Annotated in this window: 105 protein-coding genes and 5 pseudogenes (2 of these 110 cut by a window edge); 53 read left to right on the top strand and 57 right to left on the bottom strand. The window is 65.9% G+C overall.

What is annotated here, in order from left to right; translation table 11 throughout:
* The 3 genes from LXM88_RS31350 to LXM88_RS31340 all read left to right on the top strand — a co-directional run.
* Positions 1-594 carry the 3' portion of an RNA-guided endonuclease InsQ/TnpB family protein gene (locus LXM88_RS31350; protein WP_262543309.1) on the top strand. 615 nt of this gene lie to the left of the window's left edge, so the window shows 594 of its 1,209 coding nt (coding positions 616-1,209); its start codon lies off the left edge, out of view; its stop codon occupies positions 592-594.
* 103 nt (positions 595-697) lie between these two features.
* A complete protein-coding gene (locus LXM88_RS31345; protein WP_175978054.1) occupies positions 698-1,030 on the top strand; it encodes a DUF2322 family protein in 333 nt (110 codons plus the stop codon).
* 761 nt (positions 1,031-1,791) lie between these two features.
* Entirely contained in the window at positions 1,792-2,871 is a 1,080-nt protein-coding gene (locus tag LXM88_RS31340; RefSeq protein ID WP_262543308.1) for a beta family protein, read from the top strand.
* A gap of 11 nt (positions 2,872-2,882) precedes the next feature.
* Here the strand turns inward: LXM88_RS31340 and LXM88_RS31335 are convergent, their stop codons facing one another.
* Positions 2,883-3,548 (bottom strand): sce7726 family protein, encoded by a 666-nt coding sequence (locus LXM88_RS31335; RefSeq protein WP_262543306.1) that lies wholly within the window; start codon positions 3,546-3,548, stop codon positions 2,883-2,885.
* A 265-nt stretch (positions 3,549-3,813) separates the two neighbouring features.
* Between LXM88_RS31335 and LXM88_RS31330 the strand changes: the two genes are divergently transcribed.
* The 4 genes and pseudogenes from LXM88_RS31330 to LXM88_RS31315 all read left to right on the top strand — a co-directional run bounded on the left by LXM88_RS31330 (position 3,814) and on the right by LXM88_RS31315 (position 6,354).
* Positions 3,814-4,680, top strand: coding sequence for a PASTA domain-containing protein (locus LXM88_RS31330; RefSeq protein WP_262543305.1), 867 nt, complete (start codon positions 3,814-3,816; stop codon positions 4,678-4,680).
* Positions 4,681-4,890: 210 nt separating this feature from the next.
* Positions 4,891-5,523: a LysE family translocator gene (locus LXM88_RS31325; RefSeq protein WP_262543304.1), complete on the top strand. Its 633-nt coding sequence runs from the start codon at positions 4,891-4,893 to the stop codon at positions 5,521-5,523.
* 215 nt (positions 5,524-5,738) lie between these two features.
* Positions 5,739-5,996 (top strand): annotated as a pseudogene (locus LXM88_RS37135) (type II toxin-antitoxin system RelE/ParE family toxin); the annotation flags it as partial.
* A 70-nt stretch (positions 5,997-6,066) separates the two neighbouring features.
* A complete protein-coding gene (locus LXM88_RS31315; protein WP_262543303.1) occupies positions 6,067-6,354 on the top strand; it encodes a helix-turn-helix domain-containing protein in 288 nt (95 codons plus the stop codon).
* A 1-nt stretch (position 6,355) separates the two neighbouring features.
* Here the strand turns inward: LXM88_RS31315 and LXM88_RS31310 are convergent, their stop codons facing one another.
* Positions 6,356-7,129 (bottom strand): YebB family permuted papain-like enzyme, encoded by a 774-nt coding sequence (locus LXM88_RS31310; RefSeq protein ID WP_262543302.1) that lies wholly within the window; start codon positions 7,127-7,129, stop codon positions 6,356-6,358.
* Here LXM88_RS31310 and LXM88_RS31305 point away from each other — a divergent pair.
* Complete coding sequence (locus LXM88_RS31305; protein WP_262547117.1) at positions 7,028-7,264, top strand: hypothetical protein; 237 nt, start codon at positions 7,028-7,030, stop codon at positions 7,262-7,264. The genes LXM88_RS31310 and LXM88_RS31305 overlap by 102 nt on opposite strands.
* Positions 7,265-7,288: 24 nt before the next feature.
* On the opposite strand, the gene LXM88_RS31300 is transcribed toward LXM88_RS31305, so the two are convergent.
* Both LXM88_RS31300 and LXM88_RS31295 read right to left on the bottom strand, forming a co-directional pair.
* Positions 7,289-7,858 carry a hypothetical protein gene (locus LXM88_RS31300; protein WP_262543301.1) on the bottom strand — a complete coding sequence of 190 codons (570 nt, stop codon included), beginning with the start codon at positions 7,856-7,858 and terminating at the stop codon, positions 7,289-7,291.
* 219 nt (positions 7,859-8,077) lie between these two features.
* On the bottom strand, positions 8,078-8,536 hold the full coding sequence (locus LXM88_RS31295; protein ID WP_006749370.1) for an Lrp/AsnC family transcriptional regulator: 459 nt from the start codon (positions 8,534-8,536) through the stop codon (positions 8,078-8,080).
* Positions 8,537-8,661: 125 nt separating this feature from the next.
* On the opposite strand from LXM88_RS31295, the gene LXM88_RS31290 reads away from it, so the two are divergent.
* The 3 genes from LXM88_RS31290 to surE all read left to right on the top strand — a co-directional run bounded on the left by LXM88_RS31290 (position 8,662) and on the right by surE (position 10,648).
* The gene (locus LXM88_RS31290; protein WP_262543298.1) at positions 8,662-9,396 is read left to right on the top strand and encodes an AzlC family ABC transporter permease; all 735 of its coding nucleotides are present in this window, start codon (positions 8,662-8,664) and stop codon (positions 9,394-9,396) included.
* Positions 9,389-9,697, top strand: coding sequence for an AzlD family protein (locus LXM88_RS31285; protein WP_031397330.1), 309 nt, complete (start codon positions 9,389-9,391; stop codon positions 9,695-9,697). Before LXM88_RS31290 ends, LXM88_RS31285 begins: the two co-directional genes overlap by 8 nt.
* Before the next feature lie 171 nt (positions 9,698-9,868).
* The gene (surE, locus tag LXM88_RS31280) at positions 9,869-10,648 is read left to right on the top strand and encodes a 5'/3'-nucleotidase SurE (RefSeq protein ID WP_262543297.1); all 780 of its coding nucleotides are present in this window, start codon (positions 9,869-9,871) and stop codon (positions 10,646-10,648) included.
* A gap of 171 nt (positions 10,649-10,819) precedes the next feature.
* Here the strand turns inward: surE and LXM88_RS31275 are convergent, their stop codons facing one another.
* Genes LXM88_RS31275 through LXM88_RS31265 form a run of 3 tightly spaced genes read right to left on the bottom strand, consistent with a single transcriptional unit; the run spans position 10,820 to position 13,057 of the window.
* A complete protein-coding gene (locus LXM88_RS31275) occupies positions 10,820-11,641 on the bottom strand; it encodes an SDR family NAD(P)-dependent oxidoreductase (RefSeq protein ID WP_262543296.1) in 822 nt (273 codons plus the stop codon).
* A 14-nt stretch (positions 11,642-11,655) separates the two neighbouring features.
* On the bottom strand, positions 11,656-12,897 hold the full coding sequence (locus LXM88_RS31270; protein ID WP_262543295.1) for an MFS transporter: 1,242 nt from the start codon (positions 12,895-12,897) through the stop codon (positions 11,656-11,658).
* 4 nt (positions 12,898-12,901) lie between these two features.
* Positions 12,902-13,057 carry a hypothetical protein gene (locus LXM88_RS31265; protein WP_262543294.1) on the bottom strand — a complete coding sequence of 52 codons (156 nt, stop codon included), beginning with the start codon at positions 13,055-13,057 and terminating at the stop codon, positions 12,902-12,904.
* A gap of 72 nt (positions 13,058-13,129) precedes the next feature.
* On the opposite strand from LXM88_RS31265, the gene LXM88_RS31260 reads away from it, so the two are divergent.
* Positions 13,130-13,804 carry an ArsR/SmtB family transcription factor gene (locus tag LXM88_RS31260; RefSeq protein WP_262543293.1) on the top strand — a complete coding sequence of 225 codons (675 nt, stop codon included), beginning with the start codon at positions 13,130-13,132 and terminating at the stop codon, positions 13,802-13,804.
* Positions 13,805-13,859: 55 nt separating this feature from the next.
* Here LXM88_RS31260 and LXM88_RS31255 read toward each other — a convergent pair whose 3' ends face one another.
* The 8 genes from LXM88_RS31255 to LXM88_RS31220 all read right to left on the bottom strand — a co-directional run bounded on the left by LXM88_RS31255 (position 13,860) and on the right by LXM88_RS31220 (position 24,957).
* The gene (locus LXM88_RS31255) at positions 13,860-16,529 is read right to left on the bottom strand and encodes a GH92 family glycosyl hydrolase (protein WP_262543292.1); all 2,670 of its coding nucleotides are present in this window, start codon (positions 16,527-16,529) and stop codon (positions 13,860-13,862) included.
* 87 nt (positions 16,530-16,616) lie between these two features.
* Positions 16,617-19,094 carry a GH92 family glycosyl hydrolase gene (locus LXM88_RS31250; protein WP_262543291.1) on the bottom strand — a complete coding sequence of 826 codons (2,478 nt, stop codon included), beginning with the start codon at positions 19,092-19,094 and terminating at the stop codon, positions 16,617-16,619.
* 433 nt (positions 19,095-19,527) lie between these two features.
* On the bottom strand, positions 19,528-20,562 hold the full coding sequence (locus tag LXM88_RS31245; protein WP_262543290.1) for a nucleotidyl transferase AbiEii/AbiGii toxin family protein: 1,035 nt from the start codon (positions 20,560-20,562) through the stop codon (positions 19,528-19,530).
* A complete protein-coding gene (locus tag LXM88_RS31240) occupies positions 20,559-21,272 on the bottom strand; it encodes a DUF6088 family protein (protein WP_262543289.1) in 714 nt (237 codons plus the stop codon). Before LXM88_RS31240 ends, LXM88_RS31245 begins: the two co-directional genes overlap by 4 nt.
* A gap of 291 nt (positions 21,273-21,563) precedes the next feature.
* On the bottom strand, positions 21,564-22,031 hold the full coding sequence (locus LXM88_RS31235) for a cupin domain-containing protein (protein ID WP_262543288.1): 468 nt from the start codon (positions 22,029-22,031) through the stop codon (positions 21,564-21,566).
* A gap of 172 nt (positions 22,032-22,203) precedes the next feature.
* Positions 22,204-23,556: a pyridoxal phosphate-dependent decarboxylase family protein gene (locus LXM88_RS31230; RefSeq protein WP_262543287.1), complete on the bottom strand. Its 1,353-nt coding sequence runs from the start codon at positions 23,554-23,556 to the stop codon at positions 22,204-22,206.
* Between the two features lie 34 nt (positions 23,557-23,590).
* On the bottom strand, positions 23,591-23,890 hold the full coding sequence (locus LXM88_RS31225; protein ID WP_262543285.1) for an ArsR/SmtB family transcription factor: 300 nt from the start codon (positions 23,888-23,890) through the stop codon (positions 23,591-23,593).
* A 179-nt stretch (positions 23,891-24,069) separates the two neighbouring features.
* Entirely contained in the window at positions 24,070-24,957 is an 888-nt protein-coding gene (locus tag LXM88_RS31220; protein ID WP_262543284.1) for a LysR family transcriptional regulator, read from the bottom strand.
* Between the two features lie 137 nt (positions 24,958-25,094).
* Between LXM88_RS31220 and LXM88_RS31215 the strand changes: the two genes are divergently transcribed.
* Together LXM88_RS31215 and LXM88_RS31210 are read left to right on the top strand one after the other, a co-directional pair.
* The gene (locus LXM88_RS31215) at positions 25,095-26,132 is read left to right on the top strand and encodes an aldo/keto reductase (protein ID WP_262543282.1); all 1,038 of its coding nucleotides are present in this window, start codon (positions 25,095-25,097) and stop codon (positions 26,130-26,132) included.
* A gap of 146 nt (positions 26,133-26,278) precedes the next feature.
* Positions 26,279-26,755 (top strand): GNAT family N-acetyltransferase, encoded by a 477-nt coding sequence (locus LXM88_RS31210; protein ID WP_262543280.1) that lies wholly within the window; start codon positions 26,279-26,281, stop codon positions 26,753-26,755.
* 118 nt (positions 26,756-26,873) lie between these two features.
* Here the strand turns inward: LXM88_RS31210 and LXM88_RS31205 are convergent, their stop codons facing one another.
* Together LXM88_RS31205 and LXM88_RS31200 are read right to left on the bottom strand one after the other, a co-directional pair.
* A complete protein-coding gene (locus tag LXM88_RS31205) occupies positions 26,874-27,293 on the bottom strand; it encodes a type II toxin-antitoxin system VapC family toxin (protein ID WP_262543279.1) in 420 nt (139 codons plus the stop codon).
* Complete coding sequence (locus LXM88_RS31200; RefSeq protein WP_262543278.1) at positions 27,293-27,544, bottom strand: type II toxin-antitoxin system Phd/YefM family antitoxin; 252 nt, start codon at positions 27,542-27,544, stop codon at positions 27,293-27,295. Before LXM88_RS31200 ends, LXM88_RS31205 begins: the two co-directional genes overlap by 1 nt.
* Before the next feature lie 389 nt (positions 27,545-27,933).
* Here LXM88_RS31200 and LXM88_RS31195 point away from each other — a divergent pair, with 389 nt between their 5' ends.
* Entirely contained in the window at positions 27,934-28,197 is a 264-nt protein-coding gene (locus LXM88_RS31195; RefSeq protein WP_262543277.1) for a helix-turn-helix domain-containing protein, read from the top strand.
* 1 nt (position 28,198) lies between these two features.
* Positions 28,199-29,542, top strand: a complete 1,344-nt coding sequence (locus tag LXM88_RS31190; RefSeq protein WP_262543276.1) for a type II toxin-antitoxin system HipA family toxin — start codon at positions 28,199-28,201, stop codon at positions 29,540-29,542.
* Between the two features lie 51 nt (positions 29,543-29,593).
* On the opposite strand, the pseudogene LXM88_RS31185 reads toward LXM88_RS31190, so the two are convergent.
* A pseudogene (locus LXM88_RS31185) lies at positions 29,594-29,749 on the bottom strand (class I SAM-dependent methyltransferase); the annotation flags it as partial.
* 133 nt (positions 29,750-29,882) lie between these two features.
* Between LXM88_RS31185 and LXM88_RS31180 the strand changes: the two are divergent.
* Both LXM88_RS31180 and LXM88_RS31175 read left to right on the top strand, forming a co-directional pair.
* Complete coding sequence (locus LXM88_RS31180; protein WP_262543275.1) at positions 29,883-30,884, top strand: hypothetical protein; 1,002 nt, start codon at positions 29,883-29,885, stop codon at positions 30,882-30,884.
* Positions 30,885-31,147: 263 nt separating this feature from the next.
* Positions 31,148-31,735: a DUF4410 domain-containing protein gene (locus tag LXM88_RS31175; RefSeq protein ID WP_262543274.1), complete on the top strand. Its 588-nt coding sequence runs from the start codon at positions 31,148-31,150 to the stop codon at positions 31,733-31,735.
* A 97-nt stretch (positions 31,736-31,832) separates the two neighbouring features.
* On the opposite strand, the pseudogene LXM88_RS31170 reads toward LXM88_RS31175, so the two are convergent.
* Positions 31,833-32,123: pseudogene (locus tag LXM88_RS31170) on the bottom strand (MFS transporter); the annotation flags it as partial.
* A gap of 208 nt (positions 32,124-32,331) precedes the next feature.
* Here LXM88_RS31170 and LXM88_RS31165 point away from each other — a divergent pair.
* Positions 32,332-33,141: a TlpA family protein disulfide reductase gene (locus LXM88_RS31165; protein WP_262543273.1), complete on the top strand. Its 810-nt coding sequence runs from the start codon at positions 32,332-32,334 to the stop codon at positions 33,139-33,141.
* 433 nt (positions 33,142-33,574) lie between these two features.
* Positions 33,575-33,934 (top strand): type I toxin-antitoxin system SymE family toxin, encoded by a 360-nt coding sequence (locus LXM88_RS31160; RefSeq protein ID WP_262543272.1) that lies wholly within the window; start codon positions 33,575-33,577, stop codon positions 33,932-33,934.
* Between the two features lie 284 nt (positions 33,935-34,218).
* Here LXM88_RS31160 and arsH read toward each other — a convergent pair whose 3' ends face one another.
* The 8 genes from arsH to LXM88_RS31120 form a co-directional block, all read right to left on the bottom strand.
* Positions 34,219-34,941 (bottom strand): arsenical resistance protein ArsH, encoded by a 723-nt coding sequence (gene arsH / locus LXM88_RS31155; protein ID WP_262543270.1) that lies wholly within the window; start codon positions 34,939-34,941, stop codon positions 34,219-34,221.
* A 71-nt stretch (positions 34,942-35,012) separates the two neighbouring features.
* On the bottom strand, positions 35,013-36,083 hold the full coding sequence (gene arsB, locus LXM88_RS31150) for an ACR3 family arsenite efflux transporter (protein WP_262543268.1): 1,071 nt from the start codon (positions 36,081-36,083) through the stop codon (positions 35,013-35,015).
* Between the two features lie 64 nt (positions 36,084-36,147).
* Complete coding sequence (locus LXM88_RS31145; RefSeq protein ID WP_262543267.1) at positions 36,148-36,642, bottom strand: arsenate reductase ArsC; 495 nt, start codon at positions 36,640-36,642, stop codon at positions 36,148-36,150.
* A 22-nt stretch (positions 36,643-36,664) separates the two neighbouring features.
* Entirely contained in the window at positions 36,665-37,000 is a 336-nt protein-coding gene (locus tag LXM88_RS31140) for an ArsR/SmtB family transcription factor (RefSeq protein WP_262543266.1), read from the bottom strand.
* A 198-nt stretch (positions 37,001-37,198) separates the two neighbouring features.
* Positions 37,199-37,606 (bottom strand): peptide ABC transporter ATPase, encoded by a 408-nt coding sequence (locus tag LXM88_RS31135; protein ID WP_262543265.1) that lies wholly within the window; start codon positions 37,604-37,606, stop codon positions 37,199-37,201.
* A gap of 112 nt (positions 37,607-37,718) precedes the next feature.
* Positions 37,719-39,299, bottom strand: coding sequence for an MDR family MFS transporter (locus tag LXM88_RS31130; RefSeq protein ID WP_262543264.1), 1,581 nt, complete (start codon positions 39,297-39,299; stop codon positions 37,719-37,721).
* Entirely contained in the window at positions 39,296-40,420 is a 1,125-nt protein-coding gene (locus LXM88_RS31125) for an HlyD family secretion protein (protein WP_262543263.1), read from the bottom strand. The genes LXM88_RS31130 and LXM88_RS31125 overlap by 4 nt, the downstream gene beginning before the upstream one ends.
* Positions 40,421-40,479: 59 nt before the next feature.
* A complete protein-coding gene (locus LXM88_RS31120) occupies positions 40,480-41,973 on the bottom strand; it encodes an efflux transporter outer membrane subunit (RefSeq protein WP_262543262.1) in 1,494 nt (497 codons plus the stop codon).
* A gap of 110 nt (positions 41,974-42,083) precedes the next feature.
* Between LXM88_RS31120 and LXM88_RS31115 the strand changes: the two genes are divergently transcribed.
* Both LXM88_RS31115 and LXM88_RS31110 read left to right on the top strand, forming a co-directional pair.
* Entirely contained in the window at positions 42,084-42,857 is a 774-nt protein-coding gene (locus LXM88_RS31115; protein ID WP_262543261.1) for an AraC family transcriptional regulator, read from the top strand.
* Between the two features lie 117 nt (positions 42,858-42,974).
* Positions 42,975-43,961 (top strand): LysR family transcriptional regulator, encoded by a 987-nt coding sequence (locus tag LXM88_RS31110; protein WP_262543260.1) that lies wholly within the window; start codon positions 42,975-42,977, stop codon positions 43,959-43,961.
* A 28-nt stretch (positions 43,962-43,989) separates the two neighbouring features.
* On the opposite strand, the gene LXM88_RS31105 is transcribed toward LXM88_RS31110, so the two are convergent.
* Genes LXM88_RS31105 through LXM88_RS31085 form a run of 5 tightly spaced genes read right to left on the bottom strand, consistent with a single transcriptional unit; the run spans position 43,990 to position 50,193 of the window.
* On the bottom strand, positions 43,990-44,478 hold the full coding sequence (locus LXM88_RS31105; RefSeq protein WP_262543259.1) for an SRPBCC family protein: 489 nt from the start codon (positions 44,476-44,478) through the stop codon (positions 43,990-43,992).
* A gap of 56 nt (positions 44,479-44,534) precedes the next feature.
* Positions 44,535-48,092 carry an amino acid adenylation domain-containing protein gene (locus tag LXM88_RS31100; protein WP_262543258.1) on the bottom strand — a complete coding sequence of 1,186 codons (3,558 nt, stop codon included), beginning with the start codon at positions 48,090-48,092 and terminating at the stop codon, positions 44,535-44,537.
* Positions 48,093-48,101: 9 nt separating this feature from the next.
* Complete coding sequence (locus LXM88_RS31095; RefSeq protein WP_262543257.1) at positions 48,102-49,028, bottom strand: diiron oxygenase; 927 nt, start codon at positions 49,026-49,028, stop codon at positions 48,102-48,104.
* On the bottom strand, positions 49,025-49,414 hold the full coding sequence (locus LXM88_RS31090) for a cupin domain-containing protein (protein ID WP_262543256.1): 390 nt from the start codon (positions 49,412-49,414) through the stop codon (positions 49,025-49,027). Before LXM88_RS31090 ends, LXM88_RS31095 begins: the two co-directional genes overlap by 4 nt.
* Positions 49,411-50,193 (bottom strand): DUF3050 domain-containing protein, encoded by a 783-nt coding sequence (locus tag LXM88_RS31085; protein WP_096475358.1) that lies wholly within the window; start codon positions 50,191-50,193, stop codon positions 49,411-49,413. The genes LXM88_RS31090 and LXM88_RS31085 overlap by 4 nt, the downstream gene beginning before the upstream one ends.
* 395 nt (positions 50,194-50,588) lie before the next feature.
* Here LXM88_RS31085 and LXM88_RS31080 point away from each other — a divergent pair, with 395 nt between their 5' ends.
* Both LXM88_RS31080 and LXM88_RS31075 read left to right on the top strand, forming a co-directional pair.
* On the top strand, positions 50,589-51,950 hold the full coding sequence (locus tag LXM88_RS31080) for a condensation domain-containing protein (protein ID WP_262543255.1): 1,362 nt from the start codon (positions 50,589-50,591) through the stop codon (positions 51,948-51,950).
* A gap of 57 nt (positions 51,951-52,007) precedes the next feature.
* Positions 52,008-53,354 carry an aspartate aminotransferase family protein gene (locus tag LXM88_RS31075; RefSeq protein WP_262543254.1) on the top strand — a complete coding sequence of 449 codons (1,347 nt, stop codon included), beginning with the start codon at positions 52,008-52,010 and terminating at the stop codon, positions 53,352-53,354.
* A gap of 24 nt (positions 53,355-53,378) precedes the next feature.
* Here the strand turns inward: LXM88_RS31075 and LXM88_RS31070 are convergent, their stop codons facing one another.
* Positions 53,379-54,194 carry an AraC family transcriptional regulator gene (locus tag LXM88_RS31070; protein ID WP_262543253.1) on the bottom strand — a complete coding sequence of 272 codons (816 nt, stop codon included), beginning with the start codon at positions 54,192-54,194 and terminating at the stop codon, positions 53,379-53,381.
* Between the two features lie 195 nt (positions 54,195-54,389).
* Here LXM88_RS31070 and LXM88_RS31065 point away from each other — a divergent pair, with 195 nt between their 5' ends.
* A complete protein-coding gene (locus LXM88_RS31065) occupies positions 54,390-55,103 on the top strand; it encodes an autoinducer binding domain-containing protein (RefSeq protein WP_262543252.1) in 714 nt (237 codons plus the stop codon).
* Between the two features lie 68 nt (positions 55,104-55,171).
* Here LXM88_RS31065 and leuA read toward each other — a convergent pair whose 3' ends face one another.
* Positions 55,172-56,881: a 2-isopropylmalate synthase gene (gene leuA / locus LXM88_RS31060; RefSeq protein ID WP_262547000.1), complete on the bottom strand. Its 1,710-nt coding sequence runs from the start codon at positions 56,879-56,881 to the stop codon at positions 55,172-55,174.
* 925 nt (positions 56,882-57,806) lie between these two features.
* Here leuA and LXM88_RS31055 point away from each other — a divergent pair.
* The 4 genes from LXM88_RS31055 (at position 57,807) to LXM88_RS31040 (ending at position 61,094) form a co-directional block, all read left to right on the top strand.
* Complete coding sequence (locus tag LXM88_RS31055) at positions 57,807-58,196, top strand: fucose-binding lectin II (protein WP_047901918.1); 390 nt, start codon at positions 57,807-57,809, stop codon at positions 58,194-58,196.
* A 129-nt stretch (positions 58,197-58,325) separates the two neighbouring features.
* Entirely contained in the window at positions 58,326-59,165 is an 840-nt protein-coding gene (locus LXM88_RS31050) for a fucose-binding lectin II (protein ID WP_262543251.1), read from the top strand.
* Positions 59,166-59,364: 199 nt separating this feature from the next.
* On the top strand, positions 59,365-60,105 hold the full coding sequence (locus tag LXM88_RS31045) for a fucose-binding lectin II (RefSeq protein ID WP_262543250.1): 741 nt from the start codon (positions 59,365-59,367) through the stop codon (positions 60,103-60,105).
* A gap of 149 nt (positions 60,106-60,254) precedes the next feature.
* Positions 60,255-61,094 carry an AraC family transcriptional regulator gene (locus tag LXM88_RS31040; RefSeq protein WP_262543249.1) on the top strand — a complete coding sequence of 280 codons (840 nt, stop codon included), beginning with the start codon at positions 60,255-60,257 and terminating at the stop codon, positions 61,092-61,094.
* A 51-nt stretch (positions 61,095-61,145) separates the two neighbouring features.
* On the opposite strand, the gene LXM88_RS31035 is transcribed toward LXM88_RS31040, so the two are convergent.
* On the bottom strand, positions 61,146-62,519 hold the full coding sequence (locus LXM88_RS31035; RefSeq protein WP_262543248.1) for a M23 family metallopeptidase: 1,374 nt from the start codon (positions 62,517-62,519) through the stop codon (positions 61,146-61,148).
* A gap of 329 nt (positions 62,520-62,848) precedes the next feature.
* Here LXM88_RS31035 and LXM88_RS31030 point away from each other — a divergent pair, with 329 nt between their 5' ends.
* The gene (locus tag LXM88_RS31030) at positions 62,849-63,718 is read left to right on the top strand and encodes a mechanosensitive ion channel family protein (RefSeq protein WP_262543247.1); all 870 of its coding nucleotides are present in this window, start codon (positions 62,849-62,851) and stop codon (positions 63,716-63,718) included.
* Positions 63,719-63,778: 60 nt separating this feature from the next.
* Here the strand turns inward: LXM88_RS31030 and LXM88_RS31025 are convergent, their stop codons facing one another.
* Together LXM88_RS31025 and LXM88_RS31020 are read right to left on the bottom strand one after the other, a co-directional pair.
* Entirely contained in the window at positions 63,779-64,921 is a 1,143-nt protein-coding gene (locus LXM88_RS31025; RefSeq protein ID WP_262543246.1) for a branched-chain amino acid ABC transporter substrate-binding protein, read from the bottom strand.
* A gap of 70 nt (positions 64,922-64,991) precedes the next feature.
* The gene (locus LXM88_RS31020) at positions 64,992-66,029 is read right to left on the bottom strand and encodes a histone deacetylase family protein (RefSeq protein WP_262543245.1); all 1,038 of its coding nucleotides are present in this window, start codon (positions 66,027-66,029) and stop codon (positions 64,992-64,994) included.
* A gap of 126 nt (positions 66,030-66,155) precedes the next feature.
* On the opposite strand from LXM88_RS31020, the gene LXM88_RS31015 reads away from it, so the two are divergent.
* From LXM88_RS31015 to dbpA, 5 genes are all read left to right on the top strand, one after another.
* Positions 66,156-66,644 (top strand): Lrp/AsnC family transcriptional regulator, encoded by a 489-nt coding sequence (locus tag LXM88_RS31015; protein ID WP_262543244.1) that lies wholly within the window; start codon positions 66,156-66,158, stop codon positions 66,642-66,644.
* Between the two features lie 64 nt (positions 66,645-66,708).
* Positions 66,709-66,996, top strand: coding sequence for a hypothetical protein (locus LXM88_RS31010; RefSeq protein WP_262543243.1), 288 nt, complete (start codon positions 66,709-66,711; stop codon positions 66,994-66,996).
* A gap of 590 nt (positions 66,997-67,586) precedes the next feature.
* The gene (mqo, locus tag LXM88_RS31005; protein ID WP_262543242.1) at positions 67,587-69,248 is read left to right on the top strand and encodes a malate dehydrogenase (quinone); all 1,662 of its coding nucleotides are present in this window, start codon (positions 67,587-67,589) and stop codon (positions 69,246-69,248) included.
* Positions 69,249-69,592: 344 nt separating this feature from the next.
* The gene (locus tag LXM88_RS31000; RefSeq protein ID WP_034181070.1) at positions 69,593-69,790 is read left to right on the top strand and encodes a hypothetical protein; all 198 of its coding nucleotides are present in this window, start codon (positions 69,593-69,595) and stop codon (positions 69,788-69,790) included.
* Entirely contained in the window at positions 69,787-71,184 is a 1,398-nt protein-coding gene (gene dbpA, locus LXM88_RS30995; protein ID WP_262543241.1) for an ATP-dependent RNA helicase DbpA, read from the top strand. Before LXM88_RS31000 ends, dbpA begins: the two co-directional genes overlap by 4 nt.
* Before the next feature lie 55 nt (positions 71,185-71,239).
* Here the strand turns inward: dbpA and LXM88_RS30990 are convergent, their stop codons facing one another.
* Positions 71,240-72,064, bottom strand: coding sequence for a phosphate/phosphite/phosphonate ABC transporter substrate-binding protein (locus LXM88_RS30990; protein ID WP_262543240.1), 825 nt, complete (start codon positions 72,062-72,064; stop codon positions 71,240-71,242).
* A 277-nt stretch (positions 72,065-72,341) separates the two neighbouring features.
* On the opposite strand from LXM88_RS30990, the gene LXM88_RS30985 reads away from it, so the two are divergent.
* Positions 72,342-73,367 (top strand): fatty acid desaturase, encoded by a 1,026-nt coding sequence (locus tag LXM88_RS30985; RefSeq protein WP_262543239.1) that lies wholly within the window; start codon positions 72,342-72,344, stop codon positions 73,365-73,367.
* Between the two features lie 243 nt (positions 73,368-73,610).
* Positions 73,611-74,813 carry a benzoate/H(+) symporter BenE family transporter gene (locus tag LXM88_RS30980; protein WP_262543237.1) on the top strand — a complete coding sequence of 401 codons (1,203 nt, stop codon included), beginning with the start codon at positions 73,611-73,613 and terminating at the stop codon, positions 74,811-74,813.
* Between the two features lie 43 nt (positions 74,814-74,856).
* Here LXM88_RS30980 and LXM88_RS30975 read toward each other — a convergent pair whose 3' ends face one another.
* Positions 74,857-75,744, bottom strand: coding sequence for an NAD(P)H-binding protein (locus LXM88_RS30975; protein WP_262543235.1), 888 nt, complete (start codon positions 75,742-75,744; stop codon positions 74,857-74,859).
* 144 nt (positions 75,745-75,888) lie between these two features.
* Positions 75,889-76,812 (bottom strand): AraC family transcriptional regulator, encoded by a 924-nt coding sequence (locus LXM88_RS30970; RefSeq protein WP_262543233.1) that lies wholly within the window; start codon positions 76,810-76,812, stop codon positions 75,889-75,891.
* 192 nt (positions 76,813-77,004) lie between these two features.
* Between LXM88_RS30970 and LXM88_RS30965 the strand changes: the two genes are divergently transcribed.
* Complete coding sequence (locus tag LXM88_RS30965; protein WP_262543232.1) at positions 77,005-77,202, top strand: hypothetical protein; 198 nt, start codon at positions 77,005-77,007, stop codon at positions 77,200-77,202.
* 34 nt (positions 77,203-77,236) lie between these two features.
* On the opposite strand, the gene LXM88_RS30960 is transcribed toward LXM88_RS30965, so the two are convergent.
* Positions 77,237-78,190, bottom strand: coding sequence for a LysR family transcriptional regulator (locus LXM88_RS30960; protein WP_262543230.1), 954 nt, complete (start codon positions 78,188-78,190; stop codon positions 77,237-77,239).
* A gap of 99 nt (positions 78,191-78,289) precedes the next feature.
* On the opposite strand from LXM88_RS30960, the gene LXM88_RS30955 reads away from it, so the two are divergent.
* Positions 78,290-79,648 (top strand): NAD(P)/FAD-dependent oxidoreductase, encoded by a 1,359-nt coding sequence (locus LXM88_RS30955; protein ID WP_262543229.1) that lies wholly within the window; start codon positions 78,290-78,292, stop codon positions 79,646-79,648.
* A 325-nt stretch (positions 79,649-79,973) separates the two neighbouring features.
* The gene (locus LXM88_RS30950) at positions 79,974-80,408 is read left to right on the top strand and encodes a phosphatase (RefSeq protein ID WP_174914387.1); all 435 of its coding nucleotides are present in this window, start codon (positions 79,974-79,976) and stop codon (positions 80,406-80,408) included.
* Positions 80,409-80,507: 99 nt separating this feature from the next.
* On the opposite strand, the gene LXM88_RS30945 is transcribed toward LXM88_RS30950, so the two are convergent.
* Both LXM88_RS30945 and LXM88_RS30940 read right to left on the bottom strand, forming a co-directional pair.
* Positions 80,508-80,750: an energy transducer TonB family protein gene (locus tag LXM88_RS30945; RefSeq protein ID WP_262546999.1), complete on the bottom strand. Its 243-nt coding sequence runs from the start codon at positions 80,748-80,750 to the stop codon at positions 80,508-80,510.
* Positions 80,751-80,838: 88 nt separating this feature from the next.
* The gene (locus LXM88_RS30940; protein ID WP_262543227.1) at positions 80,839-81,120 is read right to left on the bottom strand and encodes a transcriptional regulator; all 282 of its coding nucleotides are present in this window, start codon (positions 81,118-81,120) and stop codon (positions 80,839-80,841) included.
* A 444-nt stretch (positions 81,121-81,564) separates the two neighbouring features.
* On the opposite strand from LXM88_RS30940, the gene LXM88_RS30935 reads away from it, so the two are divergent.
* The gene (locus tag LXM88_RS30935; RefSeq protein WP_262543225.1) at positions 81,565-81,873 is read left to right on the top strand and encodes a hypothetical protein; all 309 of its coding nucleotides are present in this window, start codon (positions 81,565-81,567) and stop codon (positions 81,871-81,873) included.
* 365 nt (positions 81,874-82,238) lie between these two features.
* Here the strand turns inward: LXM88_RS30935 and LXM88_RS30930 are convergent, their stop codons facing one another.
* Complete coding sequence (locus LXM88_RS30930; RefSeq protein WP_262547116.1) at positions 82,239-82,520, bottom strand: hypothetical protein; 282 nt, start codon at positions 82,518-82,520, stop codon at positions 82,239-82,241.
* Here LXM88_RS30930 and LXM88_RS30925 point away from each other — a divergent pair.
* On the top strand, positions 82,408-84,012 hold the full coding sequence (locus LXM88_RS30925) for an EAL domain-containing protein (RefSeq protein ID WP_262543224.1): 1,605 nt from the start codon (positions 82,408-82,410) through the stop codon (positions 84,010-84,012). The genes LXM88_RS30930 and LXM88_RS30925 overlap by 113 nt on opposite strands.
* Positions 84,013-84,060: 48 nt before the next feature.
* Here the strand turns inward: LXM88_RS30925 and kdgR are convergent, their stop codons facing one another.
* The 3 genes from kdgR to kduI are packed head-to-tail and all read right to left on the bottom strand — an operon-like array spanning position 84,061 to position 86,682.
* The gene (kdgR, locus tag LXM88_RS30920; RefSeq protein WP_262543223.1) at positions 84,061-84,963 is read right to left on the bottom strand and encodes a DNA-binding transcriptional regulator KdgR; all 903 of its coding nucleotides are present in this window, start codon (positions 84,961-84,963) and stop codon (positions 84,061-84,063) included.
* Between the two features lie 59 nt (positions 84,964-85,022).
* The gene (kduD, locus tag LXM88_RS30915) at positions 85,023-85,841 is read right to left on the bottom strand and encodes a 2-dehydro-3-deoxy-D-gluconate 5-dehydrogenase KduD (RefSeq protein ID WP_262543222.1); all 819 of its coding nucleotides are present in this window, start codon (positions 85,839-85,841) and stop codon (positions 85,023-85,025) included.
* Positions 85,842-85,845: 4 nt separating this feature from the next.
* Positions 85,846-86,682: a 5-dehydro-4-deoxy-D-glucuronate isomerase gene (gene kduI / locus LXM88_RS30910; RefSeq protein WP_262543221.1), complete on the bottom strand. Its 837-nt coding sequence runs from the start codon at positions 86,680-86,682 to the stop codon at positions 85,846-85,848.
* A 280-nt stretch (positions 86,683-86,962) separates the two neighbouring features.
* Between kduI and kdgT the strand changes: the two genes are divergently transcribed.
* Complete coding sequence (gene kdgT / locus LXM88_RS30905) at positions 86,963-87,985, top strand: 2-keto-3-deoxygluconate transporter (RefSeq protein ID WP_262543220.1); 1,023 nt, start codon at positions 86,963-86,965, stop codon at positions 87,983-87,985.
* Positions 87,986-88,138: 153 nt separating this feature from the next.
* Here the strand turns inward: kdgT and LXM88_RS30900 are convergent.
* Positions 88,139-89,275: pseudogene (locus tag LXM88_RS30900) on the bottom strand (SEL1-like repeat protein); the annotation flags it as partial.
* 32 nt (positions 89,276-89,307) lie between these two features.
* Here LXM88_RS30900 and LXM88_RS37130 point away from each other — a divergent pair.
* A pseudogene (locus tag LXM88_RS37130) lies at positions 89,308-89,555 on the top strand (2-keto-3-deoxygluconate permease); the annotation flags it as partial.
* Positions 89,556-89,712: 157 nt separating this feature from the next.
* On the opposite strand, the gene LXM88_RS30890 reads toward LXM88_RS37130, so the two are convergent.
* The 5 genes from LXM88_RS30890 to LXM88_RS30870 are packed head-to-tail and all read right to left on the bottom strand — an operon-like array spanning position 89,713 to position 97,214.
* Complete coding sequence (locus LXM88_RS30890) at positions 89,713-90,633, bottom strand: hypothetical protein (RefSeq protein WP_262543219.1); 921 nt, start codon at positions 90,631-90,633, stop codon at positions 89,713-89,715.
* Between the two features lie 26 nt (positions 90,634-90,659).
* The gene (locus tag LXM88_RS30885) at positions 90,660-90,971 is read right to left on the bottom strand and encodes a hypothetical protein (protein ID WP_262543218.1); all 312 of its coding nucleotides are present in this window, start codon (positions 90,969-90,971) and stop codon (positions 90,660-90,662) included.
* Positions 90,972-91,031: 60 nt separating this feature from the next.
* The gene (locus LXM88_RS30880; protein WP_262543217.1) at positions 91,032-92,339 is read right to left on the bottom strand and encodes an SEL1-like repeat protein; all 1,308 of its coding nucleotides are present in this window, start codon (positions 92,337-92,339) and stop codon (positions 91,032-91,034) included.
* Between the two features lie 3 nt (positions 92,340-92,342).
* On the bottom strand, positions 92,343-94,364 hold the full coding sequence (locus LXM88_RS30875; RefSeq protein ID WP_262543215.1) for a phospholipase D-like domain-containing protein: 2,022 nt from the start codon (positions 94,362-94,364) through the stop codon (positions 92,343-92,345).
* 3 nt (positions 94,365-94,367) lie between these two features.
* Positions 94,368-97,214 (bottom strand): type VI secretion system Vgr family protein, encoded by a 2,847-nt coding sequence (locus LXM88_RS30870; RefSeq protein WP_262543213.1) that lies wholly within the window; start codon positions 97,212-97,214, stop codon positions 94,368-94,370.
* Between the two features lie 268 nt (positions 97,215-97,482).
* On the opposite strand from LXM88_RS30870, the gene LXM88_RS30865 reads away from it, so the two are divergent.
* The 4 genes from LXM88_RS30865 (at position 97,483) to LXM88_RS30850 (ending at position 102,002) form a co-directional block, all read left to right on the top strand.
* Complete coding sequence (locus LXM88_RS30865; RefSeq protein ID WP_262543212.1) at positions 97,483-97,749, top strand: hypothetical protein; 267 nt, start codon at positions 97,483-97,485, stop codon at positions 97,747-97,749.
* Between the two features lie 110 nt (positions 97,750-97,859).
* Positions 97,860-100,238: a DNA polymerase II gene (locus LXM88_RS30860; RefSeq protein ID WP_262543210.1), complete on the top strand. Its 2,379-nt coding sequence runs from the start codon at positions 97,860-97,862 to the stop codon at positions 100,236-100,238.
* 226 nt (positions 100,239-100,464) lie between these two features.
* Entirely contained in the window at positions 100,465-100,788 is a 324-nt protein-coding gene (locus tag LXM88_RS30855; protein WP_262543208.1) for a DUF4148 domain-containing protein, read from the top strand.
* An 86-nt stretch (positions 100,789-100,874) separates the two neighbouring features.
* Complete coding sequence (locus LXM88_RS30850) at positions 100,875-102,002, top strand: J domain-containing protein (protein WP_262543207.1); 1,128 nt, start codon at positions 100,875-100,877, stop codon at positions 102,000-102,002.
* Between the two features lie 96 nt (positions 102,003-102,098).
* Here the strand turns inward: LXM88_RS30850 and LXM88_RS30845 are convergent, their stop codons facing one another.
* Both LXM88_RS30845 and plcR read right to left on the bottom strand, forming a co-directional pair.
* A complete protein-coding gene (locus LXM88_RS30845; protein ID WP_262543206.1) occupies positions 102,099-103,475 on the bottom strand; it encodes a pectinacetylesterase family protein in 1,377 nt (458 codons plus the stop codon).
* A gap of 66 nt (positions 103,476-103,541) precedes the next feature.
* Positions 103,542-104,273: a phospholipase C accessory protein PlcR gene (gene plcR, locus LXM88_RS30840; protein ID WP_412524145.1), complete on the bottom strand. Its 732-nt coding sequence runs from the start codon at positions 104,271-104,273 to the stop codon at positions 103,542-103,544.
* 408 nt (positions 104,274-104,681) lie between these two features.
* Here plcR and LXM88_RS30835 point away from each other — a divergent pair, with 408 nt between their 5' ends.
* The 5 genes from LXM88_RS30835 (at position 104,682) to LXM88_RS30815 (ending at position 111,018) form a co-directional block, all read left to right on the top strand.
* Complete coding sequence (locus LXM88_RS30835) at positions 104,682-105,908, top strand: amino acid deaminase/aldolase (RefSeq protein WP_262543204.1); 1,227 nt, start codon at positions 104,682-104,684, stop codon at positions 105,906-105,908.
* 65 nt (positions 105,909-105,973) lie between these two features.
* Entirely contained in the window at positions 105,974-107,374 is a 1,401-nt protein-coding gene (locus LXM88_RS30830) for a D-arabinono-1,4-lactone oxidase (protein ID WP_262543203.1), read from the top strand.
* Entirely contained in the window at positions 107,371-108,555 is a 1,185-nt protein-coding gene (locus LXM88_RS30825) for an MFS transporter (RefSeq protein WP_262543202.1), read from the top strand. The genes LXM88_RS30830 and LXM88_RS30825 overlap by 4 nt, the downstream gene beginning before the upstream one ends.
* A 143-nt stretch (positions 108,556-108,698) precedes the next feature.
* Positions 108,699-109,895 (top strand): porin, encoded by a 1,197-nt coding sequence (locus LXM88_RS30820; protein WP_262543201.1) that lies wholly within the window; start codon positions 108,699-108,701, stop codon positions 109,893-109,895.
* Positions 109,896-109,995: 100 nt separating this feature from the next.
* Positions 109,996-111,018, top strand: a complete 1,023-nt coding sequence (locus tag LXM88_RS30815) for an AraC family transcriptional regulator (protein WP_262543200.1) — start codon at positions 109,996-109,998, stop codon at positions 111,016-111,018.
* An 18-nt stretch (positions 111,019-111,036) separates the two neighbouring features.
* Here LXM88_RS30815 and LXM88_RS30810 read toward each other — a convergent pair whose 3' ends face one another.
* Positions 111,037-112,308, bottom strand: a complete 1,272-nt coding sequence (locus tag LXM88_RS30810; protein WP_262543199.1) for a Zn-dependent hydrolase — start codon at positions 112,306-112,308, stop codon at positions 111,037-111,039.
* Positions 112,305-113,593, bottom strand: partial view of a dihydroorotase gene (locus tag LXM88_RS30805; RefSeq protein WP_262543198.1) — the 3' portion only. Its footprint extends 97 nt past the window's final position; 1,289 of the gene's 1,386 nt are visible here — the last part of the coding sequence; its start codon lies off the right edge, out of view — the gene reads right to left on this strand; its stop codon occupies positions 112,305-112,307. The genes LXM88_RS30810 and LXM88_RS30805 overlap by 4 nt, the downstream gene beginning before the upstream one ends.

Below are 113,593 nucleotides of genomic sequence, written 5' to 3'. Positions count from 1 at the left end.
CACAAGCGGCATATCGCGAAGCTGCACGCCAAGGTAGCGAATGCCCGGGCAGATTTCCAGCACAAGCTCGCACTCGATCTGGTGCGACGTTTCGATTACATCGTGGTCGGCAATGTGTCGGCCGCGAAACTCGCCAGAACCAGGATGGCGAAAAGCGTCTACGACGCATCCTGGTCGTCCTTCCGAAACAAGCTCCGTTACAAGGCGATGGCGCACGGAGCCACGTTCGAGGAAGTGGACGAAAGCGGTTCTACCCAGTCCTGTTCGGCGTGCGGGTCGAAAGACAGCACGACGCGGCCGAAAGGTATCGCGGGACTTCGAATAAGAGAGTGGGCCTGCAGTGGCTGTGGTGTCTTGCATGATCGTGATATCAACGCCGCGTTGAACATTCTCCGATGCGGACGTGCATCGCCAGTCGTGGGAATTCCCCGCCTTCAGGCTGGGGAGGACGTCAAGAGTTTCCAGAGGTTCTACGGACTCGCGCCGCGGCAGGTGCACGCATCGCGGCTCGCCGAGATTCCCGAGCGCGCGTATCGCAGCCCGGACATCGAGCGCTCGAGGGATGCTGGCGTGCCGGCCTCCGCCGGGCGGTGATGCGGCAGTGATGCGGCGCGCCGGCCGGGGCGCCGAAGCCGATCGGATAAGATACGGCCGGCCACGCTCTTTGGCCCATGACCGAACCGACGGAGTGTTTTCAGTGATTCAACCGACCCAAGTATTCAAGGACAACCTCGCGCAACTGCCGGCCATCGACGGCATCGCGCGCATCGATCTCGTCGGCGCGAACGGCGACGTGGTCGCGACGATCGAGAACCAGCCGGGCAAGCAGGGCTCGCTCGCGGTGTACCACTACCTGAAGCAGGCGTTCGGCACGCTCGACGCGAAGGCTGCCGAGCACGGCCTCGCGGTGTTCGCCGAGCACACGGCCGACGCGCGCAACCGTCCGGGCGCGCATCCGAACGTCGACCGGCTGCTGGCGATCGTCGCCGGCGGCGACGCGCTGCGGATCGACGTCGTCGCGAAGGGCTGAGCGAGAACGGGCGCGATCCGTCAGGTACGCCTCGACACTCGTGCCCGCATCGCTTGCCACGATTGGTTTGCCCAACCGTCTTCGAACCGAGCCACCGCTCATCGTTCACACGCACATCGACCATGGCACAAGAACGCCATACATCGATCGACGTGTTCTGCACAATAAGAAACGGCAAATCCGCTACGTATCGCCCACATCGGACAACCGAACCTGAGCCGGGTTTCGACGCGCCCCTCGATGCACTCGACACGCAATTGACAGCACTTCAGGATTGATTGTCCGGCACGAAATATGCGATCCGCCACCACTTCGAGAAGATGCCGAGACAGGCAAGGCCTAAAGAAGCCCTGCCGACATTTATTGGGCACTTTGTAACGCTCTCTAAACATCCGCATCAGCACGGCACTTGCTCACCATTACACCGAGCAACACCGTCAGTCGCAGCATTTGCGCGCCCCCCAGTCGAATAAAAAAATCTCGAAATTAACGCCGATCACATGATGACGCATCAATCGCGGCGTCAAACCACTCCCTCGTGATAACGTGGTGCGGCACCACTTCACACACGACATTCGACATCGAAAAAGTGGGCCGCGAAAGCGCATCAGAGAGAATCCAGAAAAGATCAACGGGCATCACGGCATGTTCGATGGCTTGTTCGGATTGCTGGTTGGTGCGCGATACAGCGAGACAAGCGTCACGATTCCATCAGATTCACATCGAAATCACGACAGTGGCATACACGAGTGCCAATAAAGATGATCCAGATTGATTTTGGCAGATTCAATTATTATCCGACACTACGAACTCGAGTCGCGGAGCTGAAAGGGTTGGCGAAGCTGGACAATGATCGAAAGGAAAAAATCCTCCCGTTGATTACGCTGGGGAAATGGCCGCGATCGGAGGAATTTTCCCGCTCCGCCGAGAAAGCAGCCGAGGCCATGGGAGACAGAAATTACATCCTCGATTTGCCCATCGATGCGCGCCACCATACCGAATCGAGTAGAACGTTGACGCGCTCCGACAATGCATTCGGGGCGTGGCGCGCGTTTATCGATACGCAACCTCTGGCGGTGCCGACGATTCAGTTTGGTGACCATGCGCCGCAACGGGACATCATCCAGCAGGCTCGCCACTTCGAACGCACGCGAGGCAAAGTCGCTTTCCGCATCCGGGATTTCAATGCGGAGACTCAACTCGTTGTCGCAGCATTGAGCAGCCTGGACGACATCAACAACGCCATCGTGTTTGTCGACACGCAATACATTCGCCCGGCCGTCAGTGCTTATGAAGCTGCGGCAACAGCAACGATCAATACCATTCGCGAACAGCATCCTGCGTCTTACATCTCGGTGCTGGCAAGTAGCTTTCCCGCGTCCCCCACTACGTTCGCCGACTCCAGCCAACAGCGCGGACGCATCGACGTCCTGGAGAGAACATTCCATCAATCGCTTGGCGGTTCCCCAGTCAGCACGTATGGAGACTATGGCTCGATTCATGCGGTCGTCTACGATGATCAGCCGATCATGCGATGGTCACCGCGAATCGATTACCCGCTGGAACTCGAATGGTATTTCGAACGGCGTCCGGGAACGCAGGACGCAACTCGAGGCTATGTCGAAAGCGCCGATGCGATTTTGAGCACGATGCCCGAGATCGGAGCATCCGAAGTTTGGGGCGACCGAATGATCATTGAGGCAGCAGCCGGAAGGCCTCACGGCGCGGCGCCACAATCGTGGATTGCGGTGCGTGTCAACCTTCATCTCACCAGACAGATCGACTTCTCGGAGCGTATCGCCAACGATACGGACGACGACTACGACGATCAGCCCGAATAATCAGGCGCGAATCAGGCACGCCGAGGAAGGGCTGGCGTGCCTGGAACAATACCGCAACGAGCAATGAACGATTCGACTTGGCGACGATGCGCATCGAGCGGGTTTTCGTTCGACAGCCCCGCCCCCCGCTGCTCCAGGCGCTTGGAAATAACACGCTTGCGTCGTTTGATGTAATTCAAGACATCTGCCCGCAAATCGGACAACGCGAGCTGTCGAGCCTGCTCAACCAAATCGGCTCGCAAGCCATCGGGGCGAATCCCGTGTCGCTTGAGAACATTTCTCAGCTCAGTCACCGGGAGATAGCTCAACCATATTATTTTGTTGAAGATCTCGGCGTGAACTGCACTCCTGACTTCGACGAATTTACCATCGGCCACCTCCCAAACGCCGACCTCGGTTGGCACTCGCGCCAGCACCTTGGCAGTGTGCTTCGGAGTGCAAACAATCGTCACCGATTCAAAGTATTTCGTGAACGTGTCAATTTGACCGTCCAACCGGGACAGGTCATCGCTATCGCTCTTGATTTCGAAGGCAGAAAGCCTGCCGTTAGCGAGAACCAGATCGGCCCTGCGACCAAAGTCGGCCACGCACAATTCGGAAATCAATGCAGCCCCCTTGGCAAGGCCTGCAACGCGCAGGTGCTTGCCAAGAAGCTTCCGAATCTGGCTCTCGTTCAACAGTGTGCTCATACTTGAATGTTACAGTAGCGAATTCGCGTAGTCAGCAGTTTTGACGGACTACAAGGTGCGTGGCGACTATTCGATGCCGTTCGACAAAGTATCGCACGCAGGAACGCTGAAAAGTCGAAGACTTCAGCGCCGCCGTGACAACGTTGAAGCCGTCAGGATCGGAGATCGTGGCCTCGGCCTCTCTCGGGAGCGGCACATGCTTGTTCAGGGGCGCGTAACCCTCATCACACTCGCTCCTTCAAGGTCCTTCCGCTTGTTCCACCTTCCTGCTCACCTGCCTCTCATCCGCCGCATCGCATCGATCGCCGCACTCGCCTGCGCCGCCCTCGGCGGCACGGCATCGGCCGAACCGCTACACACCGCGTCCGATATCGCGGGCGCGTCGCTGGTGCCGCTCGGTGTGCTGCCGCGCTCGCCGGAGAACGGTTCGCTCGACGATTTCTGCGCGCAATACCGCGTGAAGAAAACGACTACGGCAGCCGGCCGCGACGTCGCGAAGCGCGACTGGATCGTGACGTCCGAAGCGCCGCTCGGCCGCTACACGGTCGTCACGTTCGCGAGCGGATTCAAGCCCGGCACGAGTGCGATCTGTTTCGCACGCAACGGCAACATCGGCGTGTTCGACGGCACGACACTCGTCGCGCTCGGCTATACGTCGCGCACGGCAGGCTGGCAGCTCGGCTCGGCCGACCCGCTGGAAAGCGGCGCGCTGCTGATCTGGGGCGGCGACGGCCCGGCGCCGCCCGTCGGTGAGTTGCGCGAAGAGAACGGCGGCCTGCGCCTGACCCGCGTCGCCGCCGAACGCACCGACTGCCACGGCCGCGCGGTCGTGCCCAACGTCTACGGCAAGCCGCTCGACGCGGCGCGCAAGATCCTGATCGCGCATGGCTGGCAACCGCTGCGTCCGCGTGAAAAACCGGACGCGATGGACGGTGCGGCCACGCTCGCGAAGCACGGCATCATCGAAGCCGAAGCATGTTCGGGCACCGGCATGGGGTATTGCGCGCTGCGCTACCGGAACACGGCCGGCGTGCTCGGCGTGACGACCGCCGGCGGCGAGCCGGACAAGCCGTCGGAGAACACCGTGATCGACTATCAGGTCGCGTGTCGCAAGCCCTGACCGGTGCGCCTGCCGCGCGCGCATGACGCCGCACCTGCGTGCGCCGTCGAGTCCGCGGCGGGCCGCGTCATCGTGTCGAAGGCGGGACGCATGTATCGGCGCCTGGTGTCGCCACAGCGCCAGATCATCGTCCATGCGCTCGATTGACCGGCTTCGACCCGCCTCTTAAACTGACGTCCCTTTCGCGTCGCTCCGACGAAAGGGACTTCCATGATCGACCTCTCCACGCTCGCGCTGTTTTCCGGCGCGTGTCTCGCGCTGACCGCCACGCCGGGCCCCGACATGCTGTTGATCGCGTCCCGCAGCGTGAGCCAGGGCCGGCGCGCGGGCTTCGCGACGCTCGCGGGCATTCAGGCCGGCACGTACTGTCATGCGCTGGCCGCCGCGCTCGGGCTGTCGCAGCTCTTTCTGGCCGTGCCGATCGCCTACGACGCCGTGCGCTTCGCGGGCGCTGCGTATCTGCTGTATTTCGCATGGAAGACGTTCCGTTCGGATGCGACCGCGCTGTCGCCCGTCGCATCGCAGCATCGCCACACGACCGCGACGATCTTCCGTCAGGGCCTGACGACGAACCTGCTGAATCCGAAAATGGCGCTGTTCGTGCTCGCGCTGTTCCCGCAGTTCGTGCGGCCCGAGCACGGTTCGATCGCCGTGCAAATCCTCGTGCTCGCGACGGTGCTGAACCTGATCGGGATCGTCGTGAATGGCGCGGTCATTCTTTCCGCGAGCCGGCTGAGCCAGCGGATCAGCGCGCGCCGCCGCCCGTCGAAGCTGCCGCAATATCTGCTCGGCACGGTGTTCGTCGGACTCGCCGCGCGGCTCGCGGTGGCGGGACGGAACTGATCCCGCGTCCTACCGAATCACACGGGCACGACCGTTATCCATTCGGCTGACTGGTCGAATTCAGGCCGCCGACAAACAATCCGGCTCGCACATCAGCAACGAAGCAGCAGAGAAGCGCACGAGCGTTTCTCCGCTGCTTCCGTGCATCCGGCGAGCCGCCCTCACGACGTACGCGACGGCGCTCCTTCTTGCAAGGAAATAACATATTTGTTACTATGCGAACCGTCGCGTATGAAATCCATTTCTTCAGCGAGCAAGTCGAAGCCGGCATATTTGCGTTGCCGAAAACACTGACCGCCAGGTTCTTCGCACTCGCCGATCGCATGGAGCAGTACGGCCCGAACCTGGGCGAACCTCACACCAGGCCGATGGGCGACGGTTTGTATGAAATGCGCTTGAATGGCCTCGAAGGTATCGCCCGAGTGTTTTACTGCGCGGTCGTCAACCGGCGGATCGTCATGCTTCACTGCTTCGTGAAGAAGACGCAGAAAACGCCGCAGAAAGAACTGGACACCGCGCGCCGCCGGTTGAAGGAGATTCGATATGGCAACCTATATGGCACTGCGCGAACGCGCACTGGCCGACCCGGTAGTACGCGCCGAATACGACCGGCTGAACCGCGAGGAATTCGCGTTGCTCGACGCGATGCTGGCCGCCCGGCACGCCGCCGGTCTGTCGCAAGCCGATGTGGCGGAGCGCATGGGCACGAAGGCACCCGCCGTCACGCGGCTCGAACGCGCGCTCGCGACGGGCCAGCACTCGCCGTCGATCGATACGCTGCGCAAGTACGCCGCCGCGTGCGGCAAGAAACTCGTGATCTCGTTCGCCTGAGTCACACCAGGGTCCGAACCTGCGTGAAGCCGCCAGTGCCTCCAGCGACTGACGGCCCGCCTGCCCCGCCTCCCGCCTGATCCCCGCCCGCGCACGCATCGTCGGCGCGATCGCGCGTATCCACCACCACGCGCAAATCCCGGCTGTCCATCAGACTCGCCGGCGTCACCGTGCGCCGCCGCCACGGAATCCGGCCGAAATACCAGATCTTCCAGAAGCCGAGCGGATGATCGGGATTCCGGCGCAGCAGCGTGTCGAAGGTCTCGACGTCGCCGAGTGCGATCCGCGTCGCATCGCGTACGACTTCGCGCACGAAACGCGAGCAGAACTGCCGGCGCGACGCGAGATTGAAACCCGTGTCGTACACCACGCCGATCCGGCGCATCGCCGCGTCGACGAGCCGGTGCCGCTGCGCGGCATCGAGCGGCTGCTTCAGGCGCGCGATCACGCATGCGCCGCGATCCGAGCGTGCGAGAAACCGCGACATTGTCGTGACGCGCGACAGCGGAAACGTGCTCTCCGCCACGAGCACCTCGCCGCCGCGCTCGCCGACGACGATCCCGACGTGATTCGTCCACGAGCGCGTCGCGCTCGCCACTTCGAGAAACGGCCTCACGGTCACGCGGATGAACACGATGTCGCCGATCTCCGCTTCGGCGGGTAACGACACTTCATGCGTATCGACAGAATCGGCGGAATCGACGGTAAAGAGGCGCCGCCGGCCAACACCGAGCGGGCGGCTCATCAGCGGCTGGCAACCGGTATTGACGGACATCGGGACCTCGCGCGAGTGAACATGCGGGACAGCATGTCAGCCGCAGCCGCGCCGCGCATCCGCCGCAAACGTGAGGGTGAGAATCCGCGCCGCCGGGTGGCGGATTTCGATACCGGCGTGAGGCGTGAGGCGTGAGGCGCGCGGCGCGATGCCGAGCGGTCAGCGCGTCGCGCCCAGCGCCACGCGCAGCCGTTCCATCAGGTGCGTGTAATGCCGCAGCACGTCGTCCTTGGGCACGACATTCGCGGTCGAGAAACGGTCGGACCACGCCGGCTTCCACGCATACGAGCCATGTACGCTGCGGTCGCCATCGGGCGCCTGGATGAGCGAGCGGATCCGCGCGTCGCGGCCCGGGCCCGTGTGCATGTCGAACAGCGCGTGGATGTATGTGTGATACGCGTCGTACACGTCGTCGTCGAACAGGTAGCGGTAGATGTGAAACGTGCGGTCGAGGTCGCGCTTCGCGCGGATCACGTCGTCCGGCGAGATGTCCTTCCAGTAGCCGATCCACGTGTAGAAGCACAGCAGCCCATTGAGCTGCGGCGCAACCGCGTCGTACAGCGCGAGGCGCTTTTCGATCAGCCGCTGGTTGGTCCACTGCACGAGTTCGAGCCGCTTCAGCCGGCGCGCGACGAGCCAGCCGAGACACGCGACCGACAACGGCGTCAGCACGCCGAGCACGAGCTTGACGATTTCCAGCGAATTCCACGGCGTGTTGAATGGCTGCATGAGTGGCCCGACAAGAAGGAATGCATTCGCGCCGGCGCATGACCCGGCGCGCAGCGCCGCCTGCCCGATCGCGTCGACATTGACCGTTAGTTGCTTGCGCATCGACCGTCGCACGACGGCACGGGCGATACGGACGAAGCGGCATGTCCCGCCAGTTTATCGGGTGATTGTCGCCGCGCCGTGACCGTTCGCCGACTCGCCGCCACGCGCCCGCAAACGCTAGGTCGGCAATGCCGACGTGAGCTTGACCTTCTGCATCGGAATGTCGGTCTTCACGCTCAGCACGCCGGGAATGCGCGTGAGGGTTTCCATCTGGAAGCGACGGTAGTCGTCGATGTCAGCGGCGACGACGCGCAGCAGGAAATCGCAGTCGCCCGCCATCAGGTGGCATTCGACGACTTCCGGCATCTGCTGGACGGCATCGGCGAAACGGTTCACCGATTCCGCGTCCTGCCCCTTCAGCCACACGCGCGTGAAGATCGTCAGCCCCTTGCCGACCTTCGCAGGATTCAGCACCGCCACGTATTTCTCGATCACGCCGGCTTCCTCGAGAAGCCGCACGCGTCGCAGGCACGGCGACGGCGACAGCCCGACCTCGTGCGCAAGCTCCACGTTCTGCATGCGGCCGTCGCGCTGGAGCGCGCTCAGGATCCGGCGATCGATGGCGTCAAGTTTCATTTGGCATCCGATTCCAATAAATTCGCGAATCACGCGTTCAATGCCAAATTCTCATAAAAATCTGGCCACAACGCAACCCGATTCGAGTCAAAAAAGCAGACAATCCCTCCCCCGAAGGAGGAGTAATGAGCAGTAGCGTTTCAACGTCGTCCGGGCTTCGCGACAAGCCCGCCTATGTCGCCGAGATGGGCCGCGGGTTGCGCGCGGCGCTGCCCGTCATGCTGGGTTTCGTGCCGTTCGCGCTCGTGCTGGGCGCGCAGGCCGCGCAAAAAGGGCTGAGCCTGTTCGAGGTGCCGATGATGACGGGCCTGAACTTCGGCGGCGGCTCCGAATTCGCGGCGATCCACCTGTGGACCTCGCCGCCGCACATCGCGCTGATCGTCGCGATGTCGTTCCTCGTGAATTCGCGCCACATCCTGATGGGCGCGGCGTTCGAGCCGTATATCCGGCGCCTGCCGCGCCGCCGCGCGTTCATCGCGCTGTTCTTCATGTGCGACGAGAGCTGGGCGATGTCGCTCGCCGACGCGCGCTCGCGCTCGGCCACGCACATCAGCATCCCCTATTACGCGGGCATCTGCGTCGGGCTCTACCTGACGTGGATCTCGATGACCACGCTCGGCGCGGCGGTCGGCCCGACGATCGGCAACGTCGAGCAGTACGGCTTCGACATGGCGTTCACAGCCGTATTCCTGGTGCTGCTGCGCGGGATGTGGAAGGGCATGCGCGCGAGCCGCCCGTGGTTCGTGAGCCTCGTCGTCGCGGCGGCCACGCACCTGGCCGTGCCCGGCGCATGGTACGTCGCGGCCGGCGCATGCGCCGGGCTGATCGCCGCGCTGCTGTGGGAGCCGCGCGATGCCTGAGCTTCCGGATTTCAGCACCGTCGCGACGATCGTGCTGATGGCGTCGACGACCTACCTGTCGCGCATCCTCGGCTACGTGCTGCTGCGCAACCGCACGCTCAGCCCGCGGATGGCATCGGTGATGGAGAACGTACCCGGCTGCGTGCTGATTTCGGTGATCGCGCCGGCCTTCGTGTCGACGCGCCCCGCCGACCTGCTCGCGCTCGCCGTCACGCTGATCGCGGCGACACGCCTGTCGATCCTGCCGACCGTCATCGTCGGCGTCGCGTCGGCCGGCCTGCTGCGGCACCTGCTTGGATAAGCGAATCCGCTCCGCCTCACGAGCGGCACAGCCATCGACGAACGGGCGCGCAATGCGCCCGTTTTCACGTCTGCATCGATGGCGCGACACGACGATTTCCGCACCGCGGTGCTAGCCTTGTGGCTTGCGCTGCACTCCCCTCCCATCGCCATCTCCGCGAGGATCGTCCCGATGCCAGAAACCCGCCCGCTGTTCGACCGTGTCCTGCTGACCAACGACGACGGATTCGACGCCCCCGGCCTTGAAGTGCTCGAACAGGTCGCCATGCAACTGGCACGCGAAGTGTGGATCGTCGCGCCGGCGGAAGACCAGAGCGGCACGTCGCATTCGCTGAGCCTGCACGAACCGCTGCGCGTGCATCGCAAAGGCGAACGACGCTTCGCGGTGCGCGGCACGCCCGGCGATTGCGTCGCGATCGCGGTCAGCCACCTGATGAAGGAAACGCGGCCCGACGTCGTGCTGTCCGGCGTGAATCGCGGCGCGAACCTCGGCACCGAAACGGTGTTTTCCGGCACGGTCGGCGCCGCGATGACGAGCATGCTGGTCGGCGTGCCGGCCGTCGCGCTGAGCCAGGCGTTCACCGATCGCAACGCGGTGCCGTGGAATACGGCGCTTGCGCATGCGCCCGAGGTCATTCGCCGGCTGGTCGCCGCCGGCTGGGCCAGCGACGCGTGCCTCAACGTGAACTTCCCCGCCCGCCCCGCGCAGGACGTGCGCGGGCTGAAGGTGACGAACCAGGGCGCGGGCACGCTGCAGGGCATCGAGATCGTGTCGGGCCGCGACCCGCGCGAGATCGACTATCACTGGCTGAAGCTGGCCCGTGCGCCGCGTGAGGACGACCCGGATTCGGAAACGGTCGCGCTCGGCGAAGGCTATGTCGCCATCACGCCGCTGAAGTTCGAACGCACGCACGACGGCGCGCTCGCACGGCTGCGGACGAGCCTCGGCTGATCGGGTTGGCCGGGTTGGCCGGGTTGGCCGGGCCGGCCGCATCGGCCGCGTTGGCCGGGCAGCGGCTTCGGCGCTTGCGAGAGATGCCTGCGCGAGGCGGCCGGTTGCCCGGTTGCCCGGTTGCCCGGTCGCGTCGGCGCGCAACGTCGCCCGCGTGGTCGCCCCGCTGCGTCACGTCAGGTTCAAGCCCCCGTCGAGCATCACGATCTCACCCGTCACGTAATCGGACGCGACGAGCATCGCGACCGTCTGCGCGATGTCGTCCGGCGTCGCCGCACGGCGCATCGGCGCGCGTTCGCGCCAGAGTTGCTGCGCTTCGGTCCAGTCGGCGGTCAGCGGCGTATCGACCAACCCCGGCGCCACCGCATTGACGCGAATCGCCGGCGCGAGCGTACGCGCCAGCAATCGCGTCGTGTGATTGAGCGCGGCCTTCGCGGCCGCATACGGAATCGACGCGCCCTTCGGCCGCACCCCCGCATGCGAGCTGACGTTCACGACGCACCCGGCCCGCCCGTGCGACGCCGCTTCGAGCAGCGCGGCCTGCGCTTCGGCGACGAGCCGGAACGGCGCGATCACGTTGATCTCGTGCATCTCGCGCCACACGTCGGGCGTCGCCGCGGCGAGATCGTCGTGCGGAATCACGCGGCTGATCCCCGCATTGTTGACGAGCACGTCGAGCCGCCCGTGCACGGCGAGGGCGTCGCGGATCAGCCGCACGCGCTCGGCGTCGTCGGCGAGATCGGCCTGCACGTAAGCCGCGCCGAGTTCGCGCGCCATCGCACGGCCGGTCTCGGCCGAATTGCGCGAATGCAGGATCACCGCGTAGCCGTCCGCCGCCAGGCGTCGCGCGATGGCCGCGCCGATCCCCGACGTCGAGCCGGTGACGAGCGCGACGGGCCGATGCAGACGCGACGCGCGCGGCTCGGCGGCGGCTTCGGTTTCAGATGAGGTTTCGGCAATCGGGGCATGCAGCGGCGGGAGCGGCGCGTCCATATCGGGGAACCCAGTCAGTGGCGTTCCCGCATCATAAGCGCGACGACGCAGCCGGACGCAAACGTGACGGCGGCCACCGCGAGGATCGCCGCGGCGAAGCCGAAGCGGTCGGCCATCAAGCCGGCCGACAGCGCGCCGATCGCATAACCGAGATCGCGCCAGAACCGGTACACGCTCAGCGAACGCGCGCGCCAGCCGGGCTCGGACGCATCGGACACGGCCGCGATCAGGCTCGGGTAGACCATCGCCGTGCCGAGGCCGAGCAACACGCTCGCGACGAGCCACCAGCGGAACTGCCCCGTCAGCGCGGTCAGCGCGAGCCCGGCCGCCTGCACCCACATCCCGGCGACGATCAGCCCCTTGCGCCCCCACCGGTCGCTCAGCGGGCCGGTGACGATCTGGCAGCTTCCCCACACGACCGGATACACGGCCTTCAGGATGCCGATCCGCTCGATGCCGAGCCCGAGCGTCGTGAAGAACAGCGGGAAGATGCCCCAGCTCATCCCGTCGTTGAGGTTGTTGATCATGCCGGCCTGCGACGCCGCGAACAGGTTGCGGTCGCGAAACGACGTCAGCATGAACACGTCGCGGAACGACAGCGCGGACGCGCCGGCCGGCCCGCCGCTTTCGAGCCGCACATGCGCGCGCGTATCGCGCACGACGAGGATCGACAGCAGCAGGCCCGCGATTGCGTAGAACACGCCGAGATAGATCGGCATCGGCCGCAGCCCGTAGCGGCTCGCCAGATAACCGGTCAGGAACGCGGTCACGCCCACCGCGAAATAGCCGGCGAATTCGTTCAGGCCGACCGCGAGCCCGCGGCTCTTCGGCCCGACGAGGTCGACCTTCATGATCACCGTCATCGACCACGCGAACCCCTGGCTCAGCCCGAGCAGCACGTTCGCGGCGACCACCCACTCCCAGTCCGGCGCCGCGATGATCATGAACGGTACGGGCAGGCCGAGCAGCCAGCCGGCGACCAGCACGCGCTTGCGCCCCCACGTGTCGGCGAGCTGGCCCGACACGAGATTCGCGAACGCCTTGACCAGCCCGAAGCTGACGATGAACGACGTGATCAGCGCGGTCGATTCGAGATGGAACTGCTCCGAGCCGATCAGCGGCACGACCGTGCGCTCGATGCCGACCATCCCGCCGACGAATGCGTTGACCAGCACGAGCAGCGCGAACTGCCGCCAGTTCTCGCGCAGGCCGAGCCTGATCGCGCGCCCGCCGCGCGCCGCCGCCAGATTCGCCATCGCGTCAGCCTCCCGCCACACGGCGCCCCGCGTTGGCCGCGCGCAGGGAGTCGTCGGGCAAGTCGGCCGGATCGACGACCGCGCCGGCCGCCTTGCCGCCGCAGCCGAACCGGTATGAAATGCGTCCCGTATCGGGAGGCAGGAATGGTCTGAGGATCATCGGATTGCCCCGGTCCCGCGGATGCGGTAACATTCAATTAATTTGACGAATGATTGACCAAGGAGAGGCCACGTGTCAAGCACGGGACCCAAGCAAGCGATCTATGCGAGCCTCGCCGAGGTCGCGCAGGCGATCGGCCACCCGAACCGGCTCGAATTGCTGGAGCACCTCGGGCAGCGCGAGCGGTCGGTCGAGGAACTGACGGCGCTGTCGGGGATGACGTTCGCGAACACGTCGCGGCACCTGCAGATCCTGCGGCGCGCACGCGTCGTCGATACCGAGCGGCGCGGCAAGCACATCGTGTATCGCCTCGCCGGCGACAGCGAGGTCGTCGTGCTGATGAAGGCGCTCGGCCGCGTCGGCGAGCGCAACGTCGCCGAGGTCAACCAGGTGCTCGGCGATTACTTCCACGCGCGCGATGCGCTGGAGCCGGTGTCGCGCGACGAACTGGCGACGCGGCTGGCCGACGGGCTCGTCACGCTGCTGGACGTGCGTCCGCACGACGAATTCGCGCTCGGGCACCTGCCCGGCGCGGTGAACATGCCGTTGAGCGAGCTCGAAGCGCGCATCGGCGAGTTGCCTGCCGACACGGAGATCGTCGCGTATTGCCGTGGCCCTTACTGCGTGTTCGCGTTCGAGGCCGTCGCCGCATTGCGCGCGCGCGGTTTCAAGGCCGCGCGGCTGGAAGACGGGTTTCCGGAGTGGAAGGCGGCCGGCCTCGCGGTCGAGACCGACGCTACGGCATAAACGGGTGCGGCCCGCGTCGAAGCGGGCCGCTTGCTGCTCCTGCGGTTGCCAGCCGCTACTTGCCGGCCAGCGCGACCGACGGCGCGAGCGCGCTGTTCGGATCCTGCCCGTTCCACTGGCTGACCCACGCATCGTTCGGTGTCGAGCCCATCAAGAAGTCGAGCGTGCCGCCGGCCTTCATCTCGTCGTATGTGATGTACGGCCGGTGCAGCGGCGTGCCGTTCAGGCTCACCGATTGAACGTAGCGATTGACCGCCGACGGCGCGCCGCCCCCGGCCGTATGCGCGGTCACCTTGAAGCGCCGCATCGCGCCGAACTTCAACGCGCCGCTTGCCCCGCCTCCCGACGCAACCGGGATGTCGATCGTCGCTTCCTCGAACAGCGGCGTACCGAGGTAAAACACGCCGCCCACCGGGTTCAGCGAATAGATGCCGAGCGCCGACAGCACGTACCACGCCGACAACTGGCCGCAATCGTCGTTGCCGGGAATCGCCGAGTTCCGCACCCGTCGCGGATCGGCCAGCGCGGCCTTCAGGCTGTCGCCGCTCAGCAATGCACGGTCGCCCGCCGTCAGCGTCAACGAGTACATGTCGTCCATCACCGAGCGGACGCGATCCTGCGTCTTCGACGGCATCCCCGCGACGTCGTACAGGTACGGCAGGTGGTTCGCCGGTTCGTTCCCGGCGAAGAACTGGCCGCTGCGCCCGGTCAGGTCCGGAAAGCCCTGGTTATTGAGGAAGGTCAGCGGATTGGCCGGATCGAACGTCCGGTCGAGCTGCGCGATGAACTGGCTGTTCCCGCCGAGCAGCGCAACGAGCCCCGGGAAGTCGTGGAAGATGTTCCACGTATCGACCCACGAATTCGATTCGGAGAAGTCCGTCTTCTCGGCGGCCGTCGGATCGAAGCCCGGCACCCAGTTGCCCTGCGAGTCCTTCGGCTGCGCAAACTTCCAGCCGTTGCTCGGAACCGGGTTGAACACGTTCCGGTAGTTCCGGCTGCGTTGCAGGTAAGGCCGGTAGTCGGCCGCGCTCTTGCCGGCCGCCTTGCCGACCGCGGCCGTCGCCCAGTCGTCGAACGAGTAGTCCTGCGTCGTCGACACGGACGCGTTGTCGCCGGCGAACACGTAGCCGCTCTGACGATACTGGTCGAAGCCGTGCGCACTCGCGCCTTGCGTGGTCGTCAACGCGGTCCAGATGTCGTCGATGCCCGCGCTCGTCAGATGCTTCAGATACGCATCCGCGATCAACGGGATCGACGGATGGCCGGCCATCGTGAAGGTTTCCGTTTGCGCGAGCGGCCACACCGGCAGTTCGCCCTTGCCGTTCTGCCTGAACTGCGTGAGCAGCGACTTGACCCAGCCGTCGACGCGCTCGGGCTGCACCAGCGTCATCAACGGCGATTCGGCGCGGAAGGTGTCCCACAGCGAGAACGTCGACGAATAGTCGAAACCCGGATTCGCGTGCTTGCTCGTCGTCGGCGGCGACGTCGTGGCGTCGTTGGTCGAATCGGTGCCGACGTAGCTGCCGTCCGCATTGTTGTAGACCGTCGGCGCAAGCATCGTGCGGTACAGCGACGTGTAGAACATCGTCCGCTGGTCGGCGCTGCCGCCCTTGATCCGGATCCGGTCGAGCGCGGCGCTCCACACGCGCTCGGCCGAACCGCGCACCTGGTCGAACGACCTCGCGCCGACTTCCGACGCGAGATTGGCCTGCGCATCCGCGATGCTCGACGGCGAGATGCCGACCTTCACCGTGACCGGGCCGCCGCCATCGTTCCCGTTGGCCGTGAACGTCAGGTACGCGTTGAACCCGTCCGCGCTGAACGCGACGTTCTTCGTATCGAACGGTTTCGAGAAACGCGCGACGAAATACGTCGGCTTGTTGTTCGCCCAGTTGTTGGTGAACTCCCAGCCGGCGATGGTCTGCGCGTCGACGACCTGGATCTTGCCGCTGGCGGTCGTGCCGCCGATCGGGTTGTCGATGCTCACGATCATGCTGCGCTTCTGCGTCGCCGCGCTCGGGAAATACGTATAGCGGTGCACGCCCGCATGCGTGGTCGCCGTCATCTCCGCGAGGATCTTCGCGCCCTGCACGTTCCACGGCGTGTTGCCGGTGCCTTGCGGCGACATCCGCACGCGGTAGTAGCCGGGGCTCGCACTCTCGTCGTCGTGGCTGAACGATGCGTTGTAGGTGATCGACGAATCGGCGGCGACCTTCGCCAGCGTCGCGTTGTCGACCGGCGCGAGCGTCGGCAGGAACCGCACTTCGCCGCCCGAGCCGATACCGGTACCCGACAGGTGCGTATGCGTGAAGCCGGTGATCAACGGATCGTCGTACTGATAGCCCGACGTGCGATCCCAGTTCCACGGCAGCGTGTGCGCGCCGCCGGTCGTGTCCGGCCCGAGCTGCACCATCCCGAACGGCACGGTCGCGCCCGGGTACACGTGGCCGTGGCCGCGCGCGCCGCTGCTCCAGTCCGCGTTGATGTCGAGATTCGCAGTGCCGATCATCGGATCGACGCTGCGCAGGATCGACCTTCCGCGCGCATCCGCCTGCTCGCCCTGATCGTTCCGGTCGCCTTGATCGTTCTGATCGCCCTGCGACGATCCCGATCCGACCGCGTTCGACATCTGCGCGAGCACGCTCGCATCCGTCGAAGCCTGATCGCCCCCGCAACCCGACAGCACGGCAAGGCACCCGATACCCACCACGTGACGTAGCTTCATTCGTTCGTCCCTCCCCCTGTTCGCCAGAACCGCTCGTTGAACTTCCTCCGTCTGCAACATGTACGGTTGTGTTTCGCCGCTCGCGACTTACGGCGCGCCGGCCGCCTGCGGGAACGACGGCATCGCCGAAGCATCGGTGCCCCACGTCGCGGCGCTCGCGTCCGCCGTCATCGAATACGACAGCGTGCCGCCCTTCGCGATCTTGTCGAGCGGCAGCCATGCGGCCGGCCACGACTCGCCGTTCAGTCGCAGCGACTTCACGTAGAACGACGCGTTGTCGGCGGAGCCCGCGCCCGGCGCTGCGATCCGCAGCAGGCGGTAGCTGCCGTCCATCTGCCCGACACGCACGTCGATCTTCTCGAACTGCGGGCTCGACACTGCGACGCCGCTCACGCCGGGCACGACCGGGTAGAGACCCAGCGCGGCCCACACGTACCAGCCCGAGATCGCGCCGAGATCGTCGTTGCCGGGCAGCCCCGCCGCGCCGGTGCCGAACTCGTTCGCGAGCGACGCGTGCAGCACGCGTTGCGTATGCGACGGTGCGCCGGCCCACGCATAGACCCACGGCACGGCCATCGTCACTTCGTTGCCGACGTAGAAATACGGCTGCACGGTGCCGATGTTCAGGTGCGTGAAGAACGTGTCGAGCCGGTTGACGACCGACGCGGCGCCGCCCGCCTGCGCAACCACGCCGGCGAGATCGTGCGGCACGTACCACGTGTACTGCTCCGAGTTGCCTTCCATGAAACCCGAGCCGTCGGTGACCCACGCGCCCGCCGACGTCTTCGGCTGGATCGCGTTCCTGTCGAACAGGTTCTGCCAGTTGCCGCTCGATTTGAGCAGCGTGCCTGCCGTCGCCGTATCGCCGAGCGCCGTCGCGAAGCGCGACACCGCGAAATCGCGCAGCGCGTATTCGAGCGTGTTCGATGCGGTCTGGTTGTCGCCCGATCCCGACGACGGCACGTAGCCGAGCCGGTCGTAATCCGCGCGGCTGCCCATCACCGGCGTGCCGGCGCACGCAGCGCCCGGCGCGGTGCTGCTCTTCATGATCGACAGCGCGCGCTGCGTATCGAAGTTCGTCGCGCCGAACGCATACGCGTTCGCAGCGATGATCGAGCCCGCATCGCCGGGCATCACGGCCGTCTCCGTATTGAAGTACGCCCAGCGCGGGAACGCGCCGCATGCGGTCCCATCCAGCACGAGCGACTGCACGATGTCGCTGGTGCGCACCGGATCGAGCAGCGCCTGCAACTGAATGAACGAACGGTCGATGTCCCAACCGGAGAAGTTCGCGTACATCGTGCGGCCTGTTTCGACCTGACGCGTCGGCGCGGTCGATGCGCCGTTCGACGCGTAGAAGTCCGGATACTGGCCGTTCACGTCGTTGAACACGTTCGGATGCAGCGACGCGTGATACAGCGCGGTGTAGAACTTCGTCTTGTCGGCGTCGCTGCCGCCCTTCACCTGGATCGCGTTCAGGCGCGCGTTCCACGCAGCGCTCGCCGCGTTCCGCACCTTGTCGAATTGCCAGCCAGCGCGGCCATGTGCATCACTGCCCGGGTTTTCCGCGTCGAGGTTCGCCTTCGCGTTCGCTTCGCTGACGAACGAGATGCCGAGCTTCATCATCACGGCCGGGTGCTGCTTGTCGACCGCGAACGTGACGGCGATCGGACTGTTGGCGGCCAGCGACGGCTTCGCCGCGAACGGCTGGCTGAACTCCGCGTAGTAGTACAGCGGCACCGCATGCCCGGCCCAGCAGAAGCCGCTGCCCGCGATCGTGCCCGACAGCGCGCGATCGCCGACCTGCTTCACCGTGTCCGCGGTCGTACCCTGCGAGCGGTTGTTCTGCACGGTCGGATCGATTGCGATGGTCGCCTGCTGGCCCTGCGCGAGCGCCGGGTACGTGAAGCGTGCGAAACCGGTGCGTAGCGTGGTCGTCAGTTCGGCCTTGATGCCGTTGCCGAGCGTGACACCGTAATAGCCGGCCTGCACAGTTTCGTTCGCGTGGCTGAAGCTGGCCGGCGCGCCGGCGTCGCCGGGCGCAAGCTGCGGCATCACGTTCAGGTAACCGCCATTCGCCCAGCAGCCGGTGCCGCTCAGGTGCAGCACGCTGAATGCATTGATCGACGTGTCGCCGTACCAGTAGCCGCCGGAGAAGCCGGAACCGTCGCCTTTGCGCGAGTCGTATTGCGCGGTCGGCGTCATCGGGCTCCATTGCATCATCCCGAACGGCACCGTCGGCCCCGGGAACGTGCCGCCGCCCAGACCCGAACCGACCGGATCGGCCGGCTGGTCGGTGGCGTAATCGGTGCCGATCAACGGATCGACGTACTGGACGACGCGGATGTCGGCGTTCTGCCTCGACACTGCGTTGCCGTTCTCGTTGCCGTTCTCGTTACCGTTGCTGTTGTCGTTGCCGCCGTTGCCGTTTTCATTGCCCTGCGCGTGCGCAGCGACCGACAGGTTTGCAGCCGTCGCCGACGGTGAATCGCCATCGCCGCCGCACGACGTCACGGCAACGCACAGCGCCAGCAGCGCCGTTCCCAACCCCCAGTTCCTCGACATGCCCTGTCTCCGTATCGTTCTTGAATCAAGCTATTGTTTCGAACTACTGAGCTTTCAATCAGGAATCTTTTCGTGACTTGTCGCGTGCCCGGTCAATCGGTCGAAAATCCCGGACGCAGGTACTTGTTTCCGCATTCGGTTGCCTGGAGAAATACGCGCCGGCATGTCGAAATACCGGCGCCCAGGAACGAACAATGGGCACAAGCGTGCCCAAATAAACGCGATTTCTCTACCCCGTGTTTTTACGAATTTTTATTTTGTTTATCTAAACAAAATATCGTTATACCTGTTTTTACCTGATGTTTATGCTTTCACGCAGGATGCCAAAGTGATTGCGGCTGACACTACAGTTTGGCAACCGAGCGATGAAGCAAATGCCAGCGAACCACGTCGCCATCTGCACTGCCTCCGAAGTCGACTCACGTCCCGCGGATCAGACATTGATCGTTGCCTCCGCACGCTCCACGCTCGCCAACACATCGGCCAAAGCAGGGACCTCATGGAAGATCATTCCCGTCATGGCGACGTAGTCACGCCGCAAAGCATCGAGCATCCCGGCAGACGGCATCAGAGTGAACGTGCCGTGACGGGCAATGTCGAGCCGCAGATCGGGGCTGCCGAAGAAAAGACGGGCATGACGAGCACCGTCTTCGGCAAGCTCGATATTTGCCATCCATTGCGACGAATCCGGACTGCGGAGCAGCTGGTGAATATCGTAGTAGTGCCGAGAAACCCGCTGACCGCCGTGGCGCAATTCTCCGCGTTGCTCGAACCATTGCCGCAGACCATGAAGGATCACGATTTTGTCCCAAAAGGTGCGTTCAGGCTGAACAGTTATAACGTTCGTCACGCGCAAATCGATATGCGGCAAATCGTCTGCAACGTAGGGTTTGATGATTGCCATTGCGTGCGGGTCCAACGCCGACTTTGCGCCGGACTCGATCTTGACGGCAGACCGGATGTACTCGTCTTGTCGAGCTGTCGCCGTGGGATACCAGAAAAGCAGGCTCTGCCCGTCCGCATCGTCCGGATCGGACTCCAGCGTGAAGCCCTGGGATATAAGCCGTGTCGCGCAGGCGTGCAACCCTGCGTTGAAATCTCCTTGGATAAAGGCCTGGCAAGCTTCACGTATCGCGTCGAGTCGGATGCGGCGCTGCTTTCCGCTCAGGGCTTCAATATCCGCCGGCTCGACATGCTGCCCGAGATCGCCCCGAAATACCGTGATGTCAATGTCTTCCGAAAAGCGGGAGATCAGACCGAATCCCTTGGACAAGGATGTACCGCCCTTGAACAGGAGACGCGGGCCGCCTGAAGGCAGCCCGTTGAACAATGCATCCAGGACCCAACATACCCAGAAGTCTTTCTCGACGTTCTGCACACCCGTGCCCAGACGCGTTGCTGTGCCGATGAACAAATCGCGACGATCGGCGTCACTGGCCGCGATGATTTCCCGATAGGCTTCGTTCATCGAGGACCTCCACCCGCATCCGGCAGCACCGTCTTTTTACTCGGTTCGTCAGAAACACTGTGCAAGGGCGAGTCGGCGAACCCCTGGTCAAAAGGCGGAACCGAGCGCAAAAATTCCTGCATCCATGTCGGCAAATGCGCAAAGCCCTGAGCGAGGTCATGGGCAATGACTCGCCCATGTTTTGGATCTGCGAGGACGGACCTGAGTCGGGCACGGACCCTGTCTCCGTCGCCCGGCAACGTGTCCTTGAGCCAGTGAAGCGCCTGCACGACGCGCATGGCGGGTCGCCCGGCCCAGAAAAGGCGACTGGGGGCTGTCTGCTTAAAATCGATTCGCAGTTCGTCCAGTTGAACAGCGCGCCGGCGCGCGTCAGTATGGATAGTCACTCGCGCAGGAACCCCATCCGTCAGCCCAAGATCGTTGGCGGCCGTCATGCCGTCGACCAACAGACGCAGTTGATCGCGGCGGGCGATTGCGTCGAGCACGGCGCGATAATCAGGGGTCGTCGGCCGTTTGGTCAGCCGATTGACGACCGGGAGGTCGTATAGTCCCCGATCGATGCGGCGCAGGGTTCCGCTGGCGACAAGACGTTGCAATGTCTTGTCTATCACGTCGCGCGATCCGAGATGCGCAAAATCGGCTGGCACCCAGACAGCGCCAGGTTCCGCTTCGCGAACGAGCATGACGATGCGGGTACTAATGTCTGACATGCAAAATCTCCTTGTCCGAAATTTGTATACATTTTTCGGACAAAGGTCAAGCGGAGAGCGTCCGAAAAATGTATGCAAATTTCGGACAAACCCGCGACATAGCGGGTCCAAAGCTGGTCGTCGGGTTACCGGAAGCTGGTCTGACACGACCGCTCTCGCTTCAATGCAGGCCAGCCGCACGAGCCGTGACGCCAGCGAAAACGGGCGGGGTAGCGAAGCATCACACCCGCTTAGCCCGGCGATCGCCGGGCGCGGTGACCTACAGCCTGCATTAGGGCATCGCGGATCGTATCAGCGCTGCTTCGGCAGATCGACGTAATCCTCGAGATCGCCGGCCACGTAAAGCCGCTTGCCGATTCTCGGGTATTCGCACACGTCGTGTTCCAGGCGCTGGCCCATGACGAGCAATTCAAGCGACGCGTCGCCGGTGTTCTGCAGCGTATGCGCTTCGCCGCCGCGCGCGAAGCCGAGGAAATCGCCGGGCCCGACGTCGTACCGGCGTTCGCCAATCGTCACCGTGCCCGTGCCGGACAGCACATACACACATTCTTCTTCGTACAGGTGACGGTGATACTCGGCCGATTCGTGACCAGGCATCAGCGTCAGCAGGTGGACGCCGAACTGCGTCAGGCCAGTCAGGTCACTCAGCTGTCTTTTGAGGCGGACGGCATTGGGATTCAGCGAATGCACGGCGCGCGTCGGTTCCATCTTCGCGATATCGGCGGCCTTCAGCAATTCCCGGGGACGGGTGGTCGACATGGGGGGCTCTCGTTAGCGTGACTGCATCGATTGGACGCGCCGCCCGGGCCGGCGAACGGGCAATCGGCCGACGGGCGATGCGGCGCATGTGCGCGCTCCGGCATTGTCCGATATTTCCGGCCGCGCGGAGACACGGCATCGCATGGCAACGCCGGTTCGCCGCCGCCACCCTTCAGCGCACGGGCGTGCCGCGCAGTTCGGTCAGCAGCGCCACGAGCCGATCGATGTGCGCGTCTTCCGTGCGCCATGACGACACGCTGATGCGAAACGCCGGACGCCCCTGCCATACGGTCGCGCCGAACCACACGTCGCCCGAATCCTGCGCGGCCTCGCGGATCGCGACGGTTTCGTCATCCGTGCCGGCGCGCACGAGCACCTGGTTCAGCACGACGCGGTTCAGCACGTCGTAGCCGGCCGCACGCAGGCCGTCCGCGACGCGCGCCGCCTGCGCGCAATGCCGCTCGACCATCGTGGCCACGCCGGCGCGGCCGAGCGAGCGCAGCGCGGCCCACACGGGAATGCCGCGCGCGCGCCGCGAGAACTCGAGGTTCAGGTTCTTCTGCGCATCCTTCGCGCCGCTCAGGTAGACGGCATCGCTGTTCATCGCGGTCGCGAGTGCGTCCGCGTCGCGGCAGATCACCATCGCGCCGTCGTACGGCGTGTTGAGCCACTTGTGGCCGTCGGTGGTCCAGCTGTCCGCGCCGTCGATGCCGTCCGTCAGTGCGCGTTTCGACGACGCGCGTGCCCACAGGCCGAACGCGCCGTCCACGTGCACCCATGCGCCGGCCGCCTTCGCGCGCGGAATCAGCGCCGCGAACGGATCGAATTCGCCGGTGTTCACTTCGCCGGCCTGCAGGCAGAGGATCGTCATGTCGTCGAGCGGCGGCAACTGCGCCGGGTCGATGCGGCCGTGTGCATCGACCGGCGCGACGACAAGACGCTTCAGCCCGAAGCCGAGCACGCGCAGCGCCTTCTTCACCGTGATGTGTGCGAGTTCGGAGATCACGACCTTTACCTCGGGCGCGCCGATCAGGCCATCCTCGTCGATGTCCCAGCCCTTGCGTGCAAGCAGCGCGCGCCGCGCGGCCACCAGCGCGACGAGCGTGCAGGCCGTCGCGCTCGTGCCGAAGCCGACCGCGCTGCCTTCGGGCAACGCAAGCGCGTCGACGACCCAGCGCGCGGCCTGGCGCTCGAGCGTCGCGGCCACCGGCGAATTCGCGTACGACGACGCGCACTGATCCCACGCGAGCATCAGCCGTTCGGCCGCCGCCGCGGCCGGCAGCGCGGCGCCGATCACGAAGCCGAAGTAGTTCGGGCCGTTCGACGCGACGGTGGCAGGCGAGCCTTTTTCGTCGAGCAGGCGCAGCACGTCGTCGGCCGGGCGGCCCGCATCGGGCAGCGGCTCGTCGAACACGGCGAGGCCAGCCAGCGCGGCCGCGTCGGGAAACGCGCGCCGTTCGTTCGTCGCTGCTAGATATGCGTGTGCGCGCCTGTCGGCGTCGGCCAGCAATGCAAGTTCGTCCATGTCGGTTGCCTCGGTGGAGATCGATCGAATCAAATCAGAGTTGCGAGAGATCGCGGCCGAGCTGCTGCAGCGCGCCGTCGATCCGCTTGTAGTACATGAACTTGCCGACGCGGGTCGCCTGCACGAGCCCGGCATCCGCGAGGATGCGCATGTGGCGCGTGGTCGTGGCCGGCGCGATGCCGAGCTTCTCGGTAATGTACGTGCAGCACACGCCGAGTTCGTCGAAATCGCCGTGCGGCTGCGGCGGGAAATGCTTGCGCGGCTGCTTGAGCCAGCGCATCACGGCCAGGCGGCTTTCGTTGGCCAGTGCGCTGATGCGGGTGACGTTGTCCATGGGGTGGGAGGGCTGCGTTTGACGTTTCGTATATTAGCTAAATGACGAAACGTGGGCAATCTGCTCGAGGTCCGATTTCAGGCTGCCGTGTCACGTTCGCGATCGCGACATCGGCATTCGATGCGATCGTGGCAAGACCGCTGCCACGACATCCCGCAGGCAGCGTGATCAACGCGCGTTTACGCCGCCGCCAGCGCCTGCGCCAGCCGCTCGATCAGCGCGCGCACGCGCCGCGGCTGCACGGCGCTACCCGGATAGACGATCTGCAGATCGACGTCGCCCGGCGAGAACGCGCGCAGCACCTCGACGAGCGCACCGGACGCCAGATCCTGCTCGACGTCGACCAGCGACTTCAGCGCGACGCCGTGCCCCGCGACACACCACGCACGCACCAGCGCGCCGTCATTGGCGACGCGCCGGCCACGCACCATCACGCGCGTCAGTTCGCCATCGATGCTGAACGGCCATTCGGCATACAGGTCCGGCCCGAAACGCATCACGATGCAGTCGTGCGCGGCGAGATCGTCCGGATGCCGTGGCGTGCCGTGCGCGGCGAGATACGCGGGCGACGCGCATACCACGCGCCGGGCACGGCCGAGCGAACGGCTGCGCAGCGAACTGTCCGCCAGCGTGCCGCGGCGGATCGCGAAATCGAGCCCCTGCCCGACGAGATCGACGTAGCCGTCGCCGAGATGCAGGTCGACCGTGACGCCCGGATGCTCGGCCAGGAACGCGTCGACGACGGGCACGACGCGCTCGCGCCCGAGATCGGCCGGCGCGCTCAAACGCACGGGCCCGGACAGCGTCTGCGCGCCCACGCGCACGCGGCTTTCGAGTTCGTCGGCCTCGGCCAGCAGGCGCCGAGCGCCCGCCACGAGCGTACGGCCCTCGTCGGTCAGGCTGATCGCGCGCGTCGTGCGCGTGAGCAGCGCTGCGCCGTAGTGGCGCTCGAGCGCGGCCAGCCGCTCGGACACCGTGGCCGGCGACAGGCCGGCCTCCCGGCCCGCCGCGGCCAGCCCGCCCTTCTCCACGATGCGCAGGAACAGCGCGAGGTTATCGAGCAGCATTATTCGCTTTCTCCGAATGATATTTTTGAAGTTTGCCCAATTATCTGAAATATCCGCAAGCGATACAGTGTGATTCCGCCGACGAGCGCCCGTCCGGCACGCGCCGGGCTTCGACCATCATCCAAGAGGAAACGCACATGGAATACCGTACGCTCGGCCGCTCCGGCCTCAAGGTTCCCGCGCTGAGCTTCGGCGCAGGCACGTTCGGCGGCAGCGGCCCGCTGTTCAGCGCATGGGGCAACACCGGCGTCGACGAAGCGCGTCGCCTGGTCGACATCTGCCTCGACGCCGGCGTCAACCTGTTCGACACGGCCGACGTGTATTCGGACGGTGAATCCGAACGCGTGCTCGGCGCGGCGATCCGCGGGCGCCGCGACCAGGTGCTGATCTCGACGAAGACGGGCTTGCCGACCGGCGACGGTCCGAACGATGCGGGTACGTCGCGCGCGCGACTCGTGCGCGCCGTCGACGACGCGCTGCGCCGCCTCGACACCGACTATATCGACCTGCTTCAGTTGCACGCGTTCGACGCGGGCACGCCGGTCGAGGAAGTGATGTCGACGCTGGACGATCTCGTACGTGCCGGCAAGCTGCGTTATATCGGCGTGTCGAACTTCGCGGGCTGGCAGATCATGAAGTCGCTCGCGGCGGCCGACCGGCACGGCTGGTCTCGCTATGTCGCGAACCAGGTCTACTACTCGCTCGTCGGCCGCGACTACGAGTGGGACCTGATGCCGCTCGGCGCCGACCAGGGGCTCGGCGCGCTCGTGTGGAGCCCGCTCGGCTGGGGCCGGCTCACCGGCAAGATCCGCCGCGACGCACCGCTGCCCGAAGGCAGCCGCCTGCATGAAACGGCCAGCTACGGGCCGCCGGTCGACGACGCACGCCTGTACGACGTGGTCGATGCGCTCGACGCGATCGCGGAGGAAACCGGCAAGACCGTGCCGCAGATCGCGCTGAACTGGCTGCTGCAGCGGCCGACCGTGTCGTCGGTGATCGTCGGCGCGCGCAACGAGGAACAGTTGCGCCAGAACCTCGGCGCGGTCGGCTGGTCGCTGACCGATGCGCAGGTCGCGACGCTCGACGCGGCGAGCGCGGTGGAAGCGCCGTATCCGTACTTCCCGTATCGCCGGCAACAGGCGTTCGCGCGGCTCAATCCGCCGATGCGCGGGTAAGCCTCGTCGCACTCGTCCATCGTGGCACCAGAAACCGCGACCGTCATGGGCCTACCCAGCGCGACCCGAACTTCCTATCGTTGATGCCTGCGTCGTTGCCGGCTGGGCCGGCAACACGTCCAACCCTCAACGAAAGGTTCGCGCACATGAACGCTACCGACGCCGGCCTGACCGTACGCGCGGTCCGGGAAGACGACTACGACAACTGGCTGCCGCTGTGGGACGGTTATAACCGCTTCTACGGCCGCTTCGACGATACCGCGCTGCCGCTACAAGTGACGAAGCTCACGTGGTCGCGCTTCTTCGACGGCTACGAACCCGTGCATGCTTTCGTCGCGGAACGTGAAGGCAGACTCGTCGGGCTCGTGCATTTCCTGTATCACCGCAGCACGACGCATGCCGGGCCGACCTGCTATCTGCAGGATCTGTTCACGCTCGACAGCGAGCGCGGCAAGGGCGTCGGCCGCGCGCTGATCGAGGCCGTGTACGACGCCGCGCGCCGGCATCGCGCCGAACGCGTGTACTGGCAGACGCACGAAACGAATCACACGGCGATGCGGTTGTACGACACCGTCGCGGGGAAAACGGGGGGCGTGGTTTACAGGAAGGAGCTGTCGCGGTGAGCATGGCGGGGCGAGTGATCAACCGAGTGGCTGCAATCAGCACGCGACATGCTCGACAGGAGCGTGTTGCGCCGACCGCAATCCGATTTTCCCTGTACGTGACGCATGAGTTGATCGTTCAATCCCACGGATTCACGATGGCGACGCCAGTTGCGACAAAGTCGGCCACATTGCGCGTCACGACAGTCATGCCATGCACAAGCGCCGTTGCGGCAATGAGCGCATCCCGCTCGGACTGTCGATCCGGCACGTGGAGCCGCGCACGTCGCTGAGCAACTGCCGTATCAACCGGCAGCACGCGGTTCGCGAACTCGGGCAGGACATGTCCGTCGAGCCACGCTCTGAGGAGCGCGCCCTGCACTGTGTCTTTGCGTTCGATCTGCAAGACACCGGTCTCAAGCTCCATGATCGTGATGGCAGAAACAAAGAGCGTCGGGGCGTCGACGGTGGAACTCCAAGCCGCCAGATTCCTGTCCGCCTTGCCCGTTCGTACCTTCCGAAGCTCCGAAACGACATTGGTATCGAGAACGAACATCATCAGAAATCGACCTGCTTGATCCTGACGTCCGCACGCGGTGGGTCAAACTCGATGTCCTCGACACCGGGCATCGCCAGTGCGTCGGCAATGTTGCGCCGCTGCTGCGTGAGACGCTGGTATTCCTCGAAACTCAACAGCACATGAGCAGGCCTGCCGCGGTCCGTAATAAACACCGGGCCATCCTTGGTCGCTTTCTTCGCCTTGGTCACGTCCTGGTTGAGTTCGCGACTCGAGAGCGTGGTGATGGTCATCGCAGACTCCTTGAGCACATCAATGTAGGTACGTTACTACAATAAAACGAGTGACGTGGCGCCCGCGTGAAACCCCGGACGGCCATCGATCCGCTCAACCCACGGGCCGCGCCTTGATCCAAAGAAACAGCGGTACGCGCGCCCACTGCTTCAATGCACTACATGACAAAACGCAGGCCTACGCCCGCTCCTGAATTGACCCGCGCAGTTGAATGCGATGCTCAATCCCGGTAACGATCGTCCTGGCAATTTTGGTAGCCCAAGGGACACAAAATCTTCTGTCCCATCGGTTTTTGTATCCCCAGGGCTACAATTTAGACATAGCATTTTGTAGCAGAAGGGCTACAATCAGAATCGATCCGGCAATTTTTGATGCCCTGGGGCTACAAATGACAACACTGGCCGATGTTGGAGAGATGCTGAGAGAGGCTCGCCGTACGGCAGGTCTGTCACAGCAAGAGCTGGCCGAGCGCGCCGGTGTCGCGCGTACGACGCTCGCCCGCATGGAAACACTTGCGCGAGGCGACATGAGCGCATCTGCGCTCGTTCGCCTCCTCGAGGCAGCCGGCTATGACCTGCGAACGGTCAAGCGCGGACATGGACGCACGCTGGACGACATCCTGACCGAACAGCGCACGATGGGAGACACGTGACATGCGCCTTCACGTCTACGTCAAAGGCAAACTCGTTGCCGATCTCTATCGCCAGGCGGACGACTATGCGCTGCGTTACACCACCGACACGGCCACCGAAGATTTTGCGAGCCTGACCATGCCCGTTCGCGAAGATGCCTGGGTCTGGCCGCGCGACTTACACCCCTTCTTCCGGCAGAACTTGCCGGAAGGTTTTCTCTTTCAGGTGATTCGCGAAGAGTTCGGCCCCTATCTCGACGGGACGGATCTTTCGCTTCTGGCCATCATTGGCGGCGCCGGCATCGGCCGGGTCACCGTCACCCCCGAAGGTGGCACGCCCGGCGGCGAACTCGATCCGCTCGACCTGAAACGCCTGCTGCATGAGGACATCACAACCGCCCGCTTTGCGGAACTTGTCCGGTACTACGCTCGCGCGGCAATTTCAGGTGCCGTGCCCAAGTTCCTCGCTCCTGAACGCTCGCCGGCCCACGCACCGGTAGGCAAGCCAACCCTGCGCACGAGCCGGCACATCATCAAGGGGTCCGACGAGCAAACGCCCTACCTTGGCTTCAACGAGCATTATTCGATGCAGGTGCTGGCAAGGCTCGGCGTCGCCCGAGTGGCGAAGACCACGATGTCGGACGACGGCCGCGTGCTCGTCGTCGACCGGTTCGACATCGACGAGCAAGGCAACCCGGCATTTGGCCTGGAAGACGCTTGCAGCCTGCTTGGCCTGCCTCCGCACGAGAAATACCGCGCGTCGACCGAGCAGGTCGTCAACGCAACGAAGCCCTACATCAGCGCCGCCAACTGGAGACGGGAAGCCGAGCAGCTGGGCTGGCAGCTCATCACCAACTATGTCGTGCGCAACGCTGACTGCCACGCCAAAAACATCGCGCTTCTCTACTCGAACATCGACGACGTCGTCTACACGCCAGCCTACGACATCGTCACCACTGAAGCCTATCCGCGCTTTGCGAACAATCCTCCCGGGCTGAGCGTCGAAGGCCGCAAGACGTGGGCACCGGGCAAAACGCTGGAACGCTTCTTCAACACGCGTCTCGGCATCCCGCCGAAGCAATATCGCGAAATGGTCGACGCATTGTGCGACTCCGCCGTATCGACAGGAAAGGACATCGTCGAAGCGGCAAAAAACGAGACGCGCTGGCACTGGATCGCAAAGCAGATGCTGCACGCATGGAACGAGGGCATGGGGTCGCTCCGCAGCGCCAAGCCACAGGTGGCACTCAAGTCGCTCACACCCGTCATCGAAGCCGCCGGTTTCTCCGACGCAGATCCGGTTGATAACGCGAGAGAGGTGATAGGCCGCTCGGAATTGCTGGCAAATCATGGCAAGGAAAACTGATGCCCGCACAGGTTCAGCCAACACGAACAAGTCCGGCCCCTTGCGCGTGTCTCAACCCGCCGGCCGCGCCTTGATCCAAAGAAACAGCGCCACGCGCGCCCACTGCTTCAACTGGTCCGTGTCCGCATGGTCCGGCGGCGGTTCCCGCAACGACACGATCGCGAACCCGGCCGCTTCCAGCGCGTCCATGTACGCGTGAAGCGGCAAAAAGCGAGGGCATGCTGCACCGCATCCGGCGGTTTCCTTTTCCGGCGGCGAAGTTCTACAGTGACAGAAAACAACCCGCGCCGCCGTGCGTCGTCCGCGTCCGACGCGTCGCACCCGATTCCGAGGAAAGCCCATGCCGAGTATCGTCGCCGCGCCCGCCAACCTTCCCCCGAGCCCCGTCGCAGCGGAAACGCGCATGGTTCACGACGTCGCCACGCTGAAGCCGTCCGACTACCGTTCGGCGGACGGATCGTCGTGGGTGATCTCCACTATCACGCCGGCCGCGGACAGCGGCGCGAACGTGACCGGCGCGACGTATTTCGACACCGCGAAAGGCCGGACCGTCCCGGTGCCCGATGCGCGCCGGCGTTACGCGAATCGCGGCACGTGGCAGGTCGTCGCGAGTTCGAGCCCTGCCGTGCCCGCGACCGGCCGCTACGACTGGCTGACGCTCGCGTGGCTGCCGATCAACCGGCGGCCGCTGCCGCAAACGCCCGAGCATCTGTATTCGCCGTTCCTGCGCGGCGGCACGATCGTCTATCGATGGAACCCGGCGGCGGAAGGCGGCGAGCAGTTCGGCAACGTGCGGATGATCTTTCCGGAGTGGACGCAGCAGGTCGCCGACGCGCTGCGATCCGCACCGCCATCGTTACAGGACGGCGCATCGGCCACACCACCTGCGCTCGATCGCCTGAAAGGCGACAGGAATCCGATGACCGCCGTGCTCGACTTCGGCGATGCGCTTCGCGAAGAGCCGGTCGAACGGATCGTCGCGCGGCTGCCCGGCCTGCTGCAGGTGAATGACCTGCATCAACTGTCGGCCATCGTGTTCCTGTGTCTGTCCGGGTCGCGCGCCGAAGACCGGCCGCGTTTTGTCGAAGCGATCGACGCGGCGATCGCGGGCACCGACGACAGCGCCCGCCTGCTCGCCATCGCATATGGCGCGTTCGCGGCGGGAAAGTCCCGCCCTTATCCGTTCACCGACGCCGCGCAGACGGCCCGCATCAACGACGTATTCGGTGCGCTGAAGCGACGTACGTCGGCGCTCGGAGTGCCGGTAGCGGAAGGGTCGCCGTGGTACGAATTCTTCACGGCATACCGACTCGGCGGCGCGGCATCCGGTAACCGCCGGTGATCGCACGCGAATAGTCGGCACCGCGGCAGCGGACGTCGATATCCAATGCCTGTACGGCAGCTTCCCCTCGTTCGGATCCGCGGAGAACGAGGCCGGATCGTCGCGCAGCGGCTCATGCCCTTGGTCTGCGAAAACAGGCCGTGGCGACTGAATGCCGAGTTGCCTCTATTTATCGATTCGACCATTTGAATCCGATCGTCCCGTGATAAATGTCCACCCGGCCACAGAGCCATCTCAAATAACCTTAATCAATAGACCAAATCATGAAATCTGCTATCCGTCATGCCGCTCTGGCACTGGCGACGATCGGCTTCCTGTCGGGCTGCGCAAGCAGCGTGACACGCGACACAGGTAATCAGGCGGAGGCCACCGCGACTGCGTCGACGTCAAAGTTCGGCACCAAGCCGGTTAACGTGAAAGTCACGCTGGACGCGACTGCCCAGGAAGAGTTGAAAGACAATCTGAAGTTCAGCGCAAAGAAACTGCAAGAGAAAATCGAAAGCGCGCTGGACGCACGCAATCTTTTGGCAAAGGCCGATTCAACCGATGCGATGCATCTGAACGTTGAAGTCACCGGCATTCGGGTGCGCTCGAGTTTCTCCGCGGTCATGTTCGGTTTCATGGCGGGCAGCGATTATGTCGACGGCACAGTGACGCTCGTCGGCGCCGACAATCTTCAGGTCGACCGCTTCAAGGTGTCGGCATCGTACGCACTCGGCGGCATCGCCGGTGGCATGGACGGGACACGCATGGACTGGCTGTACGAGAAATTCACCGAGAAGACGCTCTCGACGCTCGACCCGTCGGCCGATGCACAACAAGCTGACCCGGCGCACACGAAGAAGCAGTAATGTCCGACGCCCGACGGATCGCGGATTCGCGGCCCGTGGGGCGGCAGCGGCCGCGCTCACCCATCGGCGGCGATGCGGGTTTCGAGCGCAACGATTTTCATCGGGCAGGTTCTCTTTTGAGCATGCCCTTCAGCAACAGGCACGCACCGCCGCCCACCGCACTGACGCACGCGACATAGCCGAAATAGAGCTGATAACCGTGCATGCCGGGATACGCGGTCGTCAGCCAGCCGTTCAAGAGCGGCAGGAACACGTCGGGCGAATAACCGAGCAGCGACACGATGCCGATCGCGAGCCCGGTGACGCGCGGCGGCACGTCGCAGCGTTCGAGCACGCTCCAGTACAGGCCGCGCACCGCGTAGGTCAGCAAGCCGATCACGATCACCAGACCCGTCTGATTCGCTGCCCATCCGCATGAAAATCACGCAGTCCTGCGCAACCGCGCGCATCGAATTCGCAACACGCCGTTACGTTCGCGAAGGGAACCCGCGTACATGACAGCCGGTCGAAACGCCGCACGCCCGTCGACAGCTTCATCGCCGCGGCGGACAATCCCGTTTCCTGCCCCGCTCGATCACACCCATCCTTTTCCTTTCATGCTCAGCATCGGTCCCTTCTCTATCCGCGTCGTCGCGGTAGCCGTCGCCGCGTTGCTGGCGTGGCTCGTCGCACGTTCCATCCAGCGCCGCCCGCCTGACGGACATCACAAGACCGCATCGAGCCTGATCCTCGACGTGCTGCTGCTCGGGCTGGTCGCCGCGCGCATCGGGTATGTCGCGCAATGGTGGCGCGACTACACGGCCGCGCCGCGCTCGATCGTCGCGCTCGGCGACGGCGGCTTCGACTGGCGCATCGGCATCGCGGCCGCGCTGGTATTTGCCGGCTGGCGGCTGCGCCGGCTGCCCGCGCTGCGTCGCCCGGTGCTGGCCGGCATCGTCGCGGGCCTCGGTGCATGGGGCATCGCGCAGGGCACGCTGATGACGTTGCAGCATGCCGCGCCCCCGCTCGCCGCGATGCAGCTCGAAGCGCTCGATTCGACGCCCGTGTTGCCGCAAAGCTTTGCCGGCAGCCCGGTCGTCGTGAACCTGTGGGCGACATGGTGCCCGCCGTGCCGCCGCGAGATGCCGATCCTCGAACAGGCGCAGCGCGACCATCCGGACATCACCGTGCTGATGCTCAATCAGGGTGAAAACGCACAAGCCGTGCGCGCGTTCCTCGAACAGCAGGGCCTGCACTTCGATCACGTGCTGCTCGATCCGTCGCTGCACGCGATGCATGCGTACGGGTCGCGCGGGCTGCCGACCACGCTGTTCTTCAACGCGAAAGGCGAACTCGTCGAATCGCACATGGGCGAGCTGACCGCCGCGCGGCTGAAGGACACCGTGACGCAACGCTTCGGGCAGTAACACGCGTCGGCCAACGGGAAGCGGCGCAACGCCGCTTCGTCACATCAGTTCGGCTTGGCTGGTTCGACCAACACGCCACCTGCAACACTCCGCATCCTTTCCTCCATCCTGTCTGTATCGGTCGCTGCTTGCCGCTTCGAATCGATCGCGCGTCATCGCGTCCAGCGCATGCGCGCATTCAAGCCATATCGAACGTGTGCCAACCTAGGCCAAATGGCTAACGTTGGTTGAAACGCACATAACGAGTCCCTGTGCGGTCGCGAATTCCCCTACAGTGGAGATGCGTTTGCGCGTACGGATGAAGGAATCTTCGCGAAGGGTTATTCGTCATGCGAAGGATGTTGGTCCGATTTCGCCGCGTAAACGAGCGCGGGCCGTGAGTGCAGCAACACCCACGACCCGCTGACCACAACCAACTACACAGGAGTTAGTCATGGCTGACGCGAATGATAGCGCACCCGCCCTTTTCCCCGATCGTTTCGTGACGATTCAGGAGTCTTACCGATACCGGACTATCAAGTCGATTCTCCGCAACAAGCATCGCCCGAAAAAGCCGCCGCCACTGTATCCGTGGATCAAGTTGTCGGGCCGCTGGATCGAAACGGCGGGTTTCGAACCCGCACAGCGCGTGCGAATCGAGGTAACCGATCGGCGGCTGGTGATCACACCGATGGAAGAGACCTATCGCGATCTCAAGGGGCGTCCCGAATTCCCCATCGTGGATACGGAGACGGGTTTGAGGCGCCGCCGGCATCCGGCTGGAATGGAAGAAGCTGACGTCCGTTCGCGCTGATCGCGGGCGCTGAATCGTATCGTCGACGTGCCGCGCGAAACGCGGCGCGGTGCGCCGACGAAGCTCATACCGCCCGATCTGCCGGCATGATCGCAACGCGATCGCGACCATGCCGGCACTTGAGAACCAGTCGTGAACGGACATAATCGACGCAGCAGAAACAAATATCGGTGAGCAAGAGATCAACGATGAATCGTAGTGACCATCACACCGATACTGATCGTGTGTGGCGGCGAACCACTCAGCATCGACGCCGCATGGTACCGCGCCCTTCGTGCGCGTGGTCAGATGCTCCGCTGATTGACGCGCTTCGACAGTTCCTCAGCGCTTTCCTTCCGCTCGCTATACCGGTCGACCAGATACGGGCCGATATCCCGCGTCAGCAACGTGAACTTGACCAGTTCCTCCAGCACGTCCACCACACGGTCGAAATAAGCCGACGGCTTCATCCGCCCCGCTTCGTCGAATTCCGCGAACGCCTTGGCCACCGACGACTGGTTCGGAATGGTCAGCATGCGCATCCAGCGCCCGAGCACGCGCATCTGGTTCACCGCATTGAACGATTGCGAGCCGCCGCTGACCTGCATGACTGCCAGCGTCTTGCCCTGGGTCGGGCGAACAGCGCCCATCGACAGCGGAATCCAGTCGATCTGTGCCTTCATGATCCCGGTCATCGCGCCATGTCGTTCCGGCGAGCACCACACCATGCCTTCCGACCACTGCACCAGTTCGCGCAACTCGACGACCTTCGGATGACTCTCGGGCGCATCGTCCGGCAGCGGCAGGCCGCTCGGATTGAACACGCGCACGTCGGCACCCATCGCAGTGAGCAGGCGCGCGGCTTCCTCGATCAGCAGCCGGCTGAACGAGCGCTCGCGCAGCGAGCCGTACAAAAGCAGGAACCGGGGCGAATGCGTCGACGGCACCGCCGGCCGCAACTGGCCGGCGTCCGGCACGCGGAACGATTCGATATCGAGTTGCGGTAGATCGCTCAGATAATCAGACATGCTTGCGTTCCGTGTGATTGCGATGAATCGTGGTGTCGGTCATGGTCATGCGGATGGATTCTCCCGTTTGCTCAAGCCCGTTCGTACCAGCCCTTCGACCGATTCACGATACGCACCACCAGCAACATGACGGGTACTTCGATCAGCACGCCGACGACGGTGGCCAGCGCCGCGCCGGAATGAAAACCGAACAAACTGATCGCAGCCGCAACGGCCAGCTCGAAGAAATTGGACGCACCGATCAGCGCCGACGGGCATGCGATGTTGTGCTTCTCGCCCACGGCGCGATTGAGCCAGTACGCGAGTGCCGAATTGAAAAACACCTGGATCAGGATCGGTACCGCGAGCAGCGCGATCACCAGCGGCTGCTTCACGATCGCTTCGCCCTGGAACGCGAACAGCAGCACGAGCGTGGCCAGCAATGCGGCGATCGACCACGGGCCGATCTTCGCCATCGCGGCGTCGAATGCAGCCTGACCGTTCGCGAGCAGCCGCTTGCGCCAGAGTTGCGCGAGGATCACCGGGATGACGATATAAAGGACCACCGACGTGAGCAGCGTCGCCCACGGCACCGTGATCGCCGACATCCCCAGCAGCAGGCCCACCAGCGGCGCGAATGCGATCACCATGATGCTGTCGTTCAGCGCGACCTGCGACAGCGTGAACAGCGGATCGCCGCCCGTCAGCCGGCTCCACACGAACACCATCGCCGTGCACGGCGCGGCGGCCAGCAGGATCAAGCCGGCGATGTAGCTGTCGAGTTGCTCGGCCAGCAGCATCGGCGCGAACAGATGCCGGATGAACAGCCAGCCAAGGAACGCCATCGAGAACGGCTTGACGAGCCAGTTCACGACGAGCGTGACGCCGATGCCTTTCACGTGCTGACGCACTTCGTGCAATGCGCCGAAGTCGACCTTGACGAGCATCGGGATGATCATCACCCAGATCAGCAACCCGACGGGCAGATTGACCTGCGCATATTCCATCCGGCCGATCTGCTGGAACAGGCCGGGCAGCACCTGACCAAGCGCGATGCCGGCGACGATGCACAGCGCCACCCAGACGGTCAGATAACGTTCGAAGAAGTTGATGGAGGGCTTTGCAACGGCCTGCTCCGGCGGGGCGACGTTGGACGTGTTCATTGGACGGGTATCGGTTTCGAAGTCGCTGGCGGCCGGTGGATTCACCCGGCCGCCGCGTGAATGCTCAGTTCCGCGAGATATCGGTCAGGGCCGCCTGTAGTTCGGAATTGCTCACCCGATCGAGCGGCAGCGCCAGCAACTGCAACATCCGATAACCGATCGCCTGGCGCGTGAGTTCGAACGCGAGCTGCTTGCCTTCGTCGCCGCCCACCGCGTTCGACGGATCGGCATAACCCCAATGCACTTTGACGGGGCTGCCGGGCCAGTACGGACACGTCTCCGCAGCCGCGCTGTCGCACACCGTGATGACGACGCGCATTTCGGGCGCGCCATCGCCGACGAACTCGTCCCAGCTCTTGCTGCGGTAGCCGCCGACGTCGACACCGGCGTTCGTCAACGCTTCCAGCGCGAACGGATTGAGCCGGCCGCTCGGTGCGCTGCCGGCGCTGTACGCGCGCACATCCTTGCCGAGCTTCGCGGCCCAATGATTGAGCATGCCTTCCGCGAGCACGCTGCGCGCGGAGTTGTGGGTGCAGAGGATCAGGACGTTCGTGGTCATGGGCGGGGCACGTGGATGCCCTTCAGGAAGATTGCGAGCTGGATTTCGAACATGCGGACATCGGCAAACACGGATTGCCGCCACAGCAGTTCTCCGTGAGATAGGCCAGCAGCCCGTTCATCGTCGCGAAGTTCGCGCTGTAGATGACGAAGCGGCCCTCCTGCCGGCTCGTGACGAGCGCAGCATGGGCCAGTTCCTTCAGATGAAAGGACAGCGATGAAGGAGGCACATCCAGCAGCGTGGCGATCTGCCCGGCCGGCAGGCCCTGCGGCCCCGCCTGCACCAGCGCGCGGAAAACGGCGAGCCGGGATTCGTGCGCGAGTGCCGAAAGGGCGGCGATGGTCTGGTTCGTTTCCATTATTCGATAATAGTCGAAATATCGAAATTCGAGAAGCCACCTCGAGTTGAAGCGGTGGCCAACGAACGGGGGCAAACAAAACGACTGCGACTGCCGACGAACCCTGCGCCCGACGACAGCCCCGCCTTCAACTACGCGCGCGCTCTTCCCGATGCACTATCCGGCCGTCAGCATCGGTCCCGACGCACGGTTCACGCCTCACGGCCGCGAAAAAACCATCACGCGCCCCGACACGCGCTGCAGCTTGAGCCAGCCCATGTCGGCGGTGAAGCGCAGTTGCTGCAGCGGAAAATCGAACGTGGCCTTCCCGGCGGCGCTCACGACCGCATCGGCGATCCAGCGGATCAGTGCCTTCCCTTCGTCGGTCGTCACGCTGCCGTTCTGGATGCCGCCGTAGAAGTAGCGATTCCCGGCATTGACCTCGTTCTGCAGCTGCATCCAGTGGCCCGGCAAACCCGGCAGGGTCCGGAACAGGTCGGCGACCCGCTTCGTCGTCAGGCCGCGCGCCCACAGCGCACCGTTCGCATCCGGCCGAGCCAGGTTGTGGCGATCCGCTTCCTGGGCCTGCCCTTTGATATCGCCCCGCAGGGCATCGAGCTTCGACATGACGCATTCCTCATGGTGATGGGCGCGGGAAAAGGGCCCCGCGCGCGCCGCTAGCACGATACGCCCGTTGCGCGAAGTCATCGCCTGTCAGGTTTGTCAGGCCCGTGCTCCGTCACGCCTTCTTCCCTTTCAGCACGAACGCCGCCGCCGTACACCCGATCATCGCGATCCCGGCGATCAGGAACGTATCGCTGTACGCCATCAGCAACGCCTCGCGCATCACACGCTGGTTGATGAGCCCGAGCGCGAGCTCGTGCACGCCGGAGACCGACCCGCCCGGCAGTGCGTCCGCGCGCGGCGCATGCACGCGCGCGAGCAGCCGCGCGAGCATCGCCATGCGCTCCTGGAACGCTTCGGAGAACGGCGTGACCGCCTCGCCGATCCGCATCGCATGCAGCTTCTGCCGCTCGACGACGATCTGGCTCATCACCGCGATGCCGATCGCGCCGCCGACGTTGCGGACCATGTTGAACACGCCCGACGCGGAGCCGAGCTGCGCCTTCTCGATGCCGTCGACGGCCATCACGGCCAGCGCGATCACGACGAACGACTGGCCGATCCCGCGCACGATCAGCGACGGCACGATCACGTTCGATGCCGCGTCGGCGTCGAGGTGAATGTTCATCAGACACCCGGCCGTGACCAGCACGAAGCCGAGCACGATCGTCGTGCGCGGGCTCGTGCGGCGCATCAGCGGCGGCGTGAGGAACGACATCGCGAACTGCACGAGCCCGTACGGAATCATCGCGAGGCCGATGTCGCGCGCGCTGTAGCCGTGCAATTCCGCGAAGTAGTTCGGCACGAGGAACACCACGCCGAACACGACCGCGCCGAACAGGAACTGCATCAGGCTCGCGATCCCGAAGTTGTAGCGGCCGAGCAGGCGCAGGTTGATGAACGGCTCCTTGCGCCGCAGCTCGATCGCGACGAAGGCGGCGAGACCGGCCGCCGCGACGATCGACAGTTCGACGATCAGGTTCGACGCGAACCAGTCCTTGCGCCCGCCCTCCTCCAGCACGATCTGCAGCGCGCTCAATCCGATCGCCATCGTCGCGATCCCGAACCAGTCGGCACGCCTGAGCATCCCGAGCTGCACGGGCACGGGCCGGATCGCCCAGCCGATCGCCGCGACCAGCGCAATCGCGGGCGGAATCTGCAGGTAGAAGATCCAGCGCCACGAATACATGTCGGTCAGCCAGCCGCCGACCGACGGCCCCGCCGCCTGGGCAACGTTGTTCGCAATCGCGAACAGCGCCATCCCGAGCGGGTGTTTCGACGGCGGCAATTCGGTGACGATCAGCTGGAACGACAGCGGGATCAGCACGCCGCCGAACGCGCCCTGCAGCGCACGCGCGACGATCATCGTCGAGATGCTCGGCGCGACCGAGCACGCGAGCGAAAACGCGAGAAACCCGGTCGCGCCGACCAGCAGCACGCGTCGCGCGGAAAACACCTGCACGAGCCAGCCGGTGAGCGGAATCACGACGATCTCCGCGACCAGGTACGCGGTGGTGATCCACGAGCCTTCCTCGAAGCTCGCGCCGAGCGAGCCGCGGATGTCGGGCAGCGATGCGTTGGTCACGTGCACGTTCATGCCGGCCATGAAGCAGCCGAACACGCCGCCGAGCACCGCGACCCACGCGCGCAGCGAAACGGTATCGTCGTGCGCGGCCTGCGCGGTCGCGGCGGTCACGAGCCGATCCCCTGCTTGCCGCGCGTGTCCACGCGCGCGATCACCGACATCCCGGGTCGCAGCACGACGCCGGCCGGCGGCGTATCGACGCGGATCTTCACGGGGATGCGCTGCACGATCTTCGTGAAGTTGCCGGTCGCGTTGTCGGGCGGCAGCAGCGCGAACTGGGCGCCGGAGCCCGGCGCGAGGCCGATCACGCGGCCGTGCAGCGTGTGGCCCGCATAAGTGTCGACGTCGATCTCGACGGGCTGGCCGTCATGCATCGCGCCGAGCTGCGTTTCCTTGAAATTCGCGACGACGTACACGTCGTTCAGCGGCACCACCGCGAGCAGCGGCATCCCGACCTCGACATACTGGCCCGCACGCACCGCGCGCTGGCCGACGCTGCCGTCGCGCGTCGCGCGGATCACCGTGTGGTCGAGATCGAGCTGCACGAGCGCCAGCCGGGCCTGCGCGGCCGCAAGCCGGGCGCGCGCCTGCGCGATCGCTGCGGTGCTCTGCTCGCGGCGGCGCTGCAGCACGGTCTGCTGGTCGGTCTGCACCCGCACGGCCGCGCCCGCGCGGGCCAGCTCGGCGCGCGCCTTCAGCGCGTCCGCGTGTGCCTGTTCCCAGCGCTGTCCGCTCGCGGCGGATTCGGCGAGCAGTTGCTTGTAGCGCGTCGCATCGGCGTCGCGCCGGGTGGCCTCGGCACGCGCGGCGGCCGCGTCGGCGTCGGCCTGCGCGATCTGGCTGCGCTGCTGGCCGACCTGCGCGTCGAGCGTCGCGGCCGCTGCCTGCTCGGCCTGCAGCGTCGCGTCGGCCGCCGCGACGGCGGCCTGCGCATCGTCGACTTTCGCGCGATAGTCACGATCGTCGAGCCGCACCAGCACGTCGCCGCGCTTCACCGGCTGGTTGTCGTCGACAGCGACCTGCGCGACATAACCCGACACGCGCGAACTGACCGTGACGACGTCGGCGCGGACATACGCGTCGTCGGTGCCCTCGATGAAGCGGCCGACGGTCCACCAGTGCCAGCCGAACACGGCGAGCGCGATGACGGCGAGCACGACGCCCGCAGCGATCAGTTGACGCCGGGAGAACCGGGCGGATTTGGTTTTTTCGGGTACGGCAGTCGTGCTCATGATCGGAATGATGAGTTGGCGTGCAGGAGAACGGACAGGGGCGCGGCGAAAGCGGCCGGCTACGGTTGCCAGCCGCCCCCGAGCGCCTTGAACACGGCGACCTGGTCGAGCGCGACCTGCTGCGTCGATTCGGCCAGCGCCGAATCGACCGCGACGAGGCTGCGCTGCGCGTCGAGCACGCCGAGGAAATCGAGTGCACCGGCCTCGTAGTTCAGCTCGGCGAGGCGATAGGCGCGCGCATGCTCGGCGCGCGCGGTTTCGAGCGCGGCGCGGCGGCGCCACGCGGCGCCGTACAGCGCGAGCGCCTGCTCGGTTTCCTTCAGCGCGCGCAGCACCTGCGCATCGAATTGCGCGCGGGCGAGCGTGTCGTCGGCGCGCGCCTGCGCGAGCCGCGCCCGGCTCGCCGCCAGGTTCGGGAAACGCCACGTGATCAGCGGGCCGACGCCCCATGCGATCGCGTACTTGTCGCCGAGCGTCGACGGATCGCTGCCGGTCGACAGCCAGTTCACCGAGCCGCCGAGCGAGATCGACGGATACAGCTCGGCCGTCGCCACGCCGATCCGCGCATTCGCGGCGGCCAGCTGGCGCTCGCTCTCGCGCAGGTCGGGGCGCCGCCGCAGCAGCGACGCGCCGTCGCCGACCGGGAACGGCCGCGCGAGCACCGGCGCCGTGCGGCAGTGCGCGGCGGCATCGGGCAGCGCGCCCGGCGCGCGCCCGGTCAGCACCGCGAGTTCGTACAGCGCCGCACGACGCGACCCGACGAGCGCCGGCAGGTCGGCACGCGTGTCGTCGGCGAACGCGCGCGAGCGCGCCACTTCGAGATCGGACACGAGCCCGTGCGCGCGCTGCTTCGCGGTCAGCGCGGCAAGCCGGTCCGCGATCGCGACCGACTGCTCGGCCACGTCGATCCGCTCGCCGTATGCGCACACCTGCGCATACGCAGCCGTCGTCTCGGCAGCCACCACGACGCGCATCGCATCGGACGCGGCCTGCACCGCGTCGGCGTCCGCGCGTGCGGCGTCGACGAGATGGCGCACGCGGCCCCACAGATCGACTTCCCACGACAGCGAGAACGACGGCGCGAAGCCCCAGCGTGTACGCGCGTCGACGCCCTTGGCCGCCGCGACGAGCTGGTCGGGCGCGTGCTTGCCATAGTCGATGCCGAACCCGGCCGTCGTGTCGGGCAGCCGTGCGGCGCCGGCCTCGTCGAACACGGCGCGCGCCCGCTCGACCCGCGCGACGGCCGCCGCGAGATCGCGGTTCTGCACGAGCGCATCGCGCACGAGGCCATCGAGCACGGGATCGTCGTAGAGCCGCCACCAGCGCTGCGGCGGCTCGCCGCCGGCCGCGACCGGCACGGCCGACGCGGCGTCGAACGGCCCGGTACGCGCCGCGTCGGGTGCGGGCGGCCGATACGGCTCGCCGACCGAACACGCGGCCAGCGCGGCCGACGCCAGCAGCACGGCTGCGCAGGTGGCGCGCCGCACGCGCGGCAGGCGTGCGCCAGGGGCAGGAGAAACGGGCGAAGCGGACGGAATGGACGGAACGCGCATCGGGTGGCAAGAAGGTCGAACAAACGATGGGCTTATGGTAATTTCGACCTCTGCGGTCGATCTCGCGCGTAAAGCGCATTCGTCGTCGAGAAAAGGACAATTCAGACCAATTGGAAAATTTCTTCATCGCGCTCGAGCGCCAGGCGCGCGACAAGCAGATCGCCGTCGTCGCGTCCGACTCGCCGGCCGGCATGTCGTATCCGCCGCATTCGCACCGCCAGGGCCAGCTCATCCACGCGATTTCCGGCGTGATGATCGTGCACGCGGACGCGGGCAGCTGGGTCGTGCCGACGGGCCGCGCGGTGTGGGTGCCGGGCGGCACGCAGCACGAGATCCGCTCGGCCGGCGACGTCCAGATGCGAACCGTGTTCGTGGGCCCCGAGGTGCGCCCGAGCCTGCCGGACGAATGCCGGGTGATCGAGGTCGGCACGCTGCTGCGCGAACTGATCGTGACGGCCTGCGACCTGCCCGCCGACTACGATCTGTCGCACCGCGCGGGCCGCGTGCTCGCGCTGATCCTCGACGAGATCGAGATCGCGCCGTCGCTGTCGCTGCACGTGCCGATGCCGCGCCATCCCGCGCTCGTCGCGCTGTGCACGCGGCTCATCAACGAACCGTCGTCGGTCGTCACGCTGCAGTCGTGGGCGCGCGACGCGCACATGAACGAGCGCACGCTCGCGCGCGCGTTCAAGCGCGAGACCGGCATGACGCACGGCGCGTGGTGCCGCCACGCGCGGCTGCTGCTGAGCCTGCCGCGCCTCGCCGCCGGCACGCCGATCCTCGAACTCGCGCTCGAACACGGCTACGACAGCCCCAGCGCGTTCGCGGCGATGTTCCGCAAGGCGCTCGGCGTCGCGCCGAGCGAATACTTCCGGCGGCGCTGAACCGCGCATCGATTGTCCGTTTTGCGACGATCGATCGCTGATGCGCGCGCGCGGCGTGCGGCGGGCGTCGCTACAGTAGCGGCATTGCCACCGCCGGACGGAGGTTCCGCTACCCCGATGGATCTGATTCAAAGCATGCACGCGTTCGTCACGCTCGCCGACGCCGGCACCTTCACCGAGACCGGCAAACGGCTCGGCATCACGACCGCGCACGTCAGCCGGCTCGTCGCCGCGCTCGAGCACCGTCTCGGCATCCGGCTGCTGAACCGCACGACCCGCTCGATGTGCCTGACCGAAGCGGGCGAGCGCTACCTCGCACGCGCACGCGACATCACGCTCGCCGTCGACGCGAGCGAGCGCGAGGCGCGCGACGCGCGCGTGCATCCGCACGGCCGGCTGCGCGCGCACTGCAGCGCCAGCATCGCGAATCATTTCGTGATTCCGCTGATCGGGCAGTTCCAGGCACGCTACCCGGACGTCAGCGTCGACCTGACGCTCGCGCCGCACCTGCCGAAACTGGTGCGCGACAGCTACGACGTCGCGGTGATCGCGATGCCGAGCCTGCCGAGTTCCGAGCAGGTTGCGATCGACGTCGGCCGGATCCGCAGCGTGCTGTGCGCCGCGCCCGCGTATCTCGACGCCCACGGCATGCCCGATTCGCCGGGCGCGCTCGTCCACCATCGCTGCGTGCAACTGGTCGCGCCCGCGTATCACGAGCGCATCTGGACGCTGTGGAACGGCACGGAAGCGGAAACGATCGACGTCGATCCGTCGATGACGGCCGACGTCGCCGCGTCGCTGGCGATCGCGGTGCGCGAAGGTGCGGGGATCGGGTTGCTGCCGGACTTCGTCGCCGCGGCGGACCTGCGCTCGGGCGCGCTCGTGCGCGTGCTGCCCGACTACCAGGCAGAGGAAATCGGCGTGTTCCTGGTGTATGCGTCACGCCAGCATCTCGATGCGAAGACGCGCGCGTGGGTCGACTTCATGAAGGCCGCGCTGCGCGACGCGTTCGCGCAGGCGCACGACGACGCCTGTGCGCAACCGGCGGGAACAACAAAAAACGCGCCGGGCAAGGCCGGCGCGTGGGCCGGCGCGGCCGCGTAGCGGCGACGCGCCGGCCTGCAACGCACGGTTACTGCGGCTTGAACAACGCGCGCAGGTTCGTCATCGCCATGTCGAGGAAGCCGGTGACGAACGCGTCGAATTCCGGCTGGCGTGCGGCGCCGCCGTGGGACGGTTCGCCGGCGATGTCCCAGGTCACCGTGCACGCGCGCTCGCCGCGCGGCTCGACGCGCATCAGCGCCCACAGATTGCCGATGTCGAACGACGTGTGGATCAGGCTCCACGTCATCACCATCGCTTCGTCGTCGTGGCTGTTGAGCTGCTCGACGACGACGTTGCCGTCCGCGAAATGCTTGATGCGCAGCGAGCGCACGCCTTCGCCGATCATGTCGGTATGGTCGAGCCCCGTGATGAAGCGCGAGAAGCCGGCGAAATCGCCGACCACGCGCCACGCGTCGCGGGCCGGCACGTCGAGATCGGCCGAGCCGGACAGGATCGGCGTTTGCGGCGCGTAGACGAGCGTGGACGGGCGGGGTTGCGTTTCAGTACGTTGCAGCATGATGCCTCCTTGATGAATGATGCGATGACAGCGATTGACCAAACGGGAATACGTCTTCACCACGCGGGTTCGGGCTCGGCGTCGCGCCGCGCGTCGTTCGCGCGCGGTGCCGGCTCGGCAGGCGGCGGCATGAATCCGCATTCGGCGAGATAGCCGAAATGCGCATCGAGCAGCCGTTCGTCCTTGTCCGGATACGCGATGCCGAGCCGGCGCAGCGTCGCCTCGGTGCGCGCGTGATCGATCACGGCCATGTCGCCGATATCGTCCTGCCGGTCGTCGAGGTAGAACGCGACGACGTCGAACAGCGCGTTCGATTCGTCGATCGACAACAGCCGCTCGCGCCACGTGTCGGGTGCCTCGAAACGCAGCGGGTAACCGCGGCGCGCGAGCGCGCGCAGGTAGCCGGCCCAGTCGAGCGGGCGCGGGTTGTGCAGATGGAACACGCGCTCGCTGCGCTCGCCGTCGAGCGTGCACGCGACGATCGCGCGCGCCAGGTAGTCGACGGGGCTCAGGTCGAACAGCCCGCCCTCGCCCGCGAGCGGTGCGCTGCCGAGCTGCACCGCGCCCTTGAGCAGCAGCAGGATCCGGTTGCGACCCGGCTGGCACAGCCCCGTGCGCGAATGGCCCGTGATGTTGCCGGGCCTCAGGATCGTCGTATCGATCCCGCGCGCCGCCGCTTCGGCAACGAGATGCTCGGACACCCACTTCGTCAGGTTGTAGCCGTTGTTGACGAAGGCGGGGCCGGCCTCCGACGGGGCCGCCTCGATCAGGCGGCCCGTCGGGCCCGTCGCGCTCGCCGCGGATAGCGTCGATACGAAATGCAGCGCCTTGCGGCGGCCGCTGCAGCACAGGCGGAGCAGCTCGAGCGTCGAGCCGACGTTCTCCGCGTGCATGTACGGATAGTCGTACACGTGATTCACGTGTGCGCCGTTGTGATGGATCGTGCCGACCTCGGTCGCGAGCGTTTGCCACACCGCCTGCGATAACCCGAGGCGCGGTGCGCCGAGATCGCCGCGCAGCACCCGCACGCGCGGATGCCCGCACAGGTGGCCGAGCCCGTTGACGAACGCCGCCTCGTCGAGCCGCCGCCGGGCGCTCGCGTCGTCGTCGCCGCGCACGACGCAGTAGACGATCTGGTTCGTGCGGCTGATCAGCTCGCTGAGGATGAAGCTGCCCAGGAAGCCGTTCGCGCCGGTCAGCAGCACCGCGCCCGGGCCATCGCCCGCCGGCTGGCCGGCCGGCGGACGCACGTCGTCGGGCAGCCGGCGGTCGTCATGCACGCGCGGCGGCACGTTGGCGCCGCGCTCGACCGTCTCGTCGGTCAGCAGTGCGGCGAGCGCGGCGACCGTCGGCCGCTCCATGAAACGCGCGAGCGCCGCGTTGCCGCCCAGTTCGCGCTTCACCGCCAGCATCAGCCGCGACACGAGCAGCGAATGGCCGCCGAGTTCGAAGAACGACGCGTCGCGTCCGATCTCGTCCGGCGCGAGCTCGAGCAGCGTCGCCCACAAAGCGGCGAGACGCGTTTCGAGCGCGCCGCGCGGCGCGTCACGCGTATCGCCCCCCGCGCGCGACACCGGCAGGCGTGCCAGCGCGGCGCGATCGATCTTGCCGTTCGGCGTCGCGGGCAGCACGTCGAGCGCGGTCACGTCGTACGGCACCATGTAGTCGGGCAGCGTGGCCGCCAGCACGGCACGCAGCGCGTCGGGCGTCGCCGCCGCGTCGACCGGCTTCGCGGCAAACAGCCGGAGGCGCTTGCGCTCGTCGGGCACCACTGCGCACTGGCGGTACAGCCCCGCCGCCAGCGCGGCCGTCTCGATCTCGCCCGGTTCGACGCGAAAGCCGCGGATCTTCAGTTGCGCGTCGCGGCGGCCCACGTAGCGCAGCGTGCCGTCAGGCTCCCAGCTGGCGATGTCGCCGGTCCGGTACATCGTCGCGCCCGGCGTGCCGTCCGGATCGGCGACGAAGCGCTCGGCGCTCAGGTCGGGCCGGCCGAGATAGCCGAGCCCGACGCCCGCGCCGGCGATGCACAGCTCGCCTTCCTCGCCGGTGAGCGCCGGTCGGCCGTCTGCCGCGAGCACGTGGCAGCGCGCGTTCGCAATCGGCCTGCCGATGCGCCGGTTGCTGTCGCCGGCGCGCAGCTCGCCCGTCGTCGCGAGCACCGTGCATTCGGTCGGCCCGTAAATGTTGTGCAACTGCCGGTTCGCGCTCCAGCGCGCGATCGTGTCGGGATCGCACACGTCGCCGCCCGTGACGAGATGTGCGAGCGCCGGCCAGTCGCAGTCCGGCAGCGCCGCGAGCAGCGCGGGCGGCAGGAACGCGTGCGTGATGCGCGCGTCGGCGACGAGCACCGCGAGCGCATCGAGTTCGCGGCGCTGCGCTTCGCTCGGCGCGACCAGCGTCGCGCCGGCGAGCCAGGTCGGAAACATGTCGAGCAGCGACGCATCGAACGCGACCGTCGAGAACTGCAGCACGCGCGACGACGCATCGAGCGACACGTGTGCGCGATACCAGTGGCAGAACTGCACGATGTTCCGGTGCGACAGCATCACGCCCTTCGGCACGCCGGTCGAACCCGACGTGTAGATCGCGATCGCGCAGCGGGCAGCGCGGCCGGGATCGCGTTCGAGCGGCCACGCGGCTTGCGACTCGGCCGCGGCGTCCGTCTGCGGATCCGTGCCGCAGTCGATCACGTCGAGGTCGAGCCCGTCGAGCAGCGCCGGATCGACCGCGCCGCCGACGACGAGCGCCTGCGCACCGGATTCGCGCAGGATCGTGCGGGCGCGCTCGGGCGGAAACGCGGGATCGAGCGGCACGCAGGTCGCGCCGGCGCCCAGTACGCCGACGAGCGCCGGATACAGCGCGACGCCCTTGTCGAGCCGCACGGCGACCACGCGCGGCGCGGCAGGCCGCGCGGCGATGCGCGCGGCGACGCCGCGGGCGCGGGCGACGAGTTCGCGATAGGTCAGCGCGCCGTCGGCCGCGACGAGCGCACCGGCGTCGGGCGAAGCGGCGGCCGCGCGCGACACGAGTTCCGGCAGTGACGGTTCGCACGGCCAGGACGCAGCCGTGTCGTTCGACGCGTGCCAGCCGGCCAGTCGCTCGAGATCGAGCACGACGTCGGCCGGCCCGGGCGGCGTCGCGCGCGGCGCGCCGAGCGGATCGCCCAGCTCGCGCGCGATCCCGTTCGCGACTTCGTGCATCAGGTCGACCGCGCACGCGGCGATCTCGTCCGCGAGATCGGCGCCGTTCAGCGCCGCGCCGAACGCGAGCGTCGCGTCGGCCAGCACGCGCGTGTCGCCCGGCGCCGCGTCCGCCAGCCACGCCACGCGGACCTCGCGCGGCGGAAACGCATCGGCGACGATCTCGCAATGCAGCGGTCGCGCCTGTGCGCAGCGCACGGCGGGGTCCGGCGTACCGCAGACGATCGACCACTCGGCCGCGTTGCGCAACGTGTCAGGCGCCGGCACCGGCAACAGCAGCGCATCGGCCGCGTCGCGCAACGGGCCGTCGCGTCCGTCGGCGATACAGACGGTATGGCCGGTCGCCTCGAGTTCGGCCGCCAGCCGTGCAGCGAGACGGGTCTGGCCGCCGATCGCAATGATGATCGCTTTCATCGACGTGACTCACAGGTAGTCGGACAAGGCCGCGCGGGTCGGCGCGTGGTCGAGCAGGCCGCTCATCCGGAAGAACTGCCGGATGTTGACGATCATCGGATGCTGGCTCGTGATCGGATACGCGCCGACCATGTCGTCCGCGATCCGCGCGCGCTCGGCGGCCGGAAGATCGAGCGCGTCGATCAGGCGGCGATCGAACTGCAGCTGCAGATCCGCGCTCAGGTATTCGCGCAGGAAGCACGGCAGCCCTTCGCCGAGCGCCAGCCGCGCGGGTTCGTCGATCTCCGACCAGTACAGCTTCACGAGATTGATCCAGAACGCCGAGTGACGGCCTTCGTCCGCGAGGTGATCGGCCATCACGCCCTTCACCGAGCGCTTCAGCGTCGCGTCGCGCGAAAACGCCGCCACTTCCGCCGTGACCGTGTTCTCCGAGATCGCGACGCACAGCAGCTCCATGCCGTCGCGATACTGCGCGCCGACCCGCTCGACCGCGCGCGGAATCGCGCGCGACAGCTCGATCTCGCTGTTCGGCGGCAGCGGCGCGATGCCGGTGGCCTCCTCGACCTGCCGCAGGTAGTCCATCGCGACGTACGCGTGGTAGTCCTCGTCGATCACGACGGTCATCGCGTCCTGCCGGCACGCGAACGGGAACGGGTGCGCGAAGCGGCCGCGCGCGATCCGCAACGCGGTCGCGTTGACGATCTCCGTCTCGAAGATGATCACGTCCTGGATGTACTTGTAGAAGCTCTGCAGCAGCACGAAGTCGCGCACCGCGTCGCCCGCGTCGACGATCGCCGGGTGCGCGCACAGCGGCTGGCGTTCGAGCGGGTAGTAGCGCAGATCGTCGTCCTCGACGATCCGCCGCGGGCGCGATCGCACGGTCGCGCGCGCCTCCCAGCGGTCGACGTGGCTCACGTATGTCACGGCGGTGGTCATCGCGTGCCCTCCGGGGAACCGTAGTAATGGATTTCGAGCAGCAGGCAGCCCGCGTCGCTGCGGAACGGTCCGTGCGGCGTGCCGGCCGGACGCACGAAGTAGCTGCCTTCCCGATAGGTCGCGCGATACTCGCGCGTCGCGGCGTCGATCAGGCTCTGGTCGCCGTCGATCAGGTGCACTTCCTCGTGGTAGTCGTGCAGGAACGGCACGCGCGTGGCCGCGCCGGGATCGAACCGCACGATCCGCGTCCGGATGCCGCGCTTCGCGTGCTCGTCCAGCGTATCGACGAGCACGACCTGGTCGATGCCGTCGTCGAAGGCCGGCGGATGCTCCCAGTCGAGCGCCGCGAAATCGACGATGCGCTCGGACAGCCCGCGCGCGTTCATGCCGGCACCACGTTGCGGGTCTGACCGAGATGCGCGAGCAGCCCGTCCCACAGCCGCATCCGCTCGTCGATCGCGTCGAGCCCGGCCTGCAGCGCTTCCTCGAGCTTCGCCGCGTCGCCGTCGGCCGCCTCGCGAATCATCGCGCGCGCCGCCGGCCCGTGCTCGCCCGAATCGACTTCGATGTGACGGTCGAGGTAATACACGAGCAGCGGGATCGACGAGCGCTCGATCTTCCATTCGTCGAGCAGCGTGCGGAACATGTCGGGAATCACGTTCTCGCGGCCGTAGAAGAAATTGCCCAGCACCTGGTGCGTCGCGCCCGACGTGCATGCGGCCATCGTCGCCTCGACGAAGCGGATCACCGGCTCCGGCGCGTCGACGGCTTTCAGCGCGGCGGACACCGAGAAGCCCGAGCGCACCAGCGACACCATTTCCTCGATGCGCGACGTCGACGCGCCGACATCGCGCATCGCGTGCAGGTACAGGTCGTAATGGCTCATGTGGCCGTTCGGCGTTTCGTCCGATTCCTCGCCGAGCACGATCTCGTTGATCAGGCGCGATGCGTTCGCGTTGCGCGGTGCGACCCACGGCACCGCGACGGTCGTCAGGTCCAGCTGCAGCCGCTTCACGAGCGACATGAAATCCCACACGGCGAACACGTGCCATTCCATGAACACACGCAGCTCGTCGATGGTGCGGATCGATCCGAACACCGGATGATGCGCGAGCCGCTCGTGCTGCTCGCCGATTTTTCGCTCCAGCCCTTCCAGTTGATTCACGGCACTCTCCTTGTGATGTCCGCTCGCGCCAGCCGACCGCGCCGGCTTCCGTCGCCGGAAACCGTTTCCGGCGAATTGCCCGCATGCCGTTTTCGGCCTGCGCAGCAATTTCAGGCGTCGATGCTAAATAAGTTCATAATTTGCCGCCTATTCAAAACGGACATTCTCATATTCTTTCCGGACTAGACCACGCCAACCCACCCGATCTCCTTTACTGGCAAGGCTTTGCCGGATTACCAACGAAACCGGCCGGAATTGACAGCCGCAAATCGGGCTGTCTAGGATAGGAATTGCGATTCATCAAAAATGAAATGCACGATGCGAATATGTATTTTTCATTAAACAAATACACGCATTTAATTCATCCACCGGAATAAGGCTTCCAGGAGAACGACGTGACCGATTCGACGCATCAATTGCCGCTGTCCGCGCCGCAGCGCGATTTCTGGGAGGCCGCGCTCGCGTATCCCGTCCCGTCGACGCATATCTATGCGGCCGAGTATCTGGAGATTCGCGGCGCGCTCGACACCGCTGCATTCGAGCGCGCGCTGCGGCAGGTGATCCGCGAGGCGCAGACGCTGCACACGACGCGTATCGTCCTGCACGGCGACACGCCCGTGCGCGTGCTCGACGCCGCGATCGCCGACGACTGGACGCTCGAATGCGTGGACCTCGCCGGCACGGCCGACGCGCACGCCATCGCGCTCGCGGGCATGCGCGCGCACTGCACGGGCGCGATCGAGCTGGCGCGCGGGCCGTTCTTCCGCCACACGCTGTACCGCATCGCGCCCGAGCACTACTACTGGTACCAGGGCTACGCGCACATCCTGGTTGACGGCTACTCGGGCAGCCTGATCGCCGTGCGCACCGCCGAGCTGTACAGCGCGTTCGCGGCGGGCGCCACGGCGCCGCCCGCGCGCTTCGCGTCGCTGGCCGAGCTGCAGCTGGACGAGGACGCCTATCGCGCGTCCGAACAGTTCGCGCACGACCGCCGCTACTGGCTCGAACGCTTCGCGGACCAGCCGCGCACGGTCACGCTCGCCGGCCCCGCGCACTTCGCCGAGCGCGACGACGGGCCCGACCTGCGCGAGACGCGCATCGCGACCGCACACGAGAGCGCACGCATCGAGGACGCCGCCAAGCGGCTGTTCGCGTCGACGGTGCCGCGGCTCGTCACCGCGCTGACCGCCGCGTACCTGTACCTGAACACCGGCGCGCACGACGTCGTGCTGTCGGTCGCCGCGATGGCGCGCACCTCGGCGCGCGAACGCCGCACGCCGAGCCAGTGCGCGAACATGCTGCCGCTGCGCCTGCACGTCGAGCCGGGCCACACGCTCGACGATCTGTGCCGCCAGGCGAACCGCGAGATGACCGCGCTGCGCCAGCACCAGCGCTACCGGATGGGCGACCTGCACCGCGAGCTGACGTCGCTCGACAACGGCCAGGGCGTGTTCGGCCCCGAGATCAACATCATGGCGTTCGACTACGACCTGCGCTTCGGCGACTGCCGCACGACGTCGCACAACCTGTCCGTCGGCACCACCGACGACCTGATGGTGAACCTGACCGACCGCCGCAACGGCGAGCCGCTGCGCTTCGACTTCGACGCGAGCCCGCAGTACTACAGCCGCGACGCGCTGAACGCCCACGTCGGACAGTTCCTGACTTTCATGCGCGTCGCGCTCGACGAACCGTTCGCCACGCTCGGTGCGCTCGAAAGCCGGCTCGACTTTCAACCGGCTGCGCTCGCCGGCTGAGCCTCACCTGCATCCCCGTGTTGCCCTGTCCAACCCGAATCACTACGGAGTCCTTTCATGTCCTATTCGGAATCGCGCTTCTGGCATCCCCGGCAACATCCGCTCGCCGCTTCGCGCTCGCCGGTGCGCATCACGCGCGGCGAAGGCTGCTACCTGTATGACGACACCGGCCGGCCGTACCTCGACGCGGTCGCGTCGCTGTTCAACGTGTACGTCGGCCACGGCCGGCCGGAGATCAAGGAAGCCATCGTCCGCCAGCTCGACGAGCTCGAATATCACCCGGTGTTCGCCGGGTTCAGCCATCCGCGCGCGGAAGAGCTGTCGGCGCGCCTGGTCGGCATGCTGCAGCCCGAGGACATGAGCCGCGTGATCTTCGGCTCCGGCGGCTCGGACGCCGTCGAGGCCGCGCTGATGATCGCGCGCCAGTACTGGAAGGTGTCCGGGCAGCCCGAGCGCACCAAGTTCATCGCACTGCGCCAGGCCTATCACGGCTCGCACTTCGGCGGCAGCTCCGTCACCGGCAACACCGTCTACCGGCGCAACTACGAGCCGACGCTCGCCGGCTGCTTCCACGTCGAAACGCCGTGGATCTACCGGAACCCGTTCACGCACGATCCCGAGGAACTCGGCCGGCTGTGCGCGTCGCTCGTCGAGCGCGAGATCCTGTTCCAGGGGCCCGATACCGTGGCCGCCTTCATCGCCGAGCCGGTGCAGGCGACCGGCGGCATCATCGTGCCGCCCGCGAACTACTGGCCGCTCGTGCGCGAGGTGTGCGACCGCCACGGCGTGCTGCTGATCGCCGACGAGGTCGTGACGGGCTTCGGCCGGATCGGCGCGGCGTTCGGCAGCCGCGGCTGGGGTGTCGCGCCGGACATCATGTGCCTGGCGAAGGGCGTGTCGTCGGGATACCTGCCGCTCGGCGCGACCGTCGTCAACCGCCGGATCGAGAACGCGTTCGCGTCCAACCCGGGCGGCATCGGCACGCTGATGCACGGCTACACCTACTCGGGCCACCCGATCGTCTGCGCGGCCGCGCTCGCGAACCTGCAGATCATCGTCGACGAGGATCTGGCCGGCAACGCGGCGCGCGAAGGCGCGTACCTGCTCGAGCGGCTGCAGCCGCTCGTCGACCGCTATCCGGCCGTCGGCGACGTGCGCGGCAAGGGCCTGCTCGTCGGCATCGACCTCGTGAAGGACAAGGCGACGCGCGAGTCGATCGATCCGTCGGACGGCTATGCGGCCGCGCTCGCCGACGCGACGCGCGACGCGGGCGTGCTGATCCGCTCGCTCGGCAACCGGCTCGCGATCGCGCCGCCGCTCGTGATCGGGCGCGAGGATGTCGACCGGATCGTGCACGCGGTCCAGCATGCGTTCGAGGTGGTGCCGCGCCCGAGCGCACGCTGAACGCGGTGACGGCAGCGGTGGCGCTCAGCGCGCCGCCGCTTCCGCCGCCGCGAGGTACTGGCTCGGCGTGACGCCGAACGCGCGCTTGAAGGTGGCCGCATACGTGGTCGGGCTGCGATAGCCGACCTGGTGCGCGGCCTGCGTGACGGGCATGCCGCTCGCCAGCAACGCGAGCGACATCGACAGCCGCAGTTGCTGGCGCCACGCGGCGACGCTCATGCCGGTCTCGTTGCGGAACAGGCGCGCGAGGTGGCGCGAACTCAGCGCGGCGTCGCGCGCGAGCGTGTCGAGCGGCAGCTCGCAGTGCGGCTCGCGCTGCAGCCGCTCGCACAGCTTCAGCAGGCGCCGGTCGCGCGGCAGCGGCAACGTGAGCGGCGTCTGCGCGAGCTCGTGCAGTTCGTCGGCGAACAGGCGCGCGACCGGGTCGTGGTCGAGGCTGCAGTCGAACGGATAGGAGACGCGCGTGGCGAGCTCGCGCAACAGCGGCGACACCGTCATCGCGCACAGCGTGGCCGGCAGCCGGGCGCCGAGCGCGTCGCCGAGATAGAGCGAGCAGAGCTGCACGTCGTCGGCCACGCGCATCGCATGGACGGTGCGCGCCGGAATCCAGATCGCGCGCAGCGGCGGCGTGATCCAGCGCTGGCCTTCGACATCGAGCACCAGCACGCCGCGCGTCGTAAACAACAGTTGGCCAACCTGATGCGCGTGCGGTGCATACTCTTGCGCAAACGCGCGGACGGGGGCCGACGCGCACGGAGGTTCGATCGCGCGGATCCCGCCGAAGGCGAACGCGCGCGCACCGGCGCGCGCGAGAAGAGGCACGTCTTGAACGCTGGTCATGATCGATCGTCCTGATACGAAACCGGAGGGGTACCGCAACACGTGAAATGACAGGGACAGGCGCCCGCGCGAGCGGACTCGTGATGCGAACAGCCGCCATTAAACCGGCGTCGGCTTCGCGTCAAAACTGTCCTTTTGAACAGGATACGCGCGGACCGCAATGCACGGTCCGCCCACACCGACGAGGAACACCCGATGGACCTGACGACACTGCACGAATGTTTCGACGCGCTGCAACGCGCGCCCACGGCGGAAGCCGCGTTCCCGCCCATCGCCGCGGCCGCGGCCGCGCTCGGGTTCCGGTATTGCGTGTACGGCTTGCGGCGCACGCTGCCGCTCGCCCGGCCCGACATGCAGGTCGTCGGCAATCATCCGCGCGAATGGGAACACCGCTATGTGAAATTCGGATACGTTTCCATCGACCCGATCCTGCAGCGGGTGGCGAGCCAGCCGCGGCCGGTCGTCTGGAATGCGTTCGACGAACCGGGCGACGCCACGTTCTGGCACGACGCGGCGTGCTTCGGCATGCGATTCGGCTGGTCGCACGGCGGCTACGACCGGGCCGGCAACCTCGGCGTGCTGACGCTCGTGCGCGATACGACGCCGCTCGACGCGGACGAGATCGCGCGGCTGCGCGCGCCGTGCGCGAGCCTCGCGCATGCCGCGCACGCGTACCTGATGCCGCGCCTCGCCGATCCGATCGCGCCGGCCGGCGGCGGACTGACGCTGCGCGAACGCGAGGTGCTGGCGTGGACGGCCGATGGCAAGACGGCTTACGAGATCGGCATGATATTCGGGATCGCGGAACGGACGGTGAAGTTCCATCTGCAAAACGCCGTCGTGAAGCTCGACGCGATGAACAAGACGCATGCGGCCACCAAGGCCGCGATGCTCGGGCTGCTGCCCTGACGGCGCGCGCGTGCGCCGCAACCTGACAGAAGCCCGGGCGGGTCATGCCGCCCGGGCCTCGCCCCCGCTTACGCGACGGCCTTCACCGCCGGCTGCGCGCCAAAGAACGTCGGCTGCGCCGCTTCGTCCGCGCGGGCATACGCGCGGTTGACGCCGCTGATCACCGCGCGGATCGACGCGGTCGTCAGGTTCGCGTCGACGCCCACGCCGAACGCGCTGCCGCGCACGCCCGAGCCGGCCAGTTCCGCGATCGCGATCGCCTTCGCATCGGCGCCCTGCGACAACGCGCGTTCCTCGTAGTGCTGGATCCGCAGCGGCGTGCGCAGCGCGTGCATCAGCGCGTCGAGCGGGCCGTTGCCTTCGCCGCGCAGCACGCGGCGCTCGCCGTGCACGTCGGCGGTCAGCACGATCGTCTCGCGACCGTCGCGTTCGGTCAGCTCATGGCCGACGTAGCGCAGCGGCGCATCGCTTTCGACGTACTCCTGCTGGAACAGCGACCAGATCTGCGCACTCGTCACCTCGTGCCCGCTTTCGTCGGTCAGGCGCTGCACGGCCGCGCTGAAATCGACCTGCAGGCGACGCGGCAGCGCGACGCCATACCCCTGTTCGAGCAGGTACGCGATGCCGCCCTTGCCCGACTGGCTGTTCACGCGAATGATCGAATCGTACGTGCGGCCGAGATCGCTCGGATCGATCGGCAGATACGGCATTTCCCACACGGCGTCGGCGCGCTGCACCGCGAAGCCCTTCTTGATCGCGTCCTGGTGCGAGCCGGAGAACGCGGTGAACACGAGATCGCCGACGTACGGGTGACGCGGGTGGATCGGCAACTGCGTGCATTCCTCGGACGTGCGCGCGACTTCGTTGATCTGCGAGAAATCGAGGCCCGGATCGACGCCCTGCGTGTACAGGTTCAGCGCGAGCGTCACGAGATCGACGTTGCCCGTGCGTTCGCCGTTGCCGAACAGGCAGCCCTCGATCCGGTCGGCACCGGCCATCACCGCGAGCTCGGCCGCCGCGACCGCGGTGCCGCGATCGTTGTGCGGATGCACGGACAGGATCAGCGAATCGCGTCGCGCGAGGTTCCGGTGCATCCATTCGATCTGGTCCGCGTAGAAGTTCGGCGTGCCGATTTCGACGGTCGCCGGCAGGTTCACGATCGACTTGCGCTCGGGCGTCGGCTGCCATACGTCGAATACCGCGTCGCAGACTTCCTTCGCGAAGTCGAGTTCGGTCGCCGTAAACGTTTCCGGACTGTACTGCAGCGTGAACTGCGTGTCGGTCGCCGCGTCGGCGCAGCGCTTGATCGTGCGCGCCGCGTTCACCGCGAGCTGCTTCACGCCGTCGCGATCGAGGCCGAACACGATCTTGCGGAATTCCGGCGCGGTCGCGTTGTACAGGTGCACGATCGCGCGCTTCGCGCCGCGCAGCGATTCGAACGTGCGCTCGATCAGGTCGTCGCGCGCCTGCGTGAGCACCTCGATCGTCACGTCGTCGGGAATGTGGCCGCCTTCGATCAGTTCACGGACGAAGTTGAAATCGGTTTCGGACGCCGACGGGAACGCAACCTCGATCTCCTTGAAGCCGATCGCGACGAGCGTCTTGAACATCCGCATCTTGCGCGCGGCGTCCATCGGTTCGAACAGCGCCTGGTTGCCGTCGCGCAGGTCGGTGCTCATCCAGATCGGCGCGTGCGTGATCGTGCGCGACGGCCACGTGCGGTTCGGCAGGTTGACGGGCGTGAACGGTCGGTACTTCGTCGCGGGGTTCTTCAGCATCATGATGTTCGGTCCTCGGTCTGTTTTTCGGGAAACCGCGGCGCGGCGGCCATCAGCAGTGGAGGCCGGCTGCGCGCGCAGCGATGAAACGGCACAGCGGCAAAGCGGTACGGCAAACGACAGCCTTGGCGGTTGAGCGACCGGGACGGAGCGGAGCGATACGGAAAAAAGACGAACTCAGGCGCCGGTCGACAACCGGGGCCAGGTCGGTGATGCGGGGGAAATCTGGCGCTTCAGGAACGAAGCAGATGGAAAGCGCGCAGCCGCAGACCCAGCCCGGGGAAGCGGGCTAGTAGTCGTAGCGAGAAGAGGAACTGGGCGGCGTGCATGACCGGCATCAGATCACAGGGCGGAGGGGGCTGTCAACGGGATGCTCGTGAATCATGCGGCTTTGCTGCGTGCAGAATCAGTCTCGTCTGATAGGCGGCGGCCTCCACCGTCGATATGCTTCACCGGTGCGGCGCCGGTGAGGCCCTATTCATGTTCGGAGTGAGTCGGTCCATCCTCTTCGCCGGTCGCCGCACGTCTTCCCTTTGCAATCCGGTTTCGGCGTGGGCGTTCGGTGGTGGCCGGTGGGCGCGGCCATGACAGAGATACCGATGTTGAAACGAACGCTGCCATATGCGAACACCGAGCGTCCGCTCCGAAGCCTGATTGCCCCCCTTCTCGATCCGCCCGCGCGACCGCGCATCGTTCAGAAAATCGATACACGCGCCGATATAATTTCTCGAATATATCGAAGCACCTTCAATTAAAACCATTCCATTAAATCAAATCGCATTCATTTTCTTCTTACTGAATAATTACACCGCATTACGAATATTTTTCTATTTATTTTTCGACATGCTTTCCAAACCGCGTTTCAAACGGAAAACGTTTGTTCGACGCGGCGAGACGCCTTACCACTGTTCTTCAGGAGGAAAGCATGGCCGATTCTCAAACGTCATCCAATCGCGCCGGCGAATTTTCGATTCCGCCGAATACCGATTTCCGCGCGATTTTCTTCGCGAATGCCGCTGAACAACAGCACATCAAGCTGTTTATCGGCGACAGCAAGGAACCCGCCGCGTATCACAAGCTGACGACGCGCGACGGCACCCGTGAAGTCACGCTGAATTCCGGCAACGGCAAGATCCGCTTCGAAGTGTCGGTGAACGGCAAGCCGTCGGCCACGGACGCGCGCCTCGCGCCGATCAACGGCAAGAAGTCGGACGGCTCGCCGTACACGGTCAACTTCGGGATCGTCGTGTCGGAAGACGGCCACGACAGCGACTACAACGACGGCATCGTCGTGCTGCAGTGGCCGATCGGCTGATCGGTTAGCGGATCGCTCCGCTGATCCACTCGCGACCGCCGGGCAGCCCCCTTGTTGCGCCGCCCGGCGGTTCTGCATCGCATCGAGAAGCAACGCAACGGAAACCCGTTTCGCCTTCAGGAGACCACGATGCCCATCCTTTCAGCTTCGATCACCAGTGCGCCGGTCCTCAAATCCGAGACTTACGTCGACATCCCGGGCCTGCATCTCGACATCGCGAAAGAGAACATTCGCGACGGCAAGCTGCTCGTCACGCTCAACGTGCCGACGCCGTATGCCACCGGCGACAACTATCCCGGCATCTATTTCGCGATCACGACCGACAAGGGCATCGTCGCGGATGGCTGCTTCACGCATTCGACCAAGGCGCCGGAAACCAGCGGGCGCATGCCGTTCACGCTCGTCGTGGCGATCGACGTCGGCAGCGACGTCACGTTCGTGAAGGAGCAGTGGAAAAGCGTGCGCGGCAGCACGATGCATATCGATTCGTTTGCGAGCCTTTCCGCGATCGGCGAGACGGCCGCGCAATCGTCGTCGCAGGGCGGTGGTAATCAAGGTACCGAAGCTGGCGGCAGCACCGGCACCGGCACCGGCGGCGCCGGCAACATCGGCGGCGGCGGCGAACGCGACGGCACGTTCAATCTCCCGGCCAACATCAAGTTCGGCGTCACCGCGCTCACCAACGCGGCGAACGACCAGACGATCGACATCTATATCGACGACAACCCGAAACCGGCCGCCACGTTCAAGGGCGCGGGCGTGCAGGACCAGAACCTCGGCACGAAGGTGCTCGATTCCGGCAAGGGCCGCGTGCGCGTGATCGTCACGGTGAACGGCAAACCGTCGCGGCTCGGCTCGCGACAGGTCGACATCTTCAAGAAGTCGTACTTCGGGATCGTCGGGTCGGAAGACGGCACGGACGACGACTACAACGACGGCATCGTGTTCCTGAACTGGCCGCTCGGCTAAGCAACGGCAGACGCCGACGCAGCGTCACGGCGCGGCATGTCTTGCGCGACGAAGTCGATATCGCAATGGCGACGGAGCCAACCACCCATTGCGACTCATTCGGGCAGTCACGGCTGTCCACCCTTTGCTCCGCGCGCGGCACGGCGTAACCGATTCGTCGGCCGCGCGACGCGAGACCTTCCATTACGACGAGGACGACATGTCACAACCCTTTACCCATGACGACCTGTATGCCCTTCTGCAACTCGCCGGCAACGACGCGCTCGCCGTGCAGGCCGGCGGCGACCAGGCGGTGCTCGACCGGATGCGTCAGTTCATGACCGCGCAACTCGTGGAGAAGCTGCCGCAATACGACGTGTTCGTCGACCTCTCCACCGTGCCGTACAGCTTCGACATCAGCAACTGGCAGAACAAGGTCAAGACCGATGCAACGGGGCAGGTGGTCGCCTGCACGGTGACGTGGGCCGGCGCGCCCGGCGTGCTGCCGGGCGCCGCCGCCAAGTTCGGGATCGGCGCGGTGGTCACGTACTTCGCGAAAGCGACGGCGCAACCGCAACCCGCGCAGCCGGACCCCGTGACGAATGCCGGCGGCGAACGCGACGGTATCTTCAACCTGCCGCCGAACATCGCGTTCGGCGTAACGGCGCTCGTGAACTCGTCCGCACAGCAGACGATCGAGGTGTTCGTCGACGACAACCCGAAACCGGCCGCGACGTTCCAGGGCGCCGGCACGCAGGACGCGAACCTGAACACGCAAGTGCTGAATTCGGGCAAGGGGAAGGTGCGCGTGGTCGTGACGGCGAACGGCAAGCCGTCGAAGATCGGCTCGCGTCAGGTCGACATCTTCAAGAAGACGTACTTCGGGCTGGTCGGGTCGGAGGACGGTACGGACGGCGACTATAACGACGGCATCGCCATCCTGAACTGGCCGCTCGGTTAAGCAGCGCAATCCTGCCGACCATCGCCACGCCACCCGGCGTGGCGATTTGCTTTGGCGCGCCCGCCAGGCCAGGCCGCGTGTCGCAAGAACGATCAAATGCTCCCGCCGCCGATACCATATAGTCCGCCCGACACCCTCATTGGCACACCATGAACCCGGTTGGAAAAGCACTCTGGTTTATCGAAACCGAACTGGACAGGGAACTGACACTCGACAGGATTTCCGTCGATTGCGACATGACGCGCTTCGGTTTTTCGCGCCTGTTCTCGATGAATACCGGCTGGCCGGTGATGCGCTATGTCCGGTCGAGGCGGCTGACACGTGCGGCGCGGGCATTGGCGCAAGGCGCGCCGGACATCCTCCACGTGGCACTCGATGCCGGATATGGCTCCCATGAGGCGTTTACGCGCGCCTTCCGCGATCTCTTCGGCGTCACGCCGGAGGAAGTGCGGGCACGGCGCACTCTCGACGGGTTGTCTCTTGTGGAGCCGCTGCGCATGAAAGAGCTGAAAATCATCGACGTTACGCCATCACGCTTCGAAGTCGCCGAAAGGCAGCTGATCGCGGGCATGAGCAGCCGGTATACCTTCGAAACCAATGAAGGGATTCCGGCGCTTTGGCAAGCCTTCATCCCGTACATCGGCAACATACCCGGCCAGGTCGGCGGCGTGACTTATGGCGTGTGCTGCAACCCGGATGCGGATGGCAGCTTCGAATACATCGCAGGCGTCGAGGTGACGAGCCGCGACCGCTTGCCCGCTCCGTTTCGTTGCGTCGAACTCGAACCGCAACGTTATGCGGTCTTCGAACACGGCGGGCATATCTCGACGATTCACCAGACCTTCTACAGCATCTGGAACGGCTGGCTGCCGACTTCGGGATTCAACGCGGTGGACGCGCCCGAGTTCGAGCGCTACAGCGAGGACTACGATCCGGTGACGAGCACTGGCGTGCTCGAGATCTGGTTGCCTGTCGAAAAATCCGCGTAAGTTGGCTGTCTGCACCGATGCCGGCCGGCGTGGCCGGCATGCGGTCAGCGATCAGCCCGCACGCGATGCGGCAGCCGTCGACATTGCGACCGGCTGTGTCCACGTGGCCGAGGCCAGCTGCGTACGCGCGGCATGCGCCACGCGGTTGAACGCGACACGCCGTTCGCCCTTCAGCGCCGCCGCTTTGGCTGCCTGCACCAGTTCGACCGGATCGACGAGACGTGCATGTCTCCGGACCTCGAAGTGCAAATGCGGGCCGGTCGCCGTCCCGGTGCTGCCGACCGCACCGACTCGTTGACCGCGAGCGACCCGCGCGCCGGTTCGCAGCGTCGGCTCGAACGCCGACAGGTGCGCGTAGTACGACGCATAGCCGCCGTCGTGACGAATCACCACATACTTGCCGTAGCCGCGCGGCTCGGTGCCGATGAACGTCACGACGCCGCGCTCCGACGCACGGACGGCGCGGCCCGCCGGCGCAGCCAGATCGACGCCCGAATGCACGTGGCGCGCACCGGTCACCGGATGCACGCGCGCGCCGAACTGCGAACTGATTCGCGTCGCGGCGACCGGCATCGCGAACCGGGTGCCGGCGAGCGGCACGCCGTCGAGGTCGTAGTACGCGCCCGGTGAGCCTGCGTCGGGCGCGAACCATACGCCCGCCACCTGCTGACCGCGAAAGCGCACGTCGAGCGCGGTCACGCGCACGTCGCACGGCAGCGTCGCGCTGTTGTCCGGTTCGAATGCGACGCGGAAGGTATCGCCGATCGCGCCGCGCTGCTTCGGATCGATGCGCCCGGCCAGCAATCGGATGACCTGCGCCGCGACGCCGGCCGGCAGTTCGGCGCGCGCCAGCGATGCCCGCAGGCTGCCGTTGATCGCACCGGCGCGCGTGCCGCGATCCGGCTGCGCGAGCATGAACGGCTCGGCGGACGCCAGATCGACGGAGCCTCGCTCGAATGCCGGCTGCGCACCGATCGACGGCAACGGCGATGCAATGCCGTAGGCAAACCGCGTTGCATATCCACGTTCGATCGCACCGCGCGCCGCGTCGCAGAGCACGCGGTAAGCCACGCATGCGCCGAAGCCGGCAACGGGATCGGCGCGATCCGCGCCTGTCGGCACGTTCGACGCATGCGATGCGTACGCGACGTCGAGCGGCGCTGCGGCCGATGCGCGCAAGCCGCCCCACGTCGTGCGCGCAGAACTGAAAAAAGGCACGTCGACAAGGTCGGTCGTTTCCGCCGTCGCGGGCGTGAACGGCACGGCGTCGTGAAACGCCTGCGCTGTCGCACCCTGTGTACCGGCCGCACAGGCCGCCGCGATGACACCGCGTAACAGCGCGCCGCGAATCGGGAAACAGCGAACGCCGCGTCGGGCGGATTGACCTTGTTCGCGTGCGAGACGGAAACGCAGGTCCAACCGCATGACGTCGTCACTCGCTATCAATGGGAAATCGGGAAAGAACCGGGTATCGCGGAGGGACTATCGTCGCGATCCGGCAACTTGAAACCGAGTGTATCGGCGTGCTTGAAAAGACAAAATAGGACGAGTCTTAATTTTTTGAAACGCCGCTTAGTACTCGAACGAAATCCGGATTTCACCGTCCGACGGCATGGCACTCCGACCCCACGCATTCGCGCGAACCATCGTGTGCCGTGTACAGTCGAACGCTGCTTGCGCGCGAGCCCGTGCCTGCCCGAATGCGGCGGGACCACCGCGTGTTGCGCATCGTGTCACCCAACCGGAATCCCGTCATGTTTCTCGATCAACTACATCCGGAACGCTGGACGTTCCTGTGGAACGCCTTGTCCACCCTTTCCATCAAGCTGTGCGCGGGCCTTGCGCTGCTCGTCGCGGGCTGGTGGCTGTCGAAACGCATCGGCAACTGGTTGAACCGGCTGCTCTCGAACAAGGAGCGCGTCGACGACACGCTGCGGCCGATTCTCTGCGACGTCGCCGTGTGGGGTATCCGCATCGTCGCGATCGTCGGCGCGCTGTCGCAGCTCGGCATCGAAACCGCGAGCATCGTCGCGGTGCTCGGCGCGGCCGGCCTAGCGATCGGGCTCGCGCTGCAGGGCACGATGCAGAACATCGCAGCCGGCATCATGCTCCTGCTGCTGCGACCGTTCAAGGTCGGCGACTATATCGACGGCGGCACCGGCGTCGCGGGCACCGTCGACGAGGTCGGGCTCTTCATGACGCGGCTGACGAAGCCCGACGGCATCTGCGAATACGTGCCGAACAGCGCGCTGTGGGGCAGCTCGATCCGCAACTACACGCGCAATCCGACGCGTCGCCTCGATCTCGAAGTGGAAGTGTCCGTGCACGACGATATCGATCGCGCGCTCGATGCGCTGCGTGCGTTGGCCATCGCCGACCCCGACGTGCTGCAGGATCCGGCGCCGGACGTGATGGTGATGCGCTTCGACGACAGCACGGCCGTCGCGAACATGCGCGTGTGGACGCATACCGACAAGTTCTGGGCGATGCGCTGGCGCCTCGCGCGCCAGGTGCGCAAGACGCTCGCCGATGCCGACTGCGCGCTGCCGATCCGCACGCGCGAGCTGCACATCGTGCACGACGCGGAACGTCGTGAAGACAGCGTACACGTACGGGCGTCGTAACGCGTCACGACATCGGGGCGCGGAACCGCGCATCACGCGCGGCGCGCCCCGGCTTCGTCGTCACATCTTCACGATATCGAGCAGCGCCTTCTTGCCGCTCTTGTACGTGAACACCGAGATCGCGCCGTGCTTCAGGTCGCCCTGCGGCGTGAAGCTGGTTTCGCCGATCACGCCGCGATAGTCGGTGGCCGGCATTGCGGCCAGCACCTTCGCCGGGTCCGTCGAATTCGCGCGCTTCATCGCGTCGACGATGATGTACACCGCGTCGTACGAGAACGGCGCATACACCTGCATCGGCTGGTGGTAGCGCGCTTCGTAGCGCTTCGCGAACGCCGCGCCGCCCGGCATCTTCTCGAGCGCGATGCCGGCCTCGGAACACACGACGTTGTCGGACGCCGGGCCCGCGAGCTTCGGCAGGTCGGTCGAACACACGCCGTCGCCCGCGAGGATCTTCGCGCGCATGCCGAGCTGGCGCGCCTGCTTCGCGAGCGGGCCGCCCGTCGCATCCATCCCGCCGTACATGATCGCGTCCGGATTCGCGCCCTTGATCTTCGTGAGGATCGCGCGGAAGTCGATCGCCTTGTCGTTCGTCGCGTCGCGCGACACGACCGTCATGCCGGCCGCCTTCGCGGCCTTCTCGAACTCGGTCGCGAGGCCCTGCCCGTATGCGGTCGAATCGTCGACCACGGCCACCGTCCTGATGCCCATGTTCCTGGCCGCGTACATCGCGAGCGCCGGCCCCTGCTGCGCATCGGTCGCGACGACGCGATACGTCGTCTTGAAGCCCTGCTGCGTGTACGTCGGGTTGGTCGCGGCCTGCGAAATCTGCACGACGCCGCCGTCGCGATAGACGCGCGATGCCGGGATCGACGTGCCCGAGTTGTGATGGCCGACGACGCCGACGACCTTGTCGTCGACGAGCCGCTGCGCGACCTGCGTCGCGGTGCGCGGATCGCCCGCGTCGTCCTGCGCGTCGAGCTGCAGCGTGACCTTCCTGCCGCCGATCGCGAGCCCCTTCGCGTTGATTTCCTCGACCGCGAGCCGCGCGCCGTTCTCGCTGTCCTTGCCGAGGTGCGCGATCGCGCCGGTCAGCGGCGCGACGTGGCCGATGCGCACAACTTCATCCGCGTGCGCCGGGAACGCGGACAGCGCGCACGTCAGCGCAGCCGCGGTGGCAAATGCCGTCTTGTGATGTCGATTCATGCTTGTCTCCTTCGTTGTCGCGCTTCGTTCGTGTTCGGATACGTCGTTCGTTGAAGGTGATGCGATGCGCTCACGCGCGCCCTTCGAAACCCAGCAGCACGTTCACCGCGTTGATGCCGATCTCCTCGACCATGTAGCCGCCTTCCATCACGAACAGCGTCGGCAGGTTCAGGCGCGCGAGCGCCTCGCCGATGCGCAGGTAGTCGGGCGAGCGAAGGCGGAAGTGGCTGATCGGGTCGTGCTCGAACGTGTCGACGCCGAGCGACACGACGAGCAGATCGGGTGCATGCGCAACGATCGCGGCCGCCGCATGGCCAAGCGCCGTTGCGTAGGTGTCCCACTGCGTGCCCTTCGGCAGCGGCAGGTTCAGGTTGAAGCCTTCGCCCGCACCCGCGCCGCGCTCGCCCGCGTAGCCGGAGAAGTACGGGTACGACAGCGGCGGCTCGCCGTGGATCGACGCGAACAGCACGTCCGCGCGTTCGTAGAAGATGTCCTGCGTGCCGTTGCCGTGATGGAAATCGACGTCGAGCACCGCGACGCGCGCGGCACCGCTCGCGATGCCGTGCTGCGCCGCGATCGCCGCGTTGTTCAGGTAGCAGTAGCCGCCCATGTACTCGCGGCCCGCATGATGGCCGGGCGGGCGGCACAGCGCGAACGCCGCGCGCGCGCCGCCGTTCGACAGCAGGTCGGCGCCGGTAAGCGCCGAGTTCGCGCTCGCGCTCACCGCGTCCCACGTGCCTGCGTTGATCGGCGCGCCGGCGTCCATCGCGAAGAAGCCGAGCTTGCCGTCGATGAACTCGGGTAGCGTCGCGGCCGCCGGCATCGCGCGCACCGGCCATACGAGCGGCAGCGCCTGGCAGGTGCGGCCGGTCGCGGTCCATTCGTCCCATGCGCCGGCCAGGAAATCGACATAGCGCGCGCTGTGCGCGCCGGCATAGCTGGCGCGGTCGAACGCGCGCGGCGCGACCACGTCGCCGAGGCCGGCCGCGCGGACCTGTGCGAGCACCGTTTCGGCGCGAAGGGGGTTTTCGAACGACTCGGTGATCGCGCCGTCCTTCAGTTCGACGCCGCGATGCAGGTGGTGATCGCTGCTGTAGACCGTGAGCATGGTTGACCGTTGCAGTGATGGCAGTGAGAGGGTGGAAACAGTCTATTGACACCGGCCGGCAATAACTTTGCTTTTCACATTGCCGTTTCGTACAATTTTGAGAAAACTGTCTACGGAGCCATGGATATGAGCAAAAATCGCGCTTCGGTTGAACTGGACTGCGTCGACCGCGCGATGCTCCGCCTGCTGCAGGAAGACGGCGCGCTGTCGAACGCGACGCTCGGCGAAAAGCTGTCGCTGAGCGTCACGCCGTGCTGGCGCCGCCGCAAGCGGCTCGAGGACGAACGCGTGATCACCGGCTACCAGGCGAACCTCGACCGGCGCGCGCTCGGGATGAACGTGTTCGCGTTCGTGCAGGTGACGTTCAACATGCACTCGGGCCAGGATTCGGATCACTTCGAGGATGTGATGCGGCGGCACGACGAAGTGACGTCGTGCCACAAGATCACCGGCGCGGCCGACTACATCCTGCAGGTCGTCGCGGCCGATCTGGACGCGTATGCGGAATTCGTCGAACGCGTGCTGAGAAAGCAGGCCGGCGTGTCGTCGATCCAGTCGAGCCTCGCGTTGCGCGAGGTGAAGTTCTCGTCGCGCGTGCCGGTGCCGGACGCGTGAACGGCGCGATGAACGCGCGGGCCATCATTCCGTTCCCCAAACTCATCCCATGGAGCGCTACCCGATGAAACGATTCACTTCCTCCGCCTCGCTTGCCGCCGCGCTTGCATGTGCGTTCGCATTGAGCGCCTGCGCGGCGCAATCGTCCGCGCCTGCCGCTTCGTCGGCGCCGGCCGCGCCGCCGATGGTCGGCGGCGATCGCGATGCGCACGGCTGCATCGGCTCGGCAGGCTACGCATGGTGCGAACAGACGCAGCAATGCGAGCGCCCGTGGGAACTCGCGAAGCAAAAGGGCTTCGAGAATTCGGCGCAGGCGTACGAACAGTTCTGCAGGAACAATTCGGCGAAGTGAGCGGATCGCGGCGCAATGCCGCGATGCAATGACGTGCCGATGCGAAGCGTTGCGCGAACGCTCGCGCATTGCATCGGCGCATCGACAGTCCGACACTTCGACACGTCGGCCTTCGACGTTTCACATCGGCACACGGCGCGCCAATCGCGCGCGCCGCGCCGTCAGATTCCCGCCGGTTTTCCGGCGCGGCGCACCACGATTCCGGAAACCCGGACACGCGAAAAACCCCACAAAAACAAGGACATTTTCCGCGTGCGACACGGCAATCGACATCGGTTATATTACGCGCCCCTTGCCACCCCGCCCCCGCCACAGGCGTCGCGCGCGGCCTCTTTCCACGCAGCCTGAAGCGTCGTCCGCGCAGGCTTGCCGCAGGGGCCATGGCGCGTTGCGCGCCACCGCGAAGCAGGTGATTGCCCGCCCGCAAGAAGCCGATCCGAAGGTGTCCTCCTCAACGGTTTCGCGTGCGCAAATGCAACGGCGAGCAGCGTCGATCCGGAATTCCGGATTCGCGATCCGGATCTCCGGATGCGCGTATCGGCCGCTATCGACACGCTCGCTGGGCGGCATGGCAAACCGATGCATCCAAGTTGAAAAAGGGATCTGCTGTGATCAAAACGTTACGGGTAATACTGTCGGCGCTCGCGCTGTGCGTCGCCGCGTCGTCCGCGCACGCCGCCGATACGAAGAAGGTCGACGTCCTGCTGGTGGGCGGCGGCATCATGAGTTCGACGCTCGGCGTGTGGCTGCACGAGCTTCAGCCTGACTGGTCGATGACGATGGTCGAGCGCCTCGACGGCGTCGCGCTGGAAAGTTCGAACGGCTGGAACAACGCCGGCACCGGCCACTCGGCGCTCGCCGAACTGAACTACACGCCGGAGAAGGCGGACGGCAAGATCGACATCTCGAAGGCCATCGAGATCAACGAGTCGTTCCAGATCTCGCGCCAGTTCTGGGCGTGGCAGGTCAAGCAGGGCGTGCTGAAGAACCCGCATTCGTTCATCAACTCGACGCCGCATATGAGCTTCGTGTGGGGCGACGACAACGTCCGCTTCCTGAAGAAGCGCTACGAAGCGCTGCAAGCGAGCCCGCTGTTCCGCGGCATGCAGTATTCGGAAGACTACGACCAGATCAAGCAGTGGGTGCCGCTGATGATGGAAGGCCGCGACCGCAAGCAGAAGGTTGCCGCGACGTGGACGCCGATCGGCACCGACGTGAACTTCGGCGAGATCACGCGCCAGTTCGTCGGCTACCTGAAGACGCAGCCGAACTTCACGCTGTCGCTGTCGAGCGAAGTGCGCGAGATCTCGCGCAACGCCGACGGCACGTGGCACGTGTCGTGGGTCAAGCTGCATTCGGATGAACCGCCGCAGTCCGTCGACGCGAAGTTCGTGTTCATCGGCGCGGGCGGCGGCGCGCTGCACCTGCTGCAGGCGTCGGGCATCCCCGAGGCGAAGGATTACGGCGCGTTCCCGGTCGGCGGCTCGTTCCTCGTGACCGACAATCCCGACGTCGTGAAGCAGCACCTCGCGAAGGCGTACGGCAAGGCGTCGGTCGGCTCGCCGCCGATGTCGGTGCCGCACCTCGACACGCGGATCATCGACGGCAAGAAGATCATCCTGTTCGGGCCGTTCGCGACGTTCTCGACCAAGTTCCTGAAGAACGGCTCGTATTTCGACCTGCTCACGAGCACCAACACGCACAACGTCGCGCCGATGATGCGCGTGGGCGTCGACGAATTCCCGCTCGTGCAGTACCTCGCCGGCCAGCTGATGCTGACCGACGACGACCGTTTCAACGCGCTGAAGGAATACTTCCCGAACGCGAAGAAGGAAGACTGGCGCCTGTGGCAGGCCGGCCAGCGCGTGCAGATCATCAAGCGCGACCCGGTGAAGGGCGGCGTGCTGAAGCTCGGCACCGAGATCGTCAGCTCGCAGGACGGCAGCATCGCGGGCCTGCTCGGCGCATCGCCGGGCGCGTCGACGGCCGCGCCGATCATGCTGAACCTGATGAAGAAGGTGTTCAAGGACAAGGTCGCGACGCCCGAGTGGCAGCAGAAGATCCGCCAGATCGTGCCGAGCTACGGCACGAAGCTGAACGACAGCCCGGCGAAGGTCGTCGAGGAATGGACCACCACCAGCGACGTGCTGCAGCTCTCGCCGCCGCCGAAGATCGACGTCAACGTGCCGTCGCAGGCGACCGGCACCGCGCCGGCCCGCCCGGCGAAGGCGTCGGCCGACATGGCGCTGTAACGCGTACGACCGCCGCGCGGTGCCGATTCGCCGCACGACATGGCCGCCCTCCGGGGCGGCCATTTTTCATGGTGCGCGCTGGAGGTGACGCCCACGCCGGTCGCCCACGCCGGTCGCCCACGCCGGTCGCCCGCGCCGGTCGCCCGCAGCCGTCGCCCACTGCCGGTCGCCCGCTTCCGCTAGAATTGCGGCACGCGCGACCCCGTCGCCGCCCGATCCATCATCCGCATCGACGCAGTCCAAGCGACCGCCGGTGCGGCCCGCGCCCGAGCCGCGCGAGCGCCGCACACCGTTGCCGCGCCCGCCCGGGCGCGCCACCAACCGAATTCAGCTGGAGAAAGACCGTGTTTACCTGCAGAAACCAGAGCTGCGGCACGCAGTGGGAGACGTCCGACGTCGTCATCAAGGACGAGGGCCAGGGGCTGCTGTTCCGCTGCCCGCTGTGCGGCGCGCGCAACTATCTCGAGCGCTTCGAAGCCGACGACGGCACCATCGTCTACGAACAGATGGAAGGCAAGCCTTACCTCGGAGACCTCGAATGACCCAACCGACCGCCGCGCCCTTCAGCGCGCTGCCGTTGACGCCCGCCACGCTCGCCAACCTCGCGCAGCTCGGCTATGTCGACATGACGCCGATCCAGGCCGCGAGCCTGCCGATCGCGCTGGCCGGCCAGGACCTGATCGCGCAGGCGAAGACGGGCAGCGGCAAGACCGCCGCGTTCTCGCTCGCGCTGCTGTCGCGCCTCGATGCGCGCCGTTTCGACGTGCAGGCGATGATCCTGTGCCCGACGCGCGAACTCGCCGACCAGGTCGCGCAGGAAGTGCGCCGCCTCGCGCGCGCCGAGGAGAACGTGAAGGTGCTGACGCTGTGCGGCGGCACGCCGATGCGCCCGCAGGCGCAGAGCCTCGAGCACGGCGCGCACATCGTCGTCGGCACGCCGGGCCGCATCATGGATCACCTCGATCGCGGCAACCTCAAGCTCGATGCGCTGAACACGCTGGTGCTCGACGAAGCCGACCGGATGCTCGACATGGGTTTCTTCGACGACATCGCGAAGGTCGCGCGGATGTGCCCGACGTCGCGCCAGACGCTGCTGTTCTCCGCGACCTACCCGGACGGCATCGTGAAGCTGAGCCAGCAGTTCCTGCGCAATCCGAAGGAAGTGAAGCTCGAAGAGCGCCACGACAACAGCAAGATCCGCCAGCGCTTCTATGAAGTGACCGAGAACGAGCGGCTGCACGCGGTCGGCCAGTTGCTGAACCACTACCGGCCCGTCAGCACGATCGCGTTCTGCAATACGAAGCAGCAGTGCCGCGACCTGCTCGACGTGCTGCATGCGCAGGGCTTCCACGCGCTCGCGCTGCACGGCGAGCTCGACCAGCGCGAACGCGACCAGGTGCTGATCCAGTTCGCGAACCGCAGCTGCTCGGTGCTGGTGGCGACCGACGTCGCCGCGCGCGGGCTCGACATCGCGCAGCTCGAAGCGGTGATCAACGTCGACGTGACGCCCGACCCGGAAGTTCACGTGCACCGCATCGGCCGCACGGGCCGCGCCGATCAGGACGGCTGGGCGCTGAGCCTCGCGAGCATGGACGAGATGGGCCGCGTCGGCGCGATCGAACAGGCGCAGAAGCGCGACGTCGAATGGCATCCGCTCGCCGAGCTGAAGCCGGCCGGCGACGACACGCTGCTGCCGCCGATGGAAACGCTGCAGATCCTCGGCGGACGCAAGGACAAGATCCGCCCGGGCGACGTGCTCGGCGCGCTGACCGGCGATGCCGGGTTCGACGGCAAGCAGATCGGCAAGATCAACGTGACCGAGTTCTCGACCTATGTCGCGATCGAGCGCGGCGTCGCGCACGATGCGCTGCGCAAGCTCAATGCAGGGAAGATCAAGGGCAAGCGGGTCAAGGTCCGGTTGATGGACGAGGAGTGACGGGGCGCGGCGCGGACGGTCGCACCGTTGTGCGCCGCCCGGCACTATCCGTGTCTCAAGCCAGTTCCGGATACCCGTGCGCGGCGGCTTCCCGCGCAAACCGGGCAATCGTTTCATAGTCGTCCGGCGACAGCCGTTCGAATCCCTTCAGTCTCAGCACGCTCGAGCGTTCCGCATCGGCCGCGGCCGCGCGATCGAGCGCATCCCGCAAAACGGCAACCTGCGTTTCCTCCAGCGCCCGCGATGCGATGAACGGCAACCCCGGCGCGGATGCCGTCGTGCCGATGATCCGGATCTCCTTCAGCAAGTCGGGCAGCGCATCGCGCACATACGCGAACGTCACGCAGTCGATCGCCGCGCAATCGGCTTCGCCTGACGCCAGCGCACGCAGCACGTTCAGGTGCGAACCGAACGGCGTGACCGATCCGAAGAATCTTCCGTCGTGCGCGTGCGGCGCAACCGCGTGCCGGAACGCGTTCATTCCGCTGTGCGAATCACCGCCGTTGAATGCGGCCCGCAGCCCGCGACAGGCGGCGAGCGTCGTCGCGCCACCCGCATGCACGCGAGCCGACACGACCAATACGCTGCGGTAGCGCGCGTCATTGCAGCCTTCGGCATCGAACACGGGTGTCGCGACCAGATGCACCGTATCGCGCAATCCGAGCATCCGGTACGGGTAACCGCAGGTCTGCGACAGCAGCAGATCGTCGCGTCGCCACAGCGCGTGCAGGTCGTCGAACGGCTCGTCGGGCAGCGCGACATCCGCCGGCCCGCCAGCCTTCGCGAACGCATCGAGCGCGTCGCGCAGCAGCGCGCGCCACAGCGCGGCGTGGCGCGGCGTCACGTTGTACATCGGGAGTGCTGCGATCCATTGGCTCATGCGCGCATTCTACGCATCGACGTCGGCACAGCGGAACCTGGTTCGATTGCACTGAAGCGGGCACCGAACGCGCCGCGGCGGCCTGAAAGCTTATCGGCCGCGCGACGATAAGCAAATGCGCATCGATTGGTTGGCCGCGCCGCACCATCCCGGTAACGTCCCGATGCCTGCCCCCACATCGCCGCCGCGCACATGCCGGGCAAGCCGACCGTGATCCGCGAGACACCCTGGCATCCGGGCCGGCTCCGCACCGCCTGTTCCATCCCGCTTCAGCACCATGGCCGAATACTTCGACGTCGACCACGCGCGCGCGATTGCCGCGCTTGACGCCCGTTTCACCGCTCGCACCGAATGGCCGACCTGGCTGCTGATCGTCGCGATCTACGGCGGCTGGCTCGCGGTACTGCTGCTCGTGCGCGCGCAGCACCTGTCGCTCGCGGCCGCGACGCCGCCGCTGATCCTGCTCGGTGCGTGGCACCTGTCGCTGCAGCATGAACTGCTGCACGGCCATCCGACGCGTTCCGCGCTCGTGAACCGGCTGCTCGGCTATCCGCCGCTGACGGTCTGGTATCCGTACACGCTGTATCGCGACACGCACCTCGACCATCACCGCGACGAAGACCTGACCGTGCCCGGCGTCGATCCCGAAACGAACTACGTGTCGCGTGCGCATTGGGCGGCGCTGCCGCGCTGGCGTCGCGCACTGGCGGTCGCGCGCAAGACCTTCGCCGGCCGGATCGTCGTCGGGCCGCCGTTGAGCGTCGCAGCGATGTTCGCCGATGCGTTCGCCGCGTTCCGGCGCGGCGACTTCCGCTACCTGCCGATGTGGGCGACGCACGTTGCATGCGTGGTTGCGCTGCTCGCGTGGCTGCAATGGGCGATCGGCATGCCGTGGTGGCATTACCTGCTCGCCGTCACGTGGCCCGCGCTGTCGCTCGCGACGATCCGCTCGCTGTACGAGCACCGCGCCGCGCGACACCCGAAGGCGCGCATCGCGATCAACGAAGCCGGCTTCGCGATGCGGCTGCTGTACCTGAACAACAACTACCACCTCGTCCATCACGACCTGCCGAAGCTGCCGTGGTACGACCTGCCGCGCGCGTACCGGATGCGTCGCGACGCGTATGCGGAGAAATGCGGCGGCTTCGTGATCCGCGGCGGGTATCGCGAGCTGCTGGCGCGCCATGCGTGGACGCCAACCGATACGCCCGTGCATCCGTTCGATCAGGGCACGGCATCGCTGTCGACGGGTGGCGGGGCGAAGGTGGCGGTGGTCGCTGGGGTGCTGCAGATCAGTACGTGACGTTGGCCGCGGCGGCCCGTCGCCGTCGATCGCCCGATTCGACGAGACGCGCGCGGCGCCGCTCGGCCGTACCGATCCGCCCGCCCCGGCGCGCATGCCTTACGAAATGCCGACAGCGCGGAGGCTCGCCTGCGAATTGCCAATCGCGTCGGCAATGCCCAGAATGGCGGGTCATCCGGGGCTCCCAAAACAAGCCCATCGCCCCGGCTCTGCTGCTGGCCGGGCGCCCATTCTCCGACGACGATGCAACCGAACACCCCGCCCGGCGCGATCCGCGCGATCGGCAACGACTGGTCCGTTTCCGCGATCACCGCGGGCTTTCTCGCGGTGCTGATTTCGTATGCGGGCCCGCTCGCGATCTTCTTCCAGGCCGCGCAGGCCGCCCACGCGTCGAACGCGATGGTGTCGTCGTGGGTCTGGGCGATCTCGATCGGCGCGGGCGTGTCGGGCCTGTTCGCGAGCTGGAAACTGAAAGTGCCGGTGATCACCGCGTGGTCGGCGCCCGGCACCGCGCTGCTCGTCGGCCTGTTTCCGCAATTGACGCTCAACCAGGCCGTCGGCGCGTACATCACGGCCGCGCTGATCATCCTGCTGATCGGCGTGACCGGCTACTTCGACAAACTCGTGCGCCACATTCCGCGCGGCATCGCGTGCGGAATGATGGCCGGCATCCTGCTGCCGTTCGGCACCCATGCGTTCGCCGCCGCGTCGGAGCAGCCGGCGCTCGCATTCGGGATGATCGCGGCTTACGTGATCTTCAAGCGCCTGCTGCCGCGCTACAGCATCGTGCTCGTGCTGCTCACGGGCGCCGCGCTCGCGACGCTGCTCGGGATGACGCATCTCGGCAACGTGTCGCCGAGCATCGCGCAGCCGATCTTCATCGCGCCAGAATGGACGCTCTGCACGACGCTCAGCCTCGCGCTGCCGCTCGTCGTCGTCAGCCTCACCGGCCAGTTCCTGCCGGGGATGACGATCCTGCGCGTGTCCGGCTATCACACGAGCGCGCGCCCGATCATCACGGCGACCAGCATGACGTCGCTCGTCGTCGCATGCTTCGGCGGGATCACGATCGTCGTCGCGGCGATCACCGCGGCGCTCTGCACGGGCAAGGACGCGCACGAGGATCCGGACCGGCGGTACATCGCCGGGCTCGCGAACGGCACGTTCTACCTGATCGGCGGGCTCTTCGCGGGCACGATCGTCACGGTGTTCTTCGCGTTGCCGAAGGCGTTCGTCGCGATCCTCGCGGGTCTCGCGCTGATCGGCGCGATCGGCGCAAACGTGCACGGGATCTTCGAGGACGAGAACCACCGCGAAGCGTCGCTGATCACGTTCCTCGCGACCGCATCGGGGATGACGTGGCTCGGGCTCGGCTCCGCGTTCTGGGGGATCGTGATCGGGTCGCTTTCGTATGCGGTGCTGAACAAGGTGCGGCAGCCCGCGTAATGCACGTTGCGCCTATCGTGCACACCGCTCGCCGCCGCGTCGATCATCGCGCGTGCTGGCGCACCAGTTGCGCGAGCGCATCGACCAGCGTCGTCGTGCCGTAATGCCGCTCCGACACGCCGGCCTCGACGTCGATCTGCCCGGCGTTGTGCACGTCGTACAGATCGACGATCAGTTGCGCATGGCGTTCGCTGAGGCCCGCGCGCAGCAGCGTCGCATTCCACGTGTCGCGCGGCAGCTCGTGCGCGACGATCGCGCGGCCGGCTGCCGCGCCGAGCGTATCCGCGATCGCCGTCACGCTCACCCGCCGCGGCCCTTCGATGCTGACGACGCGCGGCCCGTTGCCGCCTTCGGGCGCATCGAGCAGCAGCCGCGCCGCGACGACGCCCACATCGGGCGCCCAGACCGTCGGAAATACCTTGCCGACCGGATGATGAAAGCTCGGCAGCACGCCGTTCCCGAGCGCGACCGGCAGGACCCGCGTCCAGTTCTGCAGATGCTCGGCCGACCGCAGCAGCGTCAACTGCGTCGGGATCGTCCTGAGCCGTTCCTCGAAGTGATGAAAGAGACGCGTGATGCCCGTATTGCCGTCGCGCTCCGCGCCGTAGTCCGACAGCGCGAGCAGCACCGGCGGCGGATTCGCGGCGAGCACGGCGGTCGCGACGTCGATCGTCCGCTCCATCGTCGCGGCCGGATCGGGGTCGGCGACGGGCACCGGGCACAGCATCTGCACGGCCTGCGCGCCGTCGATCGCCGACGCGATCGCGCGCTCGTCCGTCAGCGCCGCGATGGCCACGTCGCAGCCGAGCTGCGCGAAACGTTCACGATGGCGTGCGTCGCGCAGCACCGCGCGCACGGGATGACCGGCATTGCGCAAGGTTGTTACGGTCGACAGGCCGACGTTGCCTGATGCTCCGAAGATCACGAACACGATCTGCTCCTGGGGGGATGACGGTGTGGTGATTGTCGGCATGTGCGGCCGGGACGGCGCGCAGGGAGGGATGAATCGGACAGGAATGGATGACCGGATGCAGGGTCGCGCATCGATCGCGCGGCCCGCATGGCTGCCGGGAGGCTATCGACGTGAAGGTTTCGCGCCTTCTTCGCCGTCATACGCGAGCCGCAGCGCGCCCCGCGCCCCCGACCGCGCGATCTCCATCGGCGTCGCGCCGAGCACGCGATTCATCCAGTTCGCCATGTGGCTCTGGTGCGCGAAACCGGCTTCGAGCGCGATCTGGCTGATGCTGAGCCGGCCTTCGAGCAGCAGCGCCTTCGCACGCTCGACCCGGCGCCGCACGACGTACTGGTGCACGGGCATCCCGAGCGTTTCGCGAAACAGCACCTTGAAATGCGGCACGCTGATCGATACGAGCGCCGCGAGTTCGGCAAGCGTCAGGCGCTGGTCGAGGTTCGCTTCGACATAGTCGATCACGCGCGCCGCCGCCTTCGGCGCGAGCGTACGCTGGCGCTCGCGGAACGCCGGCTGGCTGTCGACCAGCCGCGCGACGAGCGCCGTGCACAGGCTTTCCGCATAGAGCGGATCCGACGCGTCGTCCGCTTCGAGTTCGGCGGCCATCGCCCACGCGATGTGCTGCAGGCGCGGATCGCGCACCTGCAGCCGGCGGCGGATCTGCGCCTGCGACGGCTTCAGTTCGAGGTGCTCGAAGGTGCGCCGCACGAATGTGTCGCTGAGCATGATGTGCAGGATCCGGCAGTCGGCGCTGTCGGTCCACTGGCCCGGCAGGCCGGCCGGAATCACGTCGACGTCGCCATGCGCCTGAATGCGCGACACGCGCTCGCCGTCGCACACGCAGTCCGCTCGAACCGGCCCGCCGATATGCACGCCGATGCGGTGATGGTCGGCCGCCGGAATCCGGTACGTGCCGGCGCGAATGTCGAGCAGCGCCGCGCCGAAGCCCCGCCAGCCGAGCCCGCGGCTGGAACGCAGGCTGACCGGCACGCCGTTGTCCGGCGGCGCGGCGAGAATCGGATCGCTCATGGCTTGGCTCCACCAGATCGTGTGTCGAACGCGCATTGTGACGCGTTTTCCGCCGGCGTGCCGGGCCTGCGGAGGCCGCATCCGGACCGACGGAAAAAGATCATCCGTTTCTGCTCAAGCCGATCCTTACGTGAGCGCCGGCGGGCACCGTGCCGCTTACGATCGCCCCATCCGACACCTACGGAGCCCGCCATGCCCCATTACTGCCCGCAATGCGCGGCGTTCATCGCCCGCTCGCCGTCCCGCGCCGCCCGCCTTCCGTCCCGCCCCGACGCCCCCAACGACCGGACCGCCGTCGCCACGTGGTGCCTGCGCATCGTCGGCTGGTATCGGCTCGAACGGCTGCTCGCGTCGATTCCCGACAGCAACGACGACTTCGGGCTCGTCTGAGCAGCCGGCGCGAGCGGCATCCGCCAGTTCGCGCCTACTTGCGCCGCCGCTCGTGCAGCGCCACCGTCGCGCCGTCGATCACCGGCCCGCCCTGCTTGATCAGGAAATCGCGGAACAGCCCCGTCACCTGCGAGATGCGCCGGTCGGCGAGCGTGACCACATACCATTCGCGCTCGATCGGGTTGCCGGGGAACGGCAGTTGCCCGAGCAGCCCCGTGCGCAGTTCCAGTGCACACGCGTGCAACGACAGGAACGCGATGCCGAGCCCCGCTTCGGCCATCTGCTTGATGGCCTCGTTGCTCGACAATTCGGACCCCACATGGAAACGGTAGCCGGCCGTCTTGAACAGGCTCTCGACAGTCGAGCGCGTGCCCGCGCCGCGTTCGCGCACGAGCAGGTGTGCGGATTCGAGATCCTTCAGCGCGACGCGCTTGCGCTGCATCAGCGGATGACCGGGCGCCGCGACGAACACCATCGGATGCTTCGCGAACTCGACTGCGTGCGTGCGCAGCTCCTTCGGCGCGCTGCCCATCACCGCGAGATCGATTTCATGCGTCGCGAGCATGCGGATGATGTCGTCGCGGTTACCGACCTTGAAATACGTCTTCACGTGCGGGCGCGTCGCAGTGAACTTGACGAGCAGCGGCGGGATCAGGTACTCGGCGGTCGTGATCGCACCGATCCGCAACGTGCCGCCGAGATCGCCCGTCAGCGCGGCCACTTCGTCGCCGGCCTCGCTCCACAGATGCAGGATCTCGCGCGCATAGCGCGACACGATCTCGCCGGCCGCGGTCAGCTGCACGCCGCGCCCCACCCGCTGCAGCAACGCGGCGCCCACCGCCTCCTCGAGCAGGCGAACCTGCAGCGACACGGCCGGCTGCGTCAGGTTCAGCTCCTCGGCCGCGCGCGACACGCTGCCGAGCCGCGCAATCATGTCCAGCGCCTTCAGTTGCCGGAACGTCGCGGTCTTTCCTATAAGTGAATACATATGAGTCGCTTATAAACATTAAATTGTTCGAGTGGGTTCCAAACTATATCGTCGGTTCTTGAGCAATGTCATCCGAATCGTCATCAGCGGGAGCCCAACATGGACAACATCACGCCCAACCTTGCAACGGACCGCGCACCGCGCATGCCGCGCATCGTGATCGTCGGCGGCGGCGCCGGCGGCCTGCAGCTCGCCACGCGTCTCGGCGATACGGTCGGACGCCGCGGGCAAGCCGAGGTCGTGCTCGTCGACCGCTATCCGACGCACTTCTGGAAGCCGCTGCTGCACGAAGCCGCATCGGGCCATCGCGATCCGGCTTCCCACACGATCGAATACGCGGCGCAGGCCAAGCGCCACGGCTTCCGCTTCGTGCAGGGCGCGCTGCAGCAGGTCGACCGCGCCGCACGCACGGCGACGATCGCCGCCGTGCAGGACGCGGACGGCACGGAAATCCTGCCGCAGCGCGAGCTCGGTTATGACGATCTCGTGCTGGCGGTCGGCAGCGTGACGAACTTCTTCAACGTGCCGGGCGCGGCACGCCATGCGCTGCCGCTCGAAAACCTCGACCAGGCCGAGGATTTCCGCCGCAAGTTTCTCGCAGCCTGCACGAAGGCGAATCACCTGGCCGAGCAGCAGCCCGCGCGGCGCGCCGCGCCGATCTGCATCAACGTGATCGGTGCGGGCGCGACGGGCGTCGAGCTGGCCGCCGCGCTGCGGCACGCGATCCAGCAGCTGACGACGTATCGCTTCAAGGCGCTGGTGTCGGCGCGCGACGTGCACATCCGGCTGATCGAAGGCGGCCCGCGCATCCTGCCGGCACTCGACGCGCGGCTGTCCGCGAAGATGCATGCGCAGCTTCGCACGCTGAACGTCGACGTGCTGACCGATACACGCGTGGCGGAAGTGAGCGCCGATGCCGTGACGACCGCGACGGGCGAACGGCTCGCGAGCGACATCACGATCTGGGCGGCCGGCGTCGCGGGGCCCGCGATCCTGCGGGAGATCGGCGACATCGCGCTCAACCGGTCGAACCAGGTGATCGTGACCGATACGCTGCAGACGCCCGACGATCCGCACGTGTATGCGTTCGGCGATTGCGCCGCGTGCCCGTCGGCCGGTGCGAGCGGCTTCCTGCCTCCGCGTGCGCAGGTCGCGCACCAGCAGGCCGTGTATCTGGTTCACGCGTTCGCGCGCCGCGTCGCCGGCAAGCCGGTGGCCGGCTTCACGTTCCGTGATGCGGGCACCGTCGTGTCGCTCGGGCACGCCGGCGCCGTGTACCAGGCCGACCTCGGCGTGCGTTCGCGTTCGCTGATCGTCGACGGGCTCGCCGCGATCGGCCTGTACAAGTTCCTGTACCGCAAGCACCTGTTCAGCGTGTACGGCGTGAAGCGCGCACTGTTCCAATCGCTGAGCCACTGGCTGCAAAGCCGCAACCAGCCGTCGATCAAGCTGCACTGATCGACAGCCGACACGCGGCATCGCAAGACGGCGTATCGGGCGCACATCGCCCGATACGCCGTTTTTTTCATATGCATATGACCGTTGCATGTGCAACGTGCGCGAGTTTGGTGCATCACATTGAAGGCCGTCGATACGATGCGTGTCGTGCAGAAAACACTGCGCGACACGCATCCCGCGCCCACGCTGGCTCACAACCCGATTCATTAGCTGAATCGTATGAGTCGGATATAAATATTAATTGGTCGCGTTTTCCTGATCGACGCTAAGGTGTGTGGCATTCCCGTCGGCGAACGGATCATCACGTTTCTGAAGAGGAATCACCGTGGTTATCGAAGCCATCGTCACCCGTCTCGACGCTGCATTCGCGCAGATCGAAGCAACACCGGATTCGCACGAATCGCGCCATCAGCGCGACGCGATCATCCAGTGGCTCGACCGTGCGTCGGAAGAAGGATATCGGCTCGGTCTCGTCACGACGCTGCCGGCCGCCCGGCTCAGCGACATGTTCGAAGGCCAGTTCGGCCGCGCGAACCTCGACCGCTTCTCGGTCGTCGTCACGGACGCCAATCAGCAGGATTCCCGATCAAATCAGCATCCTTTCGACGTTGCGCTGCAAGCACTCGGCGTGCCGCCCGAACGTGCGCTGGCGATTGCGAGCAGCGAACCGGAGCGCCGCGAAGCCGAGCATTTCGGCCTGTCGCGCTGCGTGAACATCACCGATACGGTGCGCTCGATCGCATCGGCCGGCCTGCATTGAATCGACGGTTGCCGTGTCACAACCGGTAGTGTTACGGCGATCGGTGACGCGCAGCGGCGCACCGGCGTCTTCGGCAGAAAGCCGTCGCACGGCGCGCCGTCAGTCCACCGGATAGTTGAGATCGTGCCAGCGCTTGGCGGATTTCCCGCCGGAGCCGAGGTGACCGCCGGGGAAGCGCATCACGGCAATCGCGTGGAGCGCTTTCTCGTCGAGCGCGGGATCGCCACAACTGCGCCGGACCTTGAGATCGCGGACACGCCCTAGCTCGTCGAGCCAGACCCGCACGATCACTCGCCTTCGCGACGAGGTGTTCTGCACTCCGCGTGACAACAGGCGGTCCATCAGCGACACGATATTCTCCGCAACCGTCGAATGCTGCGATGATCGCCGAGCGCGTCGACGGTTCGACGCTCGTCGTGGCTGCAATGCCTTAAGGCCGCACCGCCGTGCCCGTGCGCAGCGCCCGCGCTCCCTGCGGGTTCGCGACGGCTTTCGGCTTCGGATCGGCGCTCCCCGCATCTTGAAGCTTCCGTGCCTTGGCGGAAGCCGGATGCGCCTTTGCAGCAGGCTTCGCGTCGGCATGCGCGGCGACGGGGCCGGTCGGGCGCGAGCGAACGGGTTGCCGAACCTGCTTCGTGGTCGTCGAGCTGCTCGCCGCCACGGTCGGATGCTTGACCTGCCGCGCGTACTCCTTCACGTCGCGGTCGCTCATCCACGCCTCCGTGTATGCCGCTGACGCAGGATGCGCAAGATTGAGACAGGCGAGCGACGCCACGAGAAATGCACGAACATGCGTGCGGCGATTCGATGCGGTAATGACGTGTGCTCCTTGCGATCTGGCTCAACGCCCTGTGTCGGGGTTGTCGTGGCGGCACAATAAATGAGCGCATTCAGCATCGCAAGCGTCCGACCGGTGATCCAAACGATTCTTGACGTTTGGATCACCACTCCAGCCCGAACCTCGCCCCCTTCCTCCTCCCCCTTGCGCGCGACACTCCACGTAGGGATCGGCCGATACCCCGGCCGTTCCCGCTCGCGCGGCATCCACAGGTGTTTCAGGCGCTGCAGGACGGGCCCCGGCGCGAGCACGTCGCACCACCTCGCCGACGAACTCGCAACCGCCCGCGCGGTCGAACGAGCATCGCCGGAGAATCCCATGAAACGCGTTGCCGCTTTCGCTGTACTGACCCTGCTTGCCGCCGCCAGCCTGCCGGCAACCGCCGGCGCACCATCATCCGGCGCTACCGCGCCGGTTCCGGTTCAAGCGCACGCAAAAAATTGCGTTCCGTCCCGGGACGGCTCGTATGACGCCCGCTCCCCGTCAAAGGCGCCGCCGATCCGCGTGTGCGTCGGCGATTCCGACACGCAGCTGAACCTGCCGTGGTTCCTGACCGACGTGCTCACCGCGGTCGACGCGCACCAGTCGCCCCGCGACCTGCTTCACAAGATGCGCAACGATTTCTGAATCGCGCCGGCGCGACGCGCCGGCACCGCATCCATCATTCAACGGCAGACCGCTTCAGCACCTGCAGCGCGAGCCATTCCTGTCGTTCACCTTTCGACAGCGGCCCGTGCCGTCCCGTGATTGCGTCGTAGCGAAGCAGCAAACCACCGAAAACGGTACCTCGCGAAAATATTTCCTGTCGAGATGCAATCACAAAACTGCACCAATTGTTAAATAACAATATTTCGCAATCGCGCGTCGCATCTTATACTTGCCGCGCACCATCCTCGTGCCAAGAGAAGGTGTCTTTCATCCCGGCCGCACGACCCTGCGGCCGGGGTTTTTTTCGGTGTGCTATATCAATATACATGCACATCAGGCACACGTTATGCAGGTAGCCCCCGGATGAATGACCGCTCGTGACGGGGCTGCCGCCCATGACCCGCGCGACCGTCGAATCGATTAGCATCGCGATATGGCGCGCGCGCCGTATTGCCGGACCAGGCACGACGCATGCGCGCCGTTTGCGCATCGACCGGTTCGACTTGCGCCTCCATGCGAACAACACCAAAGGCAACCGCGGGAATGTCGGTGCTCACGCCAGGTTCGAAGCCAGTTTTCCAGCGCAGCGGCGCGTGGTCGCGGGTTGTCTTTTTCGTCGCGGTCATCGTTTGCGTGCTCGTGCCCGCCTGCGCGACGATGCTCGCCGATCGCTACGCGCGCGATGCCGTCACCACGCATGAACGCGTCGTCGCGAACGACATCGTGGGATCGATGGACCGCATCCTCGACGGCGTTCGTCTGCGACACGCGGACGAGCTGACCGCGCTCGTCGGGCGGCGCTGCACGACGATATTCCGGACGCTGGCCGAAGTGGGCACTCGCCTGCGCTACCTGCGTGCCGTCGGGCTGGTGAACGGCGGCCGCGTCACCTGCTCGTCGGCGCTCGGCGCAATCGACGTGCCGCTCGACGCGTACACGCGCGGGCCGGAGCCGGAGCCGGGATCGACGATCGTCACGCTGCTGCGCCAGACACCGTTTCAGCATGGCATTCCGGTGCTGGCCGTGTTTCGCGCCACCGCGCGCGGCGCGGGCGTCCTCTACCTGATCGAGGGCGACTACGTGGCCGACGCGCTCGCGTACAGCGCCCGATCCGGCGTGGAAACCGCCACGCTGTCGGTTAAAGGTTCGGGCCGTCTCGACGAGCACGGGACGTTCACGCCGGAATCGGAGCCGGGCCCCGCAGGCGGGAGCGCGATCGCATCGCAACGCTGGCCGTTCATGGTGTCGGTCGCCGCATCGACGCACTACGCGTCGGAGGTCCGGCACCACTATCGGCTGATCTGCATGACGATCGTGCTGCTCGCGGATGGCCTCGTGATCGCCGCCTACCTGCTGGCGATGGCGCCGCAGCGGCTATTGCTGAAGGCCGTTCGTCACGCGCTCAGGCACAACGAGTTCCATGTCGTGTACCAGCCGATCGTCGATGTGCAGACGTGCAAGACGGTCGGTGTCGAGGCGCTGCTGCGCTGGAACCATCCGAAGTGGGGAGCCATCAGCCCGGCCTTGTTCATCCCGCAGGTGGAATCGAGCACGGTTCTGCCGAAGGTGACCGAATTCGTGCTGCGGACCGCCGTGTCCGAACTGGCAGCGCTGACGCCGTCCGTACCGCTGCGCATCGCCGTGAACATCTCGCCAAAGGATCTCGAACGCGCGCGATTCGTGTCCGTCGTCGACGACGCAATCCGTTCGCTGCCGCCCGGCTTCACGCTGGTGCTCGAAGTCACCGAGCGCATCCTGCTCGAAAAGAACGCGCGGACCACCGCGATATTCCATGCGCTCAGGTCGAAAGGCGCGAAGTTCGCGATCGACGATTTCGGCACCAATCACAGCAATCTCGACATGCTGTCGCGCTTTCCGTTCGACTACGTGAAGATCGATCGCCAGTTCATCGCCCGACTGGGCGATGGCGGCGCAGGGCTGATCGAGGGTATCGCCGCCGTCGCGCATTACTACGGCTTGAAGATCATCGCCGAAGGCGTGGAAACCGAAGCAGAGCATCGCGCACTGGAGACGATCGGGATTCAGTATGCGCAAGGCTACCTGTATCAGTGGCCGCAGCGGGCGGAGAACCTGAGGCGCGATTGCGCATGGGCATAGCGGCGTCGCCGCCGAGGTGCGCAGCCATATCGCGCGCACGCCGAACGCTCAGTCCTGCGCGACCGCCGCCGGCCGGATGCCGGCCGCTTCCGGGCGATGCCCGAGCCGTTCCGAAAGGGCCCGCCCGGACTCCATCAGCAGTGCGATGTAATGCGCCTTCGTATCCGCGCCGCAGCGCATCGTCGGAAACGAAATCGACAGCCCCGCGATCACGCGGCCGAAACGGTCGAACACGGGCACGGCGAGACACATCAGGCCGTCTTCCTGCTCTTCGTTGTCCTCGCCGTAGCCCTGCTGCCGCACGTGCGGCAGGATGCTCATCACCGCGTCCGCCGACGACAGCGTCTTCGCGGTCGATTTCCTGAACTCGATGCCGGCCAGCACCGCGCGCGCCTCGTCGGGCGACATCCACGCAAGCAGCACCTTGCCGATCGCCGTGCTGTAGAGCGGATTGCGCCGGCCGATCCGCGACTGCATGCGCAGCCCGTAATCGGCGTCGATCTTGTGGATGTAGATGATCGCGTCCTCGTCGAACGCGCCGAGATGCACGGCTTCGCGCGTCAGTTGCCCGATGCGGCGCATCTCGAGATCGGCCTCGCGCACGAGGTCCACGCTTTCCAGCGCCTTGCTGCCGAGCTCGAACAGCCGGATCGTCAGCCGGTAGCGGTCGGTCTCGCCTTCCTGCGCGACATAGCCGAGCGTCTTGAGCGTCTGCAGGAAGCGATGGACCGTCGTCTTCGACATCCCGAGCTGCTGCGACAGCTCGCTGATGCCGATCTCGCGACGATCGCCGAGTGCCGCGAGGATCGTGAAGACCTTCCCGACGGCCGCGACCGAATCGGCCTTCTCCGCGGCGCCGCCCGCCGACGGGTCGGCCCCCGGATGGCCGGACCCCGGATGGCCGGACCCCGGCGCCTGATCGGGCTTGTGCTGCCTGGGTGTTGCTGTCATGTCCATGAATCCATGAGATGCGAATCGGGAGAGCATAACGTGTCCGCCGCGCGACACGGTCAGCGCGCGAGCCACCCACCGTCGACGGCGAGCGTGTGGCCGTGCACGTAGTCCGACGCGCGCGACGCGAGGAACACGGCCGCACCCGCGAGATCGTCGGGCACGCCCCAGCGGCCGGCCGGGATGCGGCCGAGGATTTCGTCGCTGCGCCGACTGTCCTCGCGCAATTGCGCCGTGTTGCCGGTCTCCATGTAGCCGGGCGCGATTGCGTTCACGTTGATGCCGCGCGCGGCCCATTCGTTCGCGAGCAAGCGCGTAAGGCCGAGCACGCCGCTCTTCGACGCCGTGTACGACGGCACGCGAATGCCACCCTGAAACGACAGCATCGACGCGATGTTCACGATCTTGCCGCCGCGCCCCTGCCGCACCATCTGCCGCACCATCTGCCGCGCGACGGCCTGCGACAGGAAGAACACGCTCTTCAGGTTCACGTCGACGACGGCGTCCCAATCCGCTTCGGTGAAATCGAGCGCGTCGCAGCGACGGATCATGCCTGCGTTGTTGACGAGGATGTCGACCTGGCCGAACGCATCGACCGCGCCGCCGACGATCCGCTCGACCGGCTCGAGCGTCGACAGGTCCGCGCGCACGTCGACGAAACGCCGCCCTGCCGCTTCGACACGCGCCGACGTCGCCTCCGGCGCCGAACGGTTCGCGCCGACGATGTCGCAGCCGGCCGACGCGAGCGCGACGGCCATCGCCGCGCCGAGCCCCGTGTTGCAACCGGTGACGATCGCGACCTTGCCGGTCAGGTCGAACAGGCCAGCGAGCGCGGAACGCGCGTCGGCGGATGGGAGATCGGGATTGTCGCGTTTCATGATGTCAGCGCAGGTCGGCGACGGCGACGTGATCCATGTCCTTGAACACCTGGTTCTCGCCGACCATCCCCCAGATGAACGTGTACGCCTTCGTACCGACGCCCGAGTGGATCGACCAGCTCGGCGAGATCACGGCCTGCTCGTTGTGCACGACCACGTGACGCGTTTCCTGCCGCTCGCCGAGCAGGTGGAACACAGCCGCGTCGTCGGCGAGGTTGAAGTAGAAATACACCTCCATCCGGCGCTCGTGCGTATGGCACGGCATCGTGTTCCACAGGCTGCCCGGTTCGAGCTTCGTCATCCCCATCGACAGCTGGCACGTGGGTAGCACGTCGGGCACGATGAACTTGTAGATCGTGCGGCGGTTGCTCGTCGACGCGTCGCCGAGCGTTTCGGGCGACGCCTGCGCGAGCGTGATGGTGCGCGTCGGATACGCCGTGTGCGCGGGCGCGCAGTTCACGTAGAACTTCGCGGGATGCACGCGATCGTCGCTGCCGAACACGACGCCCTGCGCACCCTGCCCGATGTAGATCGCCTCCTCGGTGCCGACCGCGTGACGCTGCCCGTCGACCTCGACCCAGCCGGGCCCGCCGATGTTGATCGCGCCGAGTTCGCGCCGCTCCAGCAGATGGCTCACGCCCATCGCGGCGCCGAGCGACGCGGGCACCTCGACCGGCCGCGTGGCCGGCCACGCGCCGCCGACGATGATGCGGTCGATATGGCTGTAGGTGAGCGACAGCGCGTCCGGCGCGAACAGGTTTTCCACCAGGAAATGCCGGCGCAGGCCCGCTGTGTCGAGCGTCTTCGCGTGTTCGCTGTGGATGCCTTGCCGCACTTCCATGCCGGTTCTCCGTGGGGGATCGACAGTCCGCCGACGCCTGGGCGGCCGGTGGTCATACGATGAATTGAAGCACATATTTTTCAGATTCGGAACGACGGACCAAATTTTTCGCGTCGCATCGCGATTCCATTAATCGCTTTTTTATCAGTACTTTATGGCGGTATGGGTATACGACTACCCGACAGAATCACAAAAACGGACCGACGTTCCGAATCATGTCCTATAGTCAGTCAGCAGACATCATTCGACAACGGGACGCATCGACGTCCACGGAGGAGACGTGAAGCTGAAACAGGCGATCGACCGCATTCCCGGCGGGCTCATGCTGGTCCCGATGCTGCTCGGCGCGTGCGTGCATACGCTCGCGCCGAACGCCGGGAAGTATTTCGGCTCGTTCACCAACGGCCTGATCGCGGGCACGGTGCCGATCCTCGCCGTGTGGTTCTTCTGCATGGGCGCGACGATCAACCTGCGCGCGACGGGCGTCGTGTTGCGCAAATCGGGCACGCTGCTCGCGACGAAGCTCCTGGTCGCGTGGCTCGCGACGTTGATCGCCGCGCGGTTCATCCCCGACGACGGCATCCGCACCGGCCTGTTCGCGGGCCTGTCGCTGCTCGCGATCACGACGTCGATGGACATGACCAACGGCGGCCTCTATGCAGCCGTGATGCAGCAGTACGGCAGCAAGGAGGAGGCCGGCGCGTTCGTGCTGATGTCGATCGAATCGGGGCCGCTCGTCAGCATGCTGATCCTCGGCGCGGCCGGCGTCGCGGTGTTCGAGACGCGGCTGTTCGTCGGCGCGGTGCTGCCATTCCTGATCGGCTTCACGCTCGGCAACCTCGATGCGGACCTGCGCGAGCTGTTCGGGCGCTGCGTGCATCCGCTGATCCCGTTCTTCGGCTTCGCGCTCGGGAATGGCATCGATCTCAACGTGATCGCGAAAAGCGGGTTGCCGGGTGTTGCGCTCGGGCTTGCGGTGATCGTCGTGACGGGGGTGCCGTTGATTCTTGCCGATAAATTCGTCGGCGGCGGCAACGGCACGGCCGGGCTCGCCGCGTCGTCGACGGCCGGTGCCGCGGTCGCGAATCCCGCGATCATCGGCGAGATGATTCCGAAGTTCAAACCGATGGTGCCGGCCGCGACCGCGATCGTCGCAACTGCTTGCCTCGTTACCGCGATTCTCGTGCCGATTCTGACGGCGATGTGGGCCCGGCGGGTGGGGCGGGCAAGCGGTGCAGCGCTGCCGTTGACGGCCGCACGGCCCGCGCACGGAAGCCCGATCGAGCATGAGGGGCATGTGTGAGGGTGGTGGATCGAGTCCGGTCCCCGGAACCTGCTTCAGGTTAGCCAAATGCGGTCGACCTGCTCAAGGCATCGACAGCGTCGCATTTCGGCTTACCAACGTACAGCCACAAGTGACGTGATGTCCGTGTAAAGGGACCGGGCTACCGGCAGTCTTCGCGAACCAGACGCCGTCTTCCGGGCAGGGTTGACCGATGTGCGCAACCGTACCCAACGGTAGGCGGGACGCGACGCTTTCAGGTTGTTCAGTCTGCTATGGCTTATCCGACGATCCAGGAAGCGCGAGCCCCGTCGCCGGATCGAGATGCTTGGCCTTTGCCATCTCGTTGACGAGTTCGTCCGAGGGCTTCCGGGGCGGCGTAGCTGCGTCCTGTTCCTTTTGCCACTGGAACGTGCCGTCCCATGGCGGAAGCTTGGCGGGTGGCAGCGGAACGATCTTGTCGATGTCCGGGACCTTGGGGTTTCTCGTCTCGTTGTCGGTCAGGAATTTCCAGATTACTTCGTAGCGCCGGGAGCGCTCCGGATCGCTCTCGAGCCCGAGATAATTCAATCGATCAGTTGGAGGCGGCCCCTTGAATCCATCCTCCAAAAATGAGGCAGATTGAGCGTCGCCCGAGCGAGTGCCCGATTGAAACGCCTTAACTGCTTCGTTTTGCTTTGCATTGTTTTTCTGATCTATTCCTAAGGTACTCGCAGCCTTCCCAAATCCTTGGTCAGTCGCGCATCTCAGCATCTGCCCAGCAATGTCGGGCGCCTGATCATGTGGTGCAAGCTGCTCGGCTACATAGGTTTGCGCTTCAGGGCTTCCCAAGTCGGCTGCTTTCCTGAAATATCGCAAGGCCATCTCGTTATCCTGCTTCAAACCATAGCCTACTTCGAGATAGTGTCCGATATCGTAATACCCGCCCGGCACCCCTTCATCAATCAGCTTCGCTGCCAGCGCGATCGTCTCCTTTGATGCGTCCGGCGAACTCGCCAATCCTTGAGAGACGAGCTTCTGCGCGTTCGTATTTGCTTTGTAGTGGCCGTACGCTGCTGCGATACGATAGTAGCGAGCGATATCATTGAAATCTTTCGACCCGCCGAGCTTTTGCAAATGCCTGCCGTACTGGAACAGCTCGTCCGCTTTCGAGTCAATCGGGGGAAGATGATCAACCTCATGAGCGCAGGTAAATGCCAGATTGATTCGCACGGCCGCCATGTCAGGGAGCTTCGATTCCACGGAATCTTCCTTATGAGTACAGGCACACGACAGCAAAACAACTGCGCAAGTTATAAGGAACTGTCTCATCCGTCGTCCTTCATATTCCTTGTTTAAGACCGGCCGCATCGTCAACGGCCGGCGCCGCGGTCGCGAATCCCGCGATCATCGGCGAAACGATTCTGAAGTTGAAACCAATGGTGCCCACCGCGACAGCGATCGTCGCGACTGCCTAACCGGTTACGGCGATTCTTGTGCCGATTCTGGCGGCGATGTGGGCGCGGCGGGCGGCGCGGGTATCAGGGGCGCCGGTGATGGTTGCGGCACAGGCAGGGCGTGGTGGGCGATCGTGCATGAGGGGCTTGTGTGAGGGCGGCATCCCGGCAATCACCAAGTGATCCACTACCGCGCTCACGCACGATGCCCCTCCCGTTCGAGCGACTCAATCAATCGCGCGCCGCACTCGGTCGGGTCGTTGCGGGTCGTCTTGCCGCACTGGCGGATCATCCCCCATCAGCCCTCGGCTTTCACGACGACTGCATTCCCTGAGACGTTTCCGCCGTGTCGCGGTCCACAGGCGCGTAGAACACGCGGAACCACACCCAGTAAGCCACACAGATTCCGGCGAGAACAACGATCGTCAACATTCCGGATAGCAAACTAACCGAGCCGAATACGTTGCCCAGCAGGTGCAACGCACCATAGGCCAGAAGCGCAATGGATGCCATTGCCACGAGCGACGCCCCCAGCAGACGCCAGCCGTGCAGTCGAGCGAGATCACGAGGCAGGCCGAGCATCGCTCCCGCAAAGGCCAACGCTGCCGGAATCGCGACCGCACCAAGGTAATTCAGCATCACGAGCTTGAGATCGTCGTCATAGTAGTCGAGCAACATCGTCACCGCTTGCGTCATGAAGAGCAGCAATACGCTGGCAAAAAGCCAGGCCGCGAGGCCCGCAATGCGCCGCGCTGCGTGACCGCGCGGCGCAACGGGTATCGCATCGTTGCGAAACATGCGCGTGACGAACCACCACGCAAACCAGGCCACGAACGCGTAAAGGGCGGCACTCAGCGGCGCGATGAGCGTCACGATGACCGTCAGACGGGCGCCGTCGTTGGCCAGGCTTCGCACCACCGACTGGATGATGAATATCTGCGCGACCTGCCAGGCCAGCAGGCATAACGCATAGACCGTCAGCAACAACGCAGGGCGACGGAACGCAAGCTGATCTCGATGCTCCCCGTGCCATCGAACGATCAGAAAGACCACACCGGTTCGATATACCAGGCTCGCGATGAAACTGGTCAGTTGCACGGACAACATATCCGCGGATAGCGGGGCCATCGTCGACTGCACGTGGAGGCCGTACAGAAATGGCGCAGCAATGACGAGCGCTGCGATGAGAGCGGCGATGCCGGGTAACGAGAGGGACCGGGTTTGTGAATTCATGTCGATTTCAGTGGTAGATGAGGCAATCAACCGCGCGGCGCCAGACTTCCGAGCCAATAGGCAAACCGTGCCATCCCGGCAGCAATCGACCAGCCGAACATCAGCCAACCGATTTCTCCCGTGCGCCTTGTGTCGTACTTCCACGCGGCAACAAACAGCAGGGGCACCGGTACACCCACAATCGCCGCCGTTCTCGGCCACTCCGCAAACCGATCAAGTACCTGCAGCGCGTCGCTCAGAAGGGCCCAACACGGCAACCCAAGGACGAACAGCAACCAGCCGACACCAATCAGGATCAGCGGGTGCGTATGCTTTTGCGACTCTTCAGCATCGTTCACGTCGAGCGATATTCCTGCCGTTCATAGAGTAGCTGCGCAAGTAGCAATCCGCATAGTCGATCAAGCCTGATCAAGGTATGCGACGAGTTCCCACGCAACCTGCGCGACGTGTTGGCGCGTACCCATCACGCTGTCGAGCACCGCCAGCTTTCTTGGTTCATGCACGACCACGGACGGCAACGCATCGCCCTTGAGAAACCGGCGGTGCGTATCACCAGACTGACCCGTGCCGAGTTTCGCGCACCAGACTCCGTCTTCCGGGCAGGGTTCACCGGTGTGTGCAACCGTACCTAACGGCAGACGGGATGCGATGTTTTCAGGTTGCTCGGTCTGTGACGTCTTGTCTGCCGATCCCGGAAGCGGGAGCCCCGTCGCCGGATCGAGATGCTTGGCCTTCGCCATCTCGTTGATGAGTTCGTCCGAAGGCTTCTGCGGCGGCGCAGCTGCGTCCTGTTCCTTTTGCCATTGGAACGTGCCGTCCCATGGCGGGAGCTTGGCGGGTGGCAGCGGCACGATCTTGTCTATGTCTGGAACCTTGGGGCTGCGACCATCGTTGGCATCGAGAAACTTGCCAATTAAATCGTATCGTCGTGAACGCTCGGGATCGTTCGGCAGGTCAAGGTAGTCGAGTTGATTCGACTGTGGTGGCCCCTTGAATCCGTCTCTCAAAAACGAGGCAGACATGGCATCGCCTGCACTCACCCCTTTCTGAAAAGTCCTGGCGGCATCGGGGTACAGTCCCCCCGTCTTTTGGTCGACACCTAACAGGTTTGCAGCCTGGCCTGATCCTTGATCGGCTGCACACGCCAGCATTTGTCTTGCGATATCAGGGGCTTTGTCATTGGGCAGCAGTAGGTCACCAACATGGAACTGCGCTTCAGGATTGCCGAGATCGGCTGCTTTGCGAAAATAATGCAGTGCACTTTCCGCATCCTGCTTCAAGCCATAGCCTGTTTCAAGATAATGCCCAATATCGTAGTAACCACTTGGAATGCCTTGCTTGACCAATTTCATACCCAGGTCGACGACCTCCGTCGGCGCATTCGGTGAGTCAGCCAACCCTTGCGAAATAAGCGATTGCAGGTTCTGGTTCGCCTTGTAATGATCGTGCGCCGCTGCGATCCTGTAATAACGGGCAACATCATTGAAGTCCTTCGGGCCGTCTTTTTTCTCCAGATACCGTGCGTAACGGAACAGGCTGTCAGCGTGCGGATCGAGTGGCGGCAAATGGTCCGCTTGATGCGTACAGGTAAACGCAAGATTGGCGCGCACGGCGCTCATGTCAGGCGATGAGGTCACCGGAGGCTCCTGTTTTGTGCAAGCGCACAATAGAAGGGGAATCGCAACGATCAGAATGTGTCGGTTCATGGCTCAATCGCTACGGCTGATGTCGTTGGATGATCGCAAAAACCCGACAAGCGATGCCGCAGGAGCCAGGCCTCTATTTTTATTGACCTTGTTTTGCGTGATGATTTTTCCCCACTGCTTGAATGCCTCTGCAGGATCATCTTGTGCGCCCTGCCCGTTTGTATGCAGACCCCATAGTTGCCTGCGCAACGACTTCGCCACCTCCGCATGCTCGGTACAGATATTCAGTTCGCTGTCGCCCTCCATGCTTCGAGAATTGATATTCGCGGAGCCGAGCGTCGTCATTGCGTCGTCAACGGTCATCAACTTCGCATGCACATAGACCGGTACCCAGCCGCCGGGCGGTGAGTCCGGGGCAACCAATGTGCACACGTGAACCTTCAGATTGGTCGTCTCCATGGACGGGATATCGACATTCTCCAGGTCTTTACTATCCAGATCGGCGAGAGCCTGTTGATGCTTCTGCATACTGTCCTGGTTTTGTGCGAACGCCGACATCGCTGCGGTGAACGATCCGGAATCGGCAGGATTGAAGGCTACGACCTGACCGGACTCGAGCGCCTTTTGGCGAACTTCGTCTTGAGCTAGCGCGTCCTCGAGTGATTTCTGATTCGCCTCCACAGCTGCATCCTGTGCAGGATTCTGAACCGCCCTTGTGACACCCGGCATCGAGTTCGTTTGTCCAAGCGCATGCAGCATGCGATAGGTGTTGAATGTCCCATTTGCTACGGCATCGTCGCTGGAGTTGGTAATCACGAACAAATGAATCGGTCCATGTTGGCCGGGATCACGCCCCCCTTTCGTTTGATTGAGTGCCGTTTGCCTGAGCTGTTGCGCTAGCGGTACCCATCGGAAATACTGGTTCTGGATGAAAACGCATTGCGTCGCGTTGTTTGCCGCCTGAAGATATGTTGCTGCGATATCTGAAACGTTCTTTATTTTCGGATTCTTCGTTTCCTTCTGGGACCGTGTTCGCACGACCTGCGCCATCACGGTGGTACCCGCTCCCGGACGCATCTTGAGCTTTTTTTCCATGCCCGCTCGGGCCTTCCCGAGACTCTGACCAGTCGCCGCATCCCATGCCAGACAGAAGTTGTCGTTCAGGTCCTGCAAAATCGGACCGGTCACGAGACTCGAAACGTCCTGCCACGGATAGGGTCCGTTGCGCCCCTGATTCGGCGCATTGCGTTTCGCACTGTGATCGTTCTTGTCCCAGTACTGATCAAGCATGTTGTGCCCCATCACGAAGCCCGTCGCAAGATTCGGGTCTTCGTAGTCGATCAACACTGTCTTCTGGTGATGGCACGGAGCTAGGTATCCTGTTATGTAAGCATTCTGGAGCTTGGTCCGTCTGTCGCGTTCAGTATCCTTGCCGCGCATATATAGTCGCCACACGTTCTCTGCACGCTCATCCATAGAGAAGTCTCGCGTAGCGAATTCGACATTCGAAAACGTGAATGGATACTGCGTTAGCCACCTGAACTTCTGGATGGCTGAATCCAGTGGCCCCACCATGGTGACGTTATTGAGGTTGGCGCAGTAATACCACCACGTATCGTAAAGCCTCTCGTGAGTAGTCTGATAGTCGCGTGCAAGGAGTGTAGACCACTTGTCGTACGCCCAGTCAGGAATACCTTGCTTGAACCACGTCTCCAAGTCGTAGCCAGGCATGTTGTTCTCGCTCAACTGCGCCAGATACCAGTCGTCATGCCAGCATAGCAACCGGACCTTCACATCTTCCTTTCCCTTTTGCACAAGAAGATGGCCTATTGTCTTCGCGCCACCGCCACGCCTGAAAAACATGGATGGCTGAAAGCCCCAGCAGATGATGTCGACTGAGTGCTTCGCAGCAAGGATCGCATCGTAAACCGCACCAAATGCCTCCTCACCGTTCACCAGTGGCCGGAAGGTGGCCTGCCTGGGATCGTATTCGCTCTGGTGAACGAACCATTGCAGCGTAACGTTCGCCGTATTCGTATGGTTCAGCGCCAACGGCGTGGTAGTCGGCTTGATCGGCGTTGCCATGATCTATGCGTCCGATGAAGGATTGAGCAAATCGTTGTACAACTGCCGATGGACGGCCCGATCCGGGGCGGCCACGTCGTCAGGCGAGCTTTCGTGGAACTGAATCCCCTGATTGGCAAGCTTGCCGTTCGCCGCATCCCGATACTCACCCGGCACCGGAATCTCATGCCTAACGCCGTTCGCCATCTCCAGCGTGTACTTCTGCGTGGTGACCTGATGATCGATCGGCAACTGTCCCGTCTTGTCGAACACGCCCTGCTTGACCAGCGCCCCGTCCGCATAAAGCTTGTACGGCATGCCGACCGGAACGACGCTCGTTGCCGATGGCGAAGCCATGGTATTCAACATCAGCCGTTGCGTCGGCAAATCCTTGAACGCCGGATTGGTCACATCCATGCTCGTAGGACCGCTGAATGCATGCTGCGCGCCCTTGACGTCGATCTTGCCCGGCGCATGAATCTCGATGTCACCGCCCTTGATCCGGATGTACGCACCGCCTGACGTCAAAAGAATCTCCTGCTGCGCCGACGCCTGAACCTTCTCGGTCACGGATGCCAGCAACAGCGACTTCTGCGCAGTGACTTCAACGTTGTCCGCATGTGCCTGTACTTCGACCTTGCCCTTCGCGGCAAACAGCTTCATCCCGGCGTTCTGCACGAACAGGCTCAGTTTTTCGGTAATGCTGGCGATGAGCGACTTGCCGGTCGCAACATGCGTGCTTTGCCCGCTGACGATATTGACGTGCTGATCGGCTGCAACGTGCGTCGACTTCTGCGTCGAAAGGCCAATGCCCGCAGGCGCGGCAACCAGAATCACCGGCTGCTTGAACGCACCGGCATCGCCCGTCCCTCCGCCTGCTGTCACCCCACCACCGCCCGTCGTACCTGATTCGTTGTGCTGCGTCGCATCGGCAAAGGCTTTGAACGTGTCGCGGCCATCCTTCAGGCTTTCCGCCTTCGACGTTTCGCTCGCCTGCGACAGGCCGTCGAGTACGTTCGCCGAGCCCGTCAATTGACGCGTCGCCAAACTCGCATCGAGCGGCTGACTGGCGACCGGATGCGTCGTCACGAACAGTCCTCGCCCGGCCCGCAGCGCACCGTAAGCCTCCGAGCTCAGATCGAAGCCCTTGCCCAGATAACTGCCGCGCGTGTTGTCGGTCTGGTCGATCAGGTAGCCCAGGTGCAATGCTGCGTTCGAACTGCTGCTGTACAAGTGCACGCGGTTCTGGCCCGTCGAATCGTCCATCACCATCTGGTTGTACCCGCTCCCCGAGAATTCCCGGGACCGGAAGCCCGACAGAAGGGCATTCGAATGCCATCGCGGTTTGGATGCCCCGTTGTAGACGCGGAGCAGCGCAATCGGACGATCGATGTCGTTCCCGATATGGCCGATCAGCAGTTCCTCTCCCGCGCGCGGCATATGAACGCCACCATACCCGTCGCCGGTATCGGACTGCGCGACACGCACCCAGCACGAAGCCCGCTCGTCACCTTCGTTGTGCCGGTCCCAAATGAACAGCACCTTGATGCGGTTCAGGTCGTCGGTATATGCCTGCTGTCCCTTCGGGCCGGCCACGATAGCCGATTCGAGCTTCGCTTCGGGTTTCTTGTGTTCGAGCGGGCTGTGATACGGGACCGACGTGCGCTGAGCTTCGATCGCAATTCGATAGAAGCCTGTCGAACCGTCGGCATGCGACACGGCAAACAGATTGTCCGTGTCGTCCGCATCGGCTTGCTTCACTGCCTGATAGAGACTATGCGGATAATTCGCTTCGTGCCCCGAGAGCGGAACGTTGTTGACGATGATCCACTCGACCTCGATCACTGCGAATTCCCGGTGGTCGGCCGCATCCTGATCATGCTCGGGATGGCCCGTCAGCGTGAAACGCCGCCCCGCATCGATTCTGCGCACCCCGCCGACGCCATCGTAGCGTTTGGCTTGCGATTCCCATTCCTCCATGCGGATCTTGCTGAGATGATCGCCTCGATCCTGCTCGGGGTACGTATAGCCGCCCGTGTATTCATACACCTCGGCCTGCGACGGGAGATCGCCCTGATTGGCCATCGTCGGAACGGACGTCGCTTTCGGATTGGCAGGCGTCGACGGATTCTTATAGTCGAACGTTCGAGTCGACAGCAGGACGGACTGCAACGTCCGGGTCCCCGCCCACTGCGTGAAGGCGTCTACTTCGCCACGAACGCCCGCGCGGGAGAAATCGACCGTTTGCGGAGCAAGCGGTTCGAGCGTCTGAAGGCGATCGGTGATCACCAGCGTGGGCGACTTTCCGTCCTGCGCTTGTTTCCAGATTCCGTACAGCCCCTCGGATTCGAGTAGCCGATGTACGAAGTTCCAGTCGGTTTCGTCCTGGCGGCAATAGGAGCGCGAAGGCAGCGGCTGCGACAATTCAAAGCGATACATCCCTCGTGCCTGGGGATGATCGTTGAATACGTCGGTAATGATGGCGTCCGCACTTTTGTCTTGCCAGTGGCGCTGATCCCGGCGGAATTTCAGGAAATGCAGCCACGACGAGAAACTGAGCTGGTAACAAGCGAGGCCACCGTCGACGCCAAGTTTTCTTGCGGTGTGGACGTAGCCGTGGTGGGGGAGATAAGTCTTGTCGGTCTGCTGAATCCACAGTGTGATGGGCTGCGAAATCAGCGTCTTGAGTTGGACATCGTTCGACGTCGACACGCAATCGATCATGAACAAATAATCGCGACCGATGCGAGACTGCCCAAACACCCGATGAGGGATCAGAACGTTACTGCCAAGCGGCGTATCGAGCTTGAGAAGCCGCTCCTGTTGCGCCAGCCCTCCCGTGATTGCCCCAATCATGCGCTGCGCATCCATATGCGCCTCTCTCAGAATTATGTTGTTCTTGATCGGCGATTCTACGGATGACAAATCTGTGACGTCAATCAGGCGGAAGTCAAAGAATTGATAACTGTAAATAAATATTCATATAAATGAATTTATTTAGTAATATTCAGTATTATGTACCCCCTGATCTGAAGCGATTCGCGTACTGCAGCATCCGAGCGGTAATAACGCCCGCCATCGCGCATGCTCCGGAGTGCCGCTCGCATCACCCGAGCCCGCTTCTTCCGGAGCCCTTTCCATGCCAACCGCCCTGCTGCTGCGCACAAACCACTCGCACCTGTACTCCGGCAGCATCGTGACGCTCAACGACGACGTGCCCGGCACCGGCCAATCGCATCCCGTCGCGATCGAATTCGTCGACGGATCAGGCGCTGCCGCAACGCTTGCACGACGCGACGACGACGCACTCGAGCTCGCCGTGGACGAATACGTCATGCAGAATCGGCATGCGGTCATTGCACGCCGCTGGCTGCTACGACCGACCGATGCGGCATGCACGGTATAGCGCGTCGCACGGCATCTTCCTGCCACCTGATGCCACTGCGGCCATCATCGGCACATCCCCCGCCCAAGCGCTAAAATCCGCCGCCTGGGCATCCACGACGAGCAAGCGTTTTGACGGAGTTCGAGCAGGGTTTCATCCTCACCCGCCACTGGCGGGACACCGCGACCGGTATCGAGATCGAGTTCTGGCTGGCAACCGAGCACGGTCCGCGCCGCGTGCGGTTGCGCCCGCAGGAAGCCGTCGCATTCATTCCGGCCGAACAGCAGGCGCTCGCGGAACGCGCGCTGGCCGGCGAGCGCGATGCCGAGTTGCGCCCGCTCGCGCTGCGCGACTTCCGCCAGCGCCCGGTCGTCGGCCTCTATTGCCGGCGCTATCGCCATCTGTCCGGGCTCCAGAAGCGCCTCGCGACGGCCGGCGTCGACGTCTACGAAGCCGACGTGCAGCCGCCCGACCGCTACGCGATGGAGCGCTTCATCACGGCCTGCGTGCAATTTCGCGGCCAGCCCGGCAACGACAACACGCTGACCGGCGGCGAGCTGAAACCCGCGACCGGCTATCGCCCGGCGTTGCGCTGCGTGTCGCTCGACATCGAAACCAGCGTCCACGGCGAACTGTATTCGATCGCGCTCGAAGGCTGCGGACAACGGCAGGTCTACATGCTCGGGCCGCCGAACGGCGACGCCGACGCGGGCGCCATCGACTTCCGCCTCGACTACTGCGACAGCCGGCCCGCGATGCTCGCGCGGCTCAACGACTGGTTCGACGAACACGATCCCGACGCGGTGATCGGCTGGAATCTCGTGCAGTTCGACCTGCGCATCCTGCATGCGCACGCGGAGCAATACGGCGTACCGCTGAAGCTCGGGCGCGGCGGCAGCGTGCTCGACTGGCGCGCGCACGGCCAGCAGCCCGACCACTTCTTCGCGGGCGCGGCCGGCCGGCTGATCCTCGACGGCATCGACATGTTGAAATCGGCAACGTGGACGTTCCCGTCGTTCAGCCTCGAATATGTATCGCAAGCGCTGCTCGGCGAAGGCAAGTCGATCGACAACCCGTACCAGCGGATGGACGAGATCCAGCGCCGCTTCGATCACGACAAGCCGGCGCTCGCGCGCTACAACCTGAAGGACTGCGAGCTCGTCACGCGCATCTTCGACAAGGCCGACCTGCTGTCCTTCGCGCTCGAACGCGCAAGCGTCACGGGGCTCGCGGCCGATCGCACCGGCGGCTCGGTCGCGGCGTTCACGCACCTGTACCTGCCGCGCATGCACCGGCTCGGCTATGTCGCGCCGAACCTCGGCGACGTGACGGGACAGAACAGCCCCGGCGGCTTCGTGATGGATTCGCGCCCCGGCCTGTACGACTCGGTGCTCGTGTTCGACTACAAGAGCCTCTATCCGTCGATCATCCGCACGTTCCTGATCGATCCCGTCGGGCTGATCGAAGGGCTCGCGAACCCCGGTGACGACGCATCGGTACCCGGTTTTCTCGGTGCGCGCTTCTCGCGCACCGCGCACTGCCTGCCCGATGTCGTGCGCCGCGTATGGGAAGGTCGCGACGACGCGAAGCGGCAGCGCAATGCGCCGTTGTCGCAGGCGCTGAAGATCATCATGAACTCATTCTACGGCGTGCTCGGCTCGACGGGCTGCCGCTTCTTCGATCCGCGCCTCGCGTCGTCGATCACGATGCGCGGCCACGAGATCATGCACCGCACGCGCGAGCTGATCGAAGCTCAGGGTTACGAAGTGATCTACGGCGATACCGATTCGACGTTCGTGTGGCTTGGCCGCGCGCATGATGACGACGAAGCCGGACGCAAGGGCCGCGCGCTCGTCGAGCACGTGAACCGCTGGTGGCAGGCGCACCTGCGCGACCACTTCGGGCTCGAAAGCGCGCTGGAGCTGCAGTACGAGCGGCATTACCGCCGGTTCCTGATGCCGACCGTGCGCGGCGCGGAGGAAGGCAGCAAGAAGCGCTACGCAGGCCTCGCGGCGACGGCCGACGGCGGCGAGGACCTCGTCTTCAAGGGGCTCGAAACGGTGCGCACCGACTGGACGCCGCTCGCGCAGCAGTTCCAGCGCGAGCTGTACCGGCGCGTGTTCAGGCGCGAGCCGTACCAGGATTTCATTCGCGACACCGTGCAGCGCACGCTCGCCGGCGAATTCGACGACCAGCTCGTCTACCGCAAGCGCGTGCGCCGGCCGCTGCGCGAGTACGAGCGCAACGTGCCGCCGCATGTGCGCGCGGCGCGGATCGCCGACGAGTTCAACCAGGCTCAGGGCCGGCCGATGCAGTACCAGCGCGGCGGCTGGATCAGCTACGTAATGACGACGGCCGGCCCCGAGCCGCTCGAAACGATGCGCTCGCCGATCGACTACGCGTTCTACCTGAGCCGCCAGTTGCAGCCCGTCGCCGATGCGATCCTGCCGTTCCTGCGCGACGATTTCGAACGCGTGATCTCCGGGCAGGGGCAGTTGTTCGGCGACTGACGGAACGATGGCGCGCCGCGCACGCCGCAGCGCAGTCACCGCAACCTCTCCTCCCCCTGACGTCGATCTCCGTCGCGTTCCTCACGCATCCCGCACTCTGACTCATTCCGGAACACAGCTCGTCAGGAATCGCCATTTATCCGGCCGGTCCGGGTTCCTAAACTTGTCTCGTCGGTTCAGCCAAGCGAATTCGTGCCGGACCGTAACGAAACCGTCTGAGGAAACCGTGAAATCCATCATCGTCACCATCGCCGCTGTCGCCGCTACCGCCACCGCACTTCTCGCCGCACCGGCCGCGTCGTACGCGCAGTCGTCGCACTCGACGCTCACGCGCGCACAAGTACGCCAGGAACTGCTCGACCTCGAATCGGTCGGCTACGAGCCGATCGCCGGCGACGGCGACAACTATCCGGGCGACATCGTCGCCGCGCAGGAGCGCCTGGCCGCCAAGCGCCTCACCGAACGCAAGAGCGCCGAAGCGGCCTACGGGTCGAACGGCGCACCGGGCACGGATTCGGGCGCACCGGCGGTTGCGGCGGTGAAGCAATAACGCGCTGCCGGTCGTTTCGGCGCAGCGCCCATCCGGCTAAAATACCGGCCTGCTGCGCCTCCTGCCGCGGCCGGAGGACATCAATCATGACCGCACGTCGCGGAGCCGCGGTCGTCATCGCGCCCAGCCACGGGACAGCCAGCCTGTCGAAAGCCCAGAAGACGTTCAATACGCTCGTCGAGCAAATCGAAAAGCGGCGCGAACGTCTCGGTGCGTGGGAAGCCGTCATGCCGGTCTTCCAGAAGAAATTCGTCGATGGACTATTGCCGCTCGAACAGGCGTCGACGGCGTTGCGGATCAAACTGCTCCATCGGCTCGACGACGCCTTCCTGCAGAAGGGATTGAGCAAGGCCGAGCAACGCACCCTTTCCGGGCTGATCGCCGACATGGCTCGCGACTTGCTCGACGTCACCGACGACGCGCAGTTGAAAGTCATCTACAACCGGCACAGCGCATCCGGCTACGCCAACAACGCAGCGGCCGATCTCGACCAGATGAAGCCGGAACCGGAGCCGATGCCCGGTGTTGAACCGGCAGACGATCTCGACACGCTATCGCCCGACGAACTCATGGAGCGTGTGCAAGCCGAACTGGACGAGCAGTTCAGGCGCGACATGGCCAACCACGAGGCCCGCGAAGCACAGCGCGCGAAGCGCAAGAAAGCACCCCGGCAATCGGCCGCGGCGGCCAAACGTGAAGCCGAGCAGGCCGAATCGAGCAAGTCGATCCGCGAGGTCTATCGCAAGCTCGCGAGCGTGCTGCATCCCGATCGCGAAACCGATCCGCAGGAGCAGGAACGCAAGACCGTGCTGATGCAGCGGGTCAACCACGCTTATGCGAAGGGCAATCTCCTGCAACTGCTGGAACTGCAACTGGAGATCGAGCAGATCGACCGGCGCGCGATCGCCGGCCTCGGCGAAGATCGGCTGGCGCGCTACAACGGCATCCTGGAGGAACAGATCCGCGAGCTGGATCAGGAGATCCTGCACGTCGAGACCGGTTTCCGGCGGACTTACGGCATCGCGCCGACCGTCAAGCTGGCGCCCGATACCGTCATCCGCATGCTCACGCGCGACATTGCCGGCATGCAGCGCAGCAACCACGACCTGACCATGGCGCTGCGCGAGTTCGACGATCCGGAACAGGTCAGGGACTGGCTGAAAGGCATGAAGCGCCGGCCGGCGTCCTCCCGCTTCGACGACGATCCGTTTTAAGCGCGCACGCGCTCTGCCCGCAGAACGCCGAGCGCGTATCCGGCCCGACGGAACGGCGGCACGCTGCGCCGCCGTCACCCGTTCAAGCGAACCGCGTTACGCCCTGTGCCCCGAGATCGGCCCCGCTTCGCCGGTCAGGTTGAACACGCTGTCGATCCACGCGAGAAACGTCGAGAACGTGAAATCCGACCACTGCTGCGTGCGGAACGCCTTCATCACCGGCGTATCGGCCGGGTCCTGCTGGTTCAGCAGGTTGTCGACGAACGTGCCGATATCGGCGTCGGTGCCGTTCTCGTGGATCCCCGACCCGGTGAAGCTGACCGCCGTCACCTGGTGGTTGTCGATGAAGTCGTTGCGCGCCCACGGCATGAAGTAGCCGAAGTTCGGCAGCGGATTCAGCGTCTGTTTCAACCCGTCCAGCTCCTTCGCGAACATCGCGAGCGACAGCGTATCCTTCGTCGCGTCATCCGGCGCCGCCATCACGGCCGGCACGAACGCGCGATAGTGATACGCGGCGATGATCTTGTCGCGCTGGTAGCTCGAGAAGCCGAAGCGGTCGTGCGGAAAGGTCGCCGACAGCGCCGCGTACGCACTCCCCATGTTGCCGGGATCGAAGCGGCTGGTCAGCCGGCTGTTCACGGTAATCATCCCGTCGGGGCCCGTCATCCCCCACTCGGTGCGCACCTTGTCGTACAGGCCGACCGACGGATGCGTGGCCGCATCCGCATCGAACGGCGTATCGAACACCGTGCCGGCATCGTCGAGCAGCGAGCTGTGCGCCTGCGGCTGCAGCGTGTTGCGCAGCGTCGCGTAGTTCGCGAGCGTACCGTAGCCGCCGGCGCTCATCCCGTACACGAGCAGCCGGTTCGGCTTGCCGAAGCCGTGGGACGTCAACCATTGCGCGACGGCCTGGATATTCTTCAGCCCGCTGTAGTGCTGGATGCGCCAGTCGCCCGTCGGCGACGTGTAGCTGCGCACCGCGCTGCCCATGTGGATATCTCCGGTGCAATAGGGAACGAAAACCTGTGTCCACTGCTGCGTCTCGACCTTCGGTTCGCCGACCAGGATGTGCGCGAGATCCATGCGCGTCAGCAGCGGCGACAGGAACGACGAGAGCAGGCTCTCGTTCGCGGTGCCGTTCATGTAGTTGTGCGGGATGCCGTCCGGATTGAAGCCGCCGAGGCCGGCCTCGGCGCCGGTGGAGGTCTGCGTGCAGGTGCCGTAGTTCCAGCACGCGCCGCCCGGCTCCATCATGTACAGCAGGTTGTCCGACTGCGCGCGATTGACGTAGAAGCGCATCGGCGTGCCGTTGCCGCACGACGCGCCGGTACTCTCCGGCAACGTCACTTCGTACCACGAATAATAGGGAATCGACGGGTCCGGCATCGTCGTATCGGCCGCTTGGCCGTTCAGTGCGGCGCAACCGAGCAGCGTCGCGACGGCGACGCGCAGCAGGCTTCGTGCTGGTGACATCTCCCCTCCTTGTCGATGGACATGACGCGGCCGCCGGGCATCGTCCTGGCGTCGCGGATTCGGCGCTCAGTGCGCGCCGGACGGTGAAGCGCCGTCGAACAACTGGACGCGCAGCGCCTGCAGGCGCTGCGCGATGACGGTCTGTTGCTGGTCGGGATCGGCAATGCTCGCCTGAACCTGCCGGATCACGTCGCGGCTCTGCTGCTCGTACGCGAGATAGCGCGGGTCCTGCGCCGGCGACGGGCCGACCGTCTGCTGCGCGTATGCATCCCATTGCGCGCGCATCGACCGGATCGCCGCACCGCGCGTCGCGGGATCGGCTTCGGTATCGGTCAGCAGCGCTGCGCTGAGCGCTTCGGCCTGCACGGGCACGATCTCGTTGCGCGCGACGTGGTCGGGCAGTTCGTCGAGAATCCGGCGCGCGAGCGCGCTGCGCTCGGCTTGCGGCAGGCTGTTGCGGCGATCGCCATACGCGGCGACTTCGTCGCGGAAGCGCGCGAACGCAACGATGCGCTGCACTTCGGCGTCCGCATCGGGACGCCCCGCGAGGCTGCGGCGCAACGCGTCGACGTCGAGCCGCCGCTCTTCGGGGCCGGGCGTCGCGGCACCGGTACCGAACGCATCGGCCGCGACGGCCTGCATGCTCGCCGTCGCGCCCGGCGTGCCGGATGACGCGGCCTCGGCCGGTGTCGCCGCTTCGTATCGCCAGATCGCGACGGCCACGCCGATCGCCGCGATCGCGCCCGTCCGCCGCCAGAGTGCGCTGTTGTTCTTCACGTCGCCTCCTCGTTTCGTCATGCCGTTCTTCGCCGGTGCATCCGCGAGTAGGTTCTAGGTCGAATCCGGCACGCCGTCAAAAGCGGCTCTAGAACGCACGCACTAAACCCGCGCGTATCGGCGCTGCCCGGCAAAACGTTTGAAACGCGTTTCAGTACCGCGTGCGGGAACGCGCGATCTCGCGCGCGACGCCCGTCCGGCGGCGCTTCGGGCCGACACGCGCCACGCGCGTTGCGACACCAAGCAAACCTCGGTCCAGCCGCATGGCTCACGGCGGCACGTTATCCGCGTGGCCCTTACGGATGGCCGGATCGGACCCGTCGAACGACCCGCTCAGCGCTTGGTCGGCATTTTGGCCGGCCCTATGCTGGTTTCCGACACGCGCCGAACGGTCGGCGCGACGCACACCCGACCAGCCGAGCCCGTTCCATGAGCCGTGCAGACCTCCCGCATCGCGCACCCGCCGCCGTCCACGACTATCCGTATTACCGCGACGCACTCGCGGGCCGCCGGCTTCCCGCCGCGTTCGTCGATCTCGATTGCCTCGACGCCAATCTCGCCGACCTGAAGCGCCGCGCGCGCGGCCTGCCGATCCGGCTCGCGACGAAATCGGTACGCTCGCGCGAACTGATCGGCGCGGTGCTGGCCGCCGGCCCGTTCATGCAGGGGCTGCTGTGTTATTCGGCAGCGGAAGCCGCGTGGCTCGCGGAAGGCGGCTTCGACGACATCGTCGTCGCGTATCCGACCGTCGAGCCCGACGACCTGCGCGCGGTGGCCGCGCAACTCCGGCAAGGCCGCTCGATCACGCTGATGGTCGACGACGGCGCGCAGGTCGATGCGATCGACCGCATCGCACACGAGGAACGCGTGACGATCCCGGTCGCGATCGATCTCGACATGTCGTCCGCGTATCCGGGCCTGTACTTCGGCATGTACCGTTCGCCGGTGCGCGATGCGGCCAGCGCGCTCGCGCTCGCGAACCGCATCGGCGAGCGGCAGCACGTCCGGCTCGACGGGTTGATGGGTTACGAAGGACAGATCGCCGGCGTCGCGGACACCGAACCGGGCGGGGGCGCACGCAACGCGCTGGTGCGCTATCTGAAACGGCGCTCGGCGCGCGAGATCAACGCGCGCCGCCACGCGGCCGTACAGGCGCTCGTCGCGGCCGGCCACTCGCTGCGCTTCGTGAACGGCGGCGGCACCGGCAGCTTCGAAACCACGCTCGGCGACGCGTCGGTCACCGAACTCGCGGCCGGCTCCGGCCTGTACGCTCCTGCGCTGTTCGATCACTACGCGGCGTTTCATGCACAACCAGCCGCCGGCTTCGCGCTGCCGGTCGTGCGGATTCCGCAGCCGGGCATCGTGACCTGCTCGGGCGGCGGTTATATCGCGTCCGGCCCGGCCGGCAAGAGCCGCCTGCCGCGGCCTTGGCTGCCAGCCGGCTGCACGCTGATCGGCAACGAAGGCGCGGGCGAGGTGCAGACGCCCGTGCGCGTGCCGCGCGGTGTCGCGCCGGCGATCGGTGAGCCGATCCTGTTCCGCCACGCGAAGGCTGGCGAGCTGTGCGAGCGCTTCAACACGCTGCTGCTGATCCGCGGCGGCCGCGTGGTCGGCGACGCGCCCACCTATCGCGGCGAAGGCAAGAGTTTCTTCTAGCGGGTCGCGCGGCCCGTCGATCCAATCATCCAAACCATTCAAACGACAACCACGGAGACAACGACATGTGGCGCAACTGGTCGGGATATGTCTGCAGTCCTGATGCAACCGTGTCGACGCCCGCGTCGCGTGCCGCGCTTGCGGCCGTGCTGCGCGATGCGGCCGCGGCCGGCGCAACCGTGCGCGCGGCCGGCGCCGGTCATTCGTTCTCGCCGCTCGTGCAGACCGACGACGTGATCCTGTCGCTCGACGCGATGCAGGGTGTGATCGACGTCGATCGCGACCGGCGCGTCGCGCGCGTGCATGCCGGCACGCGGCTGTGGGCACTCGGCCCCGCGCTCGCCGCGCACGGCCTCGCGATGGAGAACCTCGGCGACATCAACGTGCAGTCGATCGCCGGCGCGACCAGCACCGGCACGCACGGCACCGGCATCACGCTCGGCAACCTGTCGACGCAGATCGACAGCCTCACGTTCACGTGCGCGGACGGCAGCGAGATCCGCGCGACGGCCGATACGCATCCCGACCTGTTCGCGGGCGGCCGGATCGGGCTCGGCGCACTCGGCGTGCTGACCGAGATCGGCCTGCGCCTCGTACCCGCGTTCCGGCTGCGCCTCGAACGCGGCGGCATGCAGCTCGACGACTGCCTCGCACAAGCGGACGCACTGATCGCGCGACACCGCTCGTTCGAGTTCTACTGGTTCCCGCACACGGACACCGTGCTGACCAAGGCGTGGGACATGACCGACGAACCGGCCGACGCCGTGCACTGGGCGAGCCGCGCGTCCGAGTCGTTCCTCGAGAACACCGTGTTCGGCGCACTCTGCGGGATCGGCAAGCGCGTGCCGTCGCTGTGCCCGTCGCTGAGCCGCCTGTGCGCGTCGACCGTGTCGGCCGGCCGTCATGTGGACTCGAGCTATGCAATGCTGTCGACGGTGCGCCGAGTACGCTTCAACGAAATGGAATGGTCGGTGCCGGCCGAGCGCGGCGCCGACGCGCTACGCGAAATCCGCGCGTTCATCGCGCGCCGCAGTTTCCCGTTGATGTTTCCGATCGAATACCGCTGGGTGCGCGGTGACGACATCTGGCTGAGCCCCGACTACGGTCGCGACAGCGTGCGCATCTCCGTGCACCAGTATCGCGGGATGCCGTTCGACGCGTATTTCTCGGGCGTGCAGGCGATCTGCCGCAATCACGGCGGGCGGCCGCACTGGGGCAAGGTGCATGCGCTGCGCGCGGCCGAACTCGCGGCATGCTATCCGCACTGGGACGATTTCCTCGCACTGCGCGAACGGATGGACCCGCACGGCCGCTTCCTGACGCCGTACCTGCGAACGTTGTTCGGCCTGCCGCAACACGCAACCGCATCCGCGCCTGCTACGCCGGTTCGCCGCGGGACACACCTGATGCACGAAACGGCGCGCGTCGAGCAAGATCGGCCGCGATCCAACCAGGAGGCCTCATGACCACCGCCACGCTGCGCACGACCGCGCAGTCGCGCCCCGATCCGTCGACCGGCGCGGTCGTCCGCCTCGCACTCGCGTTCGCGGCCGCCACCAACGGCCTCATCCTGTCGCCGTTCCTCGTCGCGGCCGTGATGACGCGTTTCCGGCTCGACGAAGGCACCGCGACCGCGCTCGTCAGCGCGGAGATCCTCGGCATCGCGATCAGTTGCGCGCTGCTGTCGCACCGGATCGCGCGCGCCGCGCGGCCGTTCACGCTGGCCGGCGTGGCCGGCACGATCGCCGGCCAGGCGCTCGGCGCGGTCGCGCCCGGCATCGCGACGGCGGCCGCCGCGCGCGGGATGACGGGGCTGTTCGAAGGAATGCTGTTCGTCGTCGTCGCGTCCGGCGTATCGCAGCGCGCGTCGACCGACCGCCTGTGGGGGCAAATCAACCTGCTCGCGGGCGGCATCAACGGCGGCATCCTCGTGCTGATCTCCGCGCTGCCGGCCGCGTGGCTCGGGCGCTGGGTGTTCGCGCTGCTGGCGGCCGTCGTCGCGGTGCTGGCGCCCGCGATCCGCGGCATCGGCGCGTTCGCGAGCGCGCAGTCGCCAGCACGCGCGCACGGCCACGCGCTGCCGTGGCGGCCGGTCATCGCGATCTGGGTCGTGACCGCGCTGGTCTACGGCGTGCAGGCGTCGCAGTGGGCGATCGCGGGTTTCGTCGGCGAACGCGCCGGGCTGTCGCCGACGACGATCGGCGTGCTGCTGTCGGTGTCGTCGCTGCTGGGTTTCGTCGGCGCGGCGATACCGTCGCATCCGGCCAGCCACAAGCACCGCCTCGGGCTGATCTGGGCCGCGCAGCTCGCGATGGTCGGGTCGATCGAATGGTTCTTCGGCGCGCATGGCGGCAGCGCGTATTTCCTGAGCCAGTTCGTGCTGAACAGCGCGTTCTTCGTGATCGTGCCGTTCCTCACCGGCATGCTGTCCGACGTCGACCCGGACGGCTCGCTGGTCGCGCGCACGCTGGTCGTCACGTTCTTCGCGGCCGGCATCGGCACCGCGCTGTCCGGCGCGCTGCTCGACCGCTTCGGCGGCACGCATGTCGCGCATGTGCTGTGCGTGGCCGTGCTGGCCGCGGCGCCATTCGTGCGCATCGCGCTGCGCCGTGCGGCGCCCGGCGCAGTGGCCCGCGCGTCACCCTGACCGCACTGCGTCATGCGGTGGCCGCGACGCACCACGAGATTGGCCGCCGCGGCCTTGGCCCGTGCAAATTTGGCTTTCTACAGTCGTTTCCGGCGGTGCAATGCCGCCGGTCCCCTGTTCCATGCAGAAATGCGGAGTGCAGAATGAATCGTCCCGATGGCATTCGCGCGGCGTGCTGCGCGATGATGGTCCTGGCCGGTGCCGGCGCGCACGCGCAAGGCAACGTGACGCTCTACGGCGTGATCGACGCGGGCATCCGCTACGAAACGCACGGCGTGTCCTACGGCGCCGACGGCACGCCGGTATCGACGGGCCGCAAGATCTCGATGGCCGACGGCGGCGGGTTGACCGAAAGCTACTGGGGCCTCAAGGGCAATGAAGACCTGGGCGGCGGGCTGTCCGCACAATTCAATATCGAGAGCCACTTCGGCCCGAACAGCGGCAGCATCGTGCCGGCCGGCTCGTCGAACTTCTTCCAGGTCGCGTACGTGGGGCTGACGTCGACGTCGCTCGGCCAGCTCTCGCTCGGCCGTCAGTACAACGTGCCGTTCGAGATGGTGTCGCTGACCTACGGATCGAACCTGTGGGCCGGCCCGCAGGACCCGTACTTCAACCTGTTCAAGCCGGAGCAGACGATGCTCGCGGCCGCGCGCACCAGCAACATGATCCAGTACGGCGCGCAGCTCGGCAGCCTGTACCTGCTCGCGCAATACGCGCCGGGCGGGCATGCGGGCGGCGGCGTGCTCGGCAGCCAGCTCGGCGCGGCCGTCGCGTACGCGCCGGACAAGGGGCCGTTCACGGTCGGCGCGTCGTTCATGCGCAGCTGGGACGACGTCACGCACGGCAAGTTCGACGTCTACGGCGGCGGCGGCTCGGTGACGCTCGGCAACGCGACCGTCAACGCCGGCTATATCGAGAACGCGCGCGACAACGACTTCACGTCGTTCGAGAACGGCCCGTTCAGCCCGACCGACCTCGCGGCGCTCGGCATCATCTCGCCCGCGCAGGTGGTCGATCCGACGGTGCCCGGCGGGTTCCGCCGCCGCAAGATGGCGCTCGCGGGGCTGACCTACCGCTTCACGCAGACGTTTACGGCAGCCGTCAACGCGTGGTGGACCACACAATCCGGCTATACATCGGACTTCGACGGCCGCGCGCGCCAGTTCCAGGTGATCGCCGGCTACAACCTGTCGAAGCGCAGCATGCTCTACGCGGAAATCGATTACGCGATCTACCGCGGCGGGCTGATCGGCGCGCAGCTCGTCGGCATCAACGGGCAGGCGCCGAGCACGAGCACCACGCAGCTCGGCGCGACGGTCGGCCTGCGCCACTACTTCTGAATCTCCGGCGGGGTCGCATGGCATGTGGCCGATAACGGCCGGGGCGGCACCCCGGCCGGGCGGGACGAGTACAATCCGTGGAAAAAAACAGGGAGCATCCATGGACGATACCGCCCGTTATACGACGGCGAATCTGCCGGTGCATTTACTGCGGTGCCTCGCGGAGACAAGCAAGGAGCTGGGCATCGATCCCGTGCGGCTGTGCCTCGGGCTCGGCTTCGACGTCGCGGACCTGTCGAATCCGTCGTGCCGGATTTCGCTGCGCCAGGCGAGCACGATGATCCGGCGTGCGCTCGACATGGCGCCGGGGCGTGCGCTCGGCCTCGAACTCGGGACGAGCGAGACGATCGCGTCGATCGGACTGGTCGGCTACGCGATGCTGACGAGTCCCACGCTGAAGGACGCGATCACGGTCGGCCTCGAGCTGCAGCGCCACACGGGGCCGCTGATGCGCTTCGATCTGGTGTCGGACGCGCGCACGCTGTCGATCCGCGCGACCAACGTGTTCCTCGAACCGGACATCGAGGCGTTCCTCGTCGAGGAAGCGTTCGGCAGCTTCATGAAGATCGGGCGCTCGCTGGTCGGCCCCACGTTCCAGCCGAAGGTCATCGATCTCAGCTACCCGCCGCCCGCGTATGCGGAGCAGTACGCACGCGTGTTCCCGTGCCCGGTGCGCTTCGAGCAGGAGCAGAACCTGCTGTCGTGCGACGCGTCGCTCGGCAACCGCGCGATCGCGACGCACGATCCGCTCGCGCATCGCCAGGTGCTCGAATTCCTGCAGGGCGCGCTGCCGCCCGAACCCGAAGGCACCGACTTTCTCGAATCGATCGAACGGATCATGCGGCGCGACCTGCGGCACACGCCGACGCTCGCCGCGATCGCCGCGCAACTGTGCATGAGCGAGCGCACGCTGCGGCGGCGGCTGGCCGACCAGGGCGTGTCGTACCAGACGGTGATCGACACGATCCGCCGGAAGCGCGCGTTCACGCTGCTGAGCAACCCGCGGCTGTCGATCGAGGACGTCGCGCACGAAGTCGGGTTCAGCGATGCGCACAACTTCCGGCGCGCGTTCAAGCGCTGGACGGGGCACGGGCCGAGAGAGGGGCAGCGAGCGGCGTTGTAAGGGCACCGCCCGCCGCCGTTACGCGGCGCCCGCCAGCGAGAGATCGAGCGCGACGAGCGTCTGGTACAGCACGCGCGTGCCGTCGAGCAGCTGCTGCGGCTCGATCCACTCCTCCGGGCAATGGCTGCGGCCACCCAGGCACGGAATGAAGATCATCCCGATCGGCCCGGTCGGCGCGACATACACGGCATCGTGCCCCGCGCCGCTCGGCAACCGCATGTTCGGATAACCAAGCTGCGTGGCCGCCTGCTCGACCGCGTCCATCACGAGCGGCTGGCAGTCGGTCGGCCGCGCGCGGCTCACGTGCTCCGCGCGTGCGCTCAACCGCAACCCGTCGAGCCGCGCGGCCGCACCGGCCAGCAGCGCCTCGGGGAAGTCGTCGAGCACCGCGTCGCTGTCGCTGCGCACTTCCAGCATCAGCTCGACATGCCCCGGCACCGCATTCGGCACGTTTGGCGTCATCGCGATCCGCCCGATCGTCGCGACCACGTAGTGCGGGTTGCCCGACAGCGCCGACGCGCGCGCGTGCGCGGCCTCGATCAGGTGCGCCGCGCCGACCAGCGCGTCGCGGCGGATATCCATCGGTGTCGTACCCGCATGGTCGGGCTGCCCGGTCACCGTGATCAGCACGCGCCGGATGCCGACGATGTTGGTCACGACTCCGATCGGCAAGCCGCGCGTTTCCAGCACCGGGCCCTGCTCGATATGCAGTTCGACGAACGCGGCCGTGCTGCCCAGCGCGCGCAGCGGTTCGCGCAGCGCGTCCGGGTTGCCGCCGATGCGCCGCAATGCTTCTGCGAGCGTTTCGCCTTCGGCGTTCGTCGCGCGCAGCATGCCCGCATCGAGCACGCCCGACAATGCACGGCTGCCGACGCACGAAATGCCGTAGTCGCTCGGTTCTTCCGACAAGAAGTCGATCACCTCGAACGGATGGTCGAGCACGATCCCCTGCTCGTTCAGCGTATGCGCAACCTCGATGCCGGCCAGCACGCCGATGATCCCGTCGAAGCGGCCGCCGCCGACGACCGTGTCGCAATGCGACCCCGTCACCAGCGGCTTCGTGCGGCGGCCGCTGCCTTCGCGACGGCCGATCAGGTTGCCGCCCGCGTCCATCGACACCGCGAGCCCGGCTGCGGCGAATTGTTCGGCGAGCCATGCGCGCGCTTCCGTAAACAACGGCGAGAATGCGCGGCGCGTCCACGGGACGTCGGGCCGCGTGAAGCGCGCGAGTTGCTCGACGCGCGCGTTCAGGCGCGCGGCGTTCAGGGGCGGAAAAGTCGTCGGATTCATGCTTGCTCCTGTTGCGTGGCGATCGACCGGCTGCCGTGCGGCTTCAGGAAGCGGCCCGAGCCTGCCGGATTGACGATGCGGGCGCCGTCGTACACGAGCGCGCCGCGGCAGTAGGTGGCGGCGATGCGCACCGTGAATTCCATGCCTTCGAACGCGCTCCACTGCACGGCCGACAGGCTGTGCGACGGATCGAACGCATAGCGCTCCGGCGTCAGGATCACGAAATCCGCGTCGGTGCCGACGTCGAGCGAGCCCTTGCGATCGTCGAGCAGAAAATGCCGTGCCGGGTTCGTTGCGAGCAGTTCGGCCACGCGCGTCGGCGCGACGCCATGCTGCTCGCAGCCGGTCCAGAACGCCGGCAGCAGCGTTTCGAGCCCCGGACCGCCCGACGCGTTGCGGAACACGTTCGGATCGCCCTTGCGTTCGAGCCCCCAGCTCACGTGATCCGACGACACGAACGTGCATTCGCCGCGCGCAATATGCGTCCACAGCAGGTCCTGCTCCGCGCGCGGCCGGATCGGCGGGTAGTGTTTCGTCTTCGCGCCGAAGCGCTTCGTATGCGTTTCGTGGTCGAGCATCAGGTACTGCACGCAGGTTTCGATGCTCGCGCGATGGCCGGCCTGCCGGTACATGCTGCACAGTTCGAAGCCGCGCGACGTCGACACGTGCACCGCGTGCGCGCGGGCACCCGTCTCCGCACCGATCTCGTAGATCAGCGCGGTCGCGAGGTTCTCGATCAGCGGCGGATGCGCGCGCAGGAACGCGTCCCAGCCCGTGTCGCCGGCCTCGATCATCCGCGCGATGTTCTTGCGCGTCAGGTCCTGCATCTGGTTGTGCACGCCGCACGCGAGGCCCGACGGCGCGATCAGCCGGAACGCGTCGTACAGCACGTCCTCCTCGACGCGCGGGAACCGGCCGGGCGTCGCCTCGAACGTCGAGAACTTGAACGCGCACACGCCGCCGTCGATCAGCCCGACCGCCGCTTCGAGGCCGTGCTTCGCGTTGAGCGTGCCGTACAGTGCGACGTCGACGTGGCAATCGCGCTCGGCTTCCGCGATCTTGCGGTCGAGCTGCGCGCGCGACGCGACCGGTTCCGGATCGTCGTACGGCATGTCGACCATCACCGTCACGCCGCCCGCGGCCGCCGCGCGCGACGCATGGCCGAGCCCTTCCTGGTTCGCCTGGCTGGCCGCATGCACCTGCCCGTCGACGACGCCCGGCAGCACCCACTGCCTGCGCGCATCGATCGTGTCGCGTGCCGCCGGCGGCACGCCCGTGCCGCGCG

This window comes from Burkholderia sp. S-53 (assembly GCF_025560745.1).
GTDB lineage: Bacteria > Pseudomonadota > Gammaproteobacteria > Burkholderiales > Burkholderiaceae > Burkholderia > Burkholderia pyrrocinia.
The sequence above is the reverse complement of the archived record's forward strand: the minus strand, read 5'-3'. Positions and strand labels throughout refer to the sequence as shown.

Coding starts and splice junctions, on each gene's coding strand:
- LXM88_RS31340 (WP_262543308.1), top strand. CDS start 1,792: ATGATCCAGATTGATTTTGGCAGATTCAATTATTATCCGACACTACGA.
- LXM88_RS31325 (WP_262543304.1), top strand. CDS start 4,891: ATGATCGACCTCTCCACGCTCGCGCTGTTTTCCGGCGCGTGTCTCGCG.
- LXM88_RS31315 (WP_262543303.1), top strand. CDS start 6,067: ATGGCAACCTATATGGCACTGCGCGAACGCGCACTGGCCGACCCGGTA.
- LXM88_RS31305 (WP_262547117.1), top strand. CDS start 7,028: ATGCGTATCGACAGAATCGGCGGAATCGACGGTAAAGAGGCGCCGCCG.
- LXM88_RS31310 (WP_262543302.1), bottom strand. CDS start 7,129: ATGTCCGTCAATACCGGTTGCCAGCCGCTGATGAGCCGCCCGCTCGGT.
- LXM88_RS31300 (WP_262543301.1), bottom strand. CDS start 7,858: ATGCAGCCATTCAACACGCCGTGGAATTCGCTGGAAATCGTCAAGCTC.
- LXM88_RS31295 (WP_006749370.1), bottom strand. CDS start 8,536: ATGAAACTTGACGCCATCGATCGCCGGATCCTGAGCGCGCTCCAGCGC.
- LXM88_RS31290 (WP_262543298.1), top strand. CDS start 8,662: ATGAGCAGTAGCGTTTCAACGTCGTCCGGGCTTCGCGACAAGCCCGCC.
- LXM88_RS31285 (WP_031397330.1), top strand. CDS start 9,389: ATGCCTGAGCTTCCGGATTTCAGCACCGTCGCGACGATCGTGCTGATG.
- surE (WP_262543297.1), top strand. CDS start 9,869: ATGCCAGAAACCCGCCCGCTGTTCGACCGTGTCCTGCTGACCAACGAC.
- LXM88_RS31275 (WP_262543296.1), bottom strand. CDS start 11,641: ATGGACGCGCCGCTCCCGCCGCTGCATGCCCCGATTGCCGAAACCTCA.
- LXM88_RS31270 (WP_262543295.1), bottom strand. CDS start 12,897: ATGGCGAATCTGGCGGCGGCGCGCGGCGGGCGCGCGATCAGGCTCGGC.
- LXM88_RS31265 (WP_262543294.1), bottom strand. CDS start 13,057: ATGATCCTCAGACCATTCCTGCCTCCCGATACGGGACGCATTTCATAC.
- LXM88_RS31255 (WP_262543292.1), bottom strand. CDS start 16,529: ATGAAGCTACGTCACGTGGTGGGTATCGGGTGCCTTGCCGTGCTGTCG.
- LXM88_RS31250 (WP_262543291.1), bottom strand. CDS start 19,094: ATGTCGAGGAACTGGGGGTTGGGAACGGCGCTGCTGGCGCTGTGCGTT.
- LXM88_RS31245 (WP_262543290.1), bottom strand. CDS start 20,562: ATGAACGAAGCCTATCGGGAAATCATCGCGGCCAGTGACGCCGATCGT.
- LXM88_RS31240 (WP_262543289.1), bottom strand. CDS start 21,272: ATGTCAGACATTAGTACCCGCATCGTCATGCTCGTTCGCGAAGCGGAA.
- LXM88_RS31235 (WP_262543288.1), bottom strand. CDS start 22,031: ATGTCGACCACCCGTCCCCGGGAATTGCTGAAGGCCGCCGATATCGCG.
- LXM88_RS31230 (WP_262543287.1), bottom strand. CDS start 23,556: ATGGACGAACTTGCATTGCTGGCCGACGCCGACAGGCGCGCACACGCA.
- LXM88_RS31225 (WP_262543285.1), bottom strand. CDS start 23,890: ATGGACAACGTCACCCGCATCAGCGCACTGGCCAACGAAAGCCGCCTG.
- LXM88_RS31220 (WP_262543284.1), bottom strand. CDS start 24,957: ATGCTGCTCGATAACCTCGCGCTGTTCCTGCGCATCGTGGAGAAGGGC.
- LXM88_RS31215 (WP_262543282.1), top strand. CDS start 25,095: ATGGAATACCGTACGCTCGGCCGCTCCGGCCTCAAGGTTCCCGCGCTG.
- LXM88_RS31210 (WP_262543280.1), top strand. CDS start 26,279: ATGAACGCTACCGACGCCGGCCTGACCGTACGCGCGGTCCGGGAAGAC.
- LXM88_RS31205 (WP_262543279.1), bottom strand. CDS start 27,293: ATGATGTTCGTTCTCGATACCAATGTCGTTTCGGAGCTTCGGAAGGTA.
- LXM88_RS31200 (WP_262543278.1), bottom strand. CDS start 27,544: ATGACCATCACCACGCTCTCGAGTCGCGAACTCAACCAGGACGTGACC.
- LXM88_RS31195 (WP_262543277.1), top strand. CDS start 27,934: ATGACAACACTGGCCGATGTTGGAGAGATGCTGAGAGAGGCTCGCCGT.
- LXM88_RS31190 (WP_262543276.1), top strand. CDS start 28,199: ATGCGCCTTCACGTCTACGTCAAAGGCAAACTCGTTGCCGATCTCTAT.
- LXM88_RS31180 (WP_262543275.1), top strand. CDS start 29,883: ATGCCGAGTATCGTCGCCGCGCCCGCCAACCTTCCCCCGAGCCCCGTC.
- LXM88_RS31175 (WP_262543274.1), top strand. CDS start 31,148: ATGAAATCTGCTATCCGTCATGCCGCTCTGGCACTGGCGACGATCGGC.
- LXM88_RS31165 (WP_262543273.1), top strand. CDS start 32,332: ATGCTCAGCATCGGTCCCTTCTCTATCCGCGTCGTCGCGGTAGCCGTC.
- LXM88_RS31160 (WP_262543272.1), top strand. CDS start 33,575: ATGGCTGACGCGAATGATAGCGCACCCGCCCTTTTCCCCGATCGTTTC.
- arsH (WP_262543270.1), bottom strand. CDS start 34,941: ATGTCTGATTATCTGAGCGATCTACCGCAACTCGATATCGAATCGTTC.
- arsB (WP_262543268.1), bottom strand. CDS start 36,083: ATGAACACGTCCAACGTCGCCCCGCCGGAGCAGGCCGTTGCAAAGCCC.
- LXM88_RS31145 (WP_262543267.1), bottom strand. CDS start 36,642: ATGACCACGAACGTCCTGATCCTCTGCACCCACAACTCCGCGCGCAGC.
- LXM88_RS31140 (WP_262543266.1), bottom strand. CDS start 37,000: ATGGAAACGAACCAGACCATCGCCGCCCTTTCGGCACTCGCGCACGAA.
- LXM88_RS31135 (WP_262543265.1), bottom strand. CDS start 37,606: ATGTCGAAGCTCGATGCCCTGCGGGGCGATATCAAAGGGCAGGCCCAG.
- LXM88_RS31125 (WP_262543263.1), bottom strand. CDS start 40,420: ATGAGCACGACTGCCGTACCCGAAAAAACCAAATCCGCCCGGTTCTCC.
- LXM88_RS31120 (WP_262543262.1), bottom strand. CDS start 41,973: ATGCGCGTTCCGTCCATTCCGTCCGCTTCGCCCGTTTCTCCTGCCCCT.
- LXM88_RS31110 (WP_262543260.1), top strand. CDS start 42,975: ATGGATCTGATTCAAAGCATGCACGCGTTCGTCACGCTCGCCGACGCC.
- LXM88_RS31105 (WP_262543259.1), bottom strand. CDS start 44,478: ATGCTGCAACGTACTGAAACGCAACCCCGCCCGTCCACGCTCGTCTAC.
- LXM88_RS31100 (WP_262543258.1), bottom strand. CDS start 48,092: ATGAAAGCGATCATCATTGCGATCGGCGGCCAGACCCGTCTCGCTGCA.
- LXM88_RS31095 (WP_262543257.1), bottom strand. CDS start 49,028: ATGACCACCGCCGTGACATACGTGAGCCACGTCGACCGCTGGGAGGCG.
- LXM88_RS31090 (WP_262543256.1), bottom strand. CDS start 49,414: ATGAACGCGCGCGGGCTGTCCGAGCGCATCGTCGATTTCGCGGCGCTC.
- LXM88_RS31075 (WP_262543254.1), top strand. CDS start 52,008: ATGTCCTATTCGGAATCGCGCTTCTGGCATCCCCGGCAACATCCGCTC.
- LXM88_RS31070 (WP_262543253.1), bottom strand. CDS start 54,194: ATGACCAGCGTTCAAGACGTGCCTCTTCTCGCGCGCGCCGGTGCGCGC.
- LXM88_RS31065 (WP_262543252.1), top strand. CDS start 54,390: ATGGACCTGACGACACTGCACGAATGTTTCGACGCGCTGCAACGCGCG.
- leuA (WP_262547000.1), bottom strand. CDS start 56,881: ATGCTGAAGAACCCCGCGACGAAGTACCGACCGTTCACGCCCGTCAAC.
- LXM88_RS31055 (WP_047901918.1), top strand. CDS start 57,807: ATGGCCGATTCTCAAACGTCATCCAATCGCGCCGGCGAATTTTCGATT.
- LXM88_RS31050 (WP_262543251.1), top strand. CDS start 58,326: ATGCCCATCCTTTCAGCTTCGATCACCAGTGCGCCGGTCCTCAAATCC.
- LXM88_RS31045 (WP_262543250.1), top strand. CDS start 59,365: ATGTCACAACCCTTTACCCATGACGACCTGTATGCCCTTCTGCAACTC.
- LXM88_RS31040 (WP_262543249.1), top strand. CDS start 60,255: ATGAACCCGGTTGGAAAAGCACTCTGGTTTATCGAAACCGAACTGGAC.
- LXM88_RS31035 (WP_262543248.1), bottom strand. CDS start 62,519: ATGCGGTTGGACCTGCGTTTCCGTCTCGCACGCGAACAAGGTCAATCC.
- LXM88_RS31030 (WP_262543247.1), top strand. CDS start 62,849: ATGTTTCTCGATCAACTACATCCGGAACGCTGGACGTTCCTGTGGAAC.
- LXM88_RS31025 (WP_262543246.1), bottom strand. CDS start 64,921: ATGAATCGACATCACAAGACGGCATTTGCCACCGCGGCTGCGCTGACG.
- LXM88_RS31020 (WP_262543245.1), bottom strand. CDS start 66,029: ATGCTCACGGTCTACAGCAGCGATCACCACCTGCATCGCGGCGTCGAA.
- LXM88_RS31015 (WP_262543244.1), top strand. CDS start 66,156: ATGAGCAAAAATCGCGCTTCGGTTGAACTGGACTGCGTCGACCGCGCG.
- LXM88_RS31010 (WP_262543243.1), top strand. CDS start 66,709: ATGAAACGATTCACTTCCTCCGCCTCGCTTGCCGCCGCGCTTGCATGT.
- dbpA (WP_262543241.1), top strand. CDS start 69,787: ATGACCCAACCGACCGCCGCGCCCTTCAGCGCGCTGCCGTTGACGCCC.
- LXM88_RS30990 (WP_262543240.1), bottom strand. CDS start 72,064: ATGAGCCAATGGATCGCAGCACTCCCGATGTACAACGTGACGCCGCGC.
- LXM88_RS30985 (WP_262543239.1), top strand. CDS start 72,342: ATGGCCGAATACTTCGACGTCGACCACGCGCGCGCGATTGCCGCGCTT.
- LXM88_RS30980 (WP_262543237.1), top strand. CDS start 73,611: ATGCAACCGAACACCCCGCCCGGCGCGATCCGCGCGATCGGCAACGAC.
- LXM88_RS30970 (WP_262543233.1), bottom strand. CDS start 76,812: ATGAGCGATCCGATTCTCGCCGCGCCGCCGGACAACGGCGTGCCGGTC.
- LXM88_RS30965 (WP_262543232.1), top strand. CDS start 77,005: ATGCCCCATTACTGCCCGCAATGCGCGGCGTTCATCGCCCGCTCGCCG.
- LXM88_RS30960 (WP_262543230.1), bottom strand. CDS start 78,190: ATGTATTCACTTATAGGAAAGACCGCGACGTTCCGGCAACTGAAGGCG.
- LXM88_RS30955 (WP_262543229.1), top strand. CDS start 78,290: ATGGACAACATCACGCCCAACCTTGCAACGGACCGCGCACCGCGCATG.
- LXM88_RS30945 (WP_262546999.1), bottom strand. CDS start 80,750: ATGGACCGCCTGTTGTCACGCGGAGTGCAGAACACCTCGTCGCGAAGG.
- LXM88_RS30940 (WP_262543227.1), bottom strand. CDS start 81,120: ATGAGCGACCGCGACGTGAAGGAGTACGCGCGGCAGGTCAAGCATCCG.
- LXM88_RS30935 (WP_262543225.1), top strand. CDS start 81,565: ATGAAACGCGTTGCCGCTTTCGCTGTACTGACCCTGCTTGCCGCCGCC.
- LXM88_RS30925 (WP_262543224.1), top strand. CDS start 82,408: ATGCGAACAACACCAAAGGCAACCGCGGGAATGTCGGTGCTCACGCCA.
- LXM88_RS30930 (WP_262547116.1), bottom strand. CDS start 82,520: ATGACCGCGACGAAAAAGACAACCCGCGACCACGCGCCGCTGCGCTGG.
- kdgR (WP_262543223.1), bottom strand. CDS start 84,963: ATGACAGCAACACCCAGGCAGCACAAGCCCGATCAGGCGCCGGGGTCC.
- kduD (WP_262543222.1), bottom strand. CDS start 85,841: ATGAAACGCGACAATCCCGATCTCCCATCCGCCGACGCGCGTTCCGCG.
- kduI (WP_262543221.1), bottom strand. CDS start 86,682: ATGGAAGTGCGGCAAGGCATCCACAGCGAACACGCGAAGACGCTCGAC.
- LXM88_RS30890 (WP_262543219.1), bottom strand. CDS start 90,633: ATGAATTCACAAACCCGGTCCCTCTCGTTACCCGGCATCGCCGCTCTC.
- LXM88_RS30880 (WP_262543217.1), bottom strand. CDS start 92,339: ATGAACCGACACATTCTGATCGTTGCGATTCCCCTTCTATTGTGCGCT.
- LXM88_RS30875 (WP_262543215.1), bottom strand. CDS start 94,364: ATGGCAACGCCGATCAAGCCGACTACCACGCCGTTGGCGCTGAACCAT.
- LXM88_RS30870 (WP_262543213.1), bottom strand. CDS start 97,214: ATGGATGCGCAGCGCATGATTGGGGCAATCACGGGAGGGCTGGCGCAA.
- LXM88_RS30865 (WP_262543212.1), top strand. CDS start 97,483: ATGCCAACCGCCCTGCTGCTGCGCACAAACCACTCGCACCTGTACTCC.
- LXM88_RS30850 (WP_262543207.1), top strand. CDS start 100,875: ATGACCGCACGTCGCGGAGCCGCGGTCGTCATCGCGCCCAGCCACGGG.
- LXM88_RS30845 (WP_262543206.1), bottom strand. CDS start 103,475: ATGTCACCAGCACGAAGCCTGCTGCGCGTCGCCGTCGCGACGCTGCTC.
- plcR (WP_412524145.1), bottom strand. CDS start 104,273: ATGACGAAACGAGGAGGCGACGTGAAGAACAACAGCGCACTCTGGCGG.
- LXM88_RS30835 (WP_262543204.1), top strand. CDS start 104,682: ATGAGCCGTGCAGACCTCCCGCATCGCGCACCCGCCGCCGTCCACGAC.
- LXM88_RS30830 (WP_262543203.1), top strand. CDS start 105,974: ATGTGGCGCAACTGGTCGGGATATGTCTGCAGTCCTGATGCAACCGTG.
- LXM88_RS30825 (WP_262543202.1), top strand. CDS start 107,371: ATGACCACCGCCACGCTGCGCACGACCGCGCAGTCGCGCCCCGATCCG.
- LXM88_RS30820 (WP_262543201.1), top strand. CDS start 108,699: ATGAATCGTCCCGATGGCATTCGCGCGGCGTGCTGCGCGATGATGGTC.
- LXM88_RS30815 (WP_262543200.1), top strand. CDS start 109,996: ATGGACGATACCGCCCGTTATACGACGGCGAATCTGCCGGTGCATTTA.
- LXM88_RS30810 (WP_262543199.1), bottom strand. CDS start 112,308: ATGAATCCGACGACTTTTCCGCCCCTGAACGCCGCGCGCCTGAACGCG.